The sequence below is a fragment of the Ruegeria sp. K3 genome (genome assembly GCF_056531845.1).
On record NZ_JBQFMM010000002.1, the window covers coordinates 393,778 to 507,369 of the forward strand.

Annotated in this window: 112 protein-coding genes and 3 tRNA genes (2 of these 115 cut by a window edge); 51 read left to right on the forward strand and 64 right to left on the reverse strand. The window is 56.1% G+C overall.

Going from position 1 to position 113,592, the window contains the following annotated elements; all coding sequences use genetic code 11:
* From ACR0MP_RS05755 to ACR0MP_RS05785, 7 genes are all read right to left on the reverse strand, one after another.
* On the reverse strand, nt 1–190 hold the 5' end (the start) of the coding sequence (locus ACR0MP_RS05755; RefSeq protein ID WP_170405568.1) for a holin family protein. Its footprint begins 389 nt before the window's first position; the window shows 190 of its 579 coding nt (coding positions 1–190); its start codon is at nt 188–190; its stop codon lies beyond the left edge, outside the window.
* Nucleotides 181–792, reverse strand: coding sequence for a holin-associated N-acetylmuramidase (locus tag ACR0MP_RS05760; protein WP_170405565.1), 612 nt, complete (start codon nt 790–792; stop codon nt 181–183). Before ACR0MP_RS05760 ends, ACR0MP_RS05755 begins: the two co-directional genes overlap by 10 nt.
* A 147-nt stretch (nt 793–939) precedes the next feature.
* Complete coding sequence (ccmE, locus tag ACR0MP_RS05765) at nt 940–1,386, reverse strand: cytochrome c maturation protein CcmE (RefSeq protein ID WP_170405562.1); 447 nt, start codon at nt 1,384–1,386, stop codon at nt 940–942.
* Between the two features lie 7 nt (nt 1,387–1,393).
* Complete coding sequence (gene argC / locus ACR0MP_RS05770; RefSeq protein ID WP_170405559.1) at nt 1,394–2,422, reverse strand: N-acetyl-gamma-glutamyl-phosphate reductase; 1,029 nt, start codon at nt 2,420–2,422, stop codon at nt 1,394–1,396.
* 94 nt (nt 2,423–2,516) lie between these two features.
* Entirely contained in the window at nt 2,517–3,326 is an 810-nt protein-coding gene (murI, locus tag ACR0MP_RS05775) for a glutamate racemase (RefSeq protein WP_170405556.1), read from the reverse strand.
* 8 nt (nt 3,327–3,334) lie between these two features.
* Entirely contained in the window at nt 3,335–4,213 is an 879-nt protein-coding gene (locus ACR0MP_RS05780) for a lysophospholipid acyltransferase family protein (protein WP_170405553.1), read from the reverse strand.
* 78 nt (nt 4,214–4,291) lie between these two features.
* A complete protein-coding gene (locus ACR0MP_RS05785) occupies nt 4,292–7,711 on the reverse strand; it encodes an indolepyruvate ferredoxin oxidoreductase family protein (RefSeq protein ID WP_170405550.1) in 3,420 nt (1,139 codons plus the stop codon).
* 169 nt (nt 7,712–7,880) lie between these two features.
* Here ACR0MP_RS05785 and ACR0MP_RS05790 point away from each other — a divergent pair, with 169 nt between their 5' ends.
* The 6 genes from ACR0MP_RS05790 (at nt 7,881) to grxD (ending at nt 14,712) form a co-directional block, all read left to right on the forward strand.
* The gene (locus tag ACR0MP_RS05790) at nt 7,881–8,789 is read left to right on the forward strand and encodes a LysR family transcriptional regulator (RefSeq protein WP_170393176.1); all 909 of its coding nucleotides are present in this window, start codon (nt 7,881–7,883) and stop codon (nt 8,787–8,789) included.
* A 269-nt stretch (nt 8,790–9,058) separates the two neighbouring features.
* On the forward strand, nt 9,059–11,305 hold the full coding sequence (locus tag ACR0MP_RS05795) for a mechanosensitive ion channel family protein (protein WP_480885951.1): 2,247 nt from the start codon (nt 9,059–9,061) through the stop codon (nt 11,303–11,305).
* Between the two features lie 189 nt (nt 11,306–11,494).
* Nucleotides 11,495–13,654, forward strand: a complete 2,160-nt coding sequence (gene purL / locus ACR0MP_RS05800; protein WP_170393178.1) for a phosphoribosylformylglycinamidine synthase subunit PurL — start codon at nt 11,495–11,497, stop codon at nt 13,652–13,654.
* 138 nt (nt 13,655–13,792) lie between these two features.
* The gene (locus tag ACR0MP_RS05805) at nt 13,793–14,029 is read left to right on the forward strand and encodes a BolA/IbaG family iron-sulfur metabolism protein (RefSeq protein WP_170393179.1); all 237 of its coding nucleotides are present in this window, start codon (nt 13,793–13,795) and stop codon (nt 14,027–14,029) included.
* A gap of 43 nt (nt 14,030–14,072) precedes the next feature.
* Nucleotides 14,073–14,363, forward strand: a complete 291-nt coding sequence (locus ACR0MP_RS05810; RefSeq protein ID WP_170393180.1) for a hypothetical protein — start codon at nt 14,073–14,075, stop codon at nt 14,361–14,363.
* Nucleotides 14,350–14,712, forward strand: coding sequence for a Grx4 family monothiol glutaredoxin (gene grxD, locus ACR0MP_RS05815; protein ID WP_170393181.1), 363 nt, complete (start codon nt 14,350–14,352; stop codon nt 14,710–14,712). The genes ACR0MP_RS05810 and grxD overlap by 14 nt, the downstream gene beginning before the upstream one ends.
* Before the next feature lies 1 nt (nt 14,713).
* On the opposite strand, the gene ACR0MP_RS05820 is transcribed toward grxD, so the two are convergent.
* Genes ACR0MP_RS05820 through ACR0MP_RS05830 form a run of 3 tightly spaced genes read right to left on the reverse strand, consistent with a single transcriptional unit; the run spans nt 14,714 to nt 16,289 of the window.
* A complete protein-coding gene (locus ACR0MP_RS05820; RefSeq protein ID WP_170405544.1) occupies nt 14,714–15,064 on the reverse strand; it encodes an MliC family protein in 351 nt (116 codons plus the stop codon).
* Nucleotides 15,064–15,456 (reverse strand): cell division protein ZapA, encoded by a 393-nt coding sequence (locus ACR0MP_RS05825; RefSeq protein ID WP_170393183.1) that lies wholly within the window; start codon nt 15,454–15,456, stop codon nt 15,064–15,066. The genes ACR0MP_RS05820 and ACR0MP_RS05825 overlap by 1 nt, the downstream gene beginning before the upstream one ends.
* Nucleotides 15,456–16,289: a coiled-coil domain-containing protein gene (locus ACR0MP_RS05830; protein WP_170405541.1), complete on the reverse strand. Its 834-nt coding sequence runs from the start codon at nt 16,287–16,289 to the stop codon at nt 15,456–15,458. Before ACR0MP_RS05830 ends, ACR0MP_RS05825 begins: the two co-directional genes overlap by 1 nt.
* 234 nt (nt 16,290–16,523) lie before the next feature.
* Here ACR0MP_RS05830 and tkt point away from each other — a divergent pair, with 234 nt between their 5' ends.
* Nucleotides 16,524–18,545 carry a transketolase gene (tkt, locus tag ACR0MP_RS05835; protein WP_170405538.1) on the forward strand — a complete coding sequence of 674 codons (2,022 nt, stop codon included), beginning with the start codon at nt 16,524–16,526 and terminating at the stop codon, nt 18,543–18,545.
* Nucleotides 18,546–18,595: 50 nt separating this feature from the next.
* Here the strand turns inward: tkt and ACR0MP_RS05840 are convergent, their stop codons facing one another.
* Together ACR0MP_RS05840 and ACR0MP_RS05845 are read right to left on the reverse strand one after the other, a co-directional pair.
* On the reverse strand, nt 18,596–19,396 hold the full coding sequence (locus ACR0MP_RS05840; protein WP_480885954.1) for a thioesterase family protein: 801 nt from the start codon (nt 19,394–19,396) through the stop codon (nt 18,596–18,598).
* An 87-nt stretch (nt 19,397–19,483) separates the two neighbouring features.
* A complete protein-coding gene (locus ACR0MP_RS05845) occupies nt 19,484–20,455 on the reverse strand; it encodes a DUF808 domain-containing protein (RefSeq protein ID WP_170405532.1) in 972 nt (323 codons plus the stop codon).
* A 182-nt stretch (nt 20,456–20,637) separates the two neighbouring features.
* Here ACR0MP_RS05845 and gap (ACR0MP_RS05850) point away from each other — a divergent pair, with 182 nt between their 5' ends.
* The 3 genes from gap (ACR0MP_RS05850) to gap (ACR0MP_RS05860) all read left to right on the forward strand — a co-directional run bounded on the left by gap (ACR0MP_RS05850) (nt 20,638) and on the right by gap (ACR0MP_RS05860) (nt 22,942).
* Nucleotides 20,638–21,639 (forward strand): type I glyceraldehyde-3-phosphate dehydrogenase, encoded by a 1,002-nt coding sequence (gene gap, locus ACR0MP_RS05850; RefSeq protein WP_170393188.1) that lies wholly within the window; start codon nt 20,638–20,640, stop codon nt 21,637–21,639.
* Nucleotides 21,640–21,712: 73 nt separating this feature from the next.
* The gene (locus ACR0MP_RS05855) at nt 21,713–21,856 is read left to right on the forward strand and encodes a hypothetical protein (RefSeq protein ID WP_010439846.1); all 144 of its coding nucleotides are present in this window, start codon (nt 21,713–21,715) and stop codon (nt 21,854–21,856) included.
* An 81-nt stretch (nt 21,857–21,937) separates the two neighbouring features.
* The gene (gap, locus tag ACR0MP_RS05860) at nt 21,938–22,942 is read left to right on the forward strand and encodes a type I glyceraldehyde-3-phosphate dehydrogenase (RefSeq protein WP_170393189.1); all 1,005 of its coding nucleotides are present in this window, start codon (nt 21,938–21,940) and stop codon (nt 22,940–22,942) included.
* Here the strand turns inward: gap (ACR0MP_RS05860) and coaD are convergent.
* The 3 genes from coaD to ACR0MP_RS05875 all read right to left on the reverse strand — a co-directional run bounded on the left by coaD (nt 22,934) and on the right by ACR0MP_RS05875 (nt 24,909).
* On the reverse strand, nt 22,934–23,425 hold the full coding sequence (gene coaD / locus ACR0MP_RS05865) for a pantetheine-phosphate adenylyltransferase (RefSeq protein WP_170393190.1): 492 nt from the start codon (nt 23,423–23,425) through the stop codon (nt 22,934–22,936). The two genes, gap (ACR0MP_RS05860) and coaD, sit on opposite strands and share 9 nt — an antisense overlap.
* A gap of 82 nt (nt 23,426–23,507) precedes the next feature.
* On the reverse strand, nt 23,508–23,945 hold the full coding sequence (locus tag ACR0MP_RS05870; protein WP_170405529.1) for a CBS domain-containing protein: 438 nt from the start codon (nt 23,943–23,945) through the stop codon (nt 23,508–23,510).
* A 61-nt stretch (nt 23,946–24,006) separates the two neighbouring features.
* The gene (locus ACR0MP_RS05875) at nt 24,007–24,909 is read right to left on the reverse strand and encodes a LysR family transcriptional regulator (protein WP_170405527.1); all 903 of its coding nucleotides are present in this window, start codon (nt 24,907–24,909) and stop codon (nt 24,007–24,009) included.
* A gap of 104 nt (nt 24,910–25,013) precedes the next feature.
* On the opposite strand from ACR0MP_RS05875, the gene ACR0MP_RS05880 reads away from it, so the two are divergent.
* Together ACR0MP_RS05880 and ACR0MP_RS05885 are read left to right on the forward strand one after the other, a co-directional pair.
* On the forward strand, nt 25,014–26,513 hold the full coding sequence (locus ACR0MP_RS05880) for a CoA-acylating methylmalonate-semialdehyde dehydrogenase (protein WP_170405524.1): 1,500 nt from the start codon (nt 25,014–25,016) through the stop codon (nt 26,511–26,513).
* 188 nt (nt 26,514–26,701) lie between these two features.
* Nucleotides 26,702–27,301, forward strand: a complete 600-nt coding sequence (locus ACR0MP_RS05885) for a L,D-transpeptidase (RefSeq protein ID WP_170610467.1) — start codon at nt 26,702–26,704, stop codon at nt 27,299–27,301.
* A gap of 78 nt (nt 27,302–27,379) precedes the next feature.
* On the opposite strand, the gene ACR0MP_RS05890 is transcribed toward ACR0MP_RS05885, so the two are convergent.
* Together ACR0MP_RS05890 and ACR0MP_RS05895 are read right to left on the reverse strand one after the other, a co-directional pair.
* On the reverse strand, nt 27,380–27,856 hold the full coding sequence (locus ACR0MP_RS05890; protein ID WP_480885957.1) for a fasciclin domain-containing protein: 477 nt from the start codon (nt 27,854–27,856) through the stop codon (nt 27,380–27,382).
* A 71-nt stretch (nt 27,857–27,927) separates the two neighbouring features.
* Nucleotides 27,928–28,779, reverse strand: a complete 852-nt coding sequence (locus ACR0MP_RS05895) for a class I SAM-dependent methyltransferase (protein ID WP_170735124.1) — start codon at nt 28,777–28,779, stop codon at nt 27,928–27,930.
* Between the two features lie 135 nt (nt 28,780–28,914).
* On the opposite strand from ACR0MP_RS05895, the gene ACR0MP_RS05900 reads away from it, so the two are divergent.
* Entirely contained in the window at nt 28,915–30,030 is a 1,116-nt protein-coding gene (locus ACR0MP_RS05900; RefSeq protein WP_170393197.1) for a carboxylate-amine ligase, read from the forward strand.
* Nucleotides 30,031–30,032: 2 nt separating this feature from the next.
* On the opposite strand, the gene ACR0MP_RS05905 is transcribed toward ACR0MP_RS05900, so the two are convergent.
* On the reverse strand, nt 30,033–30,893 hold the full coding sequence (locus ACR0MP_RS05905; RefSeq protein WP_170393198.1) for a hypothetical protein: 861 nt from the start codon (nt 30,891–30,893) through the stop codon (nt 30,033–30,035).
* A gap of 159 nt (nt 30,894–31,052) precedes the next feature.
* Here ACR0MP_RS05905 and ACR0MP_RS05910 point away from each other — a divergent pair, with 159 nt between their 5' ends.
* The 3 genes from ACR0MP_RS05910 to mmsB are packed head-to-tail and all read left to right on the forward strand — an operon-like array spanning nt 31,053 to nt 34,120.
* Nucleotides 31,053–32,195 carry an acyl-CoA dehydrogenase family protein gene (locus tag ACR0MP_RS05910; protein ID WP_480885959.1) on the forward strand — a complete coding sequence of 381 codons (1,143 nt, stop codon included), beginning with the start codon at nt 31,053–31,055 and terminating at the stop codon, nt 32,193–32,195.
* A gap of 8 nt (nt 32,196–32,203) precedes the next feature.
* On the forward strand, nt 32,204–33,244 hold the full coding sequence (locus tag ACR0MP_RS05915; protein WP_170405512.1) for an enoyl-CoA hydratase/isomerase family protein: 1,041 nt from the start codon (nt 32,204–32,206) through the stop codon (nt 33,242–33,244).
* Between the two features lie 3 nt (nt 33,245–33,247).
* Nucleotides 33,248–34,120: a 3-hydroxyisobutyrate dehydrogenase gene (gene mmsB / locus ACR0MP_RS05920; protein WP_170405509.1), complete on the forward strand. Its 873-nt coding sequence runs from the start codon at nt 33,248–33,250 to the stop codon at nt 34,118–34,120.
* Nucleotides 34,121–34,194: 74 nt separating this feature from the next.
* Here the strand turns inward: mmsB and uvrA are convergent, their stop codons facing one another.
* The 4 genes from uvrA to ACR0MP_RS05940 all read right to left on the reverse strand — a co-directional run bounded on the left by uvrA (nt 34,195) and on the right by ACR0MP_RS05940 (nt 38,033).
* A complete protein-coding gene (gene uvrA, locus ACR0MP_RS05925; protein ID WP_480885962.1) occupies nt 34,195–37,053 on the reverse strand; it encodes an excinuclease ABC subunit UvrA in 2,859 nt (952 codons plus the stop codon).
* Nucleotides 37,054–37,158: 105 nt separating this feature from the next.
* The gene (locus ACR0MP_RS05930; RefSeq protein WP_480885964.1) at nt 37,159–37,701 is read right to left on the reverse strand and encodes a methyltransferase domain-containing protein; all 543 of its coding nucleotides are present in this window, start codon (nt 37,699–37,701) and stop codon (nt 37,159–37,161) included.
* 126 nt (nt 37,702–37,827) lie between these two features.
* Nucleotides 37,828–37,904, reverse strand: a tRNA-Asp gene (locus ACR0MP_RS05935).
* 52 nt (nt 37,905–37,956) lie between these two features.
* A tRNA-Asp gene (locus ACR0MP_RS05940) sits at nt 37,957–38,033 on the reverse strand.
* Nucleotides 38,034–38,246: 213 nt separating this feature from the next.
* Here ACR0MP_RS05940 and ACR0MP_RS05945 point away from each other — a divergent pair.
* Nucleotides 38,247–38,321 (forward strand) — tRNA-Val (locus ACR0MP_RS05945).
* Nucleotides 38,322–38,396: 75 nt separating this feature from the next.
* Here the strand turns inward: ACR0MP_RS05945 and ACR0MP_RS05950 are convergent.
* Nucleotides 38,397–38,624: a hypothetical protein gene (locus ACR0MP_RS05950; RefSeq protein WP_170405503.1), complete on the reverse strand. Its 228-nt coding sequence runs from the start codon at nt 38,622–38,624 to the stop codon at nt 38,397–38,399.
* 248 nt (nt 38,625–38,872) lie between these two features.
* Here ACR0MP_RS05950 and ACR0MP_RS05955 point away from each other — a divergent pair, with 248 nt between their 5' ends.
* A complete protein-coding gene (locus ACR0MP_RS05955) occupies nt 38,873–40,459 on the forward strand; it encodes an APC family permease (RefSeq protein ID WP_480885966.1) in 1,587 nt (528 codons plus the stop codon).
* A 51-nt stretch (nt 40,460–40,510) separates the two neighbouring features.
* Here the strand turns inward: ACR0MP_RS05955 and lon are convergent, their stop codons facing one another.
* The 4 genes from lon to ACR0MP_RS05975 all read right to left on the reverse strand — a co-directional run bounded on the left by lon (nt 40,511) and on the right by ACR0MP_RS05975 (nt 45,761).
* On the reverse strand, nt 40,511–42,919 hold the full coding sequence (gene lon, locus ACR0MP_RS05960; protein WP_480885968.1) for an endopeptidase La: 2,409 nt from the start codon (nt 42,917–42,919) through the stop codon (nt 40,511–40,513).
* Nucleotides 42,920–43,152: 233 nt separating this feature from the next.
* Nucleotides 43,153–43,563: a DUF6636 domain-containing protein gene (locus ACR0MP_RS05965; protein WP_170405494.1), complete on the reverse strand. Its 411-nt coding sequence runs from the start codon at nt 43,561–43,563 to the stop codon at nt 43,153–43,155.
* Between the two features lie 92 nt (nt 43,564–43,655).
* The gene (gene tgt, locus ACR0MP_RS05970; RefSeq protein ID WP_170596111.1) at nt 43,656–44,786 is read right to left on the reverse strand and encodes a tRNA guanosine(34) transglycosylase Tgt; all 1,131 of its coding nucleotides are present in this window, start codon (nt 44,784–44,786) and stop codon (nt 43,656–43,658) included.
* A gap of 63 nt (nt 44,787–44,849) precedes the next feature.
* Nucleotides 44,850–45,761, reverse strand: coding sequence for a nucleoside hydrolase (locus ACR0MP_RS05975; protein WP_170562904.1), 912 nt, complete (start codon nt 45,759–45,761; stop codon nt 44,850–44,852).
* A gap of 175 nt (nt 45,762–45,936) precedes the next feature.
* On the opposite strand from ACR0MP_RS05975, the gene ACR0MP_RS05980 reads away from it, so the two are divergent.
* From ACR0MP_RS05980 to ACR0MP_RS05990, 3 genes are all read left to right on the forward strand, one after another.
* Nucleotides 45,937–46,827: an SPFH domain-containing protein gene (locus tag ACR0MP_RS05980; protein ID WP_170393209.1), complete on the forward strand. Its 891-nt coding sequence runs from the start codon at nt 45,937–45,939 to the stop codon at nt 46,825–46,827.
* On the forward strand, nt 46,827–47,105 hold the full coding sequence (locus tag ACR0MP_RS05985; RefSeq protein ID WP_170405488.1) for an NfeD family protein: 279 nt from the start codon (nt 46,827–46,829) through the stop codon (nt 47,103–47,105). Before ACR0MP_RS05980 ends, ACR0MP_RS05985 begins: the two co-directional genes overlap by 1 nt.
* Nucleotides 47,106–47,200: 95 nt before the next feature.
* Nucleotides 47,201–47,563 carry an SUF system Fe-S cluster assembly protein gene (locus tag ACR0MP_RS05990; RefSeq protein ID WP_170393211.1) on the forward strand — a complete coding sequence of 121 codons (363 nt, stop codon included), beginning with the start codon at nt 47,201–47,203 and terminating at the stop codon, nt 47,561–47,563.
* A gap of 304 nt (nt 47,564–47,867) precedes the next feature.
* On the opposite strand, the gene ACR0MP_RS05995 is transcribed toward ACR0MP_RS05990, so the two are convergent.
* A complete protein-coding gene (locus ACR0MP_RS05995) occupies nt 47,868–48,191 on the reverse strand; it encodes a hypothetical protein (RefSeq protein ID WP_170635656.1) in 324 nt (107 codons plus the stop codon).
* A 164-nt stretch (nt 48,192–48,355) separates the two neighbouring features.
* Between ACR0MP_RS05995 and ACR0MP_RS06000 the strand changes: the two genes are divergently transcribed.
* Nucleotides 48,356–48,721, forward strand: a complete 366-nt coding sequence (locus ACR0MP_RS06000) for a HesB/IscA family protein (protein WP_170465407.1) — start codon at nt 48,356–48,358, stop codon at nt 48,719–48,721.
* Here ACR0MP_RS06000 and ACR0MP_RS06005 read toward each other — a convergent pair.
* Nucleotides 48,718–49,632, reverse strand: a complete 915-nt coding sequence (locus tag ACR0MP_RS06005) for an isopenicillin N synthase family dioxygenase (RefSeq protein WP_480885971.1) — start codon at nt 49,630–49,632, stop codon at nt 48,718–48,720. The two genes, ACR0MP_RS06000 and ACR0MP_RS06005, sit on opposite strands and share 4 nt — an antisense overlap.
* 120 nt (nt 49,633–49,752) lie before the next feature.
* Between ACR0MP_RS06005 and tpiA the strand changes: the two genes are divergently transcribed.
* Nucleotides 49,753–50,502 (forward strand): triose-phosphate isomerase, encoded by a 750-nt coding sequence (tpiA, locus tag ACR0MP_RS06010; protein WP_170405475.1) that lies wholly within the window; start codon nt 49,753–49,755, stop codon nt 50,500–50,502.
* 9 nt (nt 50,503–50,511) lie between these two features.
* Here the strand turns inward: tpiA and ACR0MP_RS06015 are convergent, their stop codons facing one another.
* The 7 genes from ACR0MP_RS06015 to ACR0MP_RS06045 all read right to left on the reverse strand — a co-directional run bounded on the left by ACR0MP_RS06015 (nt 50,512) and on the right by ACR0MP_RS06045 (nt 57,940).
* Entirely contained in the window at nt 50,512–50,958 is a 447-nt protein-coding gene (locus ACR0MP_RS06015) for a nucleoside deaminase (protein WP_170405472.1), read from the reverse strand.
* 64 nt (nt 50,959–51,022) lie between these two features.
* Nucleotides 51,023–51,334, reverse strand: a complete 312-nt coding sequence (locus tag ACR0MP_RS06020) for a DMT family transporter (RefSeq protein WP_170405469.1) — start codon at nt 51,332–51,334, stop codon at nt 51,023–51,025.
* A gap of 156 nt (nt 51,335–51,490) precedes the next feature.
* Nucleotides 51,491–52,867: a TRAP transporter large permease gene (locus ACR0MP_RS06025; RefSeq protein WP_170393218.1), complete on the reverse strand. Its 1,377-nt coding sequence runs from the start codon at nt 52,865–52,867 to the stop codon at nt 51,491–51,493.
* Entirely contained in the window at nt 52,867–53,544 is a 678-nt protein-coding gene (locus ACR0MP_RS06030; RefSeq protein ID WP_170735134.1) for a TRAP transporter small permease, read from the reverse strand. Before ACR0MP_RS06030 ends, ACR0MP_RS06025 begins: the two co-directional genes overlap by 1 nt.
* Before the next feature lie 116 nt (nt 53,545–53,660).
* On the reverse strand, nt 53,661–54,662 hold the full coding sequence (locus ACR0MP_RS06035; protein WP_480438504.1) for a DctP family TRAP transporter solute-binding subunit: 1,002 nt from the start codon (nt 54,660–54,662) through the stop codon (nt 53,661–53,663).
* A 318-nt stretch (nt 54,663–54,980) separates the two neighbouring features.
* Nucleotides 54,981–56,210 (reverse strand): sigma-54-dependent transcriptional regulator, encoded by a 1,230-nt coding sequence (locus ACR0MP_RS06040; RefSeq protein ID WP_170735136.1) that lies wholly within the window; start codon nt 56,208–56,210, stop codon nt 54,981–54,983.
* Nucleotides 56,207–57,940 carry an ATP-binding protein gene (locus ACR0MP_RS06045; RefSeq protein WP_170405460.1) on the reverse strand — a complete coding sequence of 578 codons (1,734 nt, stop codon included), beginning with the start codon at nt 57,938–57,940 and terminating at the stop codon, nt 56,207–56,209. Before ACR0MP_RS06045 ends, ACR0MP_RS06040 begins: the two co-directional genes overlap by 4 nt.
* Nucleotides 57,941–57,986: 46 nt before the next feature.
* Here ACR0MP_RS06045 and ACR0MP_RS06050 point away from each other — a divergent pair, with 46 nt between their 5' ends.
* Nucleotides 57,987–59,168, forward strand: a complete 1,182-nt coding sequence (locus ACR0MP_RS06050) for a cytochrome P450 (protein ID WP_480885975.1) — start codon at nt 57,987–57,989, stop codon at nt 59,166–59,168.
* A gap of 106 nt (nt 59,169–59,274) precedes the next feature.
* On the opposite strand, the gene ACR0MP_RS06055 is transcribed toward ACR0MP_RS06050, so the two are convergent.
* Nucleotides 59,275–59,748: an Lrp/AsnC family transcriptional regulator gene (locus tag ACR0MP_RS06055; RefSeq protein ID WP_010439761.1), complete on the reverse strand. Its 474-nt coding sequence runs from the start codon at nt 59,746–59,748 to the stop codon at nt 59,275–59,277.
* A gap of 245 nt (nt 59,749–59,993) precedes the next feature.
* Between ACR0MP_RS06055 and ACR0MP_RS06060 the strand changes: the two genes are divergently transcribed.
* The 6 genes from ACR0MP_RS06060 (at nt 59,994) to infC (ending at nt 64,839) form a co-directional block, all read left to right on the forward strand.
* Nucleotides 59,994–60,308: a DUF2849 domain-containing protein gene (locus ACR0MP_RS06060; RefSeq protein ID WP_170393224.1), complete on the forward strand. Its 315-nt coding sequence runs from the start codon at nt 59,994–59,996 to the stop codon at nt 60,306–60,308.
* A 65-nt stretch (nt 60,309–60,373) separates the two neighbouring features.
* Complete coding sequence (locus ACR0MP_RS06065; RefSeq protein ID WP_170405457.1) at nt 60,374–62,038, forward strand: nitrite/sulfite reductase; 1,665 nt, start codon at nt 60,374–60,376, stop codon at nt 62,036–62,038.
* Entirely contained in the window at nt 62,028–62,789 is a 762-nt protein-coding gene (locus ACR0MP_RS06070; protein ID WP_170405454.1) for a phosphoadenylyl-sulfate reductase, read from the forward strand. Before ACR0MP_RS06065 ends, ACR0MP_RS06070 begins: the two co-directional genes overlap by 11 nt.
* Nucleotides 62,786–63,193, forward strand: coding sequence for a DUF934 domain-containing protein (locus ACR0MP_RS06075; protein ID WP_170393227.1), 408 nt, complete (start codon nt 62,786–62,788; stop codon nt 63,191–63,193). Before ACR0MP_RS06070 ends, ACR0MP_RS06075 begins: the two co-directional genes overlap by 4 nt.
* Nucleotides 63,194–63,298: 105 nt before the next feature.
* Nucleotides 63,299–64,132, forward strand: a complete 834-nt coding sequence (locus ACR0MP_RS06080) for a ferredoxin--NADP reductase (RefSeq protein ID WP_170405452.1) — start codon at nt 63,299–63,301, stop codon at nt 64,130–64,132.
* Between the two features lie 245 nt (nt 64,133–64,377).
* Complete coding sequence (gene infC / locus ACR0MP_RS06085; RefSeq protein WP_238528775.1) at nt 64,378–64,839, forward strand: translation initiation factor IF-3; 462 nt, start codon at nt 64,378–64,380, stop codon at nt 64,837–64,839.
* A gap of 74 nt (nt 64,840–64,913) precedes the next feature.
* On the opposite strand, the gene ACR0MP_RS06090 is transcribed toward infC, so the two are convergent.
* Both ACR0MP_RS06090 and ACR0MP_RS06095 read right to left on the reverse strand, forming a co-directional pair.
* A complete protein-coding gene (locus ACR0MP_RS06090) occupies nt 64,914–66,230 on the reverse strand; it encodes an aspartate aminotransferase family protein (RefSeq protein WP_170405449.1) in 1,317 nt (438 codons plus the stop codon).
* On the reverse strand, nt 66,227–67,000 hold the full coding sequence (locus ACR0MP_RS06095; RefSeq protein WP_170735140.1) for a beta-keto acid cleavage family enzyme: 774 nt from the start codon (nt 66,998–67,000) through the stop codon (nt 66,227–66,229). Before ACR0MP_RS06095 ends, ACR0MP_RS06090 begins: the two co-directional genes overlap by 4 nt.
* 88 nt (nt 67,001–67,088) lie before the next feature.
* Between ACR0MP_RS06095 and ACR0MP_RS06100 the strand changes: the two genes are divergently transcribed.
* On the forward strand, nt 67,089–67,988 hold the full coding sequence (locus tag ACR0MP_RS06100; protein WP_170405443.1) for a MurR/RpiR family transcriptional regulator: 900 nt from the start codon (nt 67,089–67,091) through the stop codon (nt 67,986–67,988).
* Nucleotides 67,989–68,035: 47 nt separating this feature from the next.
* Here the strand turns inward: ACR0MP_RS06100 and ACR0MP_RS06105 are convergent, their stop codons facing one another.
* The 5 genes from ACR0MP_RS06105 to ACR0MP_RS06125 all read right to left on the reverse strand — a co-directional run bounded on the left by ACR0MP_RS06105 (nt 68,036) and on the right by ACR0MP_RS06125 (nt 73,942).
* A complete protein-coding gene (locus tag ACR0MP_RS06105; RefSeq protein WP_170405440.1) occupies nt 68,036–68,827 on the reverse strand; it encodes an FAD binding domain-containing protein in 792 nt (263 codons plus the stop codon).
* Between the two features lie 95 nt (nt 68,828–68,922).
* Nucleotides 68,923–71,283 (reverse strand): xanthine dehydrogenase family protein molybdopterin-binding subunit, encoded by a 2,361-nt coding sequence (locus tag ACR0MP_RS06110; protein ID WP_170405437.1) that lies wholly within the window; start codon nt 71,281–71,283, stop codon nt 68,923–68,925.
* Between the two features lie 51 nt (nt 71,284–71,334).
* A complete protein-coding gene (locus tag ACR0MP_RS06115) occupies nt 71,335–71,820 on the reverse strand; it encodes a (2Fe-2S)-binding protein (RefSeq protein ID WP_170393234.1) in 486 nt (161 codons plus the stop codon).
* Between the two features lie 155 nt (nt 71,821–71,975).
* Nucleotides 71,976–72,977 (reverse strand): molybdopterin-binding protein, encoded by a 1,002-nt coding sequence (locus tag ACR0MP_RS06120; RefSeq protein ID WP_170735144.1) that lies wholly within the window; start codon nt 72,975–72,977, stop codon nt 71,976–71,978.
* Nucleotides 72,974–73,942 (reverse strand): XdhC family protein, encoded by a 969-nt coding sequence (locus tag ACR0MP_RS06125; RefSeq protein ID WP_480885979.1) that lies wholly within the window; start codon nt 73,940–73,942, stop codon nt 72,974–72,976. The genes ACR0MP_RS06120 and ACR0MP_RS06125 overlap by 4 nt, the downstream gene beginning before the upstream one ends.
* Before the next feature lie 206 nt (nt 73,943–74,148).
* Here ACR0MP_RS06125 and ACR0MP_RS06130 point away from each other — a divergent pair, with 206 nt between their 5' ends.
* Complete coding sequence (locus ACR0MP_RS06130; protein WP_170735148.1) at nt 74,149–74,649, forward strand: hypothetical protein; 501 nt, start codon at nt 74,149–74,151, stop codon at nt 74,647–74,649.
* 3 nt (nt 74,650–74,652) lie between these two features.
* On the opposite strand, the gene ACR0MP_RS06135 is transcribed toward ACR0MP_RS06130, so the two are convergent.
* Together ACR0MP_RS06135 and ACR0MP_RS06140 are read right to left on the reverse strand one after the other, a co-directional pair.
* On the reverse strand, nt 74,653–75,909 hold the full coding sequence (locus tag ACR0MP_RS06135) for a vWA domain-containing protein (protein ID WP_480885981.1): 1,257 nt from the start codon (nt 75,907–75,909) through the stop codon (nt 74,653–74,655).
* A 34-nt stretch (nt 75,910–75,943) separates the two neighbouring features.
* Entirely contained in the window at nt 75,944–76,852 is a 909-nt protein-coding gene (locus ACR0MP_RS06140) for an AAA family ATPase (protein ID WP_170735152.1), read from the reverse strand.
* A gap of 146 nt (nt 76,853–76,998) precedes the next feature.
* Here ACR0MP_RS06140 and pyrC point away from each other — a divergent pair, with 146 nt between their 5' ends.
* The gene (gene pyrC / locus ACR0MP_RS06145) at nt 76,999–78,036 is read left to right on the forward strand and encodes a dihydroorotase (protein ID WP_480885982.1); all 1,038 of its coding nucleotides are present in this window, start codon (nt 76,999–77,001) and stop codon (nt 78,034–78,036) included.
* On the opposite strand, the gene ACR0MP_RS06150 is transcribed toward pyrC, so the two are convergent.
* Entirely contained in the window at nt 78,033–79,328 is a 1,296-nt protein-coding gene (locus ACR0MP_RS06150; protein WP_170421331.1) for an MmgE/PrpD family protein, read from the reverse strand. The two genes, pyrC and ACR0MP_RS06150, sit on opposite strands and share 4 nt — an antisense overlap.
* 38 nt (nt 79,329–79,366) lie before the next feature.
* A complete protein-coding gene (locus ACR0MP_RS06155; RefSeq protein WP_170510230.1) occupies nt 79,367–79,810 on the reverse strand; it encodes a type II toxin-antitoxin system RatA family toxin in 444 nt (147 codons plus the stop codon).
* 72 nt (nt 79,811–79,882) lie between these two features.
* On the opposite strand from ACR0MP_RS06155, the gene hpt reads away from it, so the two are divergent.
* The gene (gene hpt / locus ACR0MP_RS06160) at nt 79,883–80,431 is read left to right on the forward strand and encodes a hypoxanthine phosphoribosyltransferase (protein ID WP_170735162.1); all 549 of its coding nucleotides are present in this window, start codon (nt 79,883–79,885) and stop codon (nt 80,429–80,431) included.
* Between the two features lie 162 nt (nt 80,432–80,593).
* Here the strand turns inward: hpt and ACR0MP_RS06165 are convergent, their stop codons facing one another.
* Both ACR0MP_RS06165 and lipA read right to left on the reverse strand, forming a co-directional pair.
* The gene (locus ACR0MP_RS06165; protein WP_480885983.1) at nt 80,594–81,739 is read right to left on the reverse strand and encodes an amidohydrolase; all 1,146 of its coding nucleotides are present in this window, start codon (nt 81,737–81,739) and stop codon (nt 80,594–80,596) included.
* The gene (gene lipA / locus ACR0MP_RS06170; RefSeq protein WP_170405410.1) at nt 81,736–82,686 is read right to left on the reverse strand and encodes a lipoyl synthase; all 951 of its coding nucleotides are present in this window, start codon (nt 82,684–82,686) and stop codon (nt 81,736–81,738) included. Before lipA ends, ACR0MP_RS06165 begins: the two co-directional genes overlap by 4 nt.
* Before the next feature lie 262 nt (nt 82,687–82,948).
* On the opposite strand from lipA, the gene ACR0MP_RS06175 reads away from it, so the two are divergent.
* Nucleotides 82,949–83,497 (forward strand): peroxiredoxin, encoded by a 549-nt coding sequence (locus tag ACR0MP_RS06175; protein ID WP_170405407.1) that lies wholly within the window; start codon nt 82,949–82,951, stop codon nt 83,495–83,497.
* A gap of 51 nt (nt 83,498–83,548) precedes the next feature.
* Here the strand turns inward: ACR0MP_RS06175 and ACR0MP_RS06180 are convergent, their stop codons facing one another.
* Both ACR0MP_RS06180 and ACR0MP_RS06185 read right to left on the reverse strand, forming a co-directional pair.
* Entirely contained in the window at nt 83,549–84,472 is a 924-nt protein-coding gene (locus tag ACR0MP_RS06180) for a hydrogen peroxide-inducible genes activator (RefSeq protein WP_170405404.1), read from the reverse strand.
* A gap of 60 nt (nt 84,473–84,532) precedes the next feature.
* Nucleotides 84,533–85,630 carry a DUF6456 domain-containing protein gene (locus ACR0MP_RS06185; protein ID WP_480885985.1) on the reverse strand — a complete coding sequence of 366 codons (1,098 nt, stop codon included), beginning with the start codon at nt 85,628–85,630 and terminating at the stop codon, nt 84,533–84,535.
* Between the two features lie 241 nt (nt 85,631–85,871).
* Here ACR0MP_RS06185 and ACR0MP_RS06190 point away from each other — a divergent pair, with 241 nt between their 5' ends.
* The gene (locus ACR0MP_RS06190) at nt 85,872–86,171 is read left to right on the forward strand and encodes a DUF6477 family protein (RefSeq protein ID WP_170510658.1); all 300 of its coding nucleotides are present in this window, start codon (nt 85,872–85,874) and stop codon (nt 86,169–86,171) included.
* Here the strand turns inward: ACR0MP_RS06190 and ACR0MP_RS06195 are convergent, their stop codons facing one another.
* Together ACR0MP_RS06195 and ACR0MP_RS06200 are read right to left on the reverse strand one after the other, a co-directional pair.
* Entirely contained in the window at nt 86,172–87,716 is a 1,545-nt protein-coding gene (locus ACR0MP_RS06195; protein ID WP_170735167.1) for a trimethylamine methyltransferase family protein, read from the reverse strand.
* Nucleotides 87,717–87,850: 134 nt separating this feature from the next.
* A complete protein-coding gene (locus tag ACR0MP_RS06200) occupies nt 87,851–88,291 on the reverse strand; it encodes a GNAT family N-acetyltransferase (protein WP_170405393.1) in 441 nt (146 codons plus the stop codon).
* A 70-nt stretch (nt 88,292–88,361) separates the two neighbouring features.
* On the opposite strand from ACR0MP_RS06200, the gene guaA reads away from it, so the two are divergent.
* The 10 genes from guaA to ACR0MP_RS06250 all read left to right on the forward strand — a co-directional run bounded on the left by guaA (nt 88,362) and on the right by ACR0MP_RS06250 (nt 98,439).
* Nucleotides 88,362–89,921 (forward strand): glutamine-hydrolyzing GMP synthase, encoded by a 1,560-nt coding sequence (gene guaA, locus ACR0MP_RS06205; protein ID WP_170393252.1) that lies wholly within the window; start codon nt 88,362–88,364, stop codon nt 89,919–89,921.
* 57 nt (nt 89,922–89,978) lie between these two features.
* The gene (locus ACR0MP_RS06210; protein WP_170393253.1) at nt 89,979–90,569 is read left to right on the forward strand and encodes an acyltransferase; all 591 of its coding nucleotides are present in this window, start codon (nt 89,979–89,981) and stop codon (nt 90,567–90,569) included.
* Nucleotides 90,570–90,756: 187 nt separating this feature from the next.
* Nucleotides 90,757–91,644, forward strand: coding sequence for a DMT family transporter (locus ACR0MP_RS06215; RefSeq protein WP_170405390.1), 888 nt, complete (start codon nt 90,757–90,759; stop codon nt 91,642–91,644).
* A 137-nt stretch (nt 91,645–91,781) separates the two neighbouring features.
* A complete protein-coding gene (locus ACR0MP_RS06220) occupies nt 91,782–93,008 on the forward strand; it encodes an OmpP1/FadL family transporter (protein ID WP_170393255.1) in 1,227 nt (408 codons plus the stop codon).
* A 97-nt stretch (nt 93,009–93,105) separates the two neighbouring features.
* The gene (locus tag ACR0MP_RS06225) at nt 93,106–94,002 is read left to right on the forward strand and encodes a DMT family transporter (RefSeq protein WP_170405387.1); all 897 of its coding nucleotides are present in this window, start codon (nt 93,106–93,108) and stop codon (nt 94,000–94,002) included.
* Nucleotides 94,003–94,051: 49 nt separating this feature from the next.
* A complete protein-coding gene (locus ACR0MP_RS06230; protein WP_170405384.1) occupies nt 94,052–94,924 on the forward strand; it encodes an ATPase in 873 nt (290 codons plus the stop codon).
* A gap of 38 nt (nt 94,925–94,962) precedes the next feature.
* Nucleotides 94,963–95,880, forward strand: coding sequence for a homoserine O-acetyltransferase MetA (gene metA, locus ACR0MP_RS06235; RefSeq protein ID WP_170393257.1), 918 nt, complete (start codon nt 94,963–94,965; stop codon nt 95,878–95,880).
* Nucleotides 95,870–96,823, forward strand: coding sequence for an alpha/beta fold hydrolase (locus tag ACR0MP_RS06240; RefSeq protein ID WP_170735170.1), 954 nt, complete (start codon nt 95,870–95,872; stop codon nt 96,821–96,823). The genes metA and ACR0MP_RS06240 overlap by 11 nt, the downstream gene beginning before the upstream one ends.
* A gap of 48 nt (nt 96,824–96,871) precedes the next feature.
* Nucleotides 96,872–97,741 (forward strand): polyphosphate kinase 2, encoded by an 870-nt coding sequence (gene ppk2 / locus ACR0MP_RS06245; RefSeq protein ID WP_170393259.1) that lies wholly within the window; start codon nt 96,872–96,874, stop codon nt 97,739–97,741.
* An 83-nt stretch (nt 97,742–97,824) separates the two neighbouring features.
* On the forward strand, nt 97,825–98,439 hold the full coding sequence (locus ACR0MP_RS06250) for a TetR/AcrR family transcriptional regulator (protein WP_170393260.1): 615 nt from the start codon (nt 97,825–97,827) through the stop codon (nt 98,437–98,439).
* Nucleotides 98,440–98,450: 11 nt separating this feature from the next.
* Here the strand turns inward: ACR0MP_RS06250 and ACR0MP_RS06255 are convergent, their stop codons facing one another.
* Nucleotides 98,451–99,668 (reverse strand): tetratricopeptide repeat protein, encoded by a 1,218-nt coding sequence (locus ACR0MP_RS06255; RefSeq protein WP_480885989.1) that lies wholly within the window; start codon nt 99,666–99,668, stop codon nt 98,451–98,453.
* Nucleotides 99,669–99,907: 239 nt separating this feature from the next.
* Between ACR0MP_RS06255 and ACR0MP_RS06260 the strand changes: the two genes are divergently transcribed.
* The 5 genes from ACR0MP_RS06260 (at nt 99,908) to ACR0MP_RS06280 (ending at nt 105,715) form a co-directional block, all read left to right on the forward strand.
* A complete protein-coding gene (locus ACR0MP_RS06260; protein WP_170405375.1) occupies nt 99,908–100,186 on the forward strand; it encodes a hypothetical protein in 279 nt (92 codons plus the stop codon).
* Entirely contained in the window at nt 100,183–101,823 is a 1,641-nt protein-coding gene (locus tag ACR0MP_RS06265) for a sulfatase-like hydrolase/transferase (protein WP_170405371.1), read from the forward strand. Before ACR0MP_RS06260 ends, ACR0MP_RS06265 begins: the two co-directional genes overlap by 4 nt.
* Nucleotides 101,824–101,922: 99 nt before the next feature.
* Nucleotides 101,923–103,590, forward strand: a complete 1,668-nt coding sequence (locus ACR0MP_RS06270; protein ID WP_170405368.1) for a sulfatase-like hydrolase/transferase — start codon at nt 101,923–101,925, stop codon at nt 103,588–103,590.
* Nucleotides 103,591–103,635: 45 nt separating this feature from the next.
* A complete protein-coding gene (locus ACR0MP_RS06275; RefSeq protein ID WP_170405365.1) occupies nt 103,636–104,880 on the forward strand; it encodes a DUF3179 domain-containing (seleno)protein in 1,245 nt (414 codons plus the stop codon).
* A gap of 82 nt (nt 104,881–104,962) precedes the next feature.
* Nucleotides 104,963–105,715 carry an outer membrane protein gene (locus ACR0MP_RS06280; protein ID WP_480759915.1) on the forward strand — a complete coding sequence of 251 codons (753 nt, stop codon included), beginning with the start codon at nt 104,963–104,965 and terminating at the stop codon, nt 105,713–105,715.
* 7 nt (nt 105,716–105,722) lie between these two features.
* Here ACR0MP_RS06280 and ACR0MP_RS06285 read toward each other — a convergent pair whose 3' ends face one another.
* From ACR0MP_RS06285 to ACR0MP_RS06325, 9 genes are all read right to left on the reverse strand, one after another.
* A complete protein-coding gene (locus ACR0MP_RS06285; protein ID WP_170393266.1) occupies nt 105,723–106,430 on the reverse strand; it encodes an ABC transporter ATP-binding protein in 708 nt (235 codons plus the stop codon).
* Nucleotides 106,430–107,161 (reverse strand): ABC transporter ATP-binding protein, encoded by a 732-nt coding sequence (locus ACR0MP_RS06290; RefSeq protein ID WP_170393267.1) that lies wholly within the window; start codon nt 107,159–107,161, stop codon nt 106,430–106,432. Before ACR0MP_RS06290 ends, ACR0MP_RS06285 begins: the two co-directional genes overlap by 1 nt.
* Nucleotides 107,158–108,105 carry a branched-chain amino acid ABC transporter permease gene (locus tag ACR0MP_RS06295; protein WP_170405363.1) on the reverse strand — a complete coding sequence of 316 codons (948 nt, stop codon included), beginning with the start codon at nt 108,103–108,105 and terminating at the stop codon, nt 107,158–107,160. The genes ACR0MP_RS06290 and ACR0MP_RS06295 overlap by 4 nt, the downstream gene beginning before the upstream one ends.
* A gap of 2 nt (nt 108,106–108,107) precedes the next feature.
* The gene (locus ACR0MP_RS06300; protein ID WP_170405360.1) at nt 108,108–108,959 is read right to left on the reverse strand and encodes a branched-chain amino acid ABC transporter permease; all 852 of its coding nucleotides are present in this window, start codon (nt 108,957–108,959) and stop codon (nt 108,108–108,110) included.
* Between the two features lie 65 nt (nt 108,960–109,024).
* Nucleotides 109,025–110,305: an ABC transporter substrate-binding protein gene (locus tag ACR0MP_RS06305; RefSeq protein ID WP_170393270.1), complete on the reverse strand. Its 1,281-nt coding sequence runs from the start codon at nt 110,303–110,305 to the stop codon at nt 109,025–109,027.
* Nucleotides 110,306–110,401: 96 nt separating this feature from the next.
* On the reverse strand, nt 110,402–110,812 hold the full coding sequence (locus ACR0MP_RS06310) for a Rid family hydrolase (RefSeq protein WP_480885993.1): 411 nt from the start codon (nt 110,810–110,812) through the stop codon (nt 110,402–110,404).
* Nucleotides 110,809–111,990 carry a malate dehydrogenase gene (locus tag ACR0MP_RS06315; protein WP_480885995.1) on the reverse strand — a complete coding sequence of 394 codons (1,182 nt, stop codon included), beginning with the start codon at nt 111,988–111,990 and terminating at the stop codon, nt 110,809–110,811. The genes ACR0MP_RS06310 and ACR0MP_RS06315 overlap by 4 nt, the downstream gene beginning before the upstream one ends.
* Nucleotides 111,990–112,613, reverse strand: a complete 624-nt coding sequence (locus ACR0MP_RS06320) for a BMC domain-containing protein (RefSeq protein ID WP_170393272.1) — start codon at nt 112,611–112,613, stop codon at nt 111,990–111,992. The genes ACR0MP_RS06315 and ACR0MP_RS06320 overlap by 1 nt, the downstream gene beginning before the upstream one ends.
* Nucleotides 112,610–113,592, reverse strand: the 3' portion of a protein-coding gene (locus ACR0MP_RS06325) for an aldehyde dehydrogenase family protein (RefSeq protein WP_170510285.1). 397 nt of this gene lie beyond the right edge of the window; 983 of the gene's 1,380 nt are visible here — the last part of the coding sequence; its start codon lies off the right edge, out of view; the stop codon is at nt 112,610–112,612. Before ACR0MP_RS06325 ends, ACR0MP_RS06320 begins: the two co-directional genes overlap by 4 nt.

A 113,592-nucleotide genomic window follows, 5' to 3' on the forward strand; every position in this document is an offset into this window, starting at 1 on the left:
TGAACCGATCAAACCTGGTTTTGCTTGGAGCTTGGAATTCAGTGCCGAATTGCGCCATCGCCGCACCGCGCAGTTCGACAGAACGCTCGGCACCGCTTTCTACATTTTCGCGAAACACTTCCGCAGTTTCGCGAACCACATTGCGACCTCCGCCAAACAAGAGCGCCAACAAACCCGAGATCAAGCCCATCCTGAAACCCTTTTCTGAAACGCGTCTTCGCTCAGATGATACTTGGGCGATAAAAACTCTTCGGCACGCTTGATCCATCCGCCTTTGCCGCCCGCGCGTGTTCTGGCATATTTACGAAGAGCCATCCGCCGGTCTGCCAAACGGAAATAATAGTTTCGTCTTGCGACCCCATAGGCATCGCGAAACACCAGAGGCTTTGGACTGGCCGCCTCGCGGCTTGCCTCTGCAGTCTGAGGGCCGATGACCCCGTCAACCGTAACGTCATACTCCATCTGCCGCAGCAGGTTCTGCAGGATTTTCACCGCTTGAGCTCCTGCATTGACGTACATGTCGAACACGGATGCCTGTACGGCTTTCGGCAGCACCTGAAGGCGTGGTTTCTCAAAATAGTGTTCCAGAAAAATATCGACGGCCTGCGCTTTGCTAAGCATGCGCACGTCTTGTTGCGTCACCGAACCATCTCGGTCCAGATCGAGACCCAATCGGCGCATGGTATGGATCGTCACCCCGTATTTCGTGGCACCGCCGGGATCATCGGGGTCATCCACAAAACCACCTTCCCGCGCCACGATCCCTTTTGCAATCTGTCGTACCGTCAACATCGTCACCCCTATGCCAAATTTTGGCAAACGGTCGGACAATTTCGTTAACACCACTGCAAAACAAAGGGCGCTGCCCACCTCTCGCACGCAACGCCCCGCTTCTTCTGTTTAGAAATTTGACGCCGATGGCATTCAGCGATGCTGCATTCAGCTATCGCCTGATTCCTGATAAACGCCTTGCTCTTTTAATGCGTCCACAACCTCTTTTGGCATGTAGGTTTCATCGTGTTTCGCAAGGATTTCAGTGGCTTCAAAGACTCCGTTCACATAACTTCCGGTGCCCACCATACCCTGATTTTCCGAGAACAGATCAGGCAGAACACCGGTAAAAGCGACCTTTACGCTTTCACCGCCGTCGGTCACGACGAAATGCACAGTCTCACCCTGCCCGCGAATGATCGAACCTTCTTCGACCAATCCACCTATACGGAACACCTCGGTCGGTTTCGGCGGTTCTGCAATCACCTGACTGGGTGAGCGGAAAAAGTTGATGCCATCACGCATCGCATATCCGATCAGACCCGTCGCCAGTATCAGGGCCGCAACTGCCACTAGAATCACTTGAACACGACGACGTTTCTTAAGCGTTTTCATACCGTCCTCACGGGAACAAGGGGGCCATCATCAGACCCAGGGTTTCATCCTCACCTAACATCAGGTTGGCGTTCTGCAAGGCTTGCCCACTGCTACCTTTTGTCAGGTTATCCAATGCTGCCACCACGATTGCACGGCGTTCGATCCGATCTCCAACGACACCGATATGGCAGAAGTTCGACCCCCGCACATGGTGGGTCGAGGGCGTCTCGCCAAATGGCAGCATCTCAATGAAGGGCTCGGCTTCATAGGCCGATTGAAGTGTCTCATACACGCTCTGCGGGTCGCCCTTTACATAGGTTGTGGCCAGAATACCCCGGTTGGCCGGGATCAGGTGCGGTGTGAACTGCACATGCACCGTCCGTCCAGCCAGTTCCGAAAACTCCTGATCAAACTCGCCCAGATGCCGGTGCGTCCCGCCAACGGCATATGCGTTAGCCCCTTCACTGAGTTCTGCGTGCAATAGATTCTCTTTCAGCGCCCGACCTGCGCCCGAGACCGCGCATTTCAGGTCCAGAATGATGTCATCCAGATCAATCACACCCGCCGAAATCAGCGGGCGCAGCACATACTGGCCCGTCGCGGCATTGCATCCGGTCCCGGCAACCAGCCGAGCGCCGCGGATTTCGTCACGGTAGAACTCGGTCAGACCATAAACCGCCTCTTCCTGATGCCCAAGCGCGGCATGTGAATTACCATACCACTTCTCGTATTCGTCGCCATCGCGAAGCCGGAAATCTGCCGACAGGTCAACAATTTTCAAGGTGTTGGGCAGTTCACGAATGACTTCCTGACTGGTCTTGTGCGGCAAAGCGCAGAAACACAGGTCGATTTGGTTAAAGTCGATCTCGGAAATCTTGCAAAGCACCGGCAAATCCATATGGCGCAGATGCGGAAATACCTGCGCCATTGTCTGTCCAGCCTTCCGCTCGGCGGCCAGAGCTTTGATTTCCATATTCGGATGCCCGGCGATCAGCCGCACGAGTTCCGCGCCGGTGTAACCAGAAGCGCCAAGAATTGCGATTTTGTGGGTCATGTCAGACCTCTTTCATTCATGTGTCACATGGGGTGACCGCCGCTGTGACGGTCAACGAATTACGGAATCGGAAAAGCGCCGTCCTTGACCTAGGTCAGGCGGCTTCAAAGGTGATTTGTCGTCGGAGGAACTGAGTCGCGCGATCCGTGACAACGCCCGGCTTACCCGTTGTCAGGAAGCCATCGGTGCCCTCACCCAGCATATTCGGATGCCGTTGCAAGTAGTCTGCAAGGCTTTCCGCAACCAGATCACCCTGGCTATAGACTTTCACATCCGGTCCGAGCGCCTGCTGAAACGTCTCTGCCATCAACGGGTAATGCGTACAGCCCAGAATGGCTGCTTGCGGTTCTGGCATCTTGCGCTTCAGCGCATCCACATGGCTGCGTACCAAAGCCTCGGCCAAGATCATGTCGCCCTCTTCGATGGCGTCCACAACCCCGCCGCAGGCTTGCGCCTCGACATCAACCCCTATCGCCCGAAACGCCAGCTCCCGCTGAAACGCACGGCTCGACACTGTCGCGGGCGTCGCAAACAGCGCAACATGCTGCACCTGAACCTCACGCGGTGGAGAGTTGTCGCCCCATTGCCGTTCAGTCAGCGCCTCAATCAAAGGCACAAATACGCCCAGTACACGCTTTCCTTCTGGCACGCCCGCTTCTTGCATCCGACGCAGGGCGGCGGCGCTTGCGGTATTGCAGGCCAGAATCACCAGATTGCAACCGCGATCCCAAAGGTCCTGCACAGCGTTTCGTGTCAGGTTAAAGATATCCTCGGCATCGCGCACACCATAAGGCGCATGCGCGCTGTCCGCGAAATAAAGGAAATCAACGTCGGGCAGACGTTTCTGCGCGGCGTTCAGGACGGTCAAACCACCCAATCCGGAATCAAAGATACCTACTGCCATTTGCCCCTTCAGGCGCGATGCCGTTCCTCGAATTCATAGCCATAGTCATAAGACTTCAATGGCTCTGGAGACAGCTCATACGTGGCTTTGCGCAGGAAATCCATCATCTTGCGCGTATCCTTGCCCAGCGGGTCCAGAATGTCGCGCCCAATGGGGTCTCCTACAACCACGCGGACGGGGGTATCGACACGTTTCTTGAACTCTTTGATCAGCAACCCCATCCGCAGAGTGTTGTGCAGATGGCTGGCAATCTGGAACAAACGCGAGGTGTGACCATCGAAGAAAACCGGCACAACGGTCGCATTGGATTTGGCAACCATCCGCGCTGTAAATCCGCGCCACCCTGGATCCATCGGATGAGAAAATGGCTTGGCCGCAGTGCTGACTGTGCCACCCGGGAAGATCCCGATTGCACCACCATCGCTTAGGTAGTTCAGAGCGGTTTTGCGGGTCGCAAGATTCAGCTTCATCGCATCTTTTGTGGCATCAAACGAAATTGGCAGCACGATGCTGTTCAGGTCTTCAGCTTTGCGAAAAACATGATTGGCGAGAATGCGAAAGTCTGTCCGAGTCTGAGACAGGATGTTTCCCATCATTAGCCCGTCTAGAATGCCATAAGGATGGTTCGCAATCAGGATCAATGGCCCATCTTTTGGGATGTTCGACAACGCACCGCCCACCACGTCTAATGTCAGCCCATATCGATCCACCATTACGGACCAAAAATCACGCCCCTGTGCGACCTCCTGCTCATACCCCTCAGCGCGGCGGATAAGACGCAGACGACCGGTCGTGTTTTCCATCAGCTTAATCACTATACGCCCGCTCCGCGTTTCTGCGGAATGGGCGTAAGAGATGTCACGAGCGACGTGATGGCGCGAGGGCATTGGCTACTCCGGTTTGCTGCCGCTTAGATAAGGCCGGGTAGCCATTTTGCATAGGTTTGATGACAAGCTTGTAAAGCCTCACTCTGCCGCAGCTTTCATCTGAGGCCCGCCATCGCGAATAACAGCCAACAATTCCTCGCGACGTTTCGCAGCCTTGGCTTCATTCGCGACCAAAACCGGACCGAAACCACGAATGTCCAATGGCAGAGCCGCAAGGGCCGCGATCGCATCACTGGTTTCGGGTGTCAGGCTGGGCAAAACCTCTTTCATGTCCTTTTCATACTGGCGGATCAGAGCACGCTCCATTTTGCGCTCTATCGTGTAGCCAAAGATATCCAGCGGAGTGCCGCGCAAACCTTTCAGCTTGGCTAGAACCTTCAACGGACCAAGAAACCACTCTCCGAACGCTTTCTTGGCCGGGCGTCCATTGTCGCCCTTCGTTCCCAGGGTTGGCGGCGCAAGATGGAAGGTCATCTTAAAGTCACCATCAAACTCGGCCTCCGCCTTCTGGCGACTGTCGAGCAGCAATCGGGCGACTTCATATTCATCCTTATATGACAAAAGCTTATGGTAGCCTTTGGCAATAGCCTCACGAACGTGTTGATCTGCAACGCTGTCGACCAGCTTGCGATAACGTTTCGCCAACCGCTTGTTCTGATAGTCGATCAGGTGCGCAGCGCGGAAATCGATCACTTGATCGAGGGTCTTTGGTAACTCTGCTACGTTGGGGCGCAAAATATTGGCCACGTCGTCGGGGTGGGTCACCGCCCAGCGACCAACTTCAAAGGCGCGTTTGTTGCGCTCGACCGCCGCACCATTCAACTCAATAGCACCCATTATCGCTTGGTGACTGATCGGTAGCAGACCACGCTGCCAGGCTGCGCCAAAGACCATCATATTGGAATAGATCGAGTCGCCCATCACGGCTCGCGCCAGATCGGTGGCATCGAAAAGGGCCACCCCGTCTTTCAACCGCGCCTGCAGCGCAAGCTGCAATTGATCGCTGGGGATTGTGAATTCTGTATCGCGCGTGAAGTCACCGGTGATAATCTCATGACTGTTCACAACAGCGCCGGTCTGGCCGGTTAGCGTGAGGCCAAGCGTCTTGGCCCCGGCCGATACCACCAGATCACCGCCGATCAGCGCATGCGCCTCGCCAGTGGCAACACGGATCGCGCTGATATCTTCGGGCCGGTTGGCCAGACGGCAATGGATATGTACGGCGCCACCCTTCTGTGCGAGGCCGGCCATTTCCATCATACCGGCACCCTTGCCGTCGATTTGTGCGGCTTGCGCCAGAACCGCCCCGATGGTGACAACGCCTGTGCCACCAACGCCGGTGATCACGACATTATGGGTGCCGTTGATCTGTGGCAAAACGGGGTCCGGTAGGTCGGGCAAGTCGAGGTCGGTCGTCGCCTCTTTGCGGATTTTCGCCCCTTCAACGGTTACAAAAGACGGGCAGAACCCGTTCAAGCAGGAAAAATCCTTGTTGCAGCTTGACTGATCAATCGCGCGCTTGCGGCCAAGTTCGGTCTCTTTCGGTACGATGGAAACGCAGTTCGACTGAACGCCGCAATCTCCGCAACCCTCACAGATATCGGTATTTATGAACACTCGCTTATCGGGGTCGGGGAACGTGCCGCGCTTGCGTCTCCTGCGCTTTTCAGCTGCGCAGGTCTGGACATAAACAATGACCGATACACCCTCGATTTCGCGGAATTTTTCCTGAACCTGCATCAGTTTTGAACGCTCGAACGTCTCAACACCCGAAGGCAACGCACCAAAATTCACATCTTCTTTTTCGTCGTAAACGACAGCGACGTTGCTGACACCCATCGCACGGACCTCGGCGACGATGCGTTCGGCACTTAGCCCACCTTCGTTCTCCTGACCTCCTGTCATCGCAACGGCGTCGTTATAGAGGATCTTAAAGGTGATATTTGTGCCCGCAGCCAGTGCCGCCCGGATCGCCTGCACGCCGGAATGGTTATAGGTGCCATCGCCGAGGTTTTGGAAAACATGTTGTGTGGTCGAAAACGGAGCCTCGCCGATCCAGTTTGCCCCTTCGCCGCCCATCTGGGTGAAACCGGTGGTTTCGCGATCCATCCACTGCACCATGTAGTGACAGCCAATCCCGGCATAGGCTCGGCTGCCATCAGGCAGCTTGGTTGAACTGTTATGCGGACATCCTGAACAGAAGTATGGTAAACGCGCCGCGATTTCCTGCGCATTGTCAGCCCGGCGCGCTTCGGACAGCGCCTCCAGTCCGGCACGAACGCCATCTGTATCGCGCCCCTCTTCGATCAGGATCTCACCCAGCTTCTCGGCAATCATGATCGGGTCAAGCGCCCCTCGGGTCGGGAACAGTTCTTCGCGGTGCAGCGTCCCCGCGCCGCCTTTGTACCAGCCATAAACACGGCGCCCACGACGGTCGTCAAAGATCGCTTCTTTAACCTGAACTTCGATCAGCTTGCGCTTTTCTTCGACGATCACGATCAGATCCAGCCCCTCAGCCCAATCGTGGAAGCCCTTCATATCCAAAGGGAAAGTCTGACCGATCTTATAGGTGGTAATGCCTAGCCGTTCGGCCTCATCCGCGTTGATGTTCAGCAGCGACATGGCATGAGTCAAATCAAGCCAGTTCTTACCCGCCGCCACAAACCCAATCTTGGCGCCCGGTTTCCCCCAGACCCTCTTGTCTAGCTTGTTGGCGTGCGAAAAGACCTCTGCCGCAAAGCGCTTGTGGTCGATTACGCGCGCTTCCTGCAGATGCGGCGTATCACCCAGCCGAATATTCAGCCCACCCTCTGGCATATCGAATTGAGGGGTGACCAGCTGCATTCGGTCAGGGCGGCCATCTACGACGGAAGTCACTTCGATCGTGTCTTTCATCGTTTTCAGCCCGACCCAGACCCCGGCGAAGCGGCTGAGCGCAAATCCATAGATGCCATAGTCCAGAATTTCTTGCACACCTGCCGGGCTGACCACGGGCATATACATGTCCACCAGTGACCATTCCGACTGATGTAAAACGGTCGAGCTTTCACCCGTGTGATCATCGCCCATGGCCATCAATACACCGCCATGTTGCGCCGTGCCCGCCATATTGGCATGGCGCATCACATCACCGGATCGATCTACGCCCGGCCCCTTGCCATACCAGAGCCCAAAAACACCATCGAATTTTCCGTCGCCACGCAGCCCCGCCTGTTGGCTGCCCCACAATGCGGTTGCAGCCAAATCTTCGTTCAATCCGAATTGAAAAGTGACATCCTTTTCGGCAAGTTGCTTTTCGGCACGAGACATCTGAAGGTCTACAGCACCAAGCGGAGACCCCCGATAGCCTGTGACCAGACCCGCTGTGTTCAATCCCGCCGCAGTGTCTCGTACTTTTTGCATCAGCATCAAACGCACCAGTGCCTGCGTGCCGTTCAGAAGAACCGGGCTTTTGGACAGGTCGAACCGGTCGTTGAGTGAAATTTTCGGCTGACTCATCTGACGTCTCCCCTCGTCGGATTAGTGTGCTTTATTCTCGTGCATATTAGGTCATAATTACTGACCTGTATAGTGATTTTACTCTATTCCGTAACGATTTCCGGGTTTCATTGTGGAATTTGTTACCTGTTTCATATAGGGCTGCGCGAGGATAACGAAAGTTGCGGCGATGGATTGGGACAAGCTCAGAATATTTCACGCGGTTGCAGACGCTGGCAGCCTCACACACGCGGGAGACAAGCTCAATTTATCTCAATCCGCGGTGAGCCGTCAGATCCGCGCGCTTGAAGAATCACTCGATGCAACCTTGTTCCACCGCCATGCACGCGGCCTGATTCTGACAGAACAAGGCGAATTGTTGTTCGATGCTACGACAGCTATGCTGAAACGTCTGGATGCCGCTGCAGCGCGTATCCGGGATAGTGAAGATGAGGTCTTTGGCGTACTGAGGGTGACCACCACCTTCGGGTTCGGCACGCTGTGGCTCGCCCCGCGCCTACCGAAGCTCTATGAACAGTATCCCGACCTCAATATCGACCTCATGCTTGAAGAGCGGGTGTTGGATCTGCCAATGCGTGAAGCCGATGTGGCCATCCGCATGAAAGAGCCCAGCCAGGCCGATCTCGTGCGCAAACGGCTGATGACTGTGCAGATGCTGCTCTATGCAACGCGCAGCTATTTGGATGCTCATGGTGGGGCGCCTGAAACGCTGGAAGACATTTCCAAGCACCGATTGATCTGCCAAACGCCCGCAGCCCCTCAGGTTGGGGCAAGCGCGTCGATGGTTCGTCACCTTATGACATACAATCCCGGCTCGTTGCTGACCGTGAACAACTATTTCGGCGTTCTTCAGGGCGTGCTGCATGATCTGGGTATCGGAGTACTTCCTGATTATGTGACTGAGGACTTCCCGGATCTGGTCCCCGTCATGTCAGACATCGAAAGTGCTGATGTCCCGGTTTACCTCGCCTACCCCGAAGAATTGCGTCATTCCAAACGGATAGCGGCATTTCGGGACTTTGTGCAGGATGAGATAATCGCCCATCGCAAACAGCTAAGGCAATTGGGCAAGCTATAGCCATGCACTCAGAGCATAGCGGGCATGACGCCGGGGTCTGCTAATAGACCTTGATCGTTAATAAACTGATCCCTAAATGAGCACATGAAGGCGGTGATGCTGAAACGCTCATCATCTTCATACCTCCCTGTTGGACTACGGCCGAGCTTAGTGCTCGGCCTTTTTTTTGCGCGAGGCTGATGCAATTCAGTGGAAAGCACTGGGAAAATCCAACGCGTAGGCCTATGATCCCGAAAAAACACCTAAATTTCGTGTTCGAGGGCTAATTCATGTTCCACTCATTCCGCCTATTGTTGGTGATGATTTCAGTCTTGTTCCTGGCCGTGCCACTTCATGCACAAGACACAAGCACAACCGCTACAGTTGAAATTCCCGAAGATTTGACGCCAGAACAGGTTGATGATCTGGTTGCGCGCATGTCTGACGACCAAGTACGGGCGATCCTTCTGGAACGCCTTGACGCTGTCGCCGAAAAGCAAGCGGCGGAAAAGGAAGGTCAGGAAGACCCGCTGACCGAGCTCAATGAGATCTGGGCAGAAATGGTCGCATCCTGGACACATGTTCTGACCACAGTTCCCAATATCATCAGTGCGCAAATCACTGCATTTAGCAATTTCTCTGACAAATTGGGGGGCGCTGGTGTTCTGACGCTAATGGGGCTGGTGCTCTCGGTCCTGATAGTCGGCTTCATTGCTGAGAAGCTATTCATTTTCCTGACCCGCCGCTGGCATGAGGCAACCGAGCCCTCGGGTGACGCTGATCTCAGAGGCGCTGTGAACTACCTGTTCCGCCGATTTTGCCGCGAAATTGCAGGGCTTATCGTATTCTACGTCGTCATTCGGGCGATTGGCCGAGGATTGCTGAGCCCCGAGCAGATCATCTATGCAGCCCCATTTGTATTCTACCTAATCTGGGTGCCGCGTCTGGGGGCAGCAGTCTCGCGCTTTGTTCTTGCGCCGCAAAAGCCACAATTCCGATTGGTAAACATTGACGACCACTGGGCAAAATACCTGCATCGCAACCTGATCGGTCTGCTGATCCTGATCGGCTTTACCTTGTTCGTACTAAGGTTCAATGCGCTGAACGGGGTTACCGGCGATCAGACGCGCATCGGTTTCTGGCTGAACGCAGCAATCCACGTCTATATTGGCATAATCGCCTGGACAGCGCGCGAAGGTTTGTCACAGATGATGCTGGGTACCGACCCGGACCACACCAAGTTCGACGAAGAAGTCGCGCGGTATTACCCGTATTTTGCAATCGGCGTTTCTGTCGTGATTTGGCTGCTGGTCGAATTCCTGGTGGCACAACGCAACCCGGCGCTGATCCGCGTGCTGTCCGGTGGAGCGCATTTCACAACCATGTTCTGGCTGTTGATTGCACCTGCACTTGATACATTGATACGTGGTTTGGTGCGTCACCTGCAGCCGCCAATGTCGGGCGAAGGGCCATTAGCAGAACGCGCCTATCGATCGGCCAAGCGCAGCTATATTCGCATCGGTCGGGTGATTGCTGGCCTCTTCGTCGTCTTCATGATTTCCCGTGTTTGGCAGCTAGATCTGCGCCATGTTGCGTCCGCAGGAATCGGTGCCGAAGTTGGCGGCGCAATCATCGAGTTCCTGCTGATCATCGCTGTCGGCTACATCCTGAACGAGATCGTCTCGCTGTGGATTAACCGTCGTCTGGCCAAGGAACAGACAGCGGCCGAGGAGCTGGATGAAGAAGCCGGCGGAGAAGGTGGCGGCGCAGGTGGTTCGCGTCTGGCGACCGTCCTGCCCTTGTTGCGGATTACCGCACAAGTCACCATCTCGGTGATCTTCGGCCTACTAGCCCTGAGCGCCTTGGGCATCAATATCACGCCGCTGCTGGCTGGTGCTGGTGTTTTGGGTCTGGCCATCGGCTTTGGTGCGCAGAAACTGGTGGCCGATATCGTTGGCGGCATCTTCTTCCTGATCGATGACGCATTCCGCGTCGGCGAATATGTCGATGTCGGCGGGACCATGGGAACGGTCGAGAAAATTTCGATCCGCTCAATGCAGCTTCGCCACCATCGTGGTCCGGTGCACACTATACCTTACGGGGAGATTCAAAAGCTCACCAACTTCAGCCGTGACTGGGTGATCATGAAGTTGAAATTTACTGTGCCGTTCGACACCGACCCCAACAAGGTCAAGAAGATCTTCAAGAAGATCGGTGCCGAGATGATGCAGGACGAGGTTCACAAAGATGGCTTCCTGCAGCCCTTCAAATCTCAGGGTGTGTTCGACTTCGACGATGTCGGTATGATCATCCGAGGCAAGTTCATGGCCAAGCCCGGCAAGCAATTCACACTGCGTAAGGAAATCTTTAACCGTGTGAAGGCCGAATTCAACGCAAATGGTATCGATTTCGCCCGCCGCGAGGTGCGCGTCGCCATCCCGGGGTTGGATGAGGCTGAGAACATAACTGAGGAACAAAAAGCTGCCGCCGGCGCAGCCGCCGCAGATGCGGTCAACAAAGGGCAAAACCCCGCCTGACACTTAGGCTTCGACACGTTTCAGCCGCTCGCTGAACCAAATCAGCACGCCTCTGAAATCGGAACCGGTCTTATGGCCGGTTCCGTTTTTTATTGCCCGATGTCCCCTGTGCGGGTTTGGCCCTTTCCTCAAGCGGCCCATTGCCCTAAAAGGCCCGCAATCTCGGCCCACATGGACACAGGACAGAAGATGCAAGAGCCCGCCATCACACCCGATCTGATTGCCGCACATGGGCTCAAGCCCGAGGAATACGACATGATCCTTGAGATCATCGGGCGTGAGCCGACCTTTACCGAGCTTGGCATCTTTTCAGCGATGTGGAACGAGCATTGTTCTTATAAGTCGTCCAAGAAATGGTTGCGCACCCTTCCGACCTCTGGCCCTCAGGTCATCTGCGGCCCAGGCGAGAATGCGGGTGTCGTCGATATCGGCGACGGCCAGGCCGTGGTGTTCAAGATGGAAAGCCACAACCACCCTTCGTATATCGAACCTTATCAGGGCGCGGCGACCGGCGTGGGCGGCATCCTGCGGGATGTTTTTACCATGGGCGCACGGCCCATCGCCTCGATGAACGCACTGTCCTTTGGCGAGCCAGGCCACCATAAGACGCGCCAATTGGTGAACGGAGTGGTCGAGGGGATTGGCGGCTACGGCAACTGCTTCGGTGTGCCTTGCGTGGGTGGCGAAGTTCGGTTCCACCCGGCCTATAACGGCAACTGCCTTGTGAACGCGTTTGCCGCTGGTCTGGCTGACAGTGACAAGATTTTCTACTCGGCCGCTTCGGGCGTTGGGATGCCCGTCGTCTATCTGGGCGCAAAAACCGGTCGTGACGGTGTGGGCGGAGCAACCATGGCATCGGCCGAATTCGATGACACCATCGAAGAAAAACGCCCCACCGTTCAGGTCGGCGACCCCTTCACCGAAAAGCGCCTGATGGAAGCAACGCTGGAACTGATGCAGACCGGTGCCGTGATCTCGATCCAGGACATGGGCGCAGCGGGCTTGACCTGCTCGGCTGTAGAGATGGGCGACAAAGGTGGTCTGGGCGTGCGTTTGGACCTCGAGAATGTCCCGCAGCGCGAAGAGAACATGACAGCCTATGAAATGATGCTGTCGGAATCTCAGGAACGGATGCTGATGGTCCTCAAACCTGAGCTTGAGGCCGAGGCCCGCGCCGTGTTCGAAAAATGGGACCTCGATTTTGCCATCGTAGGCGAAACCATTGCCGAAGACCGTTTCCTGATCATGCACAATGGTGAGATCAAAGCCGATCTGGTCCTGTCTAAACTGTCCTCGACCGCGCCTGAATACGACCGCCCGTGGGAACCGACCCCTGAGTCCGCGCCACTGGAAGACGTACCACAGATCGATCCGATCGACGGTCTGCGCGCCCTGCTCTCTTCACCCAATTACGCAGGCAAACAATGGGTCTATGAGCAATACGACACCATGGTCATGGCGGATTCAACTCGCACGCCGGGTCTGGGCGCTGGCATGGTCCGCGTACATGGCACCGACAAGGTGCTAGCCTTTACCAGCGACGTAACCCCACGCTATGTCCGTGCAAACCCGGTGGAAGGCGGCAAACAAGCGGTGGCCGAGGCCTATCGCAACCTGACCGCCGTGGGGGCCAAACCACTTGCCACCACAGACAACCTGAACTTCGGGAACCCCGAAAAGCCCGAGATCATGGGTCAGTTCGTCGGCGCGATCCAAGGTATCGGTGCCGCCGTTGGTGCGCTGGATATGCCCATCGTGTCGGGCAACGTCTCGCTTTATAACGAGACTGACGGCCAGGCGATCCTGCCAACCCCCACCATCGGCGCGGTTGGTCTTCTTGCTCATAGCGACGAGATAATCGGAAACGAAGTTCGGGATGGCCATGTTGCGCTGGTCATCGGCGAAACCAACGGCCATATGGGTCAGTCCGCCCTGCTGGCCGAGGTATTCAACCGCGAGGACGGAGACGCGCCGCATGTTGATCTGGCTGCAGAGGCGCGCAACGGGGAATTCATCCGTGCCAATCGCGAGATGATCAAAGCATGTACTGATCTTAGCGATGGCGGCCTTGCACTGGCTGCGTTTGAACTTGCTGAAGCTGCAGGCGTCGGCGTTTGCCTGGATGATGCATCATCCGAGTTCCTATTCGGCGAAGACCAGGCCCGTTATCTTGTGGCGTGCAACTTCGATCAAGCCGAGGCGCTGATGATCGCTGCCGGTCAGGCCGGTGTCCCGCTGGTCTCGGTTGGTCGATTTACCGGTGACAGCGTGAAGATCGGCAATTCCGAAGCTCCTTTGGCAGAACTGACCGAGACCTTCCGTCAGAGCTTTGCCGCCGCGGTCGCCTGATAAATCGTCTCTTCCGAATTCCAGAATTCCCGCGTCTTCCATAGGCGCGGGATTCGCGTATCTGAAAAATGCTCGACATCTTGCACGCCCGCTCCCATCACTCTACATCTTGGGAAAGACCTACAGGAGTGAACCTACATGCCGATGAGCGCCCACGAGATTGAAACCCTGCTGCGCGAAAGCTTTCCCAATGCGGAAATTCAGGTTGGTGGCAGCGATGGCGTGCACATGTCCGCCATGGTCGTGGACGAAAGCTTTCGCGGCAAAAACCGCGTTCAGCAACAGCGTGCGGTTTACGCTGCGCTGAAAGGCAAGATGGATGGATCTGATGGGGAATTGCACGCGCTGGCGTTGACGACGAAGGTACCTGAATGACACAGAACTACTTTCAAAAAAGCGCCTAAGTGGCTTTGAAAAGATGAGTGGCTGGCCCTTTTGGATATCTCTTCTTGGTGCATTGATAGTTGTCGCCGCCCTCATCGAAGCCTATGTCAAACGCAACAGAAAACGAAAACTGTCGGATATGCGCCCTGACCCCGATACGCTTAGCAAGGTTGGGGGAATTGAACGATACGGGCTTGATCCGGTGACGCTTGCACAAGCAGAACACCGGCGGCTTGAAGAAGAAGGATGGGCACCTGAACTGCCCGATAACCGAACGACCGCCGCGCAAGCGGATGAAAAGGAAAAGCAAGATGAGCGACGTTAAGACCCAGATCGACGAAACCGTCAAAGCCAACGATGTGGTGCTTTACATGAAAGGAACCAAAGAGATGCCGCAGTGCGGGTTCTCATCCCGGGTGGCCGGTGTTCTGAATTACATGGGTGTCGAATACACCGATGTGAACGTTCTGGCTGACGAAGCTGTGCGCCAGGGCATCAAGGACTACTCCGACTGGCCAACCGTGCCTCAGCTTTATGTCAAAGGCGAGTTTGTCGGCGGTTGCGACATTATCACTGAAATGACGCTTTCGGGTGAGCTAGACACACTGTTCGATGAAAACAGTGTGGGCTACAACAAAGACGCTGCGGACAAAATCCGCGAAGCAAACGCGTAAGCTATCGGCTGCTACAGTCCTTGAACAATACGAGTTCCGGGGCTGTGTCGCCTTCGGCCTGATGGCTGATCGTGGCATCCCACCCCTTGGAGCGCAGGGTGTATGTCCCTGCCCCTCCGACGGATTCATACCGGATGCCCGAGCCGCTTGGAACCTGTTTCATGGGGATCAACTGATCATCGATCATCATCGCAGCCGCCCCATCGCCATTTGAGGCGTTAAAGTAGGACACCGGCACTTGCGTGTTGTTTTCACAGGTAAACGTCACGGACAGAATGTCGATATCGGCCTTTGCCATCGTGCCAGTCAGCGAGACGACGGCCGCGCAAAAGGCCATTCGGGCGATCGGCATTAGGCCGTCCTTTCTTCAATGACTGCCGCCAGGGCTTCGGCGCGCGCCGCCATTTCAGCCAGCGTATCCGTGACAGATGGCGGCACTACCGCGACCTCGATCCGTTCAGGTTCCGGCTGCGGTTGGCTGCGGAGCCGCTTCAATTCGGTCTCCAATTCAACCAGCTTGGCCTCGGCCAGTTTCATGCGATCTTCATGCGCGGCTGCCTTGTCTGCCAACATGAGTCCCGCCATCAGCAGCATCCGCGATTCCGGCATACGTCCGATCTGGTCCGACAAAACCTGAGCCTCATCATCCAGCAGTCTGGCTGCCGCTTGCAGAAACGGTTCTTCACCGTCCTGGCACGAGACATCAAAGCCGCGGCCACCGATATGAATGGTTACTTCGGGCATTATTCCACCTCTCCCTCGGCCAGATTGGCATGACTTAGCAATGGCTCAAGTCGAGCCAAGACCGCATGCGCTTCGGCTGCGTCCGACGCGCGCGCGGCACGTATGGCTTCTAATTCGGCTGTCGTGGCCCGGTTCAGCATGTCAGCATCCGTGACACCGTCCTCTGCGGCGGCGCGTAATTCATCGACAGCGCTCCGGAGCTGATCGTTTGCATTGCGAAGCCGTTGCAAATCATCATCCAACCGGGACATCGCGGCCCCATGGCTAGCCCGTTCCGCGCGCAGCATCTCAAGCTCGGCATTGAGTTCGGTTAACCGCTCGCTATCGACCAGTTCAGCCCGCAGACGCGCCAATTCGGCCTCCATCTCTTCCGCGCGATCCGCGATTGGGGTCAGTTTCTCGACCTGCGCGCGCAACGTATTGGCCTCTTCTGCGGCGCCCTGATGTGATCGCAGAGTCTCAATCTCAGCCTTCAAGCCCTCGACTTCGTCCGTGTTTTCAAGCGCAGCCTTGGCATCCGCCAATTCGGCCCGCGCAGCCTCAACCGTGGCGAGCTGAGAGGTCGCCTCGGCCAATTGCGCACGCAGCGCATCCACTTCCGAACTCGGTGCCGGTTGCGCACGCAGCGCGTCAATCTCTTGCGCGTGTCTCTCTTTGATCGTTTTCAGCCGTTCCTCAAGCTGGGCATTGACCACCCGCTCTTCTTCAAGCGCCGTTCGCAGCGACGTATCATCACCGGCTGCGGATCCAGCATCGTGCAAGGCCTCGACACCATTACCGATCCGCTCCATCGCGGTGATAATACGGCGTTGTAGTTCTTCGATCTGACTCATGCCTGTGTCACCTCTTTATCAAGGTTCGTTCTGATATTCGCCTACCCGAATCAAAAGCGGCGGCGCTCAGCCCTAGTCTAACGGAATGCGACAGAAAATACCCACTGTTTGGTTTCAACCACTTGCACACCGCTCTTGAAGCGCCAATTCGGCGTGCCACGCGGTTCTGCTTGCACTTTGACAATCGGATGGTATTCAGCGCCCATCTGCCCGTAAACCAAAGGAACTACGCCCGTGGACCTGACTGCGCTGCGCAATGCCAACCCCGAACACTGGGACAAGGCTGCGGCCATCCGCACCCTGACCCTCGACGCTGTCGCCGCCGCCAATTCCGGCCATTCCGGTATGCCGATGGGCATGGCCGATGTTGCGACCGTATTGTTCGAAAAGCACCTCAAATTCGATGCCACTGCCCCGAACTGGCCGGACCGCGATCGGTTCATCCTATCGGCGGGTCACGGTTCGATGCTGGTCTATTCGCTGCTGTATCTCACCGGTCATGGCGATGTTACGCTGGAAGAGATCAAGAACTTCCGTCAATTGGGCGCCAAAACTGCCGGGCACCCCGAAAACTTCCTGATCGATGGTGTCGAAACCACTACCGGACCTTTGGGTCAGGGCATTTCGAATGCCGTTGGCTTTGCGATGGCCGAAGAAATTCAGCGTGCGCATTATGGCAAGAAGATCGTTGATCACTATACCTACGTGATTGCTGGCGACGGCTGCCTGATGGAAGGCGTCAGCCAAGAGGCGATCACTTTGGCCGGTCGCCACGAGCTGAGCAAGCTGATCGTCTTCTGGGATAACAACAACATCACCATCGACGGCACAGTCGACATCGCCGACCGCACCGATCAGGTGCGCCGTTTTGCGGCCTCGGGCTGGCATGTGCTTGAGATTGACGGCCACGACCCCAAGGCCATCGATGCGGCCATCGTGCAGGCGAAGAAGTCGAACAAGCCGACGATGATTGCTTGTGAAAGCCACATTGCACTGGGTCACGCGGCGCAGGACACTTCAAAAGGCCATGGCGCTCTGACCGATCAGGATCAGTTGAACGCCGCCAAAGAAGCATATGACTGGCCGCATGATGCGTTCGTCATCCCTGCTGAGGTCAAAGCCGCTTGGGAGGCCATTGGTGCACGTGGCAAAGCCGAGCGCGCAGCGTGGGAGGAGCGTTTTGCGCAAGTCTCCGAACGTAAACAAGCCGAATTCAACCGCGCCTATGCGTTTGAGGCGCCAAAGAAGCTGGCCGGCGCCATCCGGTCGTTTAAGAAACAGATGTCGGAAGACCAGCCAAAGCTGGCCACACGCGCCTCTTCAGAGAAGGTGTTGAATGTCGTTAACCCGATCATGCCCGACACCATTGGCGGCTCGGCTGACCTGACTGGATCGAACAACACCAAATCGGCTGATATGGGCGTGTTCCTTCCGGAAAACCGCAAGGGTCGGTATATCCATTACGGCATTCGTGAACACGGTATGGCCGCTGCTATGAACGGTATGGCGCTGCATGGTGGCATTCGCCCGTATGGCGGTACGTTCATGGCCTTCACAGACTATGCGCGGCCCTCGATGCGTTTGGCTGCACTTATGAAGATCCCGACGGTCTTCGTGATGACCCACGACTCGATTGGTCTGGGCGAAGACGGTCCGACGCACCAGCCGGTGGAACATCTGGCGATCTCACGCGCGACGCCGAACACTTATGTGTTCCGCCCAGCCGATACGATTGAGACCGCCGAAGCCTGGGAATTGGCGCTGACCTTCAAGGATAGCCCCTCAGTCCTGTCGCTGACCCGTCAAGGCGTGCCAACTGTTCGGACCCAGCACAAAGCCAAAAACCTAACCGCACAAGGCGCTTATGTATTGGCTGACGCAGAAAACAAGCGTCAGGCGATTCTGATTGCCACAGGTTCCGAGGTTTCGCTGGCGATGGAAGCTAAAGCAATACTTGAGGCCGAAGGCATCGGCACTCGGGTCGTTTCCATGCCATGTATGGAGCTGTTTGCCGAACAAGACGAAGCCTACCGCAAGCGCGTACTACCTGCGGGAGCCGTCCGCGTCGTTATCGAGGCTGCGGTTCGCGCCGGAGGCTGGGACCGTTGGCTTCTGGGCGAGCGTGGTCGCGAGGCCAAAGCCGGGTTCATCGGCATGTCCAGCTTTGGTGCGTCGGCACCCGCCGGAGAGCTCTACAAGCACTTCGGCATCACGACCGAGGCAACAGTCGCCAAGGTCAAAGAACTGCTGGGTTGAACCTACCCAAATAAGTCAGAAGGCCTCGGTTAAAACCGGGGCCTTTTTTGTTAGACGAAAATTACTACTGACTGCATACCATCGACAATTAGATCACCATCGGTGTTCCACATCCGCATGACCTGAGAGCTGTAGCCGTCATGTCCAGCTGTCGATTGATGTTCCATCAACCACCATCCATCGCGAGTATGAATATCCTCGGACAGCACGTTGAAAATCCAGTTCATTGACGAGTTGTTTCCCGGCTTCTTCAATGTCGGGAATATGGCCGGTGGCAATAGGTCCGCAATTGCGATCAACCCTTCGATCCTATCGCGCATGTCGGCATCATTATGGCGCGCCCAAACCTTCACATAGCCACGCTCTGCACCAGCAAATGGCCGCGCCCCGTCGATCAACCGAACGTCGAAGTTCGCAAGAAATGCGATGGGAAGTTTTGGCAAATCTGGCGGGAAATAGTGTTCTGTGATCTCTGGCTGTATCTCTGCCTTAGCCGGATGTTCGAACGCCACATGGCTTTCCTGTGCCTTGCCAAACGTAAATGTCCCAAGCGCGGCTGTATTCCCCTCAATCCTTGCTCGTGTATTGATCGTTGTGACATTCCGCCCATTGCGAAGCACCTCGGTTTCGATCAGCGGAGGTGAACCGATGGGCGCGGTAAAATTGATCAGGGCCGAGCGTAATGGCGGCAGAACATCGACCGCATTTCTCGCAGCAGCCAGCAGCAAGGCAGACGAGAAGCCGCCATATGTTGTGCGGCCTTGCATCCAGTTTGGCGGCACCGGAAACTGCAGCATCCCGTTCAACCGATCTGAACTGGCAAGGACTTGGGAAAGGCTGAGTTTAGTCATCGATCTCACACCGGGTATGCTTCGAATGGAACTTACCCCGCTCTTACCGTTGTGCCAGATGAAACCTCACGTCACATGATCCTGATTTCAGTGTTTATTCGCAGATCCCGAAATCGCGCTGATCGCGGGGGACAGCAGCTTGGTTGCCACCGGTATCAGCGCCAGCCCATAGGCCAGACCGAATACACCATCCATTGTCGCCTTCGCGATCCATTTTACCGCGCCTGCCCATTGTTCAGACACAGCATGACTCGCAGCATTTGCCCAGTCGTAAATGTGATGGCCCAGCCAGCCAAAGCCCAGGACCTCCATACCGTGGATCATGATCGACCCGCCGACCCACAGCATCGCAGCAGTACCAACGATAGACAGAACTTTCATAACAACGGGCATCGCTTTGACTAGGCCCCTTCCCGTTCCACGCCCTATCGGCGTCGGAGCGTTTTGCGCCAGGAACAGCCCGACATCATCCATTTTCACGATCAGAGCGACCGAGCCATAAACGGCGACGGTGACCCCAACGCCCACCACGGCCAGCGTCGCGGCTTGCATCCACACATTCGGCGCTTCAATGGCCGCCAAAGCGATGGTCATGATTTCGGCAGACAGGATAAAGTCAGTCTTGATCGCACCCTTCACCTTCTTTTCTTCCAGATGGCCAGGATCAGGATTTTTCATATCCTCTTCGATCGCGTGGCTTCCGTGTGGGAACAGGACATGAAAAATCTTTTCGGCCCCTTCAAAACACAGATATGAACCACCGAGCATAAGCAGCGGTGTGATCAACCAAGGCGCAAAATTGGCTAGTAGCAATGCCACTGGCAACAACAGAATGATCTTGTTGAAAATCGATCCGCGCGCGATGCGCCAGATGATCGGCAGTTCCCGCGCCGGGGCAAAACCCTGAACGTATTTGGGCGTCACGGCCGCATCGTCAATGATCACACCCGCAGTCTTGGCCCCAGCCTTGCCGGCAGCGGCCACCACATCGTCCACCGAAGCCGCCGCGACCTTTGCAATGCCCGCCACGTCGTCCAACAGGGCCAACAGACCACTCATCGCGCTTCCTTTCCATTCATCTGTTCGATCGGACCCTACCTGATCCAACGGCTAGCGCAAGCGTTAGCGCAATCGGCGCAGGTTTGCGCTAACACCTTAAAAATATGCCATTTTTGCCCTTTTGAGATTCAATATTCGCGGCTATATGGCCTGCAACGCAAGCGCATTTTTGGAGACGTCGGATGACCATCAAGGTCGGTATCAATGGTTTTGGCCGCATCGGCCGCTGTACTCTGTCGCACATCGCCGCATCGGCGCGCAACGACATCGAAGTGATCAAGGTCAACGCCACCGGCCCGCTGGAAACCTCCGCGCATCTGTTGAAATACGACAGCATCCATGGACGTTTCCCACGCGACGTCTCGGTCGAAGGCAACACCATGGATCTGGGTCGCGGCCCGATGGAGATGTTCTCGACCTACGATATGAACGAGCTGGACTGGGAAGGCTGCGATGTCGTTCTGGAATGCACCGGTAAATTCAACGACGGCCTGAAGGCTAAAACCCATCTTGAGCGCGGCGCAGGCAAGGTTCTGCTATCGGCCCCTGGCAAGAATGTCGACAAGACCATCGTATTTGGTGTGAACCACAACAGCCTGACTGCAAACGACAACATGGTGTCGAACGGTTCTTGCACCACCAACTGCCTTGCTCCGCTTGCCAAAGTTCTGGACGAAGGTATCGGCATCGAGCATGGCATCATGACCACGATTCACGCCTATACCGGCGACCAACCGACGCTGGACCGTCGCCACAGCGATCTGTATCGCGCCCGCGCTGCCGCCATGTCGATGATCCCGACGTCCACTGGCGCCGCTGCAGCACTGGGAGAGGTTCTGCCGAACCTCAAAGGGCGCCTGGACGGCTCGGCGATCCGCGTGCCCACTCCAAACGTCTCGGCCGTTGATCTATCATTCCGCGCCTCGCGCGACGTCACTGTCGAAGAAGTTAACGCCATCGTCGAAGAGGCAGCGAAAGGCCCGATGCAGCGCGTTCTGGGCTATGAGCCCGCTCCGCTGGTCTCGACCGATTTTAACCATACCGAAGAAAGCTCGATCTTCGCGCCGGATCAGACCCGTGTGGTCGACAACCGTATGGTACGCGTGCTGGCGTGGTATGACAACGAATGGGGATTCTCGGTGCGTATGGCGGATGTCGCCGTCGCGATGGGCCGCCTTAACTGACCCTTCGCACATCGCTTGTACCTTTATGCCCGCTCAGGTTATCTGAGCGGGCATTTACGTTCAGGGCGCAGAAATGACAAATCAAATCGCCATCTGGCTTGGAATCCTAATTCTGGGCGGTCTGATGCTGGACGTGGCACTATTCGGCACCGAACACCTGCTGTTCCTGGGCAAGAAGCTCTACGATTTCCTGGATTGGCTCGCCTTCTGGCGCTGACAGAGGTTTTTCTTGACTTTCGCGCCAATCTGGCTTTGTTAGCGCTAACCATCTATGGACCATGTTCTGACGGAGCGCATTATGACACTCAAGCTGGCAATCAATGGATTTGGACGGATCGGGCGCGGCGTTCTTCGGGCCGTCATGGAATCCGGACGTACTGATGTTGAAATCATCGCAATCAACGATCTGGCAAAGCCCGAAATGAACGCACATCTGTTCGAGTTCGACAGTGTGCATGGACGCTATTCCAATCCCGTAACTCTGACTGATGCAGGTCTGGACGTGGGTGCTGGGCCCATCCGGCTGACCAGCGAGCGTGATCCCGAAGCACTGGACTGGTCTGATGTGGATGTGGTTCTGGAATGCACCGGTGTTTTCCGGACCCGTGAAGCAGCTGAGCGGCACCTGAAAAACGGATCAAAGAAAGTATTGATCTCGGCCCCTGCCCGTGGCGACGGCGGCGTGAAGACAGTCGTGTTCGGCGTGAACGATCATGAGCTAACCGCCGACGATATCGTTGTTTCCAATGCCTCCTGCACCACCAACTGCCTGTCGCCGGTCGCGGCGGCTTTGGACGCAGGACTGGGCATCAAACACGGCAACATGACCACAGTTCATGCATACACGGCCAGCCAACCGGTTCACGACACTGCGGGTAAAGACCCCTACCTGTCGCGCGCAGCAGCGCTGTCGATGATTCCGACGACAACTGGCGCGGCATCGGCTGTTGGTCTGGTTCTGCCGCAGCTTGCTGGTAAGTTGACCGGGCAAGCCATTCGTGTCCCCACGCCCAATGTCTCAGTCGTTGATCTGGTTGCTGAGGTTTCGCGACCGACGACCGAAGAAGAGGTCAATGCCCTCTTTGTAGAAGCCGCCGCCAAAATCCCCGGTGTGCTGGCGGCCGAGAATCGCCCCTTGATCTCGATCGATTTCAACCACGACTCGCATAGCTCGACGGTTTCACTGGCTGAAACCAAAGTAACTGACGGCACATTGGTTCGTGTGCTTGCATGGTACGACAACGAATGGGGCTTCTCGAACCGAATGCTGGACACTGCCGCCGCGATGGGCGCGCTATCCTAACCGCTCTTTCAAGGCGGAATTGACGCGGGGCGTGACGAATTTTGACACGTCCCCGTTCAATCTGGCGATTTCTTTGACCAGTTTCGACGCAATGGCTTGATGCCGTGCCTCTGCCATCAAGAACACGGTCTCAATCGAGTCGTCCAACGCTCGGTTCATCCCAACCATCTGGAATTCATACTCGAAATCCGCAACCGCACGCAGTCCGCGCACGATGATCTGAGCGCCTACATCGCGGGCGCAATCGATCAGCAGGTTTTCAAACGGATGCGCGACAATCTCGGTGCCGGTCTGCTCGGTCAGATGGGCGCATTCGGCCTCGATCATCGCGACACGCTCTTCCAAAGAAAACAGCGGGCCCTTGTCCCGGTTGATAGCAACACCAATGACGAGCTTATCCACCAGCGCAGCCGCGCGGCGAATAATGTCTATATGACCCATGGTGATAGGGTCGAAAGTACCGGGATATAATCCAACCCGCATTGGGCTCTCCAGCGCAACAATATTTCTGCGCAAGCAAACATAACTTTGCCGCAGGTGCAAGAGGCTGAAACAGCCCCCGCGTTCAGTGCCCCATGATCATGCCTTCAAGCGCGTCTTTTTCCATAGCAAGTTCAGCCAGTTGCGCCTTCACCGCATCACCCAGCGTAACGATGCCGACCAGTTTGCCATCTTCCAATACAGGCATGTGGCGAAATCGTCCTTCGGTCATCTGGGACAGGATAGACTCAACAGTATCCTGCTGGCTGGCGGTCACAAGTTGCTTGGTCATATAGTTGCTAACGGGTTTATCTAGGCACCCACTGCCGCTGGCAGCCAACTCGCGAACAATGTCTCGTTCGGATAAAATACCCGCTGCCGTCTGCCCCCCATCCTCGGAAATGACCACAGTACCAATCCGCTTTTCCGCAAGAATCTCGGCAGCCTGAGAAACGGATGCCGTTGGCTCGACCGTCTCCACACCGCCGCTGGCCTTTGATTTGAGAATGGCCTGTACAAGCATAAGCGAAAACCTCCGGAATTACGTACTGTTTTCCAAAGCGTTGCCGGAATGTGTGAATGTGTCAAGGTGAAGCTTCGCGCTCAAGCCGCGCTACTTCGTCCCGTATTCCGCGCGTCAACGCCTCGGCAAAGCGGTTCAACCGCTCATTGCGCTGATCGCCCTGATGGCGGACCAGATAAAAGCCCCGGGTCAGACTGACCTGATCCGTCAGGATTTTCTGCAATCCACGATGGAACGGCAATGTGAAATCATGTGCCACGCAGACCCCTGTTCCCAGCGAAACTTGTCGCAGCTGAACGGAAACAGAGTTTGATGCAAGCGCGACACGTTCAACACCAATGTCGTTGAGATAGTCCAGCTCGCGGTCGAAGATCATGTCCGGAATATAGCCTATCATCCGATGCCCTTTTAGATCCTCGATGGATCGAATTTCGGCGTGACGACTCAGGTATTCCTTCGTTGCGACCATATGCAGCCGATAGTCGGATATCTTCTGCACCAGCAGTTTCCCTGCGGTGGGCGCACTGACTGTTACCGCCATGTCGGCCTCTCGACGGGATAGGTTGATGATGCGCGGCAACGCCAGGATCTGAATGTCGAGATCAGGATTGGCATCGCTGATCTTGGCGCAGACCTGTGGCAACAGGTAATTGGCACTACCATCCGGGGCACCAATTCGGATCTGACCGCTTAGCGATTTGGCAGAGCCTGACATGACACCAGTCGCTGCGCGCATAGCTTCTTCCGCCTGCAGCCCATGCTCCATCAGGCGTTGTCCTGCAGTCGTCAACACATAGCCCTGCTGTGATTTCGTGAACAACACCGCGTCCAATGCCGCTTCGAGCCGCGCGATTCTGCGCCCGACTGTCGCCGGGTCGATCTTGAGAACCCGCCCCGCACCCGAAAGGCTTTCATCGCGCGCGACCGCCAGGAAAACCCGCAAATCATCCCAATTCGGCGTCATGTTCTATCCTTTGCATTTTTGCAAAACTGATTTGAAATATTGCCTCTGTTCAGGTGATTTTCGCAAGTCTATTCTTCGCGCAACTTAATCCGGAGGAGTTTGCAATGCAGAACCTGACCCATTTCATCAACGGCGAAAATGTCGCTGGCACATCTGGCCGCTTTGACAATGTATTCAACCCAGCAACGGGTGAAGTGCAGTACCAATGCCCGATGGCCAGTGTCGCCGAGACCACCGCTGCGATCGAAGACGCTGCAGCAGCTCAGGTCGCTTGGGGCGCAACCAACCCGCAGAAGCGCGCGCGCGTTATGATGGCGATGGTTGGCTTGATGAACCGCGACATGGACAAGCTGGCCGAGGCTCTCAGCCGGGAACATGGCAAGACCATTCCCGATGCGAAGGGTGACTTGCAGCGTGGTCTGGAAGTGATCGAGTACTGCATCGGCGCGCCCCAGATGCTGAAAGGTGAGTTCACCGACAGCGCGGGCCCGGGCATCGATATGTATTCGATGCGTCAGCCGCTGGGCGTGGTCGCTTCGATCATGCCATTCAACTTCCCCGCAATGATGCCGCTTTGGCACGTTGGCCCGGCACTGGCCTGCGGCAACGCAGTTGTTCTAAAGCCGTCCGAGCGCGACCCCTCTGTTCCATTGATGCTGGCAGAGCTGTTTGTCGAAGCTGGTCTGCCCAAGGGCGTGTTCCAAGTCGTAAACGGTGACAAAGAGGCCGTGGACACCCTGCTGGACAGCGAAATCATTCAGGGCGTGTCGTTCGTGGGTTCAACTCCGATTGCGCAATACATCTATGCTCGTGCAACCGCCAACGGCAAACGGGCGCAGTGTTTCGGTGGTGCCAAGAACCACATGATCGTTATGCCTGACGCTGATCTGGATCAGGCTGCTGATGCGCTGGTCGGTGCAGGTTTCGGTGCGGCTGGCGAACGCTGCATGGCAATCTCGGTGGCCGTGCCTGTGGGCGAAGAAACCGCAGACGCACTGATCGAAAAACTGATCCCTCGAGTAGAGAAGCTGAAAGTCGGTCCCTACACAGCGGGCGACGACGTAGACATGGGTCCGGTTGTTACTGCTGCCGCGAAAGAGCGTATCCTTGGCCTGATCAACTCGGGCGTTGAGCAGGGCGCGAAGCTGGTTGTCGACAACCGCGACTTCAGCCTGCAGGGCTATGAGGATGGCTTCTTTGTCGGCCCGCACCTGTTCGACAACGTCACACCCGAGATGGATATCTACAAGCAAGAGATCTTTGGCCCGGTCCTGTCGACCGTACGCGCAGGTTCCTACGAAGAGGCGCTGAAACTGGCGATGGATCATGAATACGGCAACGGCACTGCGATCTTCACCCGCGACGGTGATACGGCGCGTGACTTTGCCAGCCGTGTGAACATCGGCATGGTCGGCATCAACGTTCCGATCCCGGTTCCGCTGGCCTACCACACTTTTGGCGGCTGGAAGAAATCGATGTTCGGCGACCTGAACCAGCACGGTCCGGACAGCTTCAAGTTCTACACACGCACCAAAACAGTGACATCGCGCTGGCCGTCGGGCATCAAGGAAGGTGGCGAGTTCAACTTCAAAGCGATGGACTGATCATTCAGCTTTCAAATCAGGAAACCCGGCCCTACATGGGTCGGGTTTTTTCGTGCATGCGCCAGTTGCTGCCTGATCGCGTACCTCACAAGAAATTCAGAGGTCGCCCTCTGGAAAAAGCAGGCAATCACTAATATTTTATCGGTAATTCAACTATCCGAGCAGCTCATAACTTCCTGGAGGCAACCTTGTCCCAAAATCGTTTTACCCGTCGTCACGCGCTTTTGGGCGCTGCATCGCTGATCGCGGCCCCTGCTATCGTGCGTGCTCAAAGCACTGATGCTTTCCCACAGACCGAGGAAGCAATCAGCACGCAGCTTCCAGTACGTCGTAACATTTCATCGTTCTCGCAGCAGAATTGGCAGGATCACTTTGACGAGTTGGGCGTCGGCGCATTGTTGGCCGATATCACCAGCCGGGCTGTTCATTACTGGGGGCCGGATGGAACCTACAAGCTGTACCCCAGTTCTGTCCCGATGAGCGAAGAGCTGACCAAGCGCGGCTATACCAAAGTCACTCGCAAGGCGGAGAACCCAAGCTGGACACCAACCCCATCAATGCGCGAGCGCGATCCCTCGTTGCCAATTCGCATGGAGGGTGGTGAACCTGGAAACCCATTGGGAACTCGCGCTATGTATCTTGGCTGGCCTGCCTACCTGGTTCACGGCACCTATGATACCCGCAAGATTGGACGTCAGAGCTCGTCCGGCTGTATTGGTCTCTATAACCAGCACGTTGAAGAGCTGTATCCGCTGGTAAAGGTCGGTACTCAGGTACGTTTGGTCTAAACGGTGAGTTTCTACACGAAACACAAAAAAGCCCCGTCCATCAGGAACGGGGCTTTTGTTTTCGTGAAGGTGGTAGATTTATTCAGGAATGATCACTTCGTCGACAACGTGGATGACGCCATTGCTGGCTTCGATGTCGGCCTGCACAACTTTGGCACCATTAACTTTCACGCCATTTTTTGCGTTCACGCTTAGTCGGTCGCCTTGCACAGTCAGAACCTTCGCGCGCTTTCCTGCAATGTCGCCGGACATCACTTTGGCTGGCACGACATGGTAGGTCAGGATCGACACCAACTGGTCCTTGTTTTCTGGCAGAAGTAGGGTTTCAACAGTGCCTTCAGGCAGAGCTGCAAAAGCCTCATCCGTGGGTGCAAAGACGGTGAAGGGCCCATCGCCTTTCAGCGTATCAACCAGGCCCGCGGCCTGAACGGCAGCAACCAGGGTGTTGAATGACCCGGCAGCAACTGCGGTATCTACGATATCAGCGGCCTGCGCCTTGACGGGCAGTGCAAGTGCAAATGCGGTGGCAGCGCCCATGAATGTGCGGCGGAACATGGCTGTTAACTCCTCTCCAGCTTGTTATGGAAAGGGTTACGGGCCTGGGTTCGAAGCGGATCACACAGAATTCAATTTTCTTTGAGCTGAACCCAGATGCTCTGCGCACGGCCCTCTTCTAGAAACGGCAGCGCTGCGACGGCGTCGGGGCGATCCTGCTGCAGGTAATATCCGGGCCAAAGCATTGAATAGAAACCGGATTGCAGCAAGGCGTGCAACATGTACTGCTCACCCCATCCTGGGCAGTCATAGAAGAACCGTTTGGGATATTCATAAGGCAGAAAAACATCGTGGACATGAATGACAACGCCGGGTTTCAGCGCCGGAATGATCCGACAGAATAGATGGGCGACATCGTTGCTCATCCGAACCACATGGCTTGAATCGATGAACAGAACATCCCCAGCCTCAAGCTGATCGAACAGCGCGGGATCTACTTCTTCCAGTCGCTTCTGCTCAAACTGATCGACGACATGGGCGATATCTGCGCGCGGGTACGGATCAATTGCCGTGATCGTCGTATCCAAACCACCATCTATGATCGCCTGCCGCGTCACGCGAGTAGAGTTCCCGCAGCCGACCTCGATCACGCGCTTGGGCTGAAAGCGGCGGATCATCAGGTAAAGCGCATCCGCATCCGGGCTATCGTAATATCCATTGCCGGTGTGATACCCAGTCTGGTTTCGCGCCGGGTCCTTCAAAGCTGCAAGCGCATCGGCATGGCGCGTATACTCTTCGACAAGTTGCGCGATATCGAATCCGTCTATTCCCGGCGACAGGGCATAGGCAGGCCTGTTCAATCCCCCTGCCCGTTCGAACGCTTCGAGCCGCGCCCGTTCATCCTGTTCTGTAACCTTGTCGATCAGCTTGACGCCCAACTCATCCAGGGCGGCATTGATCTGCGGAAATTTTCTGGGTTTCACGAGGACGGCTCCACATTGCGTTGCGCCCGCTCTTTACCTGTGCACGCAGGACCTCTGCAAGAACCGACAGGTCAAACCCTTGGCAAAACGCTAATTTCCGTATTCACTAACGTGAATTGACCAACGAGGGCCGCCATGCAGCAGGAATTTACGATCGGCATTGAAGAGGAATACCTGCTGGTCGATCAAGACAGTCTGCAGCTCGCCGAGGCGCCCGCAGCATTGATGGAAGCTTGTCAGGCAGATTTCGAAGGCCAGGTCAGCCCGGAATTTCTGCAGTGCCAGATCGAAGTCGGGACCCGCCCACATGCTACGATCAGATCGGCGCGCGAAGATCTAAAGCGCCTGCGTTCTTGTGTATCAAAACGTGCGTCCGAGTATAATCTGGCTCCGATCGCGGTCTCTTGCCACCCGTTTGCGAACTGGAAAGACCAGCACCATACACGGAAAGAACGCTATGACGCCCTGCAGCATGCTTTGGGCGGCGTGGCGCGGCGGATGCTGATCTGCGGAATGCATGTGCATGTGGGCGTCGAAGATCAAGCCTTGCGCGCCGACCTGGTCCCCCAGCTTTCTTACTTTCTGCCCCATCTGCTGGCGTTGTCGACCTCATCTCCTTATTGGAACGGCGAAGACACCGGGCTTTCCTCCTATAGGCTCACCGTGTTCGACAATCTGCCCCGGACCGGTCTGCCCCCGGTGTTCAGCAGTTGGGGCGAATACGAACGCACCACCGGCGTGCTGGTCGAACTCGGCGTGATCGAGGACACCTCTAAAATCTGGTGGGACCTACGTCCATCTCACCGGTTCCCCACCCTAGAAACACGCATCATGGACGTACAGCCAAGGCTTGAACATACGCTTTCGCTTGCAGCGCTAGTGCAGGCGCTGACGCGGATGCTGTGCCGCCTGAAAGACCGCAATCTTCGTTGGAGGCAATATGATAAGTTTCTGATCGGCGAAAACCGTTGGCGCGCGCAGCGCTACGGTGTGGGCGAAGGTCTGATCGATTTCGGTGATCGCTCAATCAAGCCGATGGCTGAACTAATCGGAGAGCTGATGGGCATGTTGGCCGAAGACACCGAGGCATTGGGCACCATGACCGAACTCGCCCGACTTCGGCAGATCGCAGAAAATGGCACCTCCGCCACCCGCCAACGCCGTGTTTACGCTGAAGCTTTAGCGCGCGGGGATGATCCGGGCATGGCGGTGGTCAAGCACCTGATCGAGGAATTTCACGCCGACCTATAAAGTCAAACCGCCGCCAAAATCTCCTTGATCCGGTCCGCTACGGGTTCATACAAATCGCGATCCGTCCAGTATCCGTTATGCGAAAGCGGGTTCCACGACGTAAAGATTTTGCCCGCATTGATCGGCTTATCCTTCAAGGCCCCACTTTGAGCGAGCTGTTCATAGCTTGGCGCGCTTTTGCCCAAAGGAAAACCCAAAACATCATGCTTGTCATAGTAGTTTCGCCACCAGGTCGAAAACTGCAACGCAGGCGGCAGCGCGCGGTTCGGGGCCATGATCGGAAAAATCTCATTCTCGGGATATGCGAACAGAAAAATCGGAATATTGCACCCAAACGTCACGAGGCCAGCAACGGTTTTCATGTTTTCAACATCTGTCGGATGAACCGGTGAACCACCCTGACGCAGATGTCTTTGCATGTCATAAATATAGTTCGACATTATGTGCCCACCCAGCGAATGCGCCAGGATCAGTACAGGCCCCTGTGGTCCGACCTGGTATTTGACGACCCCCATCACATTCTCGATTTTCTTGTGGATCGCCTCATAGATCTTATCGCCATCATCCGGAGTTGGTCGGTAAGAAGCAGCATCCGACAGATTGCACACTACAAACTCGCGCAGCTTGTCGTATCCAAGGCTGCGGTTGACCTTGCGCAGATATGCCTTTTGCCGCCCTTGCAGGATCTGTGCCCAGACCACCTCGTGCCAGATCACATCATCCATATCCGCGCCGACCCGGTTCGAAACGCGTCGTTTAAGCCCTTTGGAAAACGTTGGGGTCGTGGATGGGGGCTGGTTCTGAGGATTGTACTGGCTGCCCATGCCGTGAATCGCGATAACAGCAAGCTTGTGTGACGACATAAGAATACTCCGTAATGATCAAGAAAGCAGAATTCCCGCAGTATACCTCACCGTCCAGAAATCCCCTAAATCGCCGGGTTTGCCGTCATTGAAAAATTTCTGTAAGGATTGAAGAATAAAACGCTCGTTCAATTCTATAGCCATCAGGAAGCACACGTCATGGATTTCGCGCTGACCGAAGAACAAACGGCCATTTTCGACATGGCCTACGCCTTTGGCCAAGACCACATCGCCCCCTTCGCGCGTCAGTGGGAAGCAGACGGAACCATCCCCAAAGAGCTTTGGCCCAAAATCGGCGAACTAGGATTTGGTGGACTTTATGTCTCGGAAGAGGCTGGTGGTTCGGGTTTGACGCGATTGGGTGCGACACTGGTGTTCGAAGCGCTATCGATGGCCTGTCCCTCGGTCGCGGCGTTCCTGTCGATTCACAACATGTGCGCCAAAATGCTGGACAGCTTTGGCAGTGACGATCTGAAGTCCCGCATTATGCCAAGTATCCTCAGCCTCGAAACCGTCCTCAGCTACTGCCTGACTGAACCCGGAACGGGATCGGACGCTGCGGCGCTGAAAACGCGCGCTGAACGGACCAATGAAGGCTTCACGCTCAACGGCACAAAAGCGTTCATTTCCGGCGGCGGCTATTCGGATGCCTATGTCTGCATGGTGCGCACGGGTGAAGACGGCCCTAGGGGGATCTCTACCGTCTATGTCGAAGACGGCACGCCGGGCCTGAGTTTCGGTGGTCTGGAACAGAAAATGGGTTGGAAAAGCCAGCCAACCGCGCAAGTTCAGTTTGACGATTGCAAAATTCCATCCGGCAATCTGGTCGGAGCTGAAGGCGACGGTTTCAAATACGCGATGATGGGGCTGGACGGTGGCCGTCTGAACATCGCCTCCTGCTCGCTGGGGGCAGCTCAGAACGGTCTGGACATGACGTTGCAGTATATGTCCGAGCGCAAGGCCTTTGGACAATCGATCGATCAGTTTCAGGCGCTGCAGTTCCGACTGGCAGATATGGAGATTGAGCTACAGGCGGCGCGCACCTTCCTGCGTCAGGCAGCGTGGAAACTTGATCAAGGCGCACCGGACGCCACAAAATTCTGCGCGATGGCCAAGAAGTTCGTAACCGAAACCGGATCGAAAGTCGTGGATCAGTGTCTGCAATTGCACGGTGGATACGGCTATCTGGCTGATTATGGCATCGAGAAACTGGTGCGGGATCTGCGCGTGCACCAAATACTGGAAGGCACGAACGAGATCATGCGCGTGATCGTTGCGCGCCAGATGCTCTCCAATCGCTGAGGTCTTTGATGTCCGATATTGACATTCGCACCGCAGGCCGTGCCGGGCGCATAACGCTGACACGTCCACACGCCCTGAACGCCCTTAGCTATGAGATGTGCATGGCCATCGATACCGCTCTGCGCAACTGGCGTGAGGATGATCAAGTCGATCTGATCATTCTCGATGCCGAAGGCGACAAAGCCTTTTGCGCTGGCGGAGATATTGCCGAGCTTTATGCGACCGGCACCAAGGCGGACTATGCTTATGGCCAAACGTTTTGGCGCGACGAATACCGCCTGAATGCCTTAATTTTTGAGTACTCAAAACCAGTGATCAGCTTCCTGCAAGGTTTCACCATGGGTGGCGGGGTTGGCATCGGGTGCCATGGCAGCCATCGAGTGGTTGGAGAAAGCTCAAAGATCGCGATGCCGGAATGCTCAATCGGGCTGGTTCCTGATGTGGGCGGATCGCTGATGTTGGCGCTGGCGCCGGGGCGATTGGGCGAGTATCTGGGCACCACCGGCCACCGCATGGGGCCCGGAGATGCGATCTATGCCGGGTTTGCCGACCATTTCATTCCACAAGAGCATTGGGCGGGGCTGATAGACCAGTTGGAAGCCTCCGGACGGGCGGAACTGGTGGATGAGCATGCAGTGCGCGCACCGGATAGCCCCTTGGCTGAAATGCAGGGCGAGATCGACAGGCTATTCAGCGGAGAAAGCCTTGGCGATATCCTGAACAGCTTGCGCAACGATGACACAGAATTTTCGACGAAAATTCTCGGCACCCTGCAGCGAAACTCTCCTATCTCCATGGCTTGTGCTGTCGAGATGTTGCATCGGCTGCGCGGAACCGGCCTGACATTGCAAAAAGCGCTGGATCTGGAGTACCGGTTTACTTATCGCGCGATGGAGCATGGCGATTTTCTGGAAGGCATTCGCGCCCAGATCATCGACAAGGATCGCAACCCGAAATGGCAGTTTGCTGATTTGGATGTGCCTGCAGTCGCGGTGTCCAAGATGCTGCAACCGCTCGGTGCGGATGCACTAAGCTTTTCAGAGGAGTAAGGGATGAAAATCGCATTCATAGGGCTTGGCAATATGGGCGGCCCGATGGCTGCCAATCTGGCGCGCGCGGGTCATGACGTGATCGGATTTGATCAAGTTGATGTCGCCGTTGAAGGCGTGGCCATGGCGTCTTCCGGCGCTGCCGCAGCTGCGGAAGCCGACGTGGTTATCACCATGCTTCCCAACGGGCAAATTCTGCGCGCTGTGGCCGATGAAGTTGTCCCTGAAATGCAAGACGGCGCGGTTCTGATTGACTGCTCTACGGTCGATGTCGACAGCGCCCGCGCGGTGGCGCAGCAAGCTGCTCAGGCTGGTCTGCTATCAGTCGATGCACCTGTATCCGGCGGGATTGGTGGGGCCGCTGCAGGCACTTTGACCTTTATGGCCGGTGGATCTCACGCAGCTTTTGCCAAGGCGGCTCCGTTATTTGAAATCATGGGGCAAAAAGCGGTTCACTGCGGTGAAGCTGGCGCGGGTCAGGCCGCCAAAATCTGCAACAACATGATCCTCGGCGTGACGATGATCGCGACCTGCGAGGCATTTGCGCTTGCTGATAAACTGGGATTGGATCGACAAAAGATGTTCGATGTCGTCAGCACGTCCTCAGGGTACAGCTGGACAATGAACGCCTATTGCCCTGCCCCCGGCGTTGGACCCGAAAGCCCATCCGACAATGACTATACCCCCGGTTTCGCCGCCGAGCTGATGTTGAAAGATCTACGTCTCAGCCAACAGGCTGCTGAGAGTGCGGACGCTGATACGCCCATGGGACAGGTTGCGACAAAGCTATATGAACAGTTTGTCGAACAAGAAAATGGCTTGGGTCGCGATTTCAGCGCCATGTTACCGCGATTTGAGAAGCGGTCCAGAGACTGAACAACCTCAGAACGCAGCGCTCTACGAAGCACCAGAGAAGAAAATTCGCAGCATTTTCTTCTCTCGCTCTGTTCCTATTCGGCAGCTACGGCTTGCCCATCCAGCATTGGCTTCAGATAACGCCCAGTGTGGCTAAGCTCACATTCAGCGACGTCTTCGGGCGTACCCTCGGCCACAATCTGACCTCCGCCATCGCCACCTTCCGGGCCAATGTCGATTATCCAGTCGGCGGTTTTTACGACATCGAGATTATGTTCGATGACAACAACCGTATTTCCTTGGTCGACCAGTTCGTGCAGGACTTCCAACAGCTTACGCACGTCCTCGAAATGCAGACCCGTTGTGGGTTCGTCCAGAATATACAGCGTTCGACCCGTTGATCGCTTGCTCAGTTCTTTAGAGAGCTTTACACGCTGCGCCTCACCACCGGAGAGCGTGGTCGCCTGTTGACCAACTTTGATGTAGCCGAGCCCAACGCGAGCCAAGGCATCCATCTTGTCACGGATCGATGGCACCGCTTTAAAAAACTCCTGCGCATCTTCCACTGTCATATCAAGTACATCCGCGATGGACTTACCCTTGAATTTGATCTCAAGCGTCTCACGGTTGTATCGCGCGCCTTTGCAGGTTTCGCAGGTGACATAAACATCAGGCAGAAAGTGCATCTCGATCTTGATGACGCCATCACCCTGACACGCTTCGCACCGGCCGCCTTTGACGTTAAAGCTGAACCGCCCGGGCTTGTATCCACGCGCTTTGGCTTCTGGCAACCCGGCAAACCAGTCTCGGATCGGGGTGAAAGCCCCGGTGTAAGTCGCTGGATTTGAACGTGGAGTCCGGCCAATGGGTCGCTGATCTATGTCGATCACCTTGTCCAGATGCTCTAGCCCTTTGATCGTTTCACAGGGCGCCGGTGTCTGGCGAGCGCCGTTCAACCGCATCGAGGCGGTTTTGAACAAAGTCTCAATCGTCAGCGTCGATTTTCCACCGCCAGACACACCGGTCACACAAACAAATTTTCCCAGCGGAAATTCGGCCGTAACGTTCTTGAGGTTGTTTCCCGTCGCCTTAACAACGGTCACTTTCTGCTTCTTACCCTTTCGCCGCTCAACCGGCACCGGGATCTCGCGTGTGCCCGAAAGATATTGACCGGTGATCGAGGCCGCATCGCCGGCGATATGCTCGGGCGTACCGTGGCTGACCACCTGTCCCCCATGCACTCCTGCACCGGGACCGATATCAAACACATAATCCGCCTCGCGAATCGCCTCTTCGTCATGTTCAACGACGATGACCGTGTTGCCCTGGTCACGCAAATTCTTAAGCGTTCCCAGCAGACGATCATTGTCGCGTTGGTGCAGACCAATCGATGGCTCGTCGAGCACATACAATACCCCGGTCAGGCCCGAGCCGATCTGGCTCGCCAGACGGATACGCTGACTTTCACCTCCGGACAGGGTGCCACTTGAACGAGACATCGTAAGATATTCTAATCCAACATTATTCAAAAAACCCAACCGCTCGCGAATTTCCTTGAGAATTGCGCGCGCGATCTCGTTCTTTTGTGCGCTCAGATGATTTGGGGCATCCTCAACCCAGGCCAGCGCCTCGCGGATCGACATTTCGACGACCTGCCCGACGTGCAAACCCGCGATCTTGACGGCCAGCGCCTCAGCACGCAGACGGTAGCCTTTGCATGTGCCGCAGGGTCGGTTGTTTTGATAGCGCTCGAATTCTTCGCGAATCCAGGCGCTGTCCGTCTCGCGATAGCGGCGCTCCATGTTGGGGATGACGCCTTCAAAGCTTCGGGTAACCTGATAGACGCGGCCACCTTCATCATAACGGAACTGGATCTCTTCATCACCAGACCCGCGCAGAAACACCTGCTGGACTTTCTTGGGCAAGTCCTTCCAGGGAGTGTTCTTGTCAAACTCGTAATGTCGCGCGATAGCTTCGATCGTTTGCAGAAAATACGGTGATTTACCCTTCCGCCAGGGCGCAAGCGCCCCGTCATAGAGTTTCAATGTCTGGTCCGGCACGACCAGACGTTCATCAAAGAACAGTTCGACCCCAAGCCCGTCGCAATCGGGGCAAGCCCCAAAGGGCGCGTTGAATGAGAACAGGCGCGGCTCGATCTCGGGGATGGTGAACCCACTGACCGGGCAAGCAAAATTCTCACTGAATGTGATCCGTTCCGGGTCGCCCTCCTTCGGTGCGGTTTCGAGGATTGCGATCCCGTCCGCCAGATCCAGTGCGGTCCTTAGGCTGTCGGCCAGGCGTGTTTCCATGCCTTCTCGTACCACCAGACGATCGACAACGACGTCGATATCGTGGCGGAACTTCTTGTCCAGTGTCGGCGGCTCATCCAATTCATAGAACTCACCATCTACCTTGACGCGCTGAAAACCCTGCTTGCGCAGCTCAAGGAATTCTTTCCGATATTCACCCTTCCGATCACGAACGATGGGGGCCAGCAGATAGCCGCGCGTGCCCTCCTCCATCGTCATGATCCGGTCGACCATGTCCTGCACCTGCTGCGCCTCAATTGGCAATCCTGTGGCCGGGCTGTAAGGCGTACCAGCACGGGCAAAGAGCAAGCGCAGATAGTCGTAGATCTCGGTTACGGTGCCCACGGTCGAACGCGGGTTTTTTGAGGTCGTCTTCTGCTCGATCGAAATCGCGGGGCTTAGTCCGCTGATGTGATCCACATCGGGCTTCTCCATCATATCGAGGAACTGGCGCGCATAGGCCGACAGGCTTTCGACATAGCGGCGCTGCCCTTCGGCATAGATCGTATCAAATGCCAAAGAAGACTTTCCCGAGCCCGACAGGCCAGTGATCACCACCAGCTGATCCCGTGGGATGTCGACATCAATGCTCTTGAGGTTATGCTCGCGCGCACCGCGCACCTCGATATTCTTCAGCTCACCCATTCAGGCCCCCAACAACCAACGTCACTCAGAGATAGGCGAGAGCGGCTGAGTCTCCAACCAAAAAATTAGAACAAAGTAAGAACAGGCGATTTTTCGACACTCGGCTTAAGCACTGGTTTTCTTAGCCAGAGCCCATGCGCAGATTGGAAAATCGGGATCGGTCTCCAAATTGTCTGTCTCAGGGTCATAAACAGGAGGCCATTCAAGTTCGAGATTGCGCAAAGCGGCGTGCCGATTGCCCCACTGTTCGGCCCGGATGAGATCCGGGTCGAACCCACACTCAGTGAGCAGGTTTTTCAATCCGCGCGCAGACCAGCGCGAACAGTCATGCGGAGCAGCGTGAAACGGAATGAAGAACGGGACGGCCAGCCAGAAATACCCTCCGGGTCTTAGCATCTCTAGCACGTTCAGCGTGGCTTCAACCGGGCGATCCAAGTGCTCCCACACCTGATTGGCCAAAACCAGATCGACCTTTCGCACCTGCTGTTGTTTGTTCAGAACGGGTCCGGTGCAGATATCATGTTGCTTATGCCAAATCTGTTCATAGCTGCAAAATCCAAATTGCTTACCCCACGAACCAGAAATCTCAATGACATCAAGTGTTTCCGGCTTCAGGCCGCGGACCCACTGCCGGCTGCGCCGTGCCATGATGACTCGATTTAGACTGGTCACTGCTTGCCCCTGATGTTTTGCAGGCAATAAACCATAAGATCAGTAAGATGTCGGCACAAAAAAACGCCCACAAGGGCGTATGACTTTCTAAATCGAAGGAAATGGCGCGGTTGACGGGGCTCGAACCCGCGACCCCCGGCGTGACAGGCCGGTACTCTAACCAACTGAGCTACAACCGCGCATTTAGGGTCTATGTGCGATCCGTTTGCCCGGATCAAAGGCTGGCAGCGATGGCGCGGTTGACGGGGCTCGAACCCGCGACCCCCGGCGTGACAGGCCGGTACTCTAACCAACTGAGCTACAACCGCCCACTGCCCGTTCATCTCTGAACGTTGGGGTGTATTATGGCTACACCCCGGCATCGTCAAGCGGCGTTTTCAAGTTTTTTGCTCGAACCTGATTTTTTCCGATCTATCCGACTTGGCGGGCAATGTGTGAAAACCGAATTTCGTCTGACGCGCTGCAATTTGAATGCTTTGAACTTGCGGCGAAACACAAGCCGCTGTATCAAACGCCGCTATGGGTGATTAGCTCAGTGGTAGAGCGCTTCGTTCACATCGAAGATGTCAGGAGTTCAAATCTCTTATCACCCACCATATTATTCAAATGCTTATGCGGCATAGTTGAAGCGTTTTGGAGCCATTTGGTTCAACGCAGCGAGCACAATGCTGTCATCCTCCGACATACACGCCGGATTTAGGACGATAAAAAACCTTTTGGTCATGCAGACGCCCCAGAAGGTCGTGTGCCTTGCGCACAAAGTCTTCACGGGTTTCCCTTTCTTCTACCCTCTCGTCAACAGGGACATTCGATCTGGAAGCTATGGCATGACGCATGGCCTCTTCGATTATATCCATATCTTCGACCGAAAGCTCGAACATATCATTGTACAGAGGCATCCTGGGTTCTCCTACCTTGGCACAGACGACCAGCGTGCCTCATGTTCCGAGTCGATTCCACTTCAAATACCTATTGCCAGCGATCGCGTTTCGAAGAACACGCCCAGCAGGATTTAGAAGATGAATCGGGCAGACCTCGTTTTCACGAATTTTCTGCATGATATGTGGCACTTGCCATGTTTCCCGTGGCCTGCTTATCCTGATGTCATAGCCACCAATAAGGCACCCCTCTTTGGGCGAGAAATAACATGGCGAAACTGAAGCGGGAAATTGGCCTGGTCGGCCTGACCTTCATTTCGGTTGGAGGAATCATTGGGTCAGGCTGGCTTTTCGGCCCCCTACTCGCCGTGCAACACGCAGGCCCCGCCGCGGTTCTTTCTTGGATTATTGGCGCCGTTGCGATGTTCATACTGGCAATAACATTCGCCGAGATTTCAGCGATGTTACCTATCCCAGGCGGAATCGCACGCGTCCCTCAGTTCTCACACGGCAACATCGTGTCGATGGCGATGGGATGGACGGCCTGGATTGGCTACAACACCACCGCTCCGATCGAAGTTGAAGCCATGCTTAAATACCTCGCGCCCTACGCGTCATGGCTCCACGCCGCAGATACCGGCGAACTGACCGGCGCTGGTGTTTCGGTCGCCTTGCTGTTCATGTTGCTGTTCGTCGCTGTGAACGCACTGGGCGTAAAATTTTTTGCACAGGTAAATGCAACGCTGACCTGGGCCAAGATTGCCATTCCGATAGTATTGTCCGTGTTGTTGATCGCGACCCGCTTTGACGTGCAGAATTTCTCCGCCCCTGACGGTTTCGCCCCCTACGGCCTGAAAGGCATCATGGCCGCAGTATCAACCGGTGGGGTGATCTTTTCCTTTATAGGTTTCCGGCATGTTGTTGATATGGCAGGAGAAGTTCGAAACCCAAAATTCGACATCCCGGCCGCTCTGGTTCTGTCCATTGTATTATGTGCCTTGATCTACCTTGGATTACAGGTGGCCTTTATCGGCGCGCTTGATCCCGCGATGATCCGCGATGGTTGGGCAAGCCTCAACTTTGGCGGACAAGGTCCCTTGGATGGCGTCATAATGTCCGTCGGGATATTGTGGTTCCTCAGCTTGCTGAACGTCGGGTCGGTCATCGGCCCGTTTGGCAATGGGTTGGTTGCAACAGGATCGAACGCTCGTATCGCTCTGGCCCTGTCGCAAAACGGGTTCCTGCCGAAACGTTTGCAGATCTTGTCATCGTTCGGAGTACCGCTTTGGGCCTTGGCTCTCAACTTTCTGATTGGCACTCTGTTTTTAGTGACGGTCCCGTTCGCAACCGTAATCGCCCTGAACGGGGCCGCCATTGTGCTTTCATTCGCGGTCGGCCCAATCGCCGTGGTGTGCTTACGCGATCTGATGCCTGACCGCCCGCGCTCAATCCGTATTCCCGCCGTCAAACTTGTCGGGCTCACGGCCTTCGCGATCTCAACCCTGATCGTCTACTGGAGCGGATGGGACACGGTCTGGAGGCTAGGAATTGCACTGCTCATCGGCATGGCGCTGCTGCTGATCCGCTTTCACAATCGGCTCGATGAAATGGACGCGACCGAGGCGCTTTGGCTGATGCCCTATTTCTGTGGTTTGGGGCTGATCTCCTACATGGGTCAGTTTGGAGAAGGCGCGCAAAAGCAGATCCCGTTTGGTTGGGACATTGTGCTGTGTGCGGCATTTTCGGCGGTGATTTTTGCGCTCGCCGTACGCTCGGCGCTGCCAGACAAAAAATTCCAGGCTTACATCGAAAACGAAGAGGTGCTGGACCCGGCCAAACCTGTCATTGGACTTTGAACAAAAAAAGGCGGGGAATGACCCCGCCTTTCTAATTAATCTGTTTCAGGCTTAGTGGGCTGTTGCCGACGGTCCTGCCCCTTCGGCCGCCTTGGCGGCAGCGGCAGCGGCCTCTTCAGCGGCCTCATCCCACTCAATTGACTCGGGCTTACGTATCAACGCTTGCTCCAGTACTTCCGAGACGTGTTTGACCGCGATGATCTCCAGCCCTTCTTTCACGTTGTCGGGGATATCTGCCAGATCCTTCTCATTCTCTTCGGGAATGAAGACGGTCTTGATCCCGCCACGCAGGGCAGCCAGCAGTTTTTCTTTCAGCCCGCCAATCGGCATCGCGTTGCCGCGCAGCGAAACCTCGCCTGTCATGGCGATGTCCTTGCGCACAGGAATACCGGTCAGGACCGAAACAATCGACGTCACCATAGCCAAGCCCGCAGACGGACCATCCTTTGGCGTCGCACCATCGGGCACGTGCACGTGGATATCGATTTTGTCGAACTGCGGCGGTTTAACCCCGATCTGAGGCGAAATTGATCGGACGTAAGACGACGCCGCGTCGATCGATTCCTTCATCACATCGCCCAGCTTACCAGTGGTCTTCATCCGCCCTTTTCCGGGCAGTTTCAGAGCCTCGATATGCAGCAGATCACCACCGACCGAAGTCCAGGCCAAGCCAGTGACTACACCAACCTGATCGTCCTGTTCAGCCAAGCCATAACGGAACTTGGGCACTCCAAGAAAATCATCCAGATTGTCGGGCGTCACCTTTACGGTCTCCGCCTCTTTCTTGATGATCTTGGTCAACGATTTCCGCGCCACTTTGGCGATTTCGCGTTCGAGGTTCCGCACACCCGCCTCGCGGGTATAGGTGCGGATGATCGATTGCAGCGCCTCATCGGTCAGCTCAAACTCCTTGGCTTTCAGACCATGGTTTTTGACCTGTTTGTCGATCAGGTGTTGCTTGGCGATCTCGCTCTTTTCCTCTTCGGTGTAACCGGCCAGCGGGATGATCTCCATCCGGTCTAGCAGAGGCCCAGGCATGTTGTAGCTGTTAGACGTGGTCAGGAACATCACGTTGGACAGGTCATATTCGACCTCAAGATAATGATCCATGAACGTGTTGTTCTGTTCCGGGTCCAACACCTCCAGCATCGCCGAGGCTGGATCGCCACGGAAATCCTGCCCCATCTTGTCGATTTCATCGAGCAGGATGAGAGGGTTTGTGGTTTTCGCCTTCTTCAGCGCCTGAATGATCTTGCCGGGCATCGACCCGATATAAGTCCGACGGTGGCCACGAATCTCAGATTCGTCGCGCACACCACCCAGCGAGATGCGAATGAATTCGCGCCCCGTGGCTTTTGCGACCGATTTACCCAGCGAGGTTTTACCCACACCCGGAGGGCCAACAAGGCACAGGATCGGGCCTTTCAGCTTTTTCGAGCGCTGTTGAACCGCCAGATATTCGACGATCCGCTCTTTGACTTTCTCAAGTCCATAGTGATCGGCGTCCAGAATGTCCTGCGCGCGACCCAGATCCTTTTTAACGCGAGATTTGGTGCCCCACGGCAGTGACAGGATCCAGTCCAGATAGTTGCGCACAACGGTCGCTTCAGCCGACATGGGCGACATGTTCTTGAGCTTTTTCAGCTCACCTTCGGCCTTTTCGCGCGCCTCTTTCGACAGCTTGGTCTCGTTGATCTTGGCTTCCAGTTCGGCAACTTCGTTGCTGCCGTCCTCACCATCGCCAAGCTCCTTCTGAATGGCTTTCATCTGCTCATTCAGATAGTATTCGCGCTGCGTCTTCTCCATCTGGGATTTGACGCGGGTCTTGATCTTTTTCTCGACCTGCAGAACCGACATCTCGCCCTGCATCAGGCCATAGACCTTCTCAAGCCGCTCGCTCACCGAGAGCGTCTCAAGCAGTTCCTGTTTCTGTTCAACCTCGATGCCCAGATGACCCGACACAAGGTCGGCCAACTTTGCAGGCTCGGTGGTTTCACCAACAGCAGCCAGCGCTTCTTCGGGGATGTTCTTGCGCACTTTGGCATAGCGCTCGAACTCGTCCGCGACGGTGCGCAGCAGTGCTTCGGTGGTGGTTACATCACCTGGAATCTCGGTAAGATACTCGGCGCGGGCTTCGAAAAACTGATCGTTTTCAAGAAATTCCGTGATCTGCACACGCGCCTGACCCTCGACCAGCACCTTGACGGTGCCATCGGGCAGCTTCAACAGTTGCAGTACATTGGCCAGAACGCCCGAACGGTAGATACCGTCGATTTCCGGATCATCCTCACCAGGATCAATCTGGCTGGACAACAGAATTTGCTTGTCATCCTGCATCACCTCTTCCAGGGCGCGGACCGATTTGTCACGGCCCACGAACAGCGGCACGATCATGTGTGGGAAGACCACGATATCGCGCAGCGGCAGGACGGGGTATGAGGAATTCAGAGGCTCTTGCATGCTCTATCCTTATCATTGGCAAGACGGCGCTGGTCCCTGATTCAGGCAACCTTTGGCCATCTCCTGTCTTGGACGATAAAGGTGGGGCACCTGTTCCCCCATTTCAACCTCATCGTCATTTGTCGTGATGCAGCATGACCCGATGATTTGGGGACTTCAAGGCATCCGACAGACATATCCACCGATTTTAGCGAACCCAGCATTAAAACGGGCAACAAATCATCCAGCGTGGATCAGAACACCCTCTGCTTAGCTCGCGACAAAAAGAAGCCATGACCGACTTCGTTTCTACATTCCAAGCCCTTTTTCGAGGAATGGCAGACGAACCCGCCAAACTCTCCGGTTACGCCGTAGTCTGCACGGTCAAATCCGTCCCGGTTATGGCTGACTGGTTGGCACAGCATGCGGACGGCGCCCGTATTGGTCATGAAAAAATCATGTCCCCAGTCCGACTGGCAATCCGCCGGGCGCGGGAACGCAGGCGCTCCGCTGCGCTCAATTATGGTGCAAGACAGGTCCGAAACACTCGCCCCCTGCCCGACGACACACTGAATATTCTCGGACGGGGTTTCGAAGGTCCAGACATCCGCAAGAGATGTCGATGCGCAAAGAACGATTGCGATAGAAACAATAAAGCGAGGCATTGAATCCTCCTGAACAAAACAAATGAAAATGGTAAATAATGCGCGAACAGTATAGCAAAAAATACCGCGTTTGTCACCGCAATGGCCACAATCTACAGCGGTTCAATATCGCCTTGCTCCCGAAGCGCGTGGAATTGCGATTGCCACTCTGCGAATGTGCCCTGTGAAATCGCGTCCCGCATTCCCTGCATGATTTCCTGAAAGTAATGCAGATTGTGCCAAGTCAGCAGCATGCCCGAGATCATCTCATTCGAGCGGAACACGTGATGCAAGTAGGCCCGAGAATAACTTGAACACGCGGGGCATGTGCAGTTCTCATCCAGCGGGCGTGGGTCGTCAGCATGGCGGGCGTTCTTGATATTGACCACACCGTAACGCGTGAACACCTGCCCGGTGCGACCCGACCGCGAAGGTAGAACGCAATCCATCATATCTATACCGCGTGCAACGGCACCTACGATATCATCAGGCTTGCCTACGCCCATCAGATAACGCGGTTTATCCTGGGGCAAGAAGTCAGGCGCATAGTCAAGGCAGCTGAACATGGCCTCCTGCCCCTCACCCACGGCAAGGCCGCCGACGGCGTAGCCTTCAAAACCGACCTGCTTAAGTGCCTCGGCACTTTCTTCCCGAAGATCTTGTTCCAGCCCGCCCTGCATGATCCCAAACAGGGCATGTCCGGGGCGGTCTCCAAACGCTTCGCGCGACCGCGCGGCCCACCGCATCGAAAGGCGCATGGACTCGGCGATACGGTCGCGATCGGCGGGCAGCGCAGGGCATTCATCAAAGCACATGACGATGTCCGAGCCCAAAAGGCGTTGGATTTCCATCGACCGCTCCGGCGTCAATTCGTGCTTCGAGCCATCGACGTGAGATTTAAAGGTCACGCCCTTCTCAGTCAGTTTACGCAAACCCGCCAGCGACATCACTTGAAACCCGCCCGAATCCGTCAGGATGGGGCGGTCCCAGTTCATGAATTTGTGCAGGCCTCCCAAACGATCAATCCGCTCGGCCGTGGGGCGCAGCATCAGATGATAGGTGTTGCCCAACAGAATATCGGCACCCGTGGCGCGCACACTTTCCGGCATCATCGCCTTGACGGTCGCGGCTGTGCCCACAGGCATGAACGCCGGCGTCCGCACCTCACCGCGCGGCGTGTTGATCACGCCTGTGCGGGCCTTGCCATCGGTGGCTTTCAGGTCGAAAGAAAATCGCTGGGTCATGGTAACGCCTTGGATCGCTGAACCGGGCAGGCTTTGCCCGATCTGCAAGGGCATTGCAACCCGTCAGGGCAGCGAGGCTACACGGTCCGTAAACAGGCGCACCACCCCTGCCCCATCGACATCCCGGCACACTCGCACTGGTGGCCGTGCAGGGTCAGGACGAGTCGCACCGATCTCAGCCCCGTCCAACGCCACCTGCAAACCCGTTTCGACCATTTCGAACATCGGTTCATGGGTGCAGGCGATAACGGCAGTCGAGTCATGCAGTCCGCACCCTTCAAGCCCACCGATCTCTTTATAGAACTTTAAATAGAAGCGCGAGATATCACGCAGAAAACCACCCATGTCAGGGGAACGTTCAGCGAGCGCCTCAAAATCAGCGGTCTCGTAGAGCGTTTTCAGAGTCACATCCAATCCCACCAGAATCGTAGGCGGCGGCGCGGCAAAGACTTCGTCTGCAGCTTTGGCATCGTGATAGATATTCGCCTCGGCATGTTCGGTGATGTTGCCCGGGCAGTACACGGCCCCGCCCATGATGACGAGCTTGCCAAGATTCTCTGCAAACTCAGGGTCCAATCGCATGGCATCAGCGATATTGGTCAATGGCCCAACCGCGCATACGACCAGCTCTCCGCGATGGCTGCGCGCCATGTCGACAAGAAACTCTGCGGCGGACAGGGCGTGGTTTTCACCGATCTCTTCAATCTGGGTCAGGTCACCAAAGCCTTCGGGGCCGTGCACATGTTCCGAAGGTGAATGCGCGATCTCTCCCAATGCGAAGGGCGCGCCTTGGGCCACGGGAATGCCGAGCCCCAGTTTGTCCACCAGAAATCGCGCATTGCGGCTGGATTGATGCACATGGGTGTTGCCGAACACGGTGGTCAGGCCGATCAGGTCAATTTCGGACGCAGCGGCGGCATAGGCAATGGCCATTGCGTCGTCGATGCCGGGGTCTGTATCGATAATCAATTTCATCCTCGTCCGATAACGCAAACACCAGTGGGATGCAAAGCTGCCACAAAAGGGAATTTCTGGCCGGTATGAACGCTTTCACAGATTTGCATTCCAGCCTGTACAATCCATACCAGAGTTGAAATTGAGCGATTCAATCCCCATATGTATACCATAGTACACAATAAATGAGGACAGTATGATAGAAGACCAGATTATCGGACTGATTACTTCGAACATTATCTACCTGCTGGCAGCGGCGCTTATTGCCATTGTCATCTTCAAGGGCATCAAGATCGTGCCTCAATCCGAGAAATACGTTGTTGAACGGTTTGGCCGCCTGCATTCGGTGCTTGGGCCCGGGATCAATTTTATCGTTCCTTTTCTAGATGTTGCCCGCCACAAGATATCCATCCTTGAGCGTCAGTTGCCAAACGCAACGCAAGACGCAATTACCAAGGACAACGTTCTGGTGCAGATCGATACCTCGGTGTTCTACCGCATTCTCGAGCCGGAAAAGACGGTCTATCGCATCCGCGATGTCGACGGTGCGATTGCAACGACTGTAGCCGGTATCGTCCGCGCCGAGATCGGCAAGATGGACCTGGATGAAGTGCAATCGAACCGGGCGCAACTAATTGAACGTATTCAGGAAAGTGTCGAAACCGCCGTTGACGATTGGGGGATCGAAGTAACGCGCGCCGAGATTCTGGACGTAAATCTTGATCAGGCCACTCGTGACGCGATGTTGCAGCAATTGAACGCCGAACGTGCCCGCCGTGCGCAGGTGACCGAGGCCGAGGGCCAAAAGCGTGCCGTTGAGCTGCAGGCAGATGCCGAACTTTATGCAGCAGAGCAGACCGCCAAGGCCCGCCGAATCTCGGCTGAGGCCGAAGCTTATGCGACTCAGGTCGTGGCAAAGGCCATTCAAGACAACGGGCTGGAAGCGGCACAGTATCAGGTTGCGTTGAAACAGGTGGAATCGCTGAACGCCCTGGGCAACGGCACCGGCTCGCAGACCATCGTTGTGCCTGCAAACGCACTTGAAGCCTTCGGCAATGCCTTTAACATGCTTAAAGGAGGAAAATGATGGCCGATCCTTTCTGGCTGACGTGGTGGATTTGGTTGGCCGGAGCGCTTGCTCTGGGCATCCTTGAGGTCGCGCTGCCCGGCTTCATTTTCCTGGGTTTTGCCATCGGTGCAGCCATTACCGGAGTGGTTTTGCTGATCCCTGGCCTCACGCCATCCCTGCCCGTTCTGCTGTTGATATTTGCTGTTCTGTCACTGGTCGCATGGCTGGTTCTGCGCCGTATGTTTGCCCTGCCGCACGGTCAGGTCAAAACCTTTAAGCACGACATCAACGACTGATCTGTCGTGGCGCCCAAATCAGGCGCCACGGCACCTCTGGACGCTGCCCGGCACTTTCCCTATATAATTTCTCAGGTAACAGACCCGAGGCATCAATGACCCACCCCAGTGAACAGTTCGAAGGCAGCCCTCTGATCGCTCCCTCGACCATCGATCACCCGCTCTACGAACCCGTGGTCGAAGCTTGCCGGACGGTGTTTGACCCAGAAATACCGGTCAATATCTACGATCTCGGTCTGATCTATACGATCGACATCACCGGAGAAAACGCGGTCAAGGTGATCATGACCCTCACTGCGCCAGGTTGTCCTGTCGCAGGCGAAATGCCCGGTTGGATCGTGGAAGCAATCGAACCCGTTGCAGGCGTCAAAGAGGTCGACGTCGAACTGACTTGGGAGCCACCTTGGGGCATGGAAATGATGTCAGATGAAGCCCGGCTTGAGCTGGGTTTCATGTAACTCCCGACTTACTCACAAAAAACATGGCGATGTTACAAAACGGTGTACTGCGTGTTACTTAACCGTTTTCATGTTGTCACAATGCTGGGTCACAAGGTCCTCAGGTACTGACCCAGTGATTAAGCATTCGTTTTTCGATCTGCTGGACGTGCTGGCGCAGGATGTCGAGTAGCGGGCGTCTTATCCGATTGCCCCGCTAAATTGACATACTTCGTGAATTGCATGGGCCTCTGACCATAGCCATCCCCCATTCAATGGGCCCATTCCGGGCCGCTCTTGCCCGAGAGCGGCCCTTTTTGTTTGATTATTCAATGTTACAGGTCGATTTGATTTTAGCAGCGCGCGCGTCCAGCTCTTTTATATAGTCGCCTGACAGCATCTTCAGGTGCTTGCTCTCGGTTCCTGTGACGAGGCCCAGCAAGGCACCGGCAGGGAGGATCGAGAACACGCTTTCAGCCTGCTGGTCCTCGGCATGTTTCTTTTCGGCTGCGATTGCGCGCAGATCACCAGGTGCGGTAGCACAGTTGACCGGGTGCCGTTTTGTGTCATCTATCGCAAATGCCGCAGACGCGGACGCCAACAGCATAGATGTGAAAATGGCTGCTCCTGCCCAGTTCTGCGCTCTCATCGATCCAAACCTCTCTGGAATGCCTGTCCTTTACTTCAGATACGCTAAAGCTTTGCGCACCATCGTGACAACCCTGCTCGGAGCGTGTATTTGAACAGGCTCTCTCTTGAGCCCGGCGCGTGTCGGCCTTAGATTAGAGATAACGCGCGATAACGGAGCCCACCATGTTTGGCATTCCCGGCAAACAAGCCGTGACCATGACACCTAAAGCTGCCGAACAGATTGTTCGGTTGATGAAATCCGGCGGTCACACCGGATTGCGCATCGGCGTCAAGAAAGGCGGCTGCGCGGGGATGGAATACACCATGGACTATGTCGATGATGCCGACCCGAATGACGAAGTGGTCGAGCAGGATGGCGCGCGTGTGATGATCGCCCCCATGGCACAGATGTTCCTTTTCGGAACCGAGATCGACTACGAGGTTTCACTGCTTGAGGCCGGGTTCAAGTTCCGAAACCCGAATGTAGTCGATGCATGCGGATGCGGAGAATCGATCAAGTTCGACGAAACCTTGGCTGAACAACGCTAACTCGCAGCTTTTAGGTGGACGTAGGTCTCATTAAATCGCCGCGTCAGGTGCTCTCCGGCGCGGATCGTGGCGTATGAACCCGGCGGCGCAACATTTGTGTCGTAAGAAGGATTGAAGAACAACGGAACCGAGATCCTCTCGTTCACGCTACCTTTGACCCTATGCTCGGTCGCTTTGACTTCTCCTGCGGTCCAAAACTCCAGCATCTCGCCGAAATTGATGATGAATTGTCCCGGCTTGGCGTTTACAGCTTGCCAATCGCCATCAGGCATACGAACTTCCAGACCCGGTGTGCCGTCCGTGGCCAGCAAAGTCAGGCAGCCATAATCCGTATGCGCGCCGATACCAAAGTCCTTTTCCCCTGCCCAATCAGGGCGTTGCGGATAGAAGTTACCGCGCAGCAGCGCCATTGGCGTATCAAAGGCCGCATCAAAACTGTTTGCATCCCTACCGATGGCAATCGCAATCGCGCGCAAAACGCGAATGGCAACTGAGCAGGCGTCTGAATAGTAACTCTGGATCGTTCTCCGAAAGGCGTCGGCCCCGTCTGGCCAGAGATTTGGGGCATACACACTTAATCCCCGCCCCGCATAGGGATCATCGGCTGGCAGTTCAAAACCGCTATCAAAGACTTCTTTGAAATCCGGGTTCGCCCTGAGATCCACCTGTTCGGAACGCGGCGCACCCCAACCGCGGTTGGCACCCGTAGCTGCCATATCGACGCTCTGCTTGATCTCATCGGGTTGACGAAAAAAATCGCGATACGCGTCGATCACCTGCTTCACACGGGCGGCATCAAGGCCGGAATTGAAGATCGTTAGAAATCCGATCTGGCGAACAGCACGTCTCAGCTTTTCCATCTCAGCTGGATCAAGCAGATCCAATTTGGCGAGATCGAGATCGTCTATCATGCCATCCTCCGCAACAACGCGCGCAATGTGTCCTGACAAGTAGCGCTATGCAACCGGAATTGTCAGCCCCGCCTGCGGGTGATATCCGAGGATTCAAAGCAGAAAACCGGAGGGATCGCGATGCGGCGTAAGTTGGCGGCAGGCAACTGGAAAATGAACGGAACTGGCATTGCGCTGAGCGAGTTGGAAGCGTTGAAAGCCTCGCACCCATCTTCTGCGGTAGAAATCCTGATATGCCCACCAGCCACTTTGCTTCATCGCGCGGCAAATACGGTTGAAGGTTCGGGCATTACCTTCGGTGGCCAAGACTGCCACGCGGCGCTCTCGGGTGCGCATACCGGGGATCTGAGTGCCGAGATGCTGTTGGATGCAGGGGCAAGCTCAGTGATCCTTGGCCATTCCGAGCGCCGTGAAGATCATGCTGAGCAGAACGAAGACATCCGTGCCAAAGCCCGCACCGCCATGGATGCAGGCCTGAAGACGATCATCTGCGTTGGTGAAAGCCTTGAACAGCGCGAAGCAGCAAATACTCTGGATATCATCGGTGGACAGATGTCGGGTTCGATCCCGGATCAAGCGACAGGCGAGAACCTGATTGTCGCATATGAGCCGATCTGGGCCATCGGCACCGGTAAGGTTCCAACTTTGGAAGAGATCGGAGAAGTGCACGATTTCATACGCGCACGTCTGGAACGCCGATTTGGCGAAGGTGTCGGCCGGTCAGTCCGCCTGCTGTATGGCGGATCGGTCAAACCCGGTAATGCTGCCGAGATTTTTGGCGTTTCAAATGTTGACGGAGCGTTGGTGGGTGGCGCCAGTCTGAAAGCAACTGATTTCTCGGGCATCATTCAGGCGCTTGAAAGCGCCTGATCGCCAACCTCATTCGGCAATATCTTCGGCCCAAAGCGCGGGCTTCTCTTCGATAAATCGCTTCATCAATGTAATGCAGTCCGGGTCATCTGCGATGATGACCTCTACACCGCGATCGCGCAGGAAGTCCTCATTGCCGCCAAAATTCACGGTGTCTCCGATCACAACACGCGGGATACCGAACTGTACGATCGTGCCAGAACACATCATGCAAGGCGACAGCGAGGTATAGAGCACAGTATCGCGATAGGTCTTCTGCCGCCCTGCCTTGCGCAGCGCATCCATTTCCCCATGGGCGATCGGGTCGCCCAGTTGGACACGCTGATTACGCCCTCGCGCGACGACCTCACCACCCCGCGCAAGCACTGAACCGATTGGGCAGCCTCCTTCGTCAAATCCAGCTTTCGCCTCATCATAAGCAACGCGCAGCAAGCGTGCATCGGTGTCGGTCAGCATATGCAGGTGTCCTTTGTTCGGAGTTGTTCGCAAAGCTGCCCGACACCACTACGGCGGTCAACGCTTAGGCCAGTTTCATGATGACCAAACCCGTCACGATTAGAATCGCAGCGCCGATCCGCATGGGCGTCAGCGCTTCACCCAGGAACAGGATGCCAACAGTGAACGCCCCTACTGCGCCGATCCCGGTCCAGATCGTATAGGCGGTGCCAAGCGGCAGATCCCGCATGGCCATTGCAAGCAGGCCAAATGACCCGATCATCGCAACACCCATGATCGCCGTCGGCCACAGCCGCGTGAAACCAGCGGTCTGTTTCATCGCGACGGCCCAGACGATTTCGAGGAGGCCAGCAAACAACAGTAATACCCAGGGCATAAGAACACCTCACTTTCCGAGATCGGGTCGTCCCGAATAATCGTCCATGATGGTGAGGTCGTCCTCTGACCCTCAGATATGCGTTTGGGCATCAGTTTCAAGACAAAAAAACCGGGCGGATTACACCGCCCGGTTCACATGCTCGGTTCAACCGATCTAGTTGGTTATGATCTCAGGCCCCATGAATGTGTTGGGCAGGAATGTCGAAATCCACGGGATATACGTAACCATGATGAGGAAGACGAACAGCACGGCCAAGAACGGCAACGCTGCCTTCACAACACTCATCATCGGCATTCCCGCCACGCCCGAGGTTACGAACAGGTTCAACCCGACCGGAGGCGTGATCATCCCGATCTCCATATTGACCACCATGATAATGCCCAGATGGATCGGGTCGATACCCAACTCGATAGCAATCGGGAAGACCAGCGGGGCCACAATGACCAGCAGACCTGAGGGCTCCATAAACTGGCCACCGATCAGCAGGATTACGTTGACCACAATCAGGAAAGTCACCGGCCCCAGACCCGCCGATAGCATGGCGCTTGCGATATGCTGGGGCACCTGCTCATCCGTCAGCACATGTTTCAGGATCAGCGCGTTGGCGATCACAAAAAGCAGCGTAACGGTTAGCTTGCCGGCCTCGAACAGCGTATGCTTGGTGTCGGGGTGCACAAAGGCCGTGATCAACGCATAGGGTTTCTTGAGCAGCGAGATGTTCTGCGCATCGCCTTCGGTGCTGAGCGGACCCATATCCTTGTAGACAAAACTTGCGATCAAGAACGCATAGACGGCAGCAACAGCCGCGGCCTCGGTCGGGGTAAAGATACCTCCGTAGATACCGCCGAGGATGATGACGATCAGGAACAGACCCCAACCGGCCTCGCGTGCTGACGTGAAGACCTCACCCCAACCTTTCCAATCGCCTTTGGGAAGGTTCTTGACCTTGGCCATGACGTAAATGGTGATCATCAGCATCAGACCAGCCATCAAACCCGGAATAACGCCCGCAAGGAACATCCGCCCGACCGAAACCTCCACGGCCGCCGCATAGACCACCATCACGATTGATGGCGGAATCAGAATGCCCAGTGTCCCTGCGTTACAGATCACACCGGCGGCGAATTCCTTGGAATAGCCCACCTGACGCATGCCAGCGATGACGATCGATCCGATTGCCACAACTGTCGCCGGAGACGACCCCGACAAGGCCGCAAACAACATACACGCGAAGACGCCAGCAATTGCCAGACCACCGGGCAAGTGCCCCACACAAGCGATCGAGAACCGGATGATCCGCCGCGCCACTCCACCTGTGGTCATGAAAGATGACGCGAGAATGAAAAACGGGATAGCCAAGAGGGTGAAATGCCCCTCAAATGCCTCGAACAGGGTGCCAGCGACCGAAGCCAATGAGCTGTCGGAATAGATCAGCAGGAATAGGGTCGAGCTGAGACCAAGTGCCACCGCAATCGGAACTCCGATCAACAATAGGCCAATGACCATCGAGAAAAGTAGTACGACGTCCATCAGTCATGCTCCCCCTGCTGGGCGCGGACTTCTTCGATCTCGTCCTCAACCTCGTGGCTAGCTACAAGGCGATCAGTTTCACCGCGCCAAATCTGTCCTGCGACCTGTGCGAAACGGATCACCAGCAGCAACATCGAAAGAGGCAGAACGAAATACGGAACGACCTTGGGCAGTTTCTCGTAATATTCGCCATAGTTGATCATATCTTCCAGAAACCGCAGCGGCGCGACCATCGGGATATCATCAACTTCATAGAAGCTCTGGCTGCGCGCACTCATGTCAAAGCCGGTCGGAAACCAGCGACCCGAGGTGGGCGGCAGATCGGCAAACACTGCCCAGTAGTCATACGAACCCTTGAGCAGGAGCAGAGAAAACACCAGACAGCAAGCCACGGCTATCAGCGCCAAAACCCGGCGTGGCGCGGGGGCCAGCATGTTCAGGATCGCATCAACACCCAGATGTGCATGCTTTTTCACTGCATAAGACGCACCCAGCAGCACCAACCAACCGAAGGTGAATACTGTCAGTTCCAGCGCCCAAAGAATGTTAGAATTGAATACAAACCGCGCGATCACATTGGCGAAGGTGACAATTGTCATCAGACCCAACAGGCACGCAATCATGGTTTCTTCGATATGGTCGACCAGCCCGCCTTGGCCGGGTTTCGCACCAGACATCTCTCTGTCCCCGCATTTTTTTGATGAGAGTGGTGGGAGTGTGGCGGGCCATTAAGGCCCGCCCAGCCTATGCGTCCATAACTCCCCAGTCCCCGGACGCGTGGCTTGAACCGGGATCAGAACCCGGCGTTGATCGCCTGTGCGGCGTCGATCTTGTCCTGACCAACGTCACCGGCAAATTTGTCCCAGACTGGCTTCATCGCATCGACCCAGGCCTGGCGCTGCTCGGGGTTCAGTTCCCGGATGATGCCCCCTGCGTCAGTGATCGAAGCCTTGGCAGCTTCGTTTACGGAAAAGGCCTCCTTATTACGGGTCTCGGTCACTTCGGCGAGAATCGTCAAGAATTGATCGCGAACTTCAGGCTCCAGGCTGTCCAGCCAGTCAACTGAGGTTACAACCAGATAATCGATGATACCGTGGTTCGTTTCTGTGATGCCGTCCTGCACCTCGAAGAACTTCTTGCCGTAGATGTTCGACCAGGTGTTTTCCTGCCCGTCAACAACGCCCTGTTGCAGAGCACCGTACACTTCCGAGAACGCCATCTTCTGAGGGCTGCCACCAATTGCTTCCATCTGGGCAACCAATACGTCCGAAGACTGAACGCGGAACTTCAGGCCGTTCGCATCCGAAGGATCTTCCAACGGCTTGTTCGCAGACATCTGCTTCATGCCATTGTGCCAGAATGCCAGCCCCTGAAGGCCGCGGCGCTGCATGCTGTCTTTCATCGCCTGACCATCAGCCGAGGCTTGGAACGCATCCACAGCATCGATGTTCTTGAACATGAACGGCAGATCGAACAGGCGGAATTGCTTTGTAAACTTCTCAAACTTCGACAGCGAGGGCGCGGCCAACTGCACGTCGCCCTGCAGCATCGCTTCAAGAACCTTGTCATCGTTGTAAAGAGTGGAGTTCGGATAAACCTCCATGCACATCACGCCGTTCATCTCGTCATTGACGCGCTGCTCAAGCAGCGAAGCGGCGATGCCCTTGGGGTGTTTGTCCGTATTGGTCACATGCGCAAACTTCACGACGATCTCGCCATCATCGCAAGCTGCTACACCAGCGGTCGCTGTCACGGACAGTGCGATTGCGGTTGCTGCCGTTGTCAGGAATTTCATCAGTCTTATCCTCCCAGACTTCCCTAAAACTTCCATCGAGCGCTCAATCAGCGCCGTATGTTGCGGAGTGAACCGAATCGGCTCCTCACTCTCAACATTTTGTTTAGATGTTACTGAAATCTGTTTTTTCCAATTAATTTCTTACGGTTAAATGATGATCGTTATAAATCTGGTGTTTCGGCAGAACTACGCTGTGCGATTTTTCGCACAGGCAGTCAGCACCTTGTGCGAATTTCCGCACAATATCCGAATCGATGCGAGCGAATCGCTCGCTTAAGACGCAGCGCAACCGCGGCTCGCCCTAGCGGAAGTGTTTTGCTAACGACGATAGTCTTCTGGCCTGATGTGGTAGCGGGTCAGCTTGTCATAAAAAGTTTTGCGCGGCAGCTTCAGTGCTTTGGCTGCATCCGCAGCCTTGCCATTGTGGCGCCCAAGGGCTGCAATCAGCAAAGACCTCTCAACCCGCGCCAATTGCTCGCTCAACCCCAGATCAGCGGCCTGTGCAACCTCATCCGGCATCCCCAACACAAACCGCATTGCCGCCGACATCAACGATCGGGCATTGCCCGGCCAATCCTGCGCCATCAACGAGGCCAGATGCTCGGGTGTCACTTCAGGTTCCGCAATCCCGGCCTGCTCAGCGGCCTGCGCCACATAGCGGCGAAAGATGACGGGGATATCCTCGGGCCGTTCTGACAGGGCCGGGATTCGCACCCGCATGACATCCAACCTATAGAACAGATCGGCATTGAATCTTCCTTGTGCAGTAAGTTCAGACAAATCAGCCGTTGCCCCCGCAATGATTCTGGCGTCCGTCCCTTGTTCGATCAGTTCCAGCGCGGCGTATTGCGTGGCATCCGACATCGCCGAGATCTCATCCAGATACAGCGATCCGCCTGCCGCGTCCTTGCAGACACGCAATAAATCATCCGGGTTCAGGCCTGAGGCAGGGCGTTTGACAAATGGCCCCTGTCCAACCGGAGACATCAGATGGACAACTTCAGCGACCTTTGAAACTCCGCTACCCGCTGGCCCGGTAACCAGTACCTCGGCCCGTGTTGGCGCTACGCTCCGCACTCGCTCACGCAAGGCCTCGGCTTGATCTGACAACCCGAACAGCATGCGTGCTGCGGGATCGCCACGCTCAAGTTCGCGCCGTTGCTCGCGTTCCTGCAGAATTTCTGCGCGCGCTGCGAAGGCTCGCTCGAGTACCGCCAATAAGTCCGCTGCTGCACAGGGCTTTTCCAGAAAATCAAATGCTCCCTGCCCCATGGCCTGTACCGCCATCGGGATATCGCCTTCACCTGTCAGCAATACCACCGGAAGCTCAGGATCAACCTCGCGCGCGTATGCGAGCAGATGAAACCCATCCCGCCCCGGCATGCGAATATCTGAGATGATCACACCGCCGAAGTCACGATGAATATGATCCTTTGCGGCCACGAAAGATCCCGCGGTGACCGGTTCATACTCGGCCAATTCGAGGGTTTGCGCCAAGGCCTCACGTACGGCGGCATCATCATCGACCAAAAGCACTTTGCGGATCATGCTGCCTCATCTTCTTCAAAGGGTTCCAGTTCAACCGTGAATTCAGCACCCTCGTCCGTGTTGGCACCGCGAATATCCCCCCCGAAGCTCTGAACCAGACCGTAGGATATCGACAGCCCCAGACCCATCCCCTCGGACGACCCAACCGTTTTTGTGGTGTAGAACGGCTCAAACACGCGGTCGGGATCCTCGATGCCGGGTCCGGTATCCCGCACCGACACGCGAATAGGCTTCCCCCCTGACAGAGTGACCAATATCCTGCGCGTCGGTCGATCGACCATCGCATCCGCTGCATTATTGATTAGGTTCACAAACACCTGTACCAGTCGCACCTCTCCACCCCAAGCAAAGACCGCATCCTTTGGCGGCACCCACTCCAACGCGACATTCTCATCGCGCAGGCGCGCCTCGGTCAATTCTGTGGCAGTGTTCAGAACCTGAACCAGATCAACGCGCCCCATTGGTTCGCTTTCATTTCTCGCAAAGGCCCGCAGGTTCTTGATGATCCGCGCCATGCGTGCGGCCATATCGGAAATGCGGCCCAGATTTTCGCCAGCTCTCTGGCCCTTGCCGCGCTCAAGAAAGGCGGACCCGTTGTCGGCGAACTGCTGAATCGCCATCAAGGGCTGGTTCAATTCATGACTGATGCCAGCCGACATCTTGCCCAAAGCGCTCAACTTACCAGCCTGAACCAAATCGGCCTGCGCTTGTTTGAGCGCGGCCTCCGCCTCCTGCCGCTCGGCAACTTCGTGGCGCAAAGCGCTATTAGCCGCCGTCAAGGCGCGCGTACGTTGCGCGACCCGGCTTTCCAGCACGGTATTTGCCTCTGCAAGTGTCCGACGGCGTTCCGAGGCCAGAAACAACAAAGCACCAAAGGCGAAACAGATCGCCGCAACCGCCGCCGCCTGCAACCCCGCCAACCGACGCGCCGGAGCGACATCAACCAGCATCTCTGCGGTCATCGCAATCACCGGAAGATCGAGCGTTAGATGCAAGGCGCGACGGGGCAGATAGCGACCCCAATCGAGCTTCCACACTTCATATCCCGCAATCCAGGTTGAGGCGAAATCGACATTCTCACCTTCTGGTGACATCAGGCCTTGCTGCCCTTGCCCGCGGCGCCATAGCAGCAGATCCGAACGGTTCGAGATAAAGACAACCCCATCCGTATCAACGAAAAACACCGCATCGGTGCTACCGCGCCAAGTTTGTTCAACGTCCTGCACATCGGCCAGAACCATCAACGCGCCTTGTATCTGCCCCAATTCCCCAAATGCAGGGGCCGCATATGAATAGATGCGATCACCGCTTGCGTCTTCGACCCCATGCGCGCTGCCCAAGGCACCTTGCATGGCGCGCTCGAAGGCCGGATGTGCGGACATATCGCGCTGCGTCACCGGTTGGGCCGCGACAAGAACCTGACCCTCCGGATTCAGGTACATAACGTTAACGGCAGCGGTTTTGTCTGCCACATCCAGCAGCACCTTTCGGGCGGCCCGTTGCTGTTCTGATGTTTCTAGCTCCTGCAAAGCAGGATGATCCGCCATCAAGGCGGCCACTTCCTGATAGACCTGCATTTGCGTGCTCAGACGGTCGGCGGCCAGTTCCAAATCAGCCTCGGCCTTCTCGCTCAGTTGCGACAGGGCCTGACGATAGCCATAAGTCCAGACCGCCGCTGACAGCAATCCGACCGCGCATAAGAAACCGGCTATGATCCAAAAACGTTGCATATCTAGGGTCTTGCATTCAGCAGCCGCCATGGCAAGTCTGCACCGCATGAAGACGCTGACCCAATCCCCGACCGACCCGGCATTCGTGCAAAACCCATACCCCTTTTATGACAGCGCACGTCAGTCGGGCGATCTGTTCTACTGGAAAGACTACGGCCTTGTCGCGGCTGTCTCGCACAAAGCGGTGCAAATTCTGCTGCGCGATCGGCGCTTCGGGCGTGAAATCCCGGCGGAACTTGCAAAACCCGGCCCAGAGCATCTTGCACCCTGGCTAGAAGTCGAATCCCATTCGATGTTAGAGCTTGAACCCCCGCGTCATACTCGATTGCGTTCTCTGGTACTGCGGGCGTTTACCTCTCGCGCGATCACGGCACTTGAGGGGTCCACTGAACAGTTGTGCCACGATTTGATCAAGCAGTTCCCCGCTGGCCCCTTCGATCTGCTGGAGGCCTATTGCACCCAGGTCCCCGTGATCACGATCTGCCGTCTGCTTGGTGTGCCAGAAGACATGGCACCGCAACTGTTGCAGTGGTCGCACGCCATGGTGGCCATGTATCAGGCAAACCGGACGCGCCAGACCGAAGACGAAGCCGTCCGTGCCACACAAGCCTTTACCACCTATCTCGAAGAATACATCGAAAAACGCCGCACTGACCCGCATGACGATCTGATCACCCGGTTGATCGCGGCAGAGGAAGATGGTGAAAAACTCTCGCGGGACGAGCTGATCACGACCTGCATTTTGTTGCTGAACGCCGGTCACGAAGCCACCGTGCACGCCATCGGCAATGGCGTGAAGACTATGTTGACGACGGGTACACAGCAGTATGTCCTGACGCCCGGCACCATCGACGGCGCAGTCGAGGAAATCCTGCGTTTCGATCCACCACTGCACATGTTCAGACGCTATGCCTATGAAGATATTGAACTCTTCGGTCACCGCTTTGCGCGTGGTGACGAAGTTGCCTTGCTTCTGGGCGCAGCCAATCGCGACCCTGCTGCTTGGTCCCAACCCGATACATTCGACCCAATGCGAGATGTAAGCGCCAATGCTAGCTTTGGTGGTGGCCTTCACTTCTGTGTAGGCGCTCCGCTGGCCCGGCTTGAGATTCGGATCGCCCTGCCCATGCTGTTCCAGCAATGCCCAAAGCTAAAGCTGACGGCAGAGCCGCAATTTTCGGACAGCTACCATTTCCACGGGCTGACCAAACTCATGGTAACGGTCTGACTTAATATCCTGTCAAGAAACCCGGATCCGTTCTTCATCTGGCCATAAATATCTTGGGGGAGTCGCCTTCGGGCGGCGGGGGCGGCGCCCCCATTCACGCTTCAAACTATCCGACAGACTTCAATGGCAGCATTGTGGTCGATTTGATCTCTTCCATCGAAAGCAAGGCTGTGACGTTGTGCACCCGTACCTCTGAAATCAACGCCTGATAAAACGCATCATACGCACGCGCGTTCTTGACGCGCACTTTCAGAATGTAATCGATGTCTCCAGCCAAACGGTGCGCTTCCTGAACCTCTGGACGATCGCGCAACGCTTTCAGGAACTTCTGCTGCCACTCAGCCTCATGTTCCGACGTACGGATCAGCACAAAGAATGTGGCCTCAAAGCCCAACGCTTCGGCATCCAGCAATACGGTCTGCTGGCCAATGACCCCTGCCCCCTTCAGCTTGCGAATGCGATTCCAAACCGGCGTCTTGGAGCTCCCTACACGGGCTGCGATTTCGTCAAGCGACTGGCTGGCATCCCGTTGCAGCTCGGCTAGAATTTTCCGATCCGTGTCGTCTATTCGCACCGACATTCCAATTTCCCTTCCAATTCAGAACAAACCTTCTTCCACTCGCCGCAGATAGAACATCTGTTCTTATTTCTTCACGCATATGGCGATTTGGCGGGAATATTTCCTATATTGGCACACAAGTCAATTCAGTCACGAGATGATCCGATGCAGGTCAAACAAACAAATATGCGCATTCACAAACCCGGCGTCGCCCGAGTTGCGCAATACCCGCACAAAGTCTCGGTTTTCAATAAGGAGCTTGCCTGATGGCCCGCGCTTTTACCCCCAAAGTCGTCACCGCCAACGACTTGTTGGAAGGTGATGTGATTTACCAGACCGAAGATGACCGGTGGTCGCGCGAGTTGTCCGATGCCGAACTGATCACGGACGAAGCCCACGCTCAGGTTCGTCTGCTGGATGCCGCGCGTCAGGCCAACAAGATCGTCGGTGCCTATCTTGCCGACGCGGTGGCCGGAGAAAACGGCCCCGAACCCACCCACTTTCGGGAGGATTTCCGCCGGACTGGTCCGTCCAACTATGCCCACGGCAAACAGGAAACCTCCCCGCAGCCTCGGGCCTGATCTCAGGCCATTCTCTCTCCCCTTCAAGGCCCCGGGTCCGGGGCTGCAACTAAGGACAGCTAAACATGTATCGCTACTCCGAGTTCGACACAGCATTTTTGGCAGAACGCAACGCGCAGTTCCGTGCGCAGGTTGAGCGTCGCATTGACGGTTCGCTGACTGAAGACGAATTCAAGCCACTGCGCCTGATGAATGGTCTGTATCTGCAATTGCACGCTTATATGCTGCGGGTCGCTATTCCATATGGCACGCTGTCCAGTGCTCAGATGCGTCAGCTCGCTTTGCTGGCCGAGAAATGGGACAAAGGTTACGGCCATTTTACCACCCGTCAGAACATTCAGTACAACTGGCCGAAGCTGAACGACGTGCCGGATATGCTGGACGCACTGGCCGAGGTTGGCATGCACGCCATCCAGACCTCGGGTAACACCATCCGCAACGTGACCGCCGATCATTTCGCCGGTGCCGCCGCGGATGAGGTCGCTGATCCGCGCCCCTATGCCGAACTGCTGCGCCAGTGGTCAACCGACCACCCTGAATTCCAGTTCATGCCCCGCAAATTCAAGATCGCCATCACCGGCAGCGAGAATGACCGCGCCGTGATCAAGGCGCATGACATCGGCCTGCAACTGGTCGAGCGTGATGGCGTTCTGGGTGCCCGCGTCATCGTTGGCGGTGGTCTGGGCCGTACGCCCATGATCGGCAAAGAGCTATCGGAATTCGTCGCCTTTGACGACCTGCTGGCCTATCTTGAGGCCACCGTTTCCGTGTGGAACCAGATCGGCCGTCGCGACAACAAGTACAAGGCGCGCATCAAGATCACCGTGCACGAGCATGGCATCGACGCCATCCGTGCCAAAGTGAACGAGCGATTCCTGAAGGTTCGCCCGCAATTCAAAGGCGCGGATATGAGCCTGCTGGAAGAAATCAAAGGCCACTTTGCGCCTCCAGCCTTCCGTGATGGTTCGGTTGCCTCGTTCGAGAGTGCCTACACCAACGATCCGGTCTTCCGTTCGTGGGTCGACACCAACATCGCGCCGCACAAAAACGCGGACCACGCGATCGTCACGATCTCGATCAAGAAGCACGGCCAGACGCCGGGCGATGCGACTGCAGAGCAGATGCGCGTGATGGCCGATCTGGCCGAAGAGTTCGCCTACGACGAACTGCGTATCAGCCATGAGCAGAACGTAATCCTGCCGCATGTCCACAAATCCGACCTGCCCGCGATCCACGCAACGCTGAAAGAACACGAGCTGGCCACTGCAAATATCGGCTTGATCAGCGACATTATCGCCTGTCCCGGTATGGATTACTGCGCACTGGCGACGGCACGTTCGATCCCCGTGGCGCAGGAAATCGCGACCCGGTTCGAAGACCTGAAACTGGAGCATGATATCGGCCACCTGAAGATCAAGATCTCGGGCTGCATCAACGCCTGTGGTCACCACCATGTGGGTCACATCGGCATTCTTGGCCTGGACCGCGCTGGCGTCGAAAACTACCAGATCACTCTGGGTGGTGACGGTACCGAATCCGCAGCCATCGGTGATCGTACTGGCCCGGGCTTCGCCTATGACGAGATCGTTCCGGCGGTCGAGCGCATCGTCGACACATATCTGGAGCAGCGCGACAGCGCTGAAGAGACCTTCTTGCAGACCTATCGCCGCGTTGGCATGGCACCGTTCAAAGCGGCGCTCTACCCCGAGGCACAGGCCAATGCCGCTTGACCTGATCCAAACGGAACTGGGGGCTGACCGCGCCGAACTGACCGAAAAGGTCGAGGCGCTGAACGCCCGCTTCCGCCACCACAGTGCCCATGATGTGATGCATGGCGCATTGGACGAGATCGAGGAGCTTGCTCTGGTCTCCAGCTTTGGCGCGGAATCGGTGGTGTTGCTGCATATGGCTGCAGTGGTCGACAAGATGACCCCAGTGCTGTTCGTGGACACCCAAATGCTGTTTGCCGAAACGCTGGAATACCAGCAGGAGGTCAGCGAGCGTCTGGGCCTGCGCAATGTGCAGATCATCCGCGCCGAGGATGAAGATGTTCAGCGCGACGATCCTTATGGCGCGTTGCGTCTGTGTGACACCGATGCCTGCTGTAACCTGCGCAAGACCTTCCCGCTGCAGAAAGCTCTGACTGGGTATTGTGGCTGGATCACTGGGCGCAAACGGTTTCAGTCCGGCACCCGTGCCGCGCTGGACTTTTTCGAGGTCGAGGACGGAACCGGCCGGATCAAGGTCAACCCCTTGGCCCACTGGGCGCCCAACGATGTGCGCGCCTATATGGAAGAAAACAACCTGCCCCGGCATCCGCTGGTGGCCAAAGGATACCCCTCGATCGGCTGTGCGCCCTGCACTTCGCCGGTCAAAGAAGGCGAAGACCCCCGCGCCGGGCGCTGGCGCGATCAGAACAAGGAAGAATGCGGCATCCATTTTGTTGATGGAAAAATGGTGCGCATCGGAGAGAAAACATGAACGTAATCGTAAACGACGAGGGCTTTGCCCCCGATGATTGGACCGATGGCTATGTCACGCTGGACGATGCAGCGAATGACGTGGTTGCACTGGATATCGCCTCGGACACTGACCCCGATGAACTGTTTGACCGGCTGGGCAGCGCCCAGATGGTGCGCGTGGACTTTCCATCCTCAGCGGATGGGCGCGGCTTTACGATCGCGCGCGTTCTGCGTCTGAAAGGTTATACAGGTCGCCTGCGGGCAAAAGGCCATGTTCTTGCAGACCAATACGCCATGGCGCGTCGTAGCGGCTTTGACGAAGTCGAAATTGATGACACCTTGGCGAACCGGCAGCCCGAAGATCAGTGGCTGGCCCGGGCCAATTGGCAGGACAACAACTACCAGGCCCGCCTGCGCGGCTGACCCGCCATCGCCAACCTGTGATACGAAAGGGGCAATCTGCCCCTTTTCCTGACTTGGATCAAAGATTAAACGGAGATGTCGGTTTAGCAGACCGGTAGTGAAACGATGACAGAGATGAAACCCGTGAGTGAAGCAACCGCCGTTAAGGCCCCTGTCCTGCCCGATGCCCAGACGGTGACCGAGGTCAAGCACTGGACCGACCGCCTGTTTTCTTTCAAGGTGTCGCGCCCGGCTTCCTTGCGCTTTCGCTCGGGTGAGTTCGTTATGATCGGCCTACTGGGCGATAATGGCAAACCGCTGTTGCGCGCCTATTCCATCGCCTCGCCTTCATGGGATGAGGAACTGGAATTCTACTCGATCAAAGTGCAAGACGGCCCGCTGACCTCAAAACTGCAGCACATCCAGCCTGGTGATCAGATCATCCTTCGGCCCAAACCCGTCGGCACGCTGGTGCATGACGCATTGCTGCCCGGCAAGCGCATCTGGTTCTTCGCCACCGGCACAGGCTTTGCGCCCTTCGCGTCGCTGCTGCGTGAACCGCAGACCTATGAGGATTATGACGAGGTTATCATCACCCATACCTGCCGCGACGTAGCTGAATTGGATTACGGTCGCGAGTTGATCGAGAGCGTCAAACAGGACGAGTTGCTGGCCGAACTAATTGGTGACGGTTTCGCCGACAAGATTCGCTATTATCCCACCACCACGCGGGAAGAGAGCCCAAAGATGGGCCGTATAACCGAGCTGTTGAAAGACGGCACCGTATTTGCCGATCTGGGCATCGAAGGTGGTATCAAGCCAGATACTGATCGCGCGATGGTTTGTGGCAGCCTTGCCTTCAACCATGACATCAAAGCAATTCTGGAAGAGTTCGGCTTGCGAGAAGGTGCAAATTCCGAACCCAAGGAATTCGTGATTGAAAAGGCATTTGTGGGCTAATGGGGTTTGCCGGTGGGGTTATCGACACCCTAAACCGGCAAAAACTCACGAAATTCATGGAAAATTCATGCGGCTTGCAATTTATGCCGCTTGAAACACCTCTCAGCCCGGTCTAAATTCCGGGCTCGAAATTCTGCAATCATCAAAGGAATGAACCCATAGCCCGCAGACCTCACAACGCGCCGCCACAGCGAGATACCGGCCCGCGCGTCAATGACAAGATCCGTGCTCCCGAAATTCGCCTGATTGGCGCCGAAGGCGAAAATGTCGGGGTGGTTCATCCCGCAAAAGCCATGCAAATGGCCGCCGACGTCGGTCTCGATCTGGTTGAGATTTCGCCCAACGCGAACCCTCCGGTCTGCAAAATCATGGATTTCGGCAAGTTCAAGTACGAACAGCAGAAACGCGAAAGCGAAGCCCGCAAGAAGCAAAAGATCATCGAGGTGAAAGAGGTCAAGTTCCGGCCCAACACCGATACGCATGACTATGACGTCAAGATGCGCAACGTGTTCAAGTTTCTTGAGAACGGCGACAAGGTCAAAGTCACCCTGCGTTTCCGTGGCCGCGAGATGGCGCACCAGAACCTGGGGCGTGAGCTGCTGGAACGTGTGGCCGAAGACGTCAAGGATCTGGGCAAGATCGAGAACATGCCCAAGATGGAAGGCCGTCAGATGATCATGATGATTGGCCCGCTGCCACAGAAGTAGGTTTTCTTTTGTAGAATGACAAAAGCCCCTCCGAAATCGGAGGGGCTTCTTTGTTTTCTGGCTTCTCGCCTAAATCAGATCACCGAGGATATCGCCCGATCCAGCTTGTCTACAAGCTCGACCAGTTGGTCATCTTCGATGATAAAGGGCGGTGCTAGGAGGATATGATCTCCGTTGCGTCCATCACGCGTTCCCGACATCGGGTAACAGATCAATCCCTCGGCCATAGCGGCCTTCTTGATCTTGGCCGCTAGGCCACGCGACGGATCAAACGGAGTTTTCGTATCCCGATCCTCGACCAACTCAATTCCTCGGAATAAGCCGCGGCCCCGTATGTCCCCGAAATTCGGGTGTTGGCCAAACTTGTTTTCCAACATGCTCTGCAATTTGCCCCCCATTACGCCGGCCCGCGCTGGCAGTTCACGAGAAGTAAGTTCCTGTACAACGGCAAGCGCAGCCGCAGTCGCAACCGGATGACCGATATAGGTGTGGCCATGCTGGAAGAAGCCCGATCCATCCCGGATCGCATCATAGATTCGACCCGAACACAGCATCGCTCCGATAGGCTGATACCCAGCCCCCAACCCTTTGGCGATACAAAGAATATCCGGCGTGACATCGTCATGATCACAGGCAAACAAATGCCCGGTACGCCCCATGCCGCACATTACTTCGTCGAGGATCAGAAGAACGCCGTGTTGATCGCAAATTTCACGGATTCGCTTGTAGTACCCCTCGACTGCCGGAACAGCCCCAAGCGTCGCACCAACCACCGGCTCCGCCATGAAAGCCATGACCGTTTCAGGCCCAAGGCGCAGGATTTCTGCCTCCAGCTCATTCGCAACGCGCTGACCATATTCAAAACTGCTCTCATCCTCAGGCTTTTCGGCGTACTCATAGCAAGGAGCGATATGAGTCATCTCGATCAGCATCGGTGCAAACTGCGCCCGCCGCCATTCATTGCCACCCGCCGAAAGTGCCCCCAAAGTGTTGCCGTGATAGCTTTGTCGGCGCGCTATGACATGACGGCGTTCAGGCTGGCCGGTTTCCAGATAATACTGCCGCGCCAGTTTGATAGCAGCCTCGGTCGCCTCTGACCCGCCCGAGACAAAATAGACCCGGTCCAGTTCGCCGGGGGAGTGTTTAATCAGCAGATCGGCCAGTGCCTCGGCCGGTGCCGAGGTCATAAAGCCCGTATGCGCAAACGCAATCTGCGCCACCTGATCCTGCACCGCTTTGACCACAGCGGCGTTGGAATGGCCGAGGCATGAAACGGCAGCATCACCACAATCCAGATAGCGACGGCCGGTTGAGTCGATGAGATAACAGCCGTCACCACCAGCGGCCTCAGGCAGTTCCGACTTTGTATGGCGTGGAAATACGTGACTCATGTCGACGTCCTTTTCAGAAGATCAATCAGCGCCGCGACGGATGCGGCATTGTCAGCCCAGGTTTGTCCATCCGGACCGGCAAGGCTGTTCTCAAAACCCACGCGCACATCGCCACCCAACTGCGCGGCCTTTTGCAGGCACGCATGCTCCTGCCCTCCAAAGGCACAGACCATCCATGGATCAGCGCTGTGCGGAAACACATCCAGATCATTCGGACTCGATTCCTGCGCCGTGGCATAGCGACCAAGGACAAGCAGACGGTCGACCTGATCCGATTTTACCACCCCTTCAGCCTGCCAATGGGTCAGTAACTCGACGTCAGCGACATCATAGAGGATATGCTGAACACGAGTCCCTTGTTCCGCGCATAGTGCGTAGACCTTTGGCGCAAGTTCGGGCGACCGTGCAATCTCGCGCACCGAAATCGAAGCCCAGTCCGGGCGCACATTTTGCAAACAAGCAAGTTGTGCTTGAACGCCGAAAACGCCAGCAGCTTCTGTCGTAATCTGGATGTCCATGTCAGGGACCGCAGCACGCAGTTCAGCAATGGTTTCACAATACAAACCCGCATCAAGCGAATGCTGACCCGTCTGATCACGAACATGCAGGTGCAGGCCTTGCGCACCTGCCCGATTGCACGTCTTCGCAGCTTTGACGATTTCGTCCGTTGTGATCGGCAGCGCAGGATGATCCCCATGCCCCCGCCGCGCCCCGTTCGGAGCCACCAACACATATGGCCTTCCCGCCATCCTCGAACCAGTCTCTGACATTCCGTCACCTGTTTTGCACGATCCCGAATTAGACACTCTGCCAACGTTTTCAATTTGCATTTTTCATAACATTTGTTTTTCTTACCAAATGCAACACACCTCATCCCAACTGACCGAGCAGCTTCGGCACGAAATCGACACCCTGCCTCAGCAAATGCAAGCCGCAGCGAAATACATCATCGACCACCCTGGCGATTTCGGGCTCGACCCGGTTCGGCTTACCGCCGAAAAGATCGGTGTCAGTTCAAACGTTTTGGTGCGGTTGGCACAACGCATGGGATTCGACAGTTTTGAGTCGTTCAGACGACCCTTTCGCCAAACCCTTGTCACAGACCGAGAAGATCGGCTGGGTCAGGGCTGGCTGGATCGCATGAAATCGGGGGGGCAATTCAGCGCCGCGCAAGCTGGGTTTGCGCAAAACGAACTGAACGTCGTAGCCCGCTCCTTGCGGTTGGCCGATCCTGATTTGATGCAACAGGTCACAGAGTACATGATTGCAGCTAATCGCTGTTTCCTAACCGCGACCCGGGCCAGCTATGCTTTGGCCTACTATCTCCACTATGCGGGTCGGATGGCACACCCAGGATTTCAACTTATCCCGCGACATATGGGATCAGCCATCGATGATTTGCTCGAGGCCGATGAGGCGGACTGCCTTTTCGCTATTACCGTTCACCCCTATTCCTCTGACACTATACAATCCATGCGTTTTGCGCGTAAACGCGGCATGCGCATCGTGCTATTGTCGGATAGCGACGTCATCGCCCCTGGTGTTGACCCTGACATCGTGCTGCCTGTAAGTACCCGCGCGCAACATCACTTTTCCAGCTTCTCCGGAGCGATGGCAGTGCTTGAATGCCTGCTGGGTCATCTCTTTGCCGCAGGGGGATCAGCCGCGCGTGACCGCGTGGAACGCTATCAGACAGCCAGAGAAGACACCGGCGCCTACTGGCGCCCCGCCAAGCTCCCAAGAGTTCGGAAAGAATAAAGAGCCCCGGCTTTCACCGAGGCTCTCAAAGCTGATTAACAATCAGATCAACTGCAAGCTTCGACAGCCCGTTTCGTCATAACAGTGACCAGATGCGCCCGATACTTTTTGCTCCCGTGCAGATCACCAATCATGTTCATCGGATTGATGTGCAGCCCCATCAAAGCGTCCGCGCGGAACTCTTTGTTCAGGGCCTCCTCGGCCTCTGCCCAGCGGAAAACTCCGTCCTCGCTTGCACCGGTTACTGCAACTCGAACGCCATCGGCAAACCGGGCAAGATATACCCCGACCAAAGCAAACCGAGACGCGGGCTGCAAAAACTTCTGATAACTCGCCGCCTGAGGCACGGGGAAACGCACCGAAGTGATAATCTCGCCCTCTTCCAAAGCTGTCGTGAACATGCCCTGAAAGAAGTCATCCGCCGCTATCTGGCGATTATTGGTGACAATGGTCGCGCCTGAACCCAGCACTCCCGCCGGATAACAGGCCGCTGGATCATTGTTGGCAATCGAACCGCCAATAGTGCCACGATTACGCACCGCTGGATCACCGATCTGGCCGGCCAGCGCTGCCAGCGCCGGATAGTTACCAGCAGCTTCAGCGGCCACATTTGCGTGGGTTGTTGCACCGCCTATCGCTACCGAGCCATCATCCTCGACGCAGACCCCTTTCATTTCAGCGATACCATTGACCGAAACCAGCTTGGATGGCGCGGCCAACCGCTGCTTCATTGTGGGGATCAGGGTTTGCCCACCCCCCAATGCCTGCGCATCCTCAACTTCCAACGCAGTAACCGCGTCAGCGATGGTCGAGGGTTTCTCAAACTCGAAATTGTACATTTCGTTCTTCCTTTCCGAAAAGCGCGGATCCGCCCTTCATCTGGCTATAAATATCTCGGGGAGCGCGAGGGGCTGGCCCCTCGCACCCGAACCTCTCAACCATGCATTGCTGTCCAAACACGCGATGGGCTCATCGGCATGTCAATGTGATCAACAGCCTTTCCACCCGAGTTCAGCGCATCCAGAACCGCGTTGACTACCGCAGGCGGCGAGCCAATCGCACCAGCTTCACCGCAGCCCTTCACACCCAACGGGTTGTGCGTACACGGCGTCTGGCTGGAATGGTCGACCGCATAGAACGGCAGATCATCGGCGCGTGGCATCGCGTAATCCATGAAGGATGCGCTCAGCAACTGGCCATTCTCGTCATAGGCGCAGTTTTCCAACAAAGCCTGACCGATACCCTGACCGATGCCGCCATGTACCTGACCATCCACAATCATCGGGTTAACGATGTTGCCAAAGTCATCCGCAGCGGTGAAGGCTTCGATGGTCACCTGTCCAGTCTCGGGATCCACCTCAACCTCGCAGGCATATGCCCCCGCTGGGAAGGTGAAGTTGGCCGGGTCATAAAATGCGGTCTCCTCCAGCCCCGGCTCAACCTCCAATGGGAAGTTGTGCGGTACATAGGCTGTCAGAGTCACATCACCCCAGGCCACCGACTTGTCAGTGCCCGCGACGCTGAACTGACCGTCCTTCAGCTCGATATCGGCCTCGGACGCCTCGAGCAGGTGTGCCGCGATCTTCTTGGCCTTGTCGATCACCTTTTCGGTCGCCTTAACCATGGCCGAACCACAGACCGCCAGCGAGCGTGAGCCATAAGTGCCCATGCCGAACGGGATCTTCGAGGTGTCGCCATGCACAATCTCGACCATCGACTCGTCGATGCCGATCATGTCGGCCACAACCTGCGGGAAAGCAGTCTCATGCCCCTGCCCGTGGCTATGTGCACCAACCATCACACTGATGGAACCGGTGGCGTTTACCCGTACCGTGGCAGCATCATAAAGACCCGCCCGGGCCCCCAGCATGCCGACGATGTTCGAGGGCGCGATGCCGCAGGCCTCGATATAGCAATTGACGCCTAGACCACGCAGCTTGCCATTGGCCTCGCTTTCCGCCCGCCGCGCGGCAAAGCCAGCCAAATCAGCAGCAGCCTCAAGCTTATCCATCGTCCCGTTGTAATCCCCGGTGTCGTAGGTCAGCGCCACCGGTGTGTCATACGGAAACTGGGTGATGAAATTCTGGCGACGCAGGGCGATCGGATCGACACCCAGTTCACGCGCTGCCTTGTCGATGACGCGCTCCAACTGATAGGTTGCCTCTGGCCGACCCGCACCGCGATAAGCGTCCACCGGCACTGTGTTGGTGAACATTGCCTTCACATTCACCTGAATGACCGGCGTTTTGTAGTTGCCTGCCATCAGAGTGCCATGCAGCCAAGTCGGAACCGAGCTTGAGAAGGTCGACAGATACGCGCCCAGATTGGCGTAGGTGTTAGTGCGAAGGCCTGTGAAGTTATTGTCCGCGTCCAAAGCGAGCTCAATCGTGCTGACGTGGTCGCGGCCCTGCGCATCCGACATAAACGCCTCGGACCGGCTGGCGGTCCATTTGACCGGGCGGTTGCAGGCCTTGGCAGCGAATGTACAGAACGCCTCTTCCGCGTAGTGGAAAATCTTCGTGCCAAATCCACCACCAACATCAGGCGCTACGACACGCACTTTGTGTTCAGGCAAGCCCAGAACAAATGCGCACATCAGCAAGCGGATCACATGCGGGTTCTGTGAAGTGGTGTAGAGCGTGTACTCATCCGTACCCCGGCTGTACTCGGCCACCGCAACGCGCGGCTCCATCGGGTTTGCGACCAGACGGTTATTGATCAGGTCCAGAGTGGTGACATGGGCCGCGTTGGCAAAAACCTCATTGACCTTGTCATTGTCTTCTTCGCCTAGATGCCAGTCATAGCAGATGTTGTTCTTCAGATCCTCATGGATAAGCGTAGCGCCATCCTGCGCTGCGGCTTTCATATCCAGCACGGCGGGGAGCTCTTCGATATCCACTTCAATCGCTTCCGCCGCATCGCGGGCGAGTTCAAGGCTGTCTGCGACAACGGCAGCGATGGGATCGCCTACATGTCGGACCTTGCCTTGCGCCAGAATGGGATGCGGTGGTTCCTGCATCGGGGCGCCATGACGGTCGGTTACTTCCCAGCCGCAAGGCATTCCGCCCACACCTTCAAAGTCCTTGCCGGTGAACACCTTCACAACACCCTGCATACCCTCGGCGGCAGATGTGTCGATGTTGGTGATCCGGCCATGCGCGATGTCGGACCGTAGGAAATGCACATAGGCCTGGCCATGTACGTTGATGTCGTCGGTGTAATTGCCTGCTCCGGTCAGAAAGCGTACGTCCTCGCGCCGCTTGGAACTGGCTCCGATGCCACTGTCTTTGGGCATTGCTTGTTCTCCTCCGTGGAAAAGAATTTTCGTCGAAAATTCTTAACCGCCTCACTCGGCGGCGATGCTGGAAACGTCTTGACCCGATGCGGCCATGATTGCCTTGACGATGTTGTGGTAGCCTGTGCACCGGCATAGGTTACCCTCAAGGTACTTGCGAATTTCGCCTTCGGTCGGGCGCGGGTTATCCTTGAGCAATGCTGCAGCGCTCATCACCATGCCCGGAGTGCAAAATCCACATTGCAGCCCGTGATGATCCTGAAAGGCCTGTTGGATCACGTTCAGCGTGCCATCTTCGGCCGCCTGCCCCTCGATCGTGCCCACATCCGCGCCGTCTGCTTCCAGCGCCAGCATGTTGCAGGATTTGACCGCCTCACCATTCACGTGCACCACGCACGCGCCACATTGAGCCGTGTCGCAGCCAATATGTGTGCCTGTCAAATTCAGGTGGTCGCGTAGAAATCCGGATAATAGAGTCCGCCCTTCAACATCACCGCTGACGGCAACGCCGTTCACGGTCATTGAGACCTTGGTCATAAGATCCTCCCCTTTTTTGGCTTATTTGCTAAGCCAGAGTTAAACACGGTAAATTTCGTTTGAGAACAAAAATATTTGCCTGATTTTTCCGCAGTTTCGCTGATCAGCCTTCTAACAGTGATGCGTCCACTAAACAGGGCAAAATTGCCGTTGCGTCATTTACTCTTGGCAGCGCGGGGCTGTGGCCGCGTCGGGATTTCTTTTAGCAGCCCACCGACACCCATCCCTGCGATGTCCGCGCCCGTCGTTTCGATTCCGCAAGCAACGCGGGACAAGACCCAATCCGCCCCGTTCAATGCTGGTGAGCGCGCGCATCCGGGCAAACCGATGATGGGGCGCTCGCCGGAAGATCCCAAAAACAACAGGTTCCCCGGATCGACCGGCATTCCAAACCGGTCGACGATACCCCCCGCCGCCCGCACAGAAGCAGGCGCCACATCATCTTTATCCGACGTGGCCGATCCGGTCAGGATCATGACGATTTCACCCCGAATGGTCGAAATCGATGCTGTTAAGTCGCCCATCCGATGCGGCACTACCTGAACATCTGACAGATTCATACCCAAAGACTCAACCCGGCTACGGATAGCAGCGATACCTTTTTCATTAGATGGCCCGCCAGCAATGTCAGTAACGATGAGACCCGCATTTTCGTATTTGGGCACCGATAAGCGAATAGCGTCCTGCGCATGACGGGCCGCACTCTCAACGTCGGATCGAGGTACGGCATAAGAAATCACCTTGATCGTCGCGACCATACCGCCAGCCGCCATCTGCTGATATTGCGGCACCGTCGCAACTGTGATCATCGGGTTGACCTGATTGAACTTTTGCAAGGCATCGGTATCCAGCACCGCGACGCCTGGTCCATTCGCTAAAAGGTTCACCCGGCCTGTAAAGGCTTCGGTGACACGCAGATTTGCCTGTGTGGGACTTGGTGCAAGCGCTTCTGCCAGCAGCGCTGCGGCTTCGTCCTCATGGCAATCACCTTGCTCCAGTCTCGCGACTGTGACCTCGGTCAGACCGGCTTGGTGCAACTCGGCTATGTGCTCGGACGAAAGCGTTATACCTTTCCTAAGCTTGCGGTTTCCCGCTTTGACGGAATGGGCTAATATCGCGCCGTCGGCGTCGGAAACGGGTACCGGACCAAACTTCACGCTCTGCCTCGCAGGACCGCCGTCATCTGCGCCAGGATCGCAACGGCTATCTCAGACGGTCCAGCCGCCCCGATATCAAGCCCAACAGGTCCGTGAATCAGTGAAATCTGGTCATCGTTGAACCCGGCCTGCTTCATCCGCTCCACGCGTTTGGCATGTGTGCGCTTAGATCCGAGTGCGCCGATGTAGAACACATCGGCCGCCAAACCGGCCTGAAGCGCGGGGTCATCAAGTTTGGGGTCGTGGGTCAGCAACACAAGCGCCGTGCGCGAGTCGAGACCAAGCTTTGACACAGCCTCATCCGGCCAATCCGTCAGGATGGTTTCTCCGGGAAAACGTGCGTCCGATGCGAAGGCCTCGCGCGGATCTATAATCGCCGGGTCATAACCCGCGATCCGGGCCATCGGCACCAGAGCTTGGGCGATGTGCACCGCTCCCACCACTATCAACCGTAACGGTGGGTTGTGGACAGCGACAAAGGTCTGCCCATCCTCTTCGAACCCGGACCTGTCCATACGCAAGCGTTCGAAATAGGCATTACGGCGCAACGCGCGCTGGCCCGTCTCGACATTGACTTCATAGGCCAAGGGTTCGCGCCGCGCCCGTGCCGCGATCAGTTCGGCCAGCATTGGTTCGGGCAGGACCTTGCCGACCGGTTCAACCAAAACCCTGATCGTACCGCCGCAGGCCAGACCGACTGCAAACGCATCCTCGTCGCTTACACCGAACTCTAGCAGCCTTGCCTCGCCTTCCTCTATGGCTTCCAGCGCTTCGACGATCACGGCACCTTCGACGCAACCACCAGAAACCGAACCTTCGATACGGCCGTCGCCCGATATGACCAACTGCGCGCCTACACGGCGCGGCGCGCTGCCCCAGGTCTCAACCACAGTGGCCAAAGCCGCGCCCTTCCCGGCGCGATACCATTTTAGTGCGGTTTCCGGGCTGCTATCGAATCGTTCCATTTAGACCTCCGGCCGTGCTTGGGTTCAACATAGTCAGCTTTGGAGCAATGAAAAGCGCTCAGCGGGTCGATCTTGTGGCGCTAACAAGCCGATTTTGAACTCACATTCACAAATTGTTGAATGTTGGAAGGCGTCATTCTAGCCTGCATGCGATTCCGGGGCCTATTCGGGATCGTCCCAACATATTTCATAGCGGAGACAAACAGTTGAAACGCATTCTTACACTCGGAGCAGCGATCGGCCTGTTGACTGCCAGCACCGGCTGGGCTGACACATTTCTGAAATACGGTGAGGTCGAAGGCTGGAAGGTTTTCATTGATCAGGACAAGAAATCCTGCCTGATCGAAGCGGTTGATGACGCTGATAATGTCGTACAGATGGGCCTGACCGAAGATCGCGGCGTTGGCTATGTGGGCGTCTTCACCAAAGCCGAGACCAACATCAAGAAAGGCGAGAAAGAGGCCGTCGCCATCCTGATCGGAGACAATATCTATGTTGGTGAGGCCACCGGCATGAAGGGGAACATCACCAAGGGTTATTCGGGCGGATATGTCCTGTCGGACGACCCTCAGTTCGCGGATGACCTTGCCAAGAAGAAGGTAATGGTCGTGTTCCCGGAAAAAGAGTTCGCCTTCACCGTCGATCTGACCGGCACTTACAAAGCCATGGAGATGGCACGGAAGTGCAATGAAGAGCAGCTTTCGTAACAGCTAGTCGGAAAGCGCGGACATCAGCCGCGCTTTCTGCCCCTGATCATCTGGCTGTGAAATCACGGCGGCCAGATCTTCCAGCGACGCAATCGAATGCCCGGCGCGGAAGCTGTCGACATGTGGAAGCATTGTCGCCACACCCTGAGCTTTCGGTGCGAACCCGTCCCAGCGCAGCAATGGGTTCAGCCAAATCAGACGCCGCGACGACAGGTGCAGGCGCTCGATTTCCTTTTCCAGCATCTCGGGATCGCCCCGCTCTAACCCGTCGGTGATCAACAACACGACCGCCCCCTGCCCCATGACGCGCCGCGACCAGTCGCGATTGAACTGATGCAGGCATTCTCCGATCCGGGTTCCGCCTTCCCAGTCCCGTGCCTCGGCCCCAGCAGCGGCCAGCGCTGCATCGACATCACGTTGATGCAGATGGCGGGTGATGTTGGTCAGGCGTGTGCCAAACGTGAATGCGTGCACTTTGGCCCAACCTGCGCCTTTGGCATTCGAAACCGCGTGTAGAAAGTGCAGAATGATCCGACTGTATTGGCTCATCGACCCGGATATATCGCACAACGCCACCAAATTCGGCCACCGAGGTTTGGGTTGCAAGTGCGCGATATCGCGTAGTTCGCCACCCTGCCGCATCGCTGACCTAAGTGTCCGAGCGCGATCAATGCGGTGACCGAGATGACTGGCCTGACCTCGGCGAGACTCGATGGGTTTGACCGGTAAGTTCAGGCGCGACAGCATGCGTTTGGCCTGGGCGATCTCGGATGTACTCATCTGTTCGAAATCGAGGTTGCGCAAGCGTTCTTCAGATGACGCGGTTTGGGTTGCGTCGATCTCGATCTCGCTTTCCTCTTGTTGCTCGGTTGATTCTGGCAAGTCGCGTTCGACGCCATCCAATAACGCCTCAGCCGCGCGCTTTTCAGCCGCATCCGCTTTGCGCTCCTCCTGAACACCGCGAATGGCAGGCAGCATCATGGACATCATATGTTCTAGATACCGCGGATCGCGCCAATAGAGGCGGAAGACTTGCGCAAAAACCGTTCGATGTTCCGGCCGGTTCACGAAACAGGCATGCAGCGTCCAGTAGAAATCTCGTTTCTCGGTGAACCCCACAGCCTGCACGGCGCGGATCGCGTCAACCACGCGCCCAGTTCCTATCGGCAGTCCGGCCTTGCGCAAAGCGCGCGCAAAATGGGTGATGTTCTGGGCCAGTTTGGGGTTGTCCGGTATATCGAGTGGGAGTTGTTCGGCCATCAAACCCCCGAAATATTTTCGAACAGATGAAGCATCAGGCCGGTTCGAGATCGGCTTTCGCCTGATCCAGAATGCGTTTGGCCTCGGACCCCTGCAACTTTTGGATGTCGTCCTGGTATTTCAGGATGGCACCCAACGTATCGCCGATTACTTCGGGACTGAGGTTGATAACGTCCAGCGCCAGCAGGCACTTCGCCCAATCGATGGTCTCGGCTACCCCCGGTTTCTTGAACAAATCTTCAGTGCGCAAGCGCTGAACAAAGGCGACCACCTCACGGCTCAGCGCTTGCGCCGCTTCGGGAGCCCGGGCGTGCAGGATTTCGATTTCGCGCGCAAAGTCAGGGTAATCGACCCAATGATATAGGCAGCGGCGTTTCAGTGCGTCGTGTACTTCGCGCGTACGGTTCGAGGTAACGATCACGATCGGCGGTTCTGGAGCTTTGACAGTACCAAGCTCGGGGATCGTGACCTGAAAGTCACTGAGCGCCTCCAGCAAGAAAGCCTCAAAAGGTTCGTCGGTCCGGTCTAATTCGTCAATTAGCAATACAGGTGCCCCATTGGCATCCGGACGCATGGCCTGCAGCAAGGGGCGTTCGATCAGATAGTCATCCGAGAACAGCTCGGTCTGCAACGCGCCTCGGTCCGCCCCACCCGACGCTTCTGCGGTTCGGATCGCCACCATCTGGGCGGGGAAATTCCACTCATACACAGCGGAAGAGGCATCAAGGCCTTCGTAACACTGCAACCGGATCAAGCGGCGGCCTAGTCCTGCGGCCAGCGCCTTGGCAATTTCGGTTTTGCCGACGCCCGCCTCACCTTCCAGAAACAGAGGCCGACCAAGTTTCAGCGAAAGAAACACAACCGTCGCCAAAGCCCGGCCACAGACATAACCCTCAGAGCCCAAAAGCTCTTGCACGGCATCGATGGAGTTTGGCTGTGTCATGAGTTCCCCTTTTTCCTGCGCCCCAACAGGTCATGACCACAACCAGAGGTCAAGACCACCATCCGTCAGTGACTTACGGCGATCTGTCTCATCGGCAAGGGCAAGAGGGTCTTTCACCACCCAAGCGGCTGTGTTAGCCGGGGGCCATGACCCAATCCCTGACGATCCGCCGCCCCGATGACTGGCATTTGCATCTGCGCGATGGCGCGATGCTGCAAGCCGTCTTGCCTGAAACCGCGCGCCATTTTGCCCGTGCCATCATCATGCCGAATCTGGTTCCGCCCGTTGTCAAAGGTGACGACGCAGCAGCTTATCGGGACCGCATCCTTGCTGCTCTGCCTGAGGACATGACGTTTGAGCCGCTGATGACGCTCTACCTGACAGAAGACACATACCCGGCGGATGTGGCCGCCGCACATGCAAGCGGATTGGTCAAGGCGGTAAAGCTTTACCCGGCTGGGGCAACAACCAACTCGTCTTCTGGCGTTCGCGATTTCGACAAGGTACGCCCGGTGCTGGAGAAGATGGCCGAGATCGGTCTGCCGCTATGTGTGCACGGCGAAGTCACGGATGCCGAGATCGATATCTTCGATCGCGAGGCGGTGTTCATCGACCGCGTTCTTGATCCGATTCGCATAGCAACACCCGGACTGCGCGTGGTGATGGAGCACATCACGACGTCAAACGGCGTGGATTACGTCAAGGCGAACGAGAAAGATCTGGGTGCGACGATTACAACGCATCACCTGATCATCAACCGCAACCACATTCTGGTTGGCGGCATCAAGCCGCATTACTACTGCTTGCCGGTCGCCAAGCGCGAAGAGCATCGGCTGGCGCTGCTGACCGCCGCGACATCAGGCGATACGCGTTTCTTCTTGGGCACAGACAGCGCGCCGCACACCGATGCAAATAAGGAAATGGCCTGTGGCTGCGCTGGCTGTTTCACTGCAACCAATACGATGTCACTGCTGGCCGAAATGTTCGAACGAGCGGATGCGTTGGACAAGCTAGAGGCGTTCACGTCACTCAGCGGCCCGGCCTTCTATCGCCTGCCAGTAAACGAAGAGACCATCACGCTGACCAAAGGCGATGAGGTCGTCTATCCGGCCAAAATCGAAAGCGGCGACGGCCCCGTGACCGTATTCGATCCGGGCTTTCCACTGCATTGGCGCGTCGCTTAATCAGTTAGCCTTTCAGCCAAATCCGCTGCGCGCCCACCGGTGCGTAGCATTGACCAGATGGCGTCTGCCTCATCCCCTCCGATCAGCTTCGCCGCTTTCTCCCTGACGCGATCTTCGCGATCCGATAGAGACATCGGAGCCAGCAGATCATGGCTGGCCTCGCGGCGCGCGCCGTCCCGGCGTAACAGGGACAGATGGGCTTGTGTCTCGGATAGACTCTCATCCGCCTCGACCGTAATCCGGTCCCTTAAGGATTGCAGTCTTGGATCAGCACAAATCTTGTCGGAATAGCTCCCTGGCAGAGCTGTATCGTAGCCCATTGCCTGCATAGCAATCACGGTACGATAGGAAAACTTCGCTCCTAACCCACTGGTCGGCTGCAGTTGATTGCACACACTCATCCAGCGGGGGTGGGTTTTGATCTTGATCTCGGCCACCTCGGGCTCGGCGATGTCGAGATCGCGCGCAGCCTCAAGCGCCGCGTGCAGGCCATGGCAGCAAGCGTGGAATTTGTGGCTGATGCTTTCGAACAGCCACTCGTCCCCCAAACCATCAAGCGCAGCAGCTAAATCGTCAGCCCCCAAATGTGTCGCCCCAAACCCAAACGGGCCTTCCAATGCGTCAGCACCGGGTTGAAAACCGTTGCGGATCAACTGGGCGGCCTCAACCCCGTTCGAGGCCGCAAGTCCAGCGTTATAGGGTTTACCCATAGTCCCGAACTGTGATTTCTGCCCTGAGGCCCGGGTCGCGGTTAGCCCCAGCAGGTCACGCATCTGCTTTACGTCAAATGCCATAATCCGACCCGCAGCCACCGCAGCCCCAAACGCACCAGCCGTGGCTGTTTGGTGAAAACCAGCCTGATAATGACCACGACCAAGCCACAAACCGATGCGGATCGATAACTCCATTCCCACTAGCGCTGCCTCAAGCAGATCGACCAGAGGTCGGTCTTCCCACGCAGTAAGGGCAAGGGCTGCAGGAAAAACAGCAACCGATGGATGACCGATATGAGCGAAATGCGTGTCGTCATAATCAAGCGCATGAGAAATGGTACCATTCACCAGCGCAGCTGCGCGTAGCGGCGCATCACCGCCTCCGAACAAACGCGCCTGTGCGGCACCGCTCTCGGAAAGAACCATCTGACGTATGATGCGGGAAACCGGCTCATCTGCGCCTGCCCGCCCCACAGCAAGCCAGTCCAACGCGGATAGAGATGTCACGATACGAGCCTGCGCCGTGGTCGACACAGAACCAGCAGCAAACTCGGCAAGGGCAGTTGTCAAATCGGTCATGTGGCGCAGTCTAGCGCGCGCCGCTCGGGCGTAAAGCCTCAGCCGTATAGGACGGCAGCACGTTGTTCGAATGCTCGGACGATACGGTGCATGGCTTCGTTGAAAACTACGCCAATGATTCCTTGCAGAACCGCGTTCTTGAATTCGAAATCAACGTGAAACGAGACGTTGCAGCCATCAACTGTATCCTCGAATTCCCAATCCGAGCGCATGTATTTGAACGGACCGTCCAGATACTCGGTATCGATCCGTTTCAGCTCATCAAATAGCGTGACCCGACTGCCGAAGCGTTCGCGGAACACCTTGAATGAAATAACCAAATCCGCTTCCATCACCTTGCCATCGCCAGCGGCATAGGTCCGACGGATACGGGCCGCAGCGCACCAAGGCAAAAATTCAGGGTATTTCGCCACATCCGCGACCAGATCATACATCTGCTGAGCGGTGTAAGGCAGCGGGCGGGTCTCGGAATGGGTTGGCATGATATCCGGGATTAACTGGTGACAATGGCGCGTGATTTCGTATGTTGCGCGCCAAAGATCAAGGGGGCAGCGATGAGCCAGCGCGCATATGTGATAGATGAGATGATCTCGGCCAAGGCAATTGCTGCCCGGATCGAAGAGCTTTGCCGCGAAATAACGGCTGAATTCGGCGACACCGACAAGCTGGTCGTTGTCGGCCTGCTGCGCGGCAGCTTCGTCTTTATCGCTGATCTGGTGCGTGAGCTGGACCTGCCCATCGAGGTCGATTTTCTTGAGGCATCATCCTACGGTGACTCGATGGAAAGCAGTCGAGAAGTTCGTATTCTTAAGGACTTACGCGGCGCCATTGAAGGGCGCGATGTTTTGGTGGTCGAGGATATCGTGGATACCGGCCATACCCTGAACCACGTCTCCAAGCTGCTTCGCACCCGAAAGCCACACCGGTTGAAATCCATCGCCCTTCTGGACAAACCCAGCCGGCGCGAGGTTGATTTTCGCTCGGACTGGATCGGGTTTGAAATCCCTGATGAATTTGTCGTGGGTTATGGCATCGACTATGCGCAGCGCAATCGCAATCTGCCGTTTATCGGCAAGGTTCGATTTGTCGAAGATCAGGACTGATGAGTCTGCGCCACTTTGTTCGCATGTCAAAATGGGGGCGAAACCCGCCCTCGGAACGGCGCGTGAAACTGGTGTTTGGCGCAATCCTTATCTGCCTGATGATTGCCGGAATTGAATATTTGGGGTGGTGGCCCGAATGGGCAGAAAGCCAGCCCAGAAAACTCAGGCCTTGAGCGTTTGTTCGATAGCAGCCAGAAAAATATCTGTCCCGATCGGGATCAAAGCATCCGGGAAATCATAGTCGGGGTTGTGTAGCTGCGGATGATCCCGCCCCGCGCCTAGCCAGAACATGGCGCTTTTGGCGCCTTTTCCGAACTGCCCGAAATCTTCCGAAAACCTTTTTGGGGTCGCAACCAGCTTGCAAGGAATGTCGCGGCTTTGGCAGGCCTCCGACAGGATCTGCACGGCTTCACCCGTATTTGTGCAAGCCTCAAACACATCGTCATAGGTGATTTCAACACCTAATCCCTGTGCCTGAGCACGTGTAGCCACCAGCTGTTCTGCGTCGCGGATCAGGCTTGCCATCCGGCTGTCCGAGACCGTGCGCAGGGTCACCCACAGTTCGGCCTGACCGGGTGCGATACCAAAAGTGGCCTCACCCAGCCTAGCATGGGTTACCGTTGTCAGCGCATATTCTGCATCCAGCGCCCCACCCTGCCCCAGAATGGCTAAAGCAGGCATAAGCTCTGCCAACGCACCGGCTGGCGACACTCCATCCTGAGGAGCCGCCGCGTGAGAGGTTTTGCCCGTCAAAACAATTCGCATCCCACGCGAGGCGCAATTCGCCGGACCCGAGCAAAGCTCAACCCCGCCCAATTCCAAACCCGGCAAATTGTGCAAAGAAAACACATAGTCCGGAGCGATATCCGCAAACTTGGGATCAGCACGATAGGCAATCGCACCTTGACCGGTTTCTTCGGCGGGTTGAAAAATCAGAACCACCCGCCCCTTGGTCGGACGCTTGTCCCCCAATACAAAGGCAACACCAAGCACCATCGCCATATGGCCATCATGCCCGCAAAGATGCCCCTTTCCGGGATGTTGCGACGCGTATCGTGCACTTGAGATTTCCTGAATCGGCAAACCGTCCAATTCACACCGGATTCCGATGGTTGGTCCGGGCTGTCCGCTATCATAAACCGCCGCGACACCGTGGCCACCGATACCTGTCAGAACCGCATCAGGATCACACGCCTGAAGCAAGTTCGAGATACTCGTCGCGGTTCCACGTTCCTCGCCCGATATCTCAGGCACTTGATGCAGTTCATGGCGCTTTTCGGTAAGCCAGGATTGAAGTTCGGGTTTCACCTCTGGTTCAACTTCTTTTGTCGAGCTTCGCGCAAACGGGCGAAATCATCGCCCGCATGGTAAGACGACCGGGTCAAAGGAGTTGCCGAGACCATAAGGAAACCTTTTCCGAACGCAGCTTTTTCATAGGCCGCAAACTCTTCGGGTGTAACAAAGCGGTCAATGCCATGATGCTTGGGTGTTGGCTGCAGATACTGGCCGATAGTCAGAAAATCGATATCCGCCGCGCGCATGTCATCCATGACCTGACGAACTTGCTGCTCGTCCTCGCCCAGTCCGACCATTATGCCGGATTTGGTGAAAATGGACGGGTCCATCTCTTTGACCCGCTGCAGCAAGCGCAATGAGTGGAAATATCGCGCACCGGGACGCACCTGAGGATATAGGCCCGGCACCGTTTCAAGATTGTGATTGAACACATCTGGCTTGGCCTCGACAACAATCTCAAGCACCGAGGGATCGCATTTCAGGAAATCCGGCGTCAGAATCTCGATCGTAGTCTTGGGCGAGCGGTGTCGCACCGCACGGATGGTCTGTGCAAAGTGATCGGCGCCTCCATCGAGCAGGTCATCCCGGTCCACGGATGTGATGACCACATGGTTCAAGCCCAGCTTCTGCACCGCATGCGCCACGCGACCCGGTTCAAATGCATCCAGAGTATCCGGCTTACCGGTCGCGATGTTGCAGAATGTACAGCCGCGCGTGCAAATCTCGCCCATGATCATCATGGTCGCGTGACCCTGGCTCCAGCACTCACCTACATTCGGGCATCCGGCTTCTTCGCAGACAGTGACCAGATTGTTGTCACGCATGATCTTATGCGTCTCGGCATAGCCCTTGCCACCCGGCGCTTTGACCCGAATCCAGTTCGGTTTGCGCGGAGCCGCATTGTCAGGTCGATGCGCCTTTTCGGGGTGTCTTTGCTCGGGTATTTTCAGATCACGCACGGCTGGCTTTCCTGACTTTGGGTCAATTTTCTTTGTTCATAACATAGACCGACTCATTTGGTTACACCAGCGGCGCATAGCCGCTATGCGGCACGTCTACGTGCGTGCAGCGAAAGTGACCACGCACATCATTTTACGCATTACTTATAATGCTTTATCGCCATCAAAGACATTATGCATTTGCAGCATATATATCATTGAAGCCGAGTTAGAATCATTTTAACTCTCGCGGCAAACATATGTGAATCACAGGAGTTTGATGATGAAAACCGGTGCAAAACTGCCTGACGTAACCTTCCACACCCGTGTCCGTGATGACGCCGTCGAAGGCCCCAACCCGTTCCGTTGGGAAGACAAGACAACTGCGGATTATTTTGCAGGCAAGCGCGTTATCCTGTTCTCGCTGCCCGGCGCATTCACCCCGACATGCTCGACCTATCAATTGCCTGGTTTCGAAAAAGGCCACGGCGATTTTGCGGCCAAAGGCATCGATGCAATCTACTGCATGTCCGTCAACGACAGCTTCGTCATGAACAAATGGGCCGCCGATCAGGGTCTTGAAAACGTCAAGGTCATTCCTGATGGGTCCGGTGAGTTCACGCGTAAAATGGGCATGCTGGTCGACAAGGACAATCTGGGCTTTGGCATGCGCTCGTGGCGTTACGCAGCCATCGTCAACGATGGCGTTGTGGAGGCATGGTTCGAAGAGCCCGGCCTGATGGATAACTGCCCCGAAGACCCTTACGGCGTGTCGTCCCCGGAAAACCTAATGAAGCATCTGGACGAAGCCCGCGAACCGGCGCTGGCATAATCCTGTCATGCCCTACTTTGAAAGGCCCGCCATTTCGGCGGGCCTTTTTCGTTAGGTTCGAGTTTTAGCTACCACGTCTTCACCGACCTGCCGGATTACTTGCGCCAATCGATCGAACCACTCCTCTGCTCCGGTCGAGCTGCGACGCACCAGGCCAATGGTCCTCGCCGGTTGCGGCGCACCAAATCGCAACAATCGCAGACCAGGGACTGCATCCGTCTCGGCCTGCGCCGCAAGTTCAGGCATTAACGTCAGGCCAAACCCTTCGGCGACCAAACGCGACAACGTGGCAAGTGAGGACGCACCCATATTAATTTGGCCGCTGGTACGATCCTGACCGCAAACTTCTAGCGCCTGATCTGTCAGGCAGTGCCCGTCTTCCAACAGCATCAATTGCGCTGTCTTCAAGTCCACAGGCCGCAACTCTTCCGGGCTGATGGTCAATCGATTCATGCGAGTCTGACTTCCTGCCAGCAAGAACCGATCTTCGAACAGTGGCTCTTCGTGGAAAGTTCCATTTCCCAAGGGTAGCGCCAGTACGGCGGCATCTATTTCGCCCAAGCCCAACATTGATAGTAGCCGCTCGGTCCGGGCCTCGCGAATCTGAACCCGTAACGAGACATCCGCAGCCCGCAACCCAGCCAGCACCCCCGGCAGCAAATAAGGTGCAACTGTAGGAATAATCCCGATCGACAGGGACCTATGGCCACCCGAATGGTCGCGTGCAAACCGGTCCAACCGTTCGGCCGCGTTCAGGACATGTTGGGCATAGTCCAAAACGTCTCGACCAAGTGGTGTCAACAGGATGTCGCGGGCCTGCCGTTCGAACAACGGCCCACCGATCGAGTCTTCCAGTGACTTGATTTGAACTGAAAGCGCAGGCTGCGAAACATGGCAGACCTGCGCGGCACGGCCAAAGTTACGCTGTTCGGCGACGGCCTGGAAATATTGCAGCTGGCGGAAGGTGAAATTCATAACCCCTGACTATCATTTGGGGTCATTTCCGCAAGGCCGGTATATGGCTGTATGAATCGTTCAGCCGATCATCCGATCCCGCTCGGTCTGGTCCTCGTAGTGGCGCTTCAGCCTTTGCAACGCGATCCGCAGAACGATCTTGCCTGATCGCGCAGACCAGCCCATCCGCTTTTCAGCCAGCTCAAGCCCTTCTAGATAGCAACAACAGCGCAGCGCGACGTCGCTCAAACCCGGCCCAAGGTCAGACAGCGCGCGGGCCACACGATCCCTGGCACCAGAAGGTCCTCGCCCCACATGGCTGTCCGAGGCAAAGTCACCGCGTCCACCGCCTGTCAGAAAGCGATCCCAATTTTGTGTGACCTGAGGTCCGATCTGGGCCAGTTCGAAATCCTCACGCAAGCGCTCGCCCGCGCTCACCAGAGTTTCATCCAGAAACAGCTTGCCATCCCGGTCGCGGCGGCGCGCCAAAGCGATCAGCGGGCTTTCCACAGTGCTGTAACGGACGCGAGGCTGTGATGGCGCCCTTGCACCCGCAGTTGCGGGTTTGAATGCGGCCTGCGCTTCCGCCATGCCAAATTCATTCTGCGTGCGCGCTCGATTTTCGGCCTCGGCAATCAAATGACTTAGCGCAGCCCTGCCCGGGGTTGAAATCCGGTAGCGCGAGATTCGACCCGGACTATCGCATGAAATCCAATCATTCAGCGCCAGAGCCTGCGCGATCCGGCAATCTACAACTGCTGTTTTGGTAGTTCCTCCTTTGCCGTTGTCCCGAACCACAACAGCCTTGTCCATATCCTCGGCCACGGCAAGCACGGCACCGGATTCACACATGCGCCTCAGTACACGCAGCGACTCGCGCTCGAATTCGTCGTCTTGGGCTACGGGCCGTCCTGCCTCAGACGTCACGATTGCAAATGAAGAACCTGTGCGCTCAATTGGCGCAAAGTGTGACTGGGCCAGAGAATGCAGAGCTGCATCCACCAAAGGATCGTCCCTGCGCATCTCAACCCTGCGGATCTGACGCAGAATGGTCGAGGCATGGCACCCTGCGGACCGCGCAATATCCCGAATAGATCGCCCTGACTCCGTATGGTCCAGATATCGTTGCGCCCCTTCGGGAACCCATGCCGGAACAGTGAATGCCACGCTGTTTTCCATATTTCTTCGCCCTCGTCGACAAAACAAACTGACAGTTTTAGCCGTCGGATTCTTAGTTAACCAAATCTAACTAGAGTTGCTTTCGTTACTCGTTCGTTAATCACAGACGGCACAGAGCAGAATTGATTCAAAAAGATAAACAGTGGTGAAACCATAGTTCGGGGTGATCCCGCACAAGGCAACACCCGCTTAGGTTGTGTCACATTTCAGACAGCGAAATTGAAAAAGAAGGAAAGCTGCCGTGCAGGACCTGATGACCATGATCACCACACTCCGCCGCCCGCGATTACTGGCCCGTGCCGCCAAGATCGGGGTGCAGGACTATAATCGCGACCGCCACCTGCAACGGCTTCTTGGATATGGATCAACACCGGGCACTGGTGCAGCGTTGATCCGTTTGCTGGAATTGGAGCGTGAGATTAACGCGCAACGCATCGAAGAAGACGCGGCCTATTCACTGGTGCGCCATCTTGATCTGCTGATTGCATTAAATGGCGAAGCGCAACTGTATCAGGCCAGTCGCGCCACGCAGTATCAGTAATCAGGTGAACGCGTCCGGCATCGATGCTTTCTTTTCGGCAACATATGCGTCGAGCGCCGCCTTTACATCAGGGTCAAGCTGCGGCTGCTGGTAGTTCGCCAACAGATTCTCAACCCGTGCCGAAGCCAGCGTCCGTGTATCGCGGGCGCCTTCTTCTTCCCAGGTCTCAAACGGCTTGTAATCCAAGAGATCGGTTTTCCAGAACGCTTCTTTGAAGTTGGCCTGCGTATGTGCACAACCCAAATAGTGACCTCCGGGACCGACTTCGCGGATGGCGTCCATCGCCTGTGCATTCTCATCATAGGCCACACCTTTGGCCAATCCGTGCAAGACGCCCAACTGATCGGCATCCATGACGAATTTCTCGAAATCCGCCACCAAGCCGCCTTCGAGCCAACCGCAGGAATGCAGCATGAAATTCACACCCGACATCAGGCCCATGTTCAACGAGTTCGCGGTCTCATACGCAGCTTGCGCATCCGGCAATTTTGAACCACAGAACGAACCCGCAGAGCGATATGGCAGACCCAGTCGGCGCGCCAACTGACCCGCGCCATAAGTGACGTGCGAAGCCTCTGGGGTGCCAAAGGTCGGCGCTCCTGAATTCATGTCGATCGACGATACGAATGCCCCAAAGATCGCAGGAGCACCCGGACGGATGATCTGGCTATATGCTACACCTGCCATGACCTCGGCCAAGACCTGCGTCAGCGTGCCCGCGACCGAAACCGGTGCCATAGCACCACCCACGATGAACGGCGAAATAATGCAGGCCTGATTGTTGGCAGCATAAACTTCAAGAGAGCCCATCATCACGTCGTCAAAGGTCATCGGCGAGTTGATGTTGGTCAAAGATGTCATCACGGTGTTGTTCTGCACGAACTCTTTGCCGAACAGGATCTCGCACATCTCGATCGAATCCTGCGCCCGGCTGGGATCAGTGACCGAACCCATGAACGGTTTGTCGGACAGAGTCATATGCGCCATCAGCATGTCCAAATGGCGCTTGTTTACCGGAATATCTGTCGGTTCGCAGACCGTACCGCCCGAATGGTGCAGCCACTTGGACATGTAGGCCAGCTTCACGAACTTGTTGAAATCGTCCATTGTCGCGTAACGACGTCCGCCTTGCGCATCGCGTACAAACGGAGGGCCATAGACCGGAGCCAGAACCATATTGCGGCCGCCGATGACTACCGATTTCTCGGGATTGCGGGCGTGCTGGGTAAATTCGCTAGGGGCGGTCTTGATCAGCTCACGTGCCAGGCCGCGCGGCAGGCGGACGCGCTCACCATCCACATCTGCACCCGCGTCTTTCCAGCGCTCAAGCGCTGCCGGATTGTCTACGAAATTGACGCCAATCTCAGCCAATACGGTTTCCGCATTGGTTTCGATAATCTCTAGCGCCTCTTCGTTGAGGACCTCGAAATTGGGGATATTGCGTTCGATATATTTCGCGGTTTCGATCTTGACCGCCGTACGCTCGGCACGACGGGCGGCACCACCGCCACCCCGTGCCCTGCGCCGGGTGTTTGCCTCTGCCATTGAGTAAATCCCGTGATTGGTTGGTTTGGTAGATGTGTTACATGAACGGCAAACTTCGCCACAGGTAGTTTACGGCGCTCTAGAGGTAAAAGCGACATGAACCGCGGGCCGCTGCGACATATGTCTGTCGGTTACTACTTTGCCTTTTTCTGCATAACGACAGTGTTTCCTGACACCTCGACCTCAACCCACCCCAGATGAGTGTACATTTCGCGGGTTGCACGCATCAGCCGATGTGTCCGCAAGCGCAGGACTGAAAGCCCGGCCTCAACGGCCTTAGCTTCAGCAACTGCAAGCAGTTGCCGCGCAATACCCTTGCCCTGAGCCTCTGGCGAAACGGCGAGATTGAATATCATCACGGCCTCGGCCTGTTGATCGAATATGATGACACCGAGAAGTGCACCGTCCACTTCAGCAATGACGACCTGATGCTCTGCGATCTCATCCTCGATACCAGACGCAACATCCGGCAGATCGGCAATGTCTCTCATCGCATCGGCATAAGCGCTTGCGATACAAACTTGTATCGACTTGGCGTCGCTTCGTTCGGCAGTTCTGAGTTTTATGGTGGTCATGTATCAGCCTCCTCGCTGAATTGACGTCATTACGCTTGCACAAGCAAGGCTTGCGACCTAATAGCCAATCATGACCCAAGACAGCCATGACCGCCTTTTGATCATCGACTTCGGCAGCCAGGTGACGCAGCTTATTGCCCGCCGCTTGCGCGAACTGAACGTCTATTGCGAAATCCACCCCTACCAGAACGTCACGATGGATTTCGTGCGAGAGATGGCGCCTAAGGCCGTCATTTTTTCGGGCGGCCCTGACAGTGTTACGCGCGAGGGTTCACCCCGCGCCCCGCAAGAGATTTTTGACTACGGCGTGCCGATCCTGGGCATCTGCTATGGTCAGCAGGTGATGATGCATCAACTGGGCGGCAAGGTTGAAAGCGGGCACGGCACTGCAGAGTTTGGCCGCGCATTTGTTACTCCGAATAATCGGCTTGATATCCTCGATGGCTGGTTCGCCAAAGGTGATGAACAGGTCTGGATGAGCCACGGCGATCATGTCAGCGAAATCGCTCCGGGTTTTGAGGTGTTCGGTACTTCACCCAACGCGCCGTATGCCATCACGGCCGACGCCTCGCGTCATTTCTATGCGGTGCAATTTCACCCCGAGGTTCATCACACACCCAAGGGTGCAAAGCTCTATGAGAATTTTGTCAAACTGGCAGGGTTCAAGGGCGATTGGACCATGGGGGCTTATCGGGACGAGATGATCCGCAAGATCCGCGAACAGGTCGGGGACAAAAAAGTCATTTGTGGCTTGTCTGGCGGTGTCGACAGCTCGGTTGCGGCGATCCTGATACATGAGGCGATTGGCGATCAGCTGACCTGCGTGTTTGTCGACCATGGGCTGCTACGCAAGAACGAGGCTGCCGAAGTCGTCGGCATGTTCCGCGACAATTACAACATCCAGTTGATCCACGCGGACGAAAGCGAACTGTTCCTGGGTGAACTTGATGGTCAATCCGATCCCGAAACCAAGCGCAAGATTATCGGCAAGCTGTTCATCGACGTGTTCCAGAAACACGCCGACACAATCGACGGCGCCGAGTTCTTGGCACAGGGCACCCTGTATCCAGATGTGATTGAATCCGTGTCGTTTTCGGGCGGTCCATCTGTGACCATCAAATCGCACCACAATGTGGGTGGCCTGCCTGAAAAGATGGGTTTGAAGCTGGTCGAGCCTCTGCGTGAACTCTTCAAGGACGAGGTCCGCGCGTTGGGCCGCGAGTTGGGCCTGCCCGACAGCTTCATCGGTCGCCACCCCTTCCCCGGCCCCGGCCTTGCCATTCGCTGCCCGGGTGAGATAACTCGCGAAAAGCTTGAGATCCTGCGCGAAGCCGATGCCATCTATATCGACCAGATTCGCAAACATGGTCTGTATGATGAGATTTGGCAGGCCTTTGTCGCCATTCTTCCGGTGCGCACAGTCGGTGTAATGGGGGATGGACGAACATACGATTATGCCTGCGCCCTCCGCGCGGTCACATCCGTCGATGGCATGACAGCGGACTACTATCCGTTCAGCCACGAATTCCTCGGTGAAACCGCCACGCGTATCATCAACGAAGTCAAGGGCATCAACCGGTGCACTTACGACATCACCTCGAAACCTCCCGGAACGATTGAATGGGAATGATTATTCCCCCTCGACAGTGCTGAAATGCACCGCGTTTGACGGGAGAAGGACAATTCGATGAGCAACTACTCGGTACATGAAACGGCAATCGTCGATGAAGGCGCGCAGATCGGAGATGGCTGCCGAATCTGGCATTGGGTGCACATCTGCGGAGGCGCCAAGCTGGGCCGAAATGTTTCACTCGGGCAGAATGTCTTCGTTGGGAACAAGGTCATAATTGGCGACGATTGCAAAATTCAGAACAACGTTTCGATCTATGACAACATCACGCTGGAAGACGGCGTATTCTGTGGGCCGAGCATGGTGTTCACGAATGTGTACAACCCGCGTTCATTGATCGAACGAAAGGCCGAATACCGCAATACTCTGGTAAAGAAAGGGGCCACGCTGGGCGCCAATTGCACAATCGTTTGCGGTGCCACAATCGGGGAATACGCTTTTATCGGCGCAGGTGCCGTTGTTAATGCTGACGTGAAGCCATACGCACTGATGGTGGGCGTCGCTGCAAAACAGATTGGCTGGATGAGCGAGTATGGCGAGCAGTTGGATTTACCTCTCACTGGTCGTGGTGAGGTTACCTGCCCTCATACCGGTGCTCGATACGTGTTGAACGGCGATTCGGTCAGCAAAGCTCTGCCAACCACCTGAGTATCAGTGCCAGCACGCCGAACGGCTAAGAACCCCTTTTATTTGCGGGTTCGCGTCAGAATACTGGCATCATCTAAGCCGCTCACCCAAAGCGATCATAGACGGCCAGACTTACATTTAGCCTTGCTTCATCGGGTAAAACGCAATCTATTCAGCCCGTTGCACCACGGCACATGTAAGAGATCTCATGAACAGCAATAAAATGCAGATCGGTAAGGCGGCGCTGTGGATGACAGGGGCGATCGCCTCATTCACATCGATGGCCATTGCCGGCCGCGAGCTGAGCGTGACGCACGACACTTTTGAGATCATGTTCTATCGCAGCCTAGTTGGTATCTGCGTGGTGGCAATCGTCCTCTCGGCTTCACGCAAATGGCATCAGGTAACCACCAAACGTCTTGGTTTGCATGGTATTCGGAACGTGTTGCATTTCACCGGGCAGAACCTGTGGTTCTATGCAGTAACGGTGATCCCGTTGGCCCAGGTCTTTGCGCTCGAATTCACTCAGCCCATCTGGGTGATCCTGCTGTCCCCACTGCTGCTGCACGAGAGGTTGACCGCTTTGCGTCTGACCGCAGCCCTGATCGGATTTGCCGGGATTCTCATTGTGGCCCGTCCAGGGGCCGCCACACTTAGTCCCGGCGTTATTGCTGCGGCCGCATCTGCGATTTTCTTCGCGTTAACAGCAATATCGACCAAGTCCTTAACGCGCACAGCCAGCATCGGATGCATTATGTTCTGGCTTACTTTGATGCAGGCCGGTTTGGGTCTGGTTGCATCAGGTCTGGATGGGCAAATCACACTTCCAACCTTAACGACTGCGCCGCTTCTTTTGCTTGTCGGCTTGGCAGGCCTATTGGCCCACTACTGTATTACCAATGCCCTGGCCATCGCGCCTGCGACCGTGGTCGTGCCGTTTGATTTTGCACGCCTTCCGACCATCGCGATCCTCGGGATGGTCCTTTATCACGAGCCGCTGGATCACTGGACGCTGCTGGGGGCCGTGGTGATCTTTGCCGGGATTTTCCTGAACGTTTGGTCCGAGAACCGTAGCAATTCAGCAACACCCGCATAGAGCTATTTTGCTGAATAACGCTCCGTCACCGGTTGACCCAATTTTAAAGTTTAAGACAGTAAAAAGCGGTAACGAGGCCGAATACGCCCAATGAGGATGCGTATAACAGGCAATTTGGACAGTGTAGGGAGGAATATATGAAACGAGTGTTGTTGCACACATGCGCGTTGTGCATTGGGGCAACCGCGGCGCAGGCCGGCGGCCTAGACCGAAGTGGGCAAGGTGTTAACATCCTGTTCGAAGAGGGATCTGTCGTGCAGTTTCGGCTTGGATATACAAAGCCGGACGTAAGCGGATCGATGGAGGATCAAATCCCGACCAGCCCGACGTTTGGGGAAACGATTGACTCGGGCAATGTCTCGAACAGCTTTTTCACGCCGCATCTGGCATACAAGACTTCTTTGACCGAAAAGCTCGACTTCGCGCTAGTTTATGACGAGCCGTTTGGCGCGGATATCGACTATTCTTCGGATTATCCCTTGTCGCAGAATGTCTTGGCTCTGGCAGGTCTTCCCGGAGCAACAACTGACGTGCTTCGCGCAAAAGCAGATACCGATGCGATCACGGCTTTGCTTCGCTACAAATTGGATGGTGGCTTTAGTGTTATCGGTGGTCTCCGCGCCCAGCGTCTGAAAGCAAGTGTTTCAGTTCCGATCGCTGGTGCAAGCACAACACCATTCGCGTCCGGCGGATACCGCGTTGAAACCGATGCCGAGATCGATTTCGGTTACGTTGTCGGTGTTGCTTGGGAACGGCCAGATATCGCCGCACGGGTCGCTCTGACCTATAACTCGAAAATCACACATGATCTGTCGCAGACCGAAGCGAACGATGCCATCACTGGAATTGTTCCACCCGGTATACCCGTCGTGGGTCGCGTCAGCGCTGATTCATCGACCGAGGTTGTGACGCCTCAATCGGTCAATCTCGATTTCCAAACAGGTGTCGCGCCAAAAACCCTGTTGTTTGGTTCGATCCGTTGGGTTGACTGGCCGCAAACCGTGTACGCACCGCCGGTCTATACTGGTCTGACAGGTATTAACCTGGTCGACTACGAAGAGGCGACATGGACCTACTCACTGGGTCTCGGCTATCAGTTCAGCGAAGAATTCTCTGGCGCGGTAACGCTGGGTTACGAGAGCTCTCAGGGGAACTCGGTCTCGAACCTAGGCCCGACCGATGGGTTCTGGAGTATCGGTCTGGGCGGCACTTACTCTCTTGAAAAGGCCAAGATTTCCGGTGGTGTACGCTACACGGATATTGGGGATGCCACTGCCAACGGTACTGGCCCCGATAACCGTGCCACGTTCACTGGCAACAGCGCATGGAGCGTTGGTATTCAGGTGACTTACGCGCTGAACTAAAGCAGATGCAAATGTGCATTTTAAGCCCCGCCATCTCGGTGGGGCTTTTTCGCATGTTCCGGGTCGATATGCTGATTGAGAGATGCCAGAACAAGCCATGACTTCTCAGAAAACACTCACAGCTCGCACTTGGACCGAATTGATACTGCTTGGTGTCATTTGGGGAATGTCATTCCTTGCGATCCGAATCGCACTTGATACGATTCCCGTCATAACATCAGTTTTCCACAGGGTTTTTTGGGCAGCGCTGGCGTTGTGGATCGTCATCATCTTTCAACGCCAATCGGTCCCGAGCGATCCCAAGGTCTGGGGTATTTTTCTGATCATGGGGCTGTTGAACAATGTCCTGCCATTCTCGCTTATGGCCTGGGGGCAGCTCTATGTCGAAACTGGGCTGACATCGATTCTGAACGCTGCCACCGCGATCTTCGGCGTCCTTCTGGCGGCCTTGTTTTTTCGCGACGAGAGGCTGACCAAAACCCGCCTCCTTGGCGTAGGGCTTGGGTTTCTGGGCGTTTCAATCACAATTGGCCTCAGGCAGTTTAGCAACCTAAACCCAAGCAACCTGGGTCAGGTTGCGATCCTGGCTGGCACGCTTTCTTATGCGTTTGCAGCCATCTGGGCTCGCATCCACATGAGCGCCCTTCCCCCTCAGATCGCCGCGGCAGGTATGTTGACCGGATCTGCGATCCTGATGACGCCTGTTATGTTGTTGGTCGATGGAGTTCCAACCTTCACCCTGCCCCTGCAAACCTGGCTGGCAATCGCCTATTACGCCCTGCTGGCAACAGCCGGAGCCTATTTGCTGTACTATCGGGTGCTGCAACAAGCAGGCAGCGGCAATGTTCTGCTCGTAACGCTCATCATTCCGCCAATCGCAATCCTAATGGGTGCTTTGGTGCGCGATGAAGCTTTGCCACCACGTGCTTTTATTGGTTTTACGGTACTGGCGATCGGCTTGCTCATCCTCAGCCGATCTCGCCGACGCGATTGACGCCGCCAGCGGCCCGTTTTAGCTAGGGCAAAACAAGGGACGGCGGATTATGATCTACAACTCGGCAACGGACTGGCGTCAGGCTGCGCGAAAGAAGGTGTTGTTCTTCGGTATGTCCGGGTTGGGAAAATCCTATGTCTCAAACACGCTGCGAGATGCCGGGGACTGGTTCCACTATTCAATCGATTACCGCATCGGCACCCGCTATATGGGCGAACATATCGCGGACAATGCCAAGGCTGAGGCGATGAAAGTACCCTTTCTCCGCGAGCTTTTGCTGTCGGATTCAATATATATCGGGTCGAACATCACGTTTCAGAACCTGACCCCGGTGTCGACTTATCTGGGCAAGCCGGGCAATCCCGATCTGGGCGGCCTTGAAATCTCGGAATATCAGCTGCGGCAAGACCAGTTTCGGCAGGCCGAAATCCATGCCCTGTTGGATACCAAGTATTTCATAGATCGGGCCAACCGTCTTTATAGCTATCCACACTTTATCTGCGATACCGGCGGGTCAATCTGCGAATGGGTAGAGCCTGACAATCCAAATGACCACATTCTGACTGAATTGTCGCGCCAGACCCTGATGATCTGGATCAAGGGCGATGAAGCCCACACTGAAGAACTGATCAAACGCTTCGACAAGGCACCAAAGCCTATGTCCTATAAGGCCGAGTTCCTGCAGAGGGTTTGGGACGAATACCTCGCCCTCAACAAGTTTTCCGGCACCGAGGTTGATCCGGATGCATTCATCCGCTGGACCTATGCGCAAGCGCTGGCGCACCGGCAGCCACGCTATGAAGCGATGGCCCGAAATTGGGGCGTTACAATAGCAGCCGATGACATCGCCAAAGTGCGGGATAGTGGCGATTTCGATGAGTTGATCGAACGCACCCTTGAGACCCGCCCCAACCCCGCCTAAGTTCCAGACTTCCTTCGCAGTTTCAACAGCGTGACCAAATGCCGATCAAAATCCCCTCCGACCTGCCCGCCTTTGAAGTCCTGACAAATGAGGGCGTCATGGTCATGGCTGATGATCAGGCCGCACGGCAGGATATTCGCCCCCTTCGGATCGGGCTTTTGAACCTGATGCCAAAGAAGATACAGACCGAAAACCAGTTCGCACGCCTGATCGGAGCGACCCCGCTGCAGATTGAGCTATCGCTGATCCGCATGACGGAACACCAGACAAAGAATACCGCCGCCGAGCATATGGCCGAGTTCTACCATCCTTTTCAGGAGGTGAAGGACCAGAAGTTCGACGGCCTGATCATAACCGGTGCACCAATCGAACATCTGGATTTCGCTGACGTCACCTATTGGGATGAAATCCGCGAAGTGTTCGAGTGGACCCAGACCAATGTGCATTCCACATTTGGCGTATGCTGGGGTGGTATGGCGATGATCAACCATTTCCACGACGTTGAAAAACACATGCTGGATGCGAAGGCCTTTGGCTGCTTCCGGCACCGGAACCTTGCACCCGCGTCTCCATTTTTGCGTGGTTTTTCTGATGATTGCGTGATACCCGTTAGCCGCTGGACCGAGATGCGGCAATACGAGATCGATGCGGTTCCTGATCTGATCACCCTGCTTGGCAGTGATGATGTCGGCCCCTGCCTGATCGAAGATCCCGTGCATCGGGCGCTCTATATCTTCAATCACTTTGAGTATGACAGCGATACGCTTAAACAGGAATATGACCGGGACATCGCAAATAACACGCCGATTAATGTGCCTATCAACTACTATCCCGACGATGATCCAAGCCAGAACCCTCAGAACAGGTGGCGCAGTCACGCGCATCTGCTTTATGGAAACTGGATCAATGAAATTTACCAGACAACCCCGTTTGATATGAGTAAAATTGGCCAGTAAGCTTTTGATATCGCTCAGCGTTGCGCTTGTGGGTCTCGCCCTTGTGACCGCATGGCGCAGCGCGCAGCGTGAAAGCAGCGCCGAGGCTTCGTTTCCGCCAGAAGGCCAGATCGTCGAAGTCGATGGTGTTGCAGTTCATGCCGTCGTGATGGGAGAAGGGCCGGATGTGGTGTTGATCCACGGATCCAGTGGAAATACGCGCGACATGACTTTTGCGCTGGCCCCAATTCTGGCCGAGACCTATCGCGTCATCGTCTTTGACCGCCCGGGTCTTGGATACTCAGATAGCTTTAACCCCAATGGCGAAACCATTGTCGAACAAGCGGAAATCCTACAACGGGCCGCATCGAAACTAGGCGCAGAAAAACCGATCGTCGCCGGGCAAAGCTATGGCGGTTCGGTTTCGCTTGCCTGGGCTGTCACCCGGCCCGACAACATCGCAGCTTTGGTCCTGATCGCTCCGGCGGCGATCCCGTGGGAAACACCTCTGGACGCGTTCAACACTATTGGTGCGACGACAGCGGGCAACGCCCTTGCTTTGCCTTTGGTCAGCGCATTTGTTCCTGACTGGTTTGTTACGAAGGCGTTGGACCAGGTGTTTGCACCGCAAAAAGCCCCCGAAGGATATGCCGAGCATTTCGGGCCGGGCTTGACCATGCGCCAGTCTTCGATGCACGCAAATGCCAAACAGCGTGCAAATCTGCTGGATGAAATCACCGAGCTTCAACCCCGCTATGGCGAGATCTCCGTGCCAACCGAAATTGTCCACGGTACCGCAGATACGACTGTCGGGCTGGGCTGGCATTCCGAGCGCCTGATCGAACAAATCCCTGGCGCTGAGCTGATCGAATTGGACGGCATAGGACACATGCCGCAGGTTGTGGCCGCCCCAGAGGTTGCCGCCGCAATCGACCGCGCAGCCGAGCGCGCGGGTTTGCGTTAAGTCCATCCGTAATTCATAGTAAGATATGGATTTTATGGCGAGGCGTGCATGACCCAATCAGACCCGGACACTATCGAGAACTATTTTCACAACCACGCCCCAAAACCCATACGCTCGGCTATTGAAGAGGCCAAGAAGGGTGAAATTCTGAACCCGACCTACCCCTACTCCAAAAAGCTTAAAGGCAAGGAATACGATCAGCAGATGGAAGGTCTGCAGATTGAGCTGGTCAAGATGCAGCGATGGGTCAAGGAGAATGACCAGCGCATCGCTATCCTGTTCGAGGGCCGTGACGCCGCTGGCAAAGGCGGAACCATCAAACGGTTCCGCGAGAATTTGAACCCGAGGGGCGCGCGGAACGTGGCGCTCAGCAAACCCTCGGACGCAGAACGCAGCCAATGGTATTTCCAACGCTATATCTCTCATCTCCCATCGGCCGGTGAAATCGTGTTTTTTGATCGCAGTTGGTATAATCGGGGCGTTGTCGAAAATGTCTTTGGCTTCTGCACGACGGAAGAGCGTGAACGGTTTTTCCGGCAGGTCCTGCCCTTGGAAACCGGGTTCAGCAATGATGGCATCCACATTTTCAAGTTCTGGCTGAATGTCGGGCGTGCCGAACAATTGAACCGCTTTCTTGCCCGCGAAACCGACCCTTTGAAGCAGTGGAAACTCAGCCCGATCGACATCGCAGGCCTACACAAATGGGATGAATACAGCCAGTCGATTACCGAAACCCTTACACGAAGCCATTCCGAAAACTGCCCTTGGACGATCATTCGATCAGATGACAAGAAACGCGCCCGGCTGGCAGCCATTCGCACCGTGCTAAGCCAACTCGACTACGAAGGCAAAAACCTGGAAGTAGTGGGCATGCCGGATGAAAAGATCAGTGGTGGTCCGGAAATCTGGGATGCATAAGCTAATTGCAACACTCTGCTCAGCCTATGCTGGATTAGGCCCTAGCCGCTGCATATATACAATAAAACGCGCCTGAGGCCGGGATGACGAAACGCGGATATCACCACGGAAACCTAAAGCAAGCCTTGATGGAGGCCGCCTTATCCCTGATCGAACAGAAGGGACCGACCGGTTTTACATTGTCAGAGGCCGCAAAGACCGCTGGGGTCACTCCCGCAGCCGTCTATCGCCATTTCGAAGGGCGTGAGGACCTGATCGCCGAGGCTGCCCGTCAGGGGTTTGAGATGTTCGCCGACCTGATGCAATTTGCCTATGACAAAGGGCAACCCTCGGCGCTTGCGGCGTTTGAGGCCACGGGCCGCGCCTATCTTGCCTTCGCCCGCAAGCACCCCGGCTATTATATCGCGATGTTCGAAAGCGGGATTTCAATCAATCGTACACCGGAACTGGCGCTGGCCGCGAACCGGGCCAAAAACGTGCTTGAAAAGGCCGCCAGCGATCTGTCGCAGCATATTCCGCCGGAGAAGCGTCCGCCCGCTTCGATGTTCAGCGCTCATATCTGGGCCATGAGCCATGGTGTTGTCGAACTTTTCGCACGCAATACCGGCGCAAGTTCCCCCTTCCCGCCTGAAGACCTTCTGGAGAGCGGAATTGGAATCTATCTGCGCGGTTTGGGTCTGGTCGCACAGGACGAATAAGACCCTGCCAGTCAATCACTTTCGCGGGCGGTCCCGCCGTCGATCAACGGGACTCCCGCTGCCCTCACGCCTGCAATAAGCGCATCAACCGGTTGCGACTCTTTGAATACGCGGCGTTTCAGGGCCTCCAGCGGAAAACCAGGCCAAGTTTTCTGGTAAACATTGGCGAGACGCTGTGCCTCGACTTGTTCGCCATTGTTCCAATGCGCGGCCATCAGATAGGCCGCTGATATCGGCCCAAATGGTCCTCCGCGCTCGATCGTGTCCTCGTAAGTTCGGATCGCCGCTGCATAGTCTCCGGTATGAAAATGCGCAGACCCTAGTACATTGCCAAAGACAAGCCCGCCGCTGCGTTCCGCAAGCTCTTCATACCATTCAGATTGCGCCAGGATCCGCTCGAAATTCAGAGTATAGAGTGAAATAAGTGCATCGAATTCAGCGACATGCGGATCGGTGGGGGCCAGATCAACGGCTCTGCGAGACAGGGCTGATGCCCGATCGTAATTGCCCAGTGCAAATTCCAGCCAGGCCCGCGCCGAAAGCGCCCAAGCCTCATCAGGTGCGATATCCATCGCATGGGCGCTTTTTTCATTGGCAGACTTCAAATACTTTTCTGCATCCGGTTCAAAGAACAACAAAATGGCCAGCATGGTCTCGACCTGTGCCGCTCCGGCATAGCCACAGAAAAAGAGTGGATCTCGTTCAATCGCCGTCTCAAAAATCAGCAAAGCCGGTTGCAGACGCGATAGGTCAACGACGGGGAACATCACATCGCGGCCAGCACTGCAAAGGTTTATCGCTTCTACCCGGGCGGGAGATACGTCATAAATCGCACTTTGCCCTCGGCCCACAGCGCTGCGTGGCTCATTCTTTGAATAATAGCCTGATACCCAGATGCCTACGCCAATCAAAGCCAGAAAGAACGCGATGACCAACGCGCTTCGCCGAATGCCCTGTGGGTTCTGGGCTTGCGAACTCCCCAGCGTAAATTCGGGTGCATAGCTACCGACAGGCAACGAAATCACCACCGCATCAGTTGCGCCATCACCTCCGTAGTAAGCTTTTAGCTTTCGCCGGACACGACCCGCATCGACGCGCACAACCCCTTCCCGCTTGGTCAAGTCGTCGGCGCTGTAACCATAAACATCCATGGCAATGGTCTTGGCGCGGATCTCATCCTTGCGGCCCGCAAGCGCTTCGGTCACGACATAGCTAAGAAAGGTCCGCATTCGGGCAGATCCTTTGAAGCCACCTGAGTTCAATACCCGCTCAAGAGCACTTCGCACCTCCTCATCCGAGAAAGAAGGCGCTGTGTCACGTTGTTTGTTATCCGCCTGGGCAGTCAAGAACTATCCTTTCATGACAATGGCTTGACCCCATGGTGCTACGGTAGCATGCGGCTTTATACGTTCAAGTCATATTCTAGGGAACGCATGCTTTACGAGCAATTTCCACGAAGGCAACGCGGATGGACGAAGAAGACTTCTTTGACGCACAATTCCCGGGAACCTCCGTTCTGATGCGAAACATGCGCGCCCAAGACAGTGAGTTCGACCGGATTTGCCTCGATTATCAGGAGATGATGACCGAGCTGGCACAGTCTCCTCTTTCCGACACGGGCGTTCGCCCTCGGTACCTCGCGGATCTGGCGGAAACCGTTACTGATTTGCGAAGCTCTATCGAAGCAAAGCTGTCAGACGTTCCGGGTACGCCTGGGCATATGGATAAAACGAAAGGCTTGAAATGACCCTGAAACACATTTTGCCCGCGCTAATCCTCACTGCAGGTTCGGCATATGCCCAACAGAACCCGATTATTCACGATGGTGAGTTCGAATTTCTGCGTGCCCAGTTCGGCGCGGTCTGGGATGCCCAGGACATTGAGATTGACGCGAAACTGGCCGAAATCCGCGACGCAAACGGGGGCAAACCACCCAATATCCTGTACATCCTGATCGACGACATCAGCTTTGGTCAGATGGGTGATCGCAAGATGAACTACGTCATGGGCATCGAAACGCCCAGCATCAACCAGTTCGCCACCGAAGGTTTGTCGCTGATGCGAATGTACACGGAACCCTCGTGCACGCCGACCCGAACGGCGATGCTGACCGGGCGACATCCGGTGCGTGCCGGTGTGACAGAAGTCAAAGTGGCTCTGGTAGGCGAAGGCCTTCCAGCCAGCGAGGTGACCCTGCCCGAGATCCTAAAAGAGGTTGGCTACAACACCGTGCATGTTGGCAAGTGGCACCAAGGTGACATCGAACAGGCCTACCCCCACAACCAAGGTTTCGATTGGGCCGCCTTCCCCCTGCATCAACAAGTTCAACTGAGCCTCATGACCCCCGAGGCGATGCGCGCGAATAACATGCTTGGATACGTGCCCGAGGGGCAGAACAATCAGTTTCTGCTGGATGAACGTTTCAAGCCCTACGGGCTGGTGACCGGTGTCGAGGCAGAAGCAGGCGGCACCGCTCGAGAGGTGGATATGTCACCGGGCGAGGTCTGGACCCAAGCCAAGTATGAAGCGATGAACGAGAGGTATCAGCGTCAGGCTCTTGAGCAATTGGAGCGTGCCGCAGCCGAGGAAGAACCGTTTTTCCTGCAATATTGGCCGCTCTACCCGCTGAATTTCGTTTATGCCGAGAACGCGATCTCTCGCAACGGCGGGTTTCATGCTGACAAACTGCAACTACTGGATGGCTGGATCGGTGACCTGCTGGTCAAGCTCGAAGAAACCGGAGAAGCCGACAACACGATTGTGGTTTTGATGGCCGACAATGGACTGATGTACCACTACGAAGGAACTTCGGGGCTCAATCAACTGATCTATCGTGGCGGTAAGACCCAACATCTGGAAGGTGGCGTACGCACGGATGCATTCATTCGCTGGCCCGGAGTAATCGAGGCTGACAGCGCCGCCGGAGATATCTTTCATGTGTCTGATATCTATACCACAATGGCTCGGATCGCAGGCGCGACTGATCATATCCCGCGCGACCGCATCATCGATGGTGTCGATCAGACCGCCCTGCTGCTGAACGGTGAAGGCAACGGTCGCCGCGATTATGTATATGTCTATGAAGGCCCGGTTTTGCGCTCGGTGGTCAAGCAGGAATTCAAAATGCACCTGCCCGCGCCCGGCCAACCCGGAGCGGCGGCCCCGACCTTCAACATCTATCGTGATCCACGCGAACTGCACCCTTTGGTCGGTTACTCACTTTGGGCCGGAGCGTCGTTTCAGGACATGATCAAACGCCATCAGAAGATGATCGCGAAACATCCACATTCCGAAATCGGGCGCGGCATCCCCTACGAGGGCATCGACAACCTGCGCCCGGAATCTGAACTGGCTCGCGATGTATTCACCAGCTGGCAGCAGTGAAGGCTACAGAAATTCCTGTTTAAATATGATAATGTTTTAATGTGAAATCAGCGGCAGGAGTGTTTGCGTTCCGCCCAGTACACGATCGGGGGATATCGAATGAAGATTTCAGGGGTATTGGTTTTATTCGTCGGCCTTGCCGCGCGCAGCACGTTCGCGCAAGAAAACCCAATCCAACACGATGCCGAATTCTATATCTTGCAAGCACAGCGCGCAGAGCAATGGGCCCAGGATGATATGGCTGTGGATGAAGCCCTGGCTGCATTTCGCGAAGGCAACAACGGTAAGCCACCGAACATCATCAGCGTTCTGATCGATGATCTGGGATTCGGCGACATGGGGATACCCGAGTTGAACGCCGTTCGGGGCTATTCGACGCCGAATATCAACGATTTCTCCGACGACGCGATGCGCATGGTTCGGATGTATACCGAACCCTCTTGCACCCCTACTCGCGTCGCCCAAATGACAGGGCGGCTGCCTGTACGCATGGGAATGGGTGATACCACCGTTGATATTGCCGGCTTTGGCCTGCCGGGGGCAGAAGTGACATTGGCCGAAGTGCTGAAACAGGTTGGCTACGCAACCAGCCATGTAGGCAAGTGGCACATGGGGGATATCGCGGAAAGTTGGGCGATGAACCAAGGCTTTGACTATGCGCAACACGCCATTCACCAGCAGGGTCAGCTGACGATTTTCAATGATGATGCAATCAAAGAGCAGGTCTCGGTCGCGATCAGAGATTATGATGACAAATACACGCTGGACGGTTGGTTCAGGCCGGACGCCTCAGCGATGATGACCGTCATCGAAGGCGAAACAGGCGGTCCTATTCGCGAAATTCGGATGGAGTCCGGTGAGCGCTGGAATGCGGCCAAATACGATGAGATGAACCAGGCCTTTCAGGACAAAACCTTGTCAGAGCTTGAACGTCTTGCCAGCGACAATACCCCCTTTTTCCTGCAATATTGGCCGATGATCCCTCTGGATAATACCCGCGCCGGACGTTCTGGTCCCGAAAGCGCGAATGGCGGTCTCTATGTCGACAAGATGCAACTTTTGGATCAATGGCTGGGTGATTTGTTCGCCAGCATGGCAGAGTTGGGGGTCAGCGAGAATACCATCGTCATCGTTATGGGGGACAACGGCCACTTTACCAAATACGCCCCGCAATCGGGCTATACTCCGATGATATATGCTGGTGGCAAAGGGGATACGACCGAGGGCGGTGTTCGGGTCGATGCCTTTATTCGCTGGCCGGGGATGATTCAGGCAGATGGTTTGCTGAACAGCATCATTCACGTGTCGGACCTTTATACAACGCTTTCACGTTTTGCGGGGGCCGAGCAATACATCCCGCGAGATCGCCTGGTGGATGGCGTCGATCAATCCGCAGCGCTATTGTTTGCGGACGAAGCCAAAGCGCGCAGAGATCACGTGATCATCTATTCGGTGAACAAACCCGAGGCGATCGTTAAGGACCAGCTTAAGCTCAAACTGCCGGGAGCCGGGGAAAGCGCCATTCTGGCAAAGTTCTTTGATCTCTACCGGGACACGCGCGAGGAATATTCAGTCTCGACCGAGGTTGGCGCCTGGGGAGGGCAGGAATTCGCACGCATCCTTGGCCGACACATGGCCCGCAAAGAGAAATTCCCCGACACGCCGCCCGCGTATGGCGTGCCCTATGAAGGGATCGAGAACCTGCGCCCCGAAACCCAACAAGCGGTCGAGGCTTTCCTGATCAAAAGCCAATCCCCGCAGCAATAGCACGGTGTCGCCGTCGTCATTCACTCAAGTTTCAAGGATCATCACATGCTTGGATTACTCCTATTCGCACTGGGTTTAATCGGATCACTTGGGATCGGGTTCGTCTACTTCCGTGATTTGGGCGACGTGTCCCAGATGCTGTTGAAGGTAAAGCGCGAGAATATGGTGCGTTTCATCCGCAATGAATACCGCTTGATTGCCATCGGGTTGGGCGCATTTGCTCTCGCAACGCTCGCGCATTTCGCCCTGGGAGCCGGGCCGTTCTGGCTGTGGCTCATTGCCGCTTTACTTGTTCTACTTCTCTATGGCTTTCCCTATGTCTGGGTTCATCTAGGTCTGAGAAATCAGCTAAATGACGCGCAGTATTTTCCCATCGACGAGGCCCGCAAATATGTCGGGCCGACTGCCCCCGTGATGGTGATTGAAAATGAAGGCCATGCCCGCGCCCATCCTGATGCACAAATCATGCGCCCACATTTGGCGGGCGACGACAAAGGGCTGGGCGGCGAAGACGTCGTGATGACCTATTGCGCCATGGCCAATCTCGGTCAGGGCTATGCGCCAAGCATCGAAGGCAAACGACTGAACCTTGAGGTTCTCGCCCAGCACGGCAACAACCTGATCTTGCGTGATAATGACACCGGTGAGCCCATCCAGCACATATACGGCTTTCGCGAAGCGGATCGTGACACAAATGCAAACGGCCTCGCCTGCCCTCTACGGCCCGAAGCGCAGATGACACCCTGGCCAACCTATCGGATGACTTTCCGTGGATTTCAAAAGGCTTTCCCGGATGGAGAGGTGTTTTTGAACAAACCCTCCCCAAACCCCTTGCTGCGGCTGCTGGACATGATGACCGAGATCACGTTCGGCTGGGGCATTGGCCGCCAGCATCAGGAGGACGCTCCTGTTATGGACAACATGGATCGATCGGATGACCGATTACCCAACAAGACCTATGTCTGGGGGATCACAATCGGACAGGATGCCACCTGCTGGACCGACGATTTCGTTGTCGACAACGATTGGATCGTCAACGCGCGTGTCGGCGGGCGGGATATCGTCGTCAGCCTCGATCCAAAATTTGAAAGCTTGGGCGTTTGGTACAATGACAGCGGTCACCCCGTGACCCAATGTGACTTTTGGGGAATGTCTGATCAGGGCCAACTGCAACGGGTCGAAACCCTGCGCGCAGGCGTGTTCTGGCATGTCTGGTCCGAGTTTTTTCCCAGCACCGATATCAATCGTGTCGGTGACGGCGCAGGCAAATCCGAAGACGTGGCAGCATGAAAGAATGAACATTGCGCTTGGCTAGATTGGCATGAGGCGACAACGGAATTTCAATTCAAGGTTCTTGGCGGGAGACGGAAAAATGGATGTGACAGTAAAGTGGACAGGATTGGCGCTTGGCCTCGCAATGGCAGGTTCGATGGCACCAATGGCCTTGGCCCAACAGTCGGACTGGTCATATGAGGCCTCAATCTATCTTTTCATGCCGGAAACTGAGACCTCACTCAGCACACCGATGGGTACACTGGATGGCACCCTGAGTTTTTCCGATGCGTTGGACAATCTCGATTTTGCTTTCATGGCCGCGTTTGCCGCCACAAATGGCCGGTGGTCCCTGTTGGCCGACTATAACTATACCAATCTGTCTTTCAGCAGCGACACTCCCGGCCCTGCCAGCTCAGGCTTGGACACATCCTTTACCACGCAATTTCTCAGCGGCTATGTCGGCTATAGGGTCTACGAGGATCAAACCGCGAATGTGGATATTGTCGGTGGATTCAGGTGGTTCAGCACGGAAACCGACTTTGAATTGCAACCAGGCGCGGCCCCCGGCCGTCGAACAACGGTTGATTCAAGCTGGACCGATCCCGTGATCGGGGCCCGCGCACGCGTCAAGTTCTCGGACAAATGGTCAGGAACTGGGTTTGTAGACTATGGCGGCTTCCGCAGTGGCAGCGAGACATGGCAGGTTCTGCTGACAGCCGACTATGCGATTAATGATCGTTGGCTGATCCGCGGTGGATACCGCTATATCTCATTCGACCACGACATCGACGGAAACGATTTCAAGTTCGACCAATCCGGTCCAATGATTGGCGCGACTTACCGCTTTTGAGCGGCTTTTAGTGACCGCCAAAGTAAGCCTCGAGCAATCGCTTATCATTCCGCAACTCATCTGCGGTGCCTGATGTCTGCATGCGTCCTGACTCGAGCACGTAAATCCGGCTCGCCAGCGAAAGCGCGAAATTGGCGTTTTGCTCGGTGATTACAACCGTCAGCCCGTATTCCTTGTTGAGCTTGCGCACCACCTCGGCGATTTCGTGACAGATTTTTGGGGCCAGACCAATCGTCGGTTCGTCGACGAGCAACAGCTCGGGGCTGGTCATCAACGCGCGTCCGAACGAGACCATCTGACGTTCCCCGCCCGACTGGGTCGAGGTCTCCTGCCCTTCCCTCTCTTCGAGACGCGGGAACAGGCTGTGTACCATTGCCAGATTGCTCTGGATGTCTTCGCGGGCCGTGAAGGCACCGACCATTAGGTTGTCACGCACCGACATATAGGGAAACAGGTTGAAGCGTTCGGGCGCATAACCCACGCCATGTCGTACAATTTCGGAAGGCGTCCGACCGGCAAGGCTGTGCCCCCTGAGCCGGATATCGCCCTCGATTTTGACTAGCCCCATGATGCTGTCCAGCAAGGTCGATTTTCCAGCCCCATTTGGACCCACCACAGCGACAATCTCACCGGGTTGGACGGTGATCGAGATGTCGGTCAGCGCTTGCGCCTTGCCATAGAATGCCGACAGGTTTTCGATTTCCAGATACGACATTACGCGCCCCCCAGATACGAGGCCTGAACAGCCTTGTCGTTCATGACTTCGCTGAACGAGCCCTCGGCAATCATCGTGCCCCGTTCAATGGCGATCGCGCGGTCGACCAATGGCTCAAGCGCAGGCAAGTCATGGCTGACGATCAGAAAAGTCATCCCATCTTTGCGCATCGACTGAATGAGATCAGAGATTTGGGCGATCTCTCCTGTGGTGAGACCCGCAAACACTTCATCCAGCAGCATCACCTTGGGCGCGGTTGCCATTGTGCGCGCCATCTCAAGTTTACGCAGATCACCCATGGCCAGTTCTGTTGGCGCTCGTTTCAAATCCGCTTCTGTAAACCCGACGCTGAGCGCAAGCTCTCGCTCACGTTCTTTATCTGGGGGTGAGACGATCATCTGCCAGATATTGTCGGGCATTAGGCCAACCCGGATATTTTCGGCAACGCTCATATCACCAAACGGGCGTGGGATCTGATAGGTTCGGCTGACCCCGGCCCGAATGCGTTGCGGGGTCGACAGCGTCGAAATCTCCTGCCCGAACAGTTCGATCGTTCCGCCGTTTTGCCGCAACTCACCCATGATCTGGCTGAACACGGTCGTCTTGCCTGCCCCGTTGGGGCCGATCAATCCAAGCGACTCGCCCTCTTTGAGAGAAAACGACAGATCATTCGTCGCGACTAATCCGCCGAAACGTTTTACCAGACCTGAAACCTGTAACGCCACGCTCATGTCGTCCGCCCCTTGCCCAGGCCTTTGAAACCACGCCGAACCAGCTCAACAATGCCTTTCGGCTGATACATGTAGAGGAGCAGCGCTATGGCTCCGTAGACGAAATACCGTTCGGCGCCAGGAAGGACCGGTCGCAGATACTCCAACAGGAATGTCATGAAGAACGCGCCGATCATGGGGCCAATGATGGTCGAGGTTCCCCCCAGAAGTGCCGCAACGATGATTGTGAACAGGAAGTTAATATCAAACAACGCACGCGGCGCGAGCGATCCCAGATAGTGAACGTAGAAGGCACCACCCAGGCCCGCGATCATCGCACTTGTCAGAAAGGCAAAAGCTTTGAGACGCGTGGTGCTGAGGCCCGAGCCGCGCACGCTTTCTTCGTTCATACCGATGGCAGACAAGGCCGTTCCAAGCCGCGTCTTCATCAGCAACCACATGCTGACGGCGATCGCCAGCATCAGCGTCGTGGACAGGTAATACCCGTTCGCCGCGCCGCGCGTCAGAGTTTGAATACCCGACATGCCGCGTGTTCCGCCGGTCAGATCCGGGCGAATGACCTGAACTAGTTGGTAGAGCAACTCCATGAACGCCAGCGTGACCAGCGCAAAATAACTTCCACGGATACGCAGCGCTGGTAGCAGCACCAATAGGCCCGCGATCATGGTAACAAGTACGGCGATCGGGATCGAGATTTCGACAGCGACGTCAAAGCGCTTGGTCAGGATTGCCGTGGTATAGGCCCCGATACCGATCAGGAACGGATGACCAAAGCTCACATACCCTGTTCGGCCAGACAGCACGTCCCAACTGATGGCAAAGATGGCCAAATAATTGGCAAATATCATCGTGCGCATCGTCCCGTTCGAGACGAATTGCGGCAACAGGAACATTCCGGCGATCAAGCCACCCCAGAGCGCAAAGTGAAACCAGCGTAGCCCCATCGTCACAGCTCCTCGCGGCCAAACAGGCCCTGCGGTCGCGTGACCAGCACGCCGATGATCAACAGCATCGTGAAGACACCTCGCAACTCCGGTGCAAGCGTTGCCACAACGATGACTTCGAGGAAGCCCACAATATGCGCCACCACCAAAGTGCCCAGGATCGAGCCTATCCCGCCAACGATAACCACAGCCACCGAAATGATTAGCGGAGCCACCCACATGGATGGCGATAGCTGAGTGTAGCTGGCGAAGAAGACACCACCGAGTGCTCCCAGCGCACCAGAGATACCCCAAGTGATCAGATTGATGCGATCAGGGTCGATCCCGGAAATCGCAGCGCCCTTGGCATCCATTGATACCGCTTGCATTGCTCGCCCGGTATGGGTCAGCCGAACAAAGGCATAGAGCCCCAGCAGAATGGCCCAGCTAATGAGTGTCGCGATCAAGATATTATACGTGACCGAAGCGCCGGCTACGTTGATCACCCCGGGAACAATTGGCAAAAGGATTTTGCTGCTGTCGCCAAAGACCAAAACGATCCCGGCCTGAATGACGACCGCAAGGATCAACGTCGAAATCTCGACAGCCACGTGATCCCCTTTGAGCGTTTTGACGATCAGGCGGTACTTCAGAACTCCCATCAAAACACCAAGCACAGCGGCAACGGCAACGCCCATGAGTTTTGGCATACCAAGTGACTGCGATATCCAGAAGTAAATGTAGCCGCCGACCATCAGATAGGCGCCATAGGCGAGATTCAGAACGCGACCTATGCTGAAGATCAGCGTAAACCCCATTGCTATAAGCGCGTAGAGACCGCTGAGCAAAAGCCCCTGAATCAGTATCTGCAACATAAATGGATCCTTGGCTGCGGGTGCGCGCTGCCGCGCACCCGTTTCAAGCTAACGACGCGACCGGGTTACGGCTTGACCCAGCTGGGAAGCGTGAATTCGCCCGTCGCGTATTTCTCGGGGTACACAACTGCGGCAGTGCCGTCTTCATACCACTGAACAACGACCATCGACGGGGCCGCATCATCAAACGGCTCGGAAAGATCAAAGCGAATGTTGTGGGGATAGGTGCGGCCTGTCACAGGCTCGACCTCATCATCGCCCCAGAAGGCATAGCGCAGCCAAAGCTGACCATCCATCTCAAGAACCAGATCCTGCTTCTTCATCGCATCGGCCCAGCCTTCGACATTGTCGAAGCCACCCGCCTCTTCCGCGGCAGCCATGGCCTGCTTCAGCCCGTGATAGGCGTTGAACCCATTGAAATGCGGCAGCAGTGGGCGGCTGTCATACTTGGCCTGATAGGTGTCGACAAAGGTCTGGCTTGCCGGGTCAAGTTTGAACCCTACAGACGGGATCGGTGACAGGGTCGAGATGCCGCCACCGGCTCCGCCAGTGTCTTCCCAATATTCCATACCCAATGCGGCTACGTTCACACCTGTCATCGCCATGGGGACCTGCAGTTTCACATATTGCGACGAAACCACCTGAGAATTCACGGATGAGACCTGATAGATGAAATCCGCCCCTGTATCCTGCGCCCGGCTGAAAATCGGCGCGAAATCTACGGTGGCGACGTCATAGGTGATGATGTCCTTGACCTCGATCCCCGCAACCGGCGCAAGCGCCTCGGTCACCAATCCGGTGATCGCTTCGCCAAACGCTGTATCCTCAGCCAGAATGACAACGGAGTCCCAACCCATCTTTTCCTTCAGAACATCCGCGCCGAAATTGATATAAAGCGTGGCAAGCGCCTCGTCTGAGGCGATGTTCATGAAATATGGTGCCATGCTTTCGGGATCTTCGACCACCATGTCGATGATGCCGATATATGACGTCCACGTGTCCAGCGTCGGAATTCGGTATTCCTGCATTCGCGGCAGCCAGCCCAGCGAAACATCATCGATAGAGCCTGAGATGATGAAATCCACTTCTTCGGTTTCCGCCAGATATTCATAGGCCCGCACACCTTCAGTCGGGTCCTGACCGGTATCGGCAGACACCAGCGTGATCTGTTCCCCCATAACGCCGCCATTCGCATTAAGCTCTTCAATCGCGATCTCTGCACCACGCAGCGTCGACAGACCGGTGTCTGAGGAAAGAGATCCAATAAAGCCCACCTTGATTTCAGCTGCGGCCGCCGAGGCCACAAGCGCGATACATGTTCCGCTGAGTAGCGCTGTCTTGATCATCACATTAGCTCCCTGTGTCTTATTGTGTCCTTCTTGTATTCTGTATACAGTACACAAGACGATAGTTCGATCAAATCCTTTCTTGGTGACTCATGTTCAGATTCCGCTGATTTCGCCGTTTACGTCGTGAATTACCGCATCCACATCTATTTCCACCGTCAATCCAGGCTGCGTAAGCCCCGCTTGAACGGCTGTCAGAACCGGATCGATATCTTTGAATACCTCTCCGTGAACGCTCGCGAATTCACCCGCGCGCGACAGATCGGTCAGATAGGCGCGGACCCGGCCTACATGGCGCATCTCGGCACCGACGGCCTTAAGCGCCTCTTCTATACGGGACAGAATGTATTTTGTTTGGGCGCCCACATCTCCTGGCGCATGAATACGCCCGCTGGGTTCGATCGCTGTGGTCCCTGCGACCCAAACGAAGGGACCGATGCGCTTTGCGCGGGAATAAGACGCAACTTCTTCGAACCGCCCGCCTGACTTCCAGATGCGGTGGGTCACAGGCCTAACCTCGATCGGATGGCATCCGCCGCTTTCTGCAAGGCTGCTTGTTCTTGATCGGTCAGCCGCAACTCCTCGACTTCGACCAACCCGGAAGACCCCAGATGGGCAGGAACACCAAGCACAACCCCATCGATGCCATATTCCCCCTGCAACATGACCGAGACCGGAACCGGGCCGGTGCGTGCGCCCCGGATATGGTCGATCAACTCGATCGACGCGTGCGCCGGTGCTATGGTTGCGGAACCGGATTTCTTCAGGGCAACTACCTGCCCACCGCCGGTCACGGCGTCCTGAACGCAAGCCTCAATCTGATCAGGCGATAAAAACACATCCAATGCCCTGCCCTTAATTTTTGCCCGGCTTGGGATTGGCGCCATCTCGTCCCCGTGGCTTCCGAGCGTGAAGGCTTCGACATCAGCGGGCGCTACTCCCGCAGCCATAGCAAGGGCGTTGCGAAACCGGCTGCTGTCCAGAGTACCGGCCATGCCCAGCACTCTTTCACGAGGGAACCCGGTTGCGCGCAGCATTTCTACGGTCATTTCGTCAAGCGGATTGGTCACCACGATTACGATGGCATCAGGCGCAGCGGAGCGTATGGCCTCAGCGGCCTGGCGGATCACGCGCGCATTCACGTCGATCAGATCCGCGCGGCTCATACCCGGACGCCGGGCACGGCCTGCGGTCACCACAATCACTTCGGCCCCGGCCACAAGATCTAACGACTCGCCGCCGACGCACCGGGCGCGCGCTCCGGTGATGCCTGACGTGTGGTTCAGGTCCAACGCCGTAGCAGCGGCCATTCCGGGCGCAATATCGATCAGCGCGATCTCATCCGCGATATCCTGCATCGCCGCCAGATGCGCCACATTGCCCCCGACGCCCCCTGCCCCGATCAAGGCAAGTTTGCCAAGCCTTCGGGCCTTGCGTTTCGCACGCATCGGAGCAACCCATTTTGGCGAGCGGCGATACAACACCCGCTGCATTGAAATAGCAGCGTCTGTACGCGTTGATTGTGGCTTTTCCAGCGGTCCGTCGACAAGCTTTATGCCAACACGCTCGGCAGTTTCGCGTGCCAAGGCCGTCACGATATCGTCGGGCAGGACTTCAAACACGATCCGACCGCGACGGCGGGCATCTTCAACCGCCTCTGAACCTATGACGCGCGGCGCTTCCATCAGTTGGCTTGCCCGTCCACCGCCTCTATCGCGCGGGTTGCGGCCTCGACGGCGGTCTTGACCGAGTTTTCAGACCCCGAGATGAACAGGCGGCCAAACCGCCCCACGGCGCGCACTTCGACAATATCGATCTCTGCCGCCTTCTCCGCTTCATTCGCGGCAATCGAGATATAAGCAGCCGGGGCACATTCCACGATGCCCAACGTCTGCCCTGGAACGATCAGCGCCCCCTTGCGCCATTTGTTCAGCAGTTGCGCCTGATAGGGCTCAACGCTGGTGATAATCTGCGTGGAACTGATCGCCGGTTTCAACCGGTCAGACATTGTTGCGCCGAGCTCGGCCAGCATCGCATCGCGCGCGGCGGACACCTCCGCATTCGACGGAGACCGCAGGATAAAGAACCCGAACTCGCGCTCGACCATCTGTGTTGTCGCCTCAACCGAAGATGCCTTGAGCGCCCGGTCGATCAGCGAGAATACTCCGTTACCCGGCGCAAACTCTCCGATCAAAACCGTATCCCCGGACAAGGGCACCGACCCTTGCACCGTCGCACCGTTATAGGCGGCGAATTTTGGTTGCAGGTTGTCGATCTGCATCAGCGCCCGGATCGTGATCTCGCTCATGCGCCATACTCCTCGTAAATGTCGCGCCAGGGCCTGCTTTCGTAGGCAACCCGTTTGATGTTGATGAGATGCAGGGCTGTCACGTTGTCCGAGGTGATCGACCCCGACCAAGTACCCGTGCCCAGCATGAAGGAAGGTTCCAGATCAGTCGAATATCCCATACCGCCCATGATGCCCGGCGTGTTCACCAGAACCCGACCCGTCGGCACGGTGGCAAAACGGGCCACGATCTCAGGGTCGTCCGAATGGATGACTGAGGAATGCCCCCAGCCTTCGAACTTGGCGATGGATTGCGCCAGATCGATCCCATGGTCTGTGGATTTCGCCGCGTAGAACGCCAGAACGGGGTTCAGCTTTTCTGCAGACAGCGGGCGTTTCCAGCCTACTTCAGTCTCTTCCGAAACAAGGCACCGGGTGCGTGGGGGGATGGAAAAACCAGCAGCGTCAGCAAGCGCCTGCGGGCTTTGCCCCACTTTCTCAGGGTCCATGGCCTGCACGCCCTTGAAGATCACCCCGGCAAGTCGATCCGCCTCGGCCGGAGTGCAGAAATAGGCACCTTTCAATTTAAGCTCGTGGCGCAAATCACGTGCGATTTCTGGGTCGGCAACGACGGCCTGCTCACTGACGCAGGCGGTCCCGTAGTCAAAGCTCTTCGACGTCACGATCATCTCGGCGACTTCCGCCAGATCGCGTGCTTTCGACTTGTGTACGTAACACGGCACGTTGCCCGCACCGACCGCGAGCGTGGGTTTGCCGCTGGAATACGCCGCTTTGACCATGGCCGGACCACCGGTTGCCATCACAACCGAGGTGCGGCGATGTTTCATCAACTCGGCTGTGCCCTGAATTGTCACGGAATCCAGACATTGGATTAGACCCTTGGGCGCACCCATTTGTTCAGCCACGCGCGCCATAATTCGCACCGTTTCGATGCCACAACTCACGCCACGCGGATGCGGCGCGCACACGATCGCATTGC

Bases quoted from the DNA above. Each gene is read 5' to 3' on its own strand.
- ACR0MP_RS06185 (WP_480885985.1), bottom strand. From the start codon at position 85,630: ATGGAAAACAGCGTGGCATTCACTGTTCCGGCATGGGTTCCCGAAGGG.
- ACR0MP_RS05760 (WP_170405565.1), bottom strand. From the start codon at position 792: ATGTTGACGGTACGACAGATTGCAAAAGGGATCGTGGCGCGGGAAGGT.
- ACR0MP_RS06280 (WP_480759915.1), top strand. From the start codon at position 104,963: ATGGATGTGACAGTAAAGTGGACAGGATTGGCGCTTGGCCTCGCAATG.
- ACR0MP_RS05880 (WP_170405524.1), top strand. From the start codon at position 25,014: ATGCAGAACCTGACCCATTTCATCAACGGCGAAAATGTCGCTGGCACA.
- ACR0MP_RS06005 (WP_480885971.1), bottom strand. From the start codon at position 49,632: ATGATAGACGATCTCGATCTCGCCAAATTGGATCTGCTTGATCCAGCT.
- ACR0MP_RS06180 (WP_170405404.1), bottom strand. From the start codon at position 84,472: ATGAATTTCACCTTCCGCCAGCTGCAATATTTCCAGGCCGTCGCCGAA.
- ACR0MP_RS06210 (WP_170393253.1), top strand. From the start codon at position 89,979: ATGAGCAACTACTCGGTACATGAAACGGCAATCGTCGATGAAGGCGCG.
- ACR0MP_RS06275 (WP_170405365.1), top strand. From the start codon at position 103,636: ATGCTTGGATTACTCCTATTCGCACTGGGTTTAATCGGATCACTTGGG.
- ACR0MP_RS05790 (WP_170393176.1), top strand. From the start codon at position 7,881: ATGGATTGGGACAAGCTCAGAATATTTCACGCGGTTGCAGACGCTGGC.
- ACR0MP_RS06215 (WP_170405390.1), top strand. From the start codon at position 90,757: ATGAACAGCAATAAAATGCAGATCGGTAAGGCGGCGCTGTGGATGACA.
- ACR0MP_RS05950 (WP_170405503.1), bottom strand. From the start codon at position 38,624: ATGCCTCTGTACAATGATATGTTCGAGCTTTCGGTCGAAGATATGGAT.
- ACR0MP_RS06095 (WP_170735140.1), bottom strand. From the start codon at position 67,000: ATGTCAGAGACTGGTTCGAGGATGGCGGGAAGGCCATATGTGTTGGTG.
- gap (WP_170393189.1), top strand. From the start codon at position 21,938: ATGACACTCAAGCTGGCAATCAATGGATTTGGACGGATCGGGCGCGGC.
- metA (WP_170393257.1), top strand. From the start codon at position 94,963: ATGCCGATCAAAATCCCCTCCGACCTGCCCGCCTTTGAAGTCCTGACA.
- ACR0MP_RS06110 (WP_170405437.1), bottom strand. From the start codon at position 71,283: ATGCCCAAAGACAGTGGCATCGGAGCCAGTTCCAAGCGGCGCGAGGAC.
- ACR0MP_RS06300 (WP_170405360.1), bottom strand. From the start codon at position 108,959: ATGTTGCAGATACTGATTCAGGGGCTTTTGCTCAGCGGTCTCTACGCG.
- ACR0MP_RS05785 (WP_170405550.1), bottom strand. From the start codon at position 7,711: ATGAGTCAGCCGAAAATTTCACTCAACGACCGGTTCGACCTGTCCAAA.
- ACR0MP_RS06230 (WP_170405384.1), top strand. From the start codon at position 94,052: ATGATCTACAACTCGGCAACGGACTGGCGTCAGGCTGCGCGAAAGAAG.
- ACR0MP_RS05780 (WP_170405553.1), bottom strand. From the start codon at position 4,213: ATGCCCTCGCGCCATCACGTCGCTCGTGACATCTCTTACGCCCATTCC.
- pyrC (WP_480885982.1), top strand. From the start codon at position 76,999: ATGACCCAATCCCTGACGATCCGCCGCCCCGATGACTGGCATTTGCAT.
- ACR0MP_RS06065 (WP_170405457.1), top strand. From the start codon at position 60,374: ATGTATCGCTACTCCGAGTTCGACACAGCATTTTTGGCAGAACGCAAC.
- ACR0MP_RS05995 (WP_170635656.1), bottom strand. From the start codon at position 48,191: ATGAGAGCGCAGAACTGGGCAGGAGCAGCCATTTTCACATCTATGCTG.
- ACR0MP_RS05825 (WP_170393183.1), bottom strand. From the start codon at position 15,456: ATGCCCGAAGTAACCATTCATATCGGTGGCCGCGGCTTTGATGTCTCG.
- ACR0MP_RS06305 (WP_170393270.1), bottom strand. From the start codon at position 110,305: ATGATCAAGACAGCGCTACTCAGCGGAACATGTATCGCGCTTGTGGCC.
- ACR0MP_RS05990 (WP_170393211.1), top strand. From the start codon at position 47,201: ATGACCCACCCCAGTGAACAGTTCGAAGGCAGCCCTCTGATCGCTCCC.
- ACR0MP_RS06055 (WP_010439761.1), bottom strand. From the start codon at position 59,748: ATGTCGGTGCGAATAGACGACACGGATCGGAAAATTCTAGCCGAGCTG.
- ACR0MP_RS05845 (WP_170405532.1), bottom strand. From the start codon at position 20,455: ATGAGTGGTCTGTTGGCCCTGTTGGACGACGTGGCGGGCATTGCAAAG.
- uvrA (WP_480885962.1), bottom strand. From the start codon at position 37,053: ATGGGTGAGCTGAAGAATATCGAGGTGCGCGGTGCGCGCGAGCATAAC.
- purL (WP_170393178.1), top strand. From the start codon at position 11,495: ATGCAAGAGCCCGCCATCACACCCGATCTGATTGCCGCACATGGGCTC.
- ACR0MP_RS06195 (WP_170735167.1), bottom strand. From the start codon at position 87,716: ATGGCAGAGGCAAACACCCGGCGCAGGGCACGGGGTGGCGGTGGTGCC.
- mmsB (WP_170405509.1), top strand. From the start codon at position 33,248: ATGAAAATCGCATTCATAGGGCTTGGCAATATGGGCGGCCCGATGGCT.
- ACR0MP_RS05930 (WP_480885964.1), bottom strand. From the start codon at position 37,701: ATGGCACGGCGCAGCCGGCAGTGGGTCCGCGGCCTGAAGCCGGAAACA.
- lon (WP_480885968.1), bottom strand. From the start codon at position 42,919: ATGCAAGAGCCTCTGAATTCCTCATACCCCGTCCTGCCGCTGCGCGAT.
- ACR0MP_RS06105 (WP_170405440.1), bottom strand. From the start codon at position 68,827: ATGTACAATTTCGAGTTTGAGAAACCCTCGACCATCGCTGACGCGGTT.
- ACR0MP_RS06070 (WP_170405454.1), top strand. From the start codon at position 62,028: ATGCCGCTTGACCTGATCCAAACGGAACTGGGGGCTGACCGCGCCGAA.
- ACR0MP_RS05975 (WP_170562904.1), bottom strand. From the start codon at position 45,761: ATGAAATTGATTATCGATACAGACCCCGGCATCGACGACGCAATGGCC.
- argC (WP_170405559.1), bottom strand. From the start codon at position 2,422: ATGACCCACAAAATCGCAATTCTTGGCGCTTCTGGTTACACCGGCGCG.
- ACR0MP_RS05795 (WP_480885951.1), top strand. From the start codon at position 9,059: ATGTTCCACTCATTCCGCCTATTGTTGGTGATGATTTCAGTCTTGTTC.
- ACR0MP_RS05905 (WP_170393198.1), bottom strand. From the start codon at position 30,893: ATGTCGTCACACAAGCTTGCTGTTATCGCGATTCACGGCATGGGCAGC.
- ACR0MP_RS06225 (WP_170405387.1), top strand. From the start codon at position 93,106: ATGACTTCTCAGAAAACACTCACAGCTCGCACTTGGACCGAATTGATA.
- ACR0MP_RS05955 (WP_480885966.1), top strand. From the start codon at position 38,873: ATGGCGAAACTGAAGCGGGAAATTGGCCTGGTCGGCCTGACCTTCATT.
- ACR0MP_RS06115 (WP_170393234.1), bottom strand. From the start codon at position 71,820: ATGACCAAGGTCTCAATGACCGTGAACGGCGTTGCCGTCAGCGGTGAT.
- ACR0MP_RS06100 (WP_170405443.1), top strand. From the start codon at position 67,089: ATGCAACACACCTCATCCCAACTGACCGAGCAGCTTCGGCACGAAATC.
- ppk2 (WP_170393259.1), top strand. From the start codon at position 96,872: ATGACCCAATCAGACCCGGACACTATCGAGAACTATTTTCACAACCAC.
- ACR0MP_RS06035 (WP_480438504.1), bottom strand. From the start codon at position 54,662: ATGAAATTCCTGACAACGGCAGCAACCGCAATCGCACTGTCCGTGACA.
- ACR0MP_RS06030 (WP_170735134.1), bottom strand. From the start codon at position 53,544: ATGTCTGGTGCGAAACCCGGCCAAGGCGGGCTGGTCGACCATATCGAA.
- ACR0MP_RS06000 (WP_170465407.1), top strand. From the start codon at position 48,356: ATGTTTGGCATTCCCGGCAAACAAGCCGTGACCATGACACCTAAAGCT.
- ACR0MP_RS06015 (WP_170405472.1), bottom strand. From the start codon at position 50,958: ATGCTGACCGACACCGATGCACGCTTGCTGCGCGTTGCTTATGATGAG.
- ACR0MP_RS05910 (WP_480885959.1), top strand. From the start codon at position 31,053: ATGGATTTCGCGCTGACCGAAGAACAAACGGCCATTTTCGACATGGCC.
- tgt (WP_170596111.1), bottom strand. From the start codon at position 44,786: ATGACCCAGCGATTTTCTTTCGACCTGAAAGCCACCGATGGCAAGGCC.
- ACR0MP_RS06045 (WP_170405460.1), bottom strand. From the start codon at position 57,940: ATGCAACGTTTTTGGATCATAGCCGGTTTCTTATGCGCGGTCGGATTG.
- ACR0MP_RS06200 (WP_170405393.1), bottom strand. From the start codon at position 88,291: ATGACCACCATAAAACTCAGAACTGCCGAACGAAGCGACGCCAAGTCG.
- ACR0MP_RS06040 (WP_170735136.1), bottom strand. From the start codon at position 56,210: ATGATCCGCAAAGTGCTTTTGGTCGATGATGATGCCGCCGTACGTGAG.
- coaD (WP_170393190.1), bottom strand. From the start codon at position 23,425: ATGCGGGTTGGATTATATCCCGGTACTTTCGACCCTATCACCATGGGT.
- ACR0MP_RS05980 (WP_170393209.1), top strand. From the start codon at position 45,937: ATGATAGAAGACCAGATTATCGGACTGATTACTTCGAACATTATCTAC.
- gap (WP_170393188.1), top strand. From the start codon at position 20,638: ATGACCATCAAGGTCGGTATCAATGGTTTTGGCCGCATCGGCCGCTGT.
- ACR0MP_RS06265 (WP_170405371.1), top strand. From the start codon at position 100,183: ATGACCCTGAAACACATTTTGCCCGCGCTAATCCTCACTGCAGGTTCG.
- ACR0MP_RS06260 (WP_170405375.1), top strand. From the start codon at position 99,908: ATGGACGAAGAAGACTTCTTTGACGCACAATTCCCGGGAACCTCCGTT.
- ACR0MP_RS06075 (WP_170393227.1), top strand. From the start codon at position 62,786: ATGAACGTAATCGTAAACGACGAGGGCTTTGCCCCCGATGATTGGACC.
- ACR0MP_RS05820 (WP_170405544.1), bottom strand. From the start codon at position 15,064: ATGCCGATCGCCCGAATGGCCTTTTGCGCGGCCGTCGTCTCGCTGACT.
- ACR0MP_RS05890 (WP_480885957.1), bottom strand. From the start codon at position 27,856: ATGTTCCGCCGCACATTCATGGGCGCTGCCACCGCATTTGCACTTGCA.
- guaA (WP_170393252.1), top strand. From the start codon at position 88,362: ATGACCCAAGACAGCCATGACCGCCTTTTGATCATCGACTTCGGCAGC.
- tpiA (WP_170405475.1), top strand. From the start codon at position 49,753: ATGCGGCGTAAGTTGGCGGCAGGCAACTGGAAAATGAACGGAACTGGC.
- ACR0MP_RS06135 (WP_480885981.1), bottom strand. From the start codon at position 75,909: ATGGCCGAACAACTCCCACTCGATATACCGGACAACCCCAAACTGGCC.
- ACR0MP_RS06080 (WP_170405452.1), top strand. From the start codon at position 63,299: ATGACAGAGATGAAACCCGTGAGTGAAGCAACCGCCGTTAAGGCCCCT.
- ACR0MP_RS05900 (WP_170393197.1), top strand. From the start codon at position 28,915: ATGCAGCAGGAATTTACGATCGGCATTGAAGAGGAATACCTGCTGGTC.
- ACR0MP_RS05875 (WP_170405527.1), bottom strand. From the start codon at position 24,909: ATGACGCCGAATTGGGATGATTTGCGGGTTTTCCTGGCGGTCGCGCGC.
- ACR0MP_RS05855 (WP_010439846.1), top strand. From the start codon at position 21,713: ATGACAAATCAAATCGCCATCTGGCTTGGAATCCTAATTCTGGGCGGT.
- ACR0MP_RS06295 (WP_170405363.1), bottom strand. From the start codon at position 108,105: ATGGGGCTACGCTGGTTTCACTTTGCGCTCTGGGGTGGCTTGATCGCC.
- ACR0MP_RS05915 (WP_170405512.1), top strand. From the start codon at position 32,204: ATGTCCGATATTGACATTCGCACCGCAGGCCGTGCCGGGCGCATAACG.
- ACR0MP_RS05965 (WP_170405494.1), bottom strand. From the start codon at position 43,563: ATGCCTCGCTTTATTGTTTCTATCGCAATCGTTCTTTGCGCATCGACA.
- ACR0MP_RS06090 (WP_170405449.1), bottom strand. From the start codon at position 66,230: ATGAGTCACGTATTTCCACGCCATACAAAGTCGGAACTGCCTGAGGCC.
- ccmE (WP_170405562.1), bottom strand. From the start codon at position 1,386: ATGAAAACGCTTAAGAAACGTCGTCGTGTTCAAGTGATTCTAGTGGCA.
- ACR0MP_RS05985 (WP_170405488.1), top strand. From the start codon at position 46,827: ATGGCCGATCCTTTCTGGCTGACGTGGTGGATTTGGTTGGCCGGAGCG.
- ACR0MP_RS06270 (WP_170405368.1), top strand. From the start codon at position 101,923: ATGAAGATTTCAGGGGTATTGGTTTTATTCGTCGGCCTTGCCGCGCGC.
- ACR0MP_RS06125 (WP_480885979.1), bottom strand. From the start codon at position 73,942: ATGGAACGATTCGATAGCAGCCCGGAAACCGCACTAAAATGGTATCGC.
- ACR0MP_RS05805 (WP_170393179.1), top strand. From the start codon at position 13,793: ATGCCGATGAGCGCCCACGAGATTGAAACCCTGCTGCGCGAAAGCTTT.
- ACR0MP_RS06050 (WP_480885975.1), top strand. From the start codon at position 57,987: ATGAAGACGCTGACCCAATCCCCGACCGACCCGGCATTCGTGCAAAAC.
- ACR0MP_RS06155 (WP_170510230.1), bottom strand. From the start codon at position 79,810: ATGCCAACCCATTCCGAGACCCGCCCGCTGCCTTACACCGCTCAGCAG.
- ACR0MP_RS06020 (WP_170405469.1), bottom strand. From the start codon at position 51,334: ATGCCCTGGGTATTACTGTTGTTTGCTGGCCTCCTCGAAATCGTCTGG.
- ACR0MP_RS06320 (WP_170393272.1), bottom strand. From the start codon at position 112,613: ATGAGCGAGATCACGATCCGGGCGCTGATGCAGATCGACAACCTGCAA.
- ACR0MP_RS06315 (WP_480885995.1), bottom strand. From the start codon at position 111,990: ATGGAAGCGCCGCGCGTCATAGGTTCAGAGGCGGTTGAAGATGCCCGC.
- ACR0MP_RS06175 (WP_170405407.1), top strand. From the start codon at position 82,949: ATGAAAACCGGTGCAAAACTGCCTGACGTAACCTTCCACACCCGTGTC.
- ACR0MP_RS05810 (WP_170393180.1), top strand. From the start codon at position 14,073: ATGAGTGGCTGGCCCTTTTGGATATCTCTTCTTGGTGCATTGATAGTT.
- ACR0MP_RS06060 (WP_170393224.1), top strand. From the start codon at position 59,994: ATGGCCCGCGCTTTTACCCCCAAAGTCGTCACCGCCAACGACTTGTTG.
- ACR0MP_RS06285 (WP_170393266.1), bottom strand. From the start codon at position 106,430: ATGTCGTATCTGGAAATCGAAAACCTGTCGGCATTCTATGGCAAGGCG.
- hpt (WP_170735162.1), top strand. From the start codon at position 79,883: ATGAGCCAGCGCGCATATGTGATAGATGAGATGATCTCGGCCAAGGCA.
- ACR0MP_RS06025 (WP_170393218.1), bottom strand. From the start codon at position 52,867: ATGGACGTCGTACTACTTTTCTCGATGGTCATTGGCCTATTGTTGATC.
- ACR0MP_RS06220 (WP_170393255.1), top strand. From the start codon at position 91,782: ATGAAACGAGTGTTGTTGCACACATGCGCGTTGTGCATTGGGGCAACC.
- ACR0MP_RS06150 (WP_170421331.1), bottom strand. From the start codon at position 79,328: ATGACCGATTTGACAACTGCCCTTGCCGAGTTTGCTGCTGGTTCTGTG.
- grxD (WP_170393181.1), top strand. From the start codon at position 14,350: ATGAGCGACGTTAAGACCCAGATCGACGAAACCGTCAAAGCCAACGAT.
- ACR0MP_RS06290 (WP_170393267.1), bottom strand. From the start codon at position 107,161: ATGAGCGTGGCGTTACAGGTTTCAGGTCTGGTAAAACGTTTCGGCGGA.
- ACR0MP_RS05870 (WP_170405529.1), bottom strand. From the start codon at position 23,945: ATGCTTGTACAGGCCATTCTCAAATCAAAGGCCAGCGGCGGTGTGGAG.
- ACR0MP_RS06255 (WP_480885989.1), bottom strand. From the start codon at position 99,668: ATGCGGACCTTTCTTAGCTATGTCGTGACCGAAGCGCTTGCGGGCCGC.
- ACR0MP_RS05830 (WP_170405541.1), bottom strand. From the start codon at position 16,289: ATGAGTCAGATCGAAGAACTACAACGCCGTATTATCACCGCGATGGAG.
- ACR0MP_RS05840 (WP_480885954.1), bottom strand. From the start codon at position 19,396: ATGACTAAACTCAGCCTTTCCCAAGTCCTTGCCAGTTCAGATCGGTTG.
- ACR0MP_RS06250 (WP_170393260.1), top strand. From the start codon at position 97,825: ATGACGAAACGCGGATATCACCACGGAAACCTAAAGCAAGCCTTGATG.
- ACR0MP_RS06140 (WP_170735152.1), bottom strand. From the start codon at position 76,852: ATGACACAGCCAAACTCCATCGATGCCGTGCAAGAGCTTTTGGGCTCT.
- murI (WP_170405556.1), bottom strand. From the start codon at position 3,326: ATGGCAGTAGGTATCTTTGATTCCGGATTGGGTGGTTTGACCGTCCTG.